The sequence below is a fragment of the Rhizobium album genome (genome assembly GCF_003122325.1).
Classification (GTDB): domain Bacteria; phylum Pseudomonadota; class Alphaproteobacteria; order Rhizobiales; family Rhizobiaceae; genus Metarhizobium; species Metarhizobium album.
Map to the genome: position 1 here is coordinate 115343 of NZ_QFBC01000008.1, position 115343 is coordinate 230685.

The window sequence follows — 115343 nt, forward strand, 5'->3', positions numbered from 1 at the left end:
TCCGCTGGCGGAGGATGATCCGGATGGTCTTGCCCGTTTCACCGCCTCTGTCGGCGATCGCATGCAGGTGATCGGCGACGATTTCCTCGTCACCAACGCGAACCTCGTGGAACGGGCAGCCGCAAACGGCAATGTCAATGCCGTGCTCATCAAGGTCAACCAGGCCGGAACCGTCAGCGAGGCGAAGGCAGCCTGCGCGGCGGCGAAACGCGCGGGTTTCGGCACGATCGTTTCGGCGCGGTCAGGCGAGACGGAGGATGTGGCCATCGCCCACCTCGCCGTCGGCTGGGACAGCGGACAGCTCAAAGTCGGGTCCTTCGCCCGCTCCGAGCGCATGGCGAAGTGGAACGAAGTCCTGCGCATCGAAGAACAATTCGAGGCCGGAAGCGTCGGTATACGCGATGTCTTCGGGAGGGGGAAATGACGGTTGACGCTTCGGCTTTGTCAACCGTGCAGAAAAGCACCGGCGCCGACCCGATGTGCCTAAGCCTCGGATCGGCCAGCCGGGAGCTGGAACAGGCGCGCATTCCGCGCACCTATCAACAAGGAGGAGTCAAAAGCATGAAATCGAAATTGCTCGCCGCAGCCCTGTTCGGTGCGGTCGCCATCGCCTCACCGGTTCACGCCAAAATGCTGTCCAAGATCGGCGTTTCCGTCGGCTCATTGGGCAATCCATTCTTCACCGCGATTGCCCGCGGCGTCGAAACGGAAGCAAAGAAAATCAACCCGGACGTCAAGGTGACCGTCGTTGCCTCGGACTACGATCTGTCGAAGCAGATGCAGCAAATCGACAGCTTTGTGGCCGCCGGCGTCGACGTCATCGTTCTTGACGCAGTCGACCCACGGGCACTGGGCGCGGCCATCAAGCGGGCTCAGGCGGCCGGAGTTTTCGTCGTCGGAGTTGATGAGGAAGCAGAGGGCGAGGACGCCATCTTCATGACGGATAACGTCGCTGCGGGCGAAATGTCCTGCCAGTATATCGTCGACCGTCTCAACGGACAAGGCAATGTGGTCATCATCAACGGCCCTCCGGTTTCCTCTGTCGTCGCGCGGGTCAAGGGATGCAATGCAGCGCTGGAAAAAGCGCCGGGCATCAAGATCCTGTCAAGCGACCAGGATGGCAAGGGATCTCGCGACGGCGGCCTCGCCGTGATGCAGGCGCTCATGGTGCGGTTTCCAAAGATTGACGCCGTTTTCGGTATCAACGATCCCTCGTCGATCGGCGCTTCGCTGGCCATGCGCCAGGCGAACCGTGACGATTTCTTCATCACCAGCGTCGATGGCTCGCCCGATGTTGAAGAAGCAATCAAGGATCCCGCCACAAAAATTCATGCTTCAGCGTCTCAGGATCCATACGAGATGGCTGTCCGCGCGGTCAGGGCAGGCAACGATCTGTTGAACGGGAAGCGCCCCGAACGGGTGAAAACGCTGATCACGCCAACCTTGATCACGCCGGAAAATATTTCCGATTTTCATGGATGGAGCAGTTCCAGGTAGTCGACTTCGCCGGCAGTGACATTTCCGCCGCCGGCGATTTCTGCTCAAACTCCTGAAGCGTTTCCGGTGAGTCCGGTCACCGGAAACGCTTCAGGGAATTGTTTTGACGGAATGATCCGGGGCGAGGCGATCTCGCCCGGCTGGAACTCCTCCAGCGCGACGAAATGGCAATCCCACCATGCATGCATATCGAACGTTTTCTGCGACTTCGCCACCGAAGAACGGCAACCCGCTCCACAAAGTTCCTTTCCGACAAGGTGACCTCGATGACCATGGCAAGCAGTTCCTATCTGAGAATGGAGAACGTATCGAAGACATTCGGGCGAGCGCAGGCGCTGTCGAACGTCTCGCTCGATGTTCGCTTGGGCGAAATTCATGCCCTGATGGGTGAGAATGGTGCGGGCAAGTCCACACTCATGAAAATCCTGTCGGGCGCGTATCTTCCAGATGCAAACTCCGCGATCTACATCGACCAGAAACGCGTCTGGATCTCCGGACCCCATGCGGCCCAGGCGCTGGGCATTTCCATCATTTACCAGGAGCTGTCGCTCGCGCCGAACCTTACCGTCGCCGAGAACATCTATTTGGGGCGGGAGATCTCGCGAAGCCGGTTCGTCAGCCGTTCGGCCATGGAGGAGGGCGCCCGGAACATCCTCAAGAGGCTGAATGCCAATTTTGGACCGCGTGACAAGGTGGGACAGCTCTCGATCGCCGAACGGCAGCTCGTTGAGATCGCCCGCGCGCTGAACTTCAAGTGCCGGATACTGGTAATGGACGAGCCGACCACAACGCTTTCGGAACGGGAGACGGACAAGCTGTTCCAGCTCATGCGTCAGCTCCGGTCCGACGGGATGGCGATCGTGTATATCAGCCACCGGATGAACGAGGTCTACGAACTTGCGGACCGGGTTTCGGTGCTGCGAGACGGCACATATGTCGGAACCCTTGATCGCTCTGATATGGTTCCTGAAACCGTCGTGCGGATGATGGTGGGCCGCGACGTCAGCTCTTTCTACAAGAAGGGCCATTCCCCCGAAGGTGAAATGGGGACCGTCGCCGTTCGAGTCCAGGGGGTCGGCGACGGGCGGCGTGTCCACGAATGCAGTTTCGATGTTCACCGGGGCGAGGTGTTGGGCATCGCGGGCCTCGTCGGCGCAGGCCGAACCGAACTGGCCCGCCTGGTATGCGGAGCCGACCGCAGAGCGAGCGGGACAATCGAACTCGACGGTCGCCGGATCGACATCCGCTCCCCGCTGGACGCGCAGCGATCCGGCATCGCCTACCTTACCGAGGACAGGAAGCAATTGGGCCTGTTCCTTGACATGAGTGTGTCGGAGAACCTCAACCTCGATGTGATCGAGAGGGATTCGAAATTTGGCTTTCTCAACCGGATCGCAGCGCGCCGGCGCAGCAGGAAGGCCACCGAGCTTCTAAGCATCAAGGCAGCGTCTTCCGACGTGGCCGTGGGCAGCCTGTCGGGGGGAAACCAGCAGAAAGTGCTTCTGGCGCGGCTGCTTGAGACGAACCCGCGTTTCCTGATCCTCGACGAACCGACGCGAGGCGTGGACATCGGCGCCAAATCCGAAATCTACAAGCTCATCGACGACCTCGCGAAATCAGGCATCGCGATCGTCGTCATTTCGTCTGAACTCCCGGAAATCGTGGGCATTTGCGACCGGGTGATCGTCATGCGCGGGGGGCGCATCGCCGGGTCGCTCAAAGGCCCCGAGATCACCCAGGAAAACATCATGGAGATTGCGACCTCCGCCTGATCTCGATGGTGAGGTCGGCTTGAACTTTGAATTTGATGGGAACGGATATGACATCGCCAGACACTTCGACACAACAAATGCAGATCCGGAATCGCTCGGTTGGAGCCACGATACGGGCAATGGGAATGCTTCCCGTCCTCATTCTGATCGCACTGCTCTTCCAGGTCCTTTCCTCATACGCGGAGACGGGCGAGTCCTTATGGACAGCCGGCCGGTTTCTGACCGTCGGCAACCTCTCGATCGTCGCCCAGCAGGCGTCGATCAACACGGTTCTCGCCGCAGGCATGACGTTCGTCATTCTCACTGGCGGCATCGACCTTTCGGTCGGCTCCATCCTGGCCGCCTCGGCGATGTCCGCCCTGTTGGTCTCCCTCATGCCGGGTTTCGAGCACCTGGGCTTGCCTGCCTCCTTGCTGGTCGGCCTGGTCCTTGGGGCGATGAACGGCGCCCTCATCGCGTTCGCAAAACTCCCGCCCTTCATCGTTACGCTGGGGTCCATGACGGCGGTGCGTGGTTTTGCCCGCTTCCTGGGCAGCGACAATACGGTTTTCAACTCCGATCTCACTTTCGCATTCATAGGCAATGGTTCCCTTTTCGGCGTGCCATGGCTCATGATCATTGCTCTCGCGACGGTGCTGGTGTCCTGGGTCATTCTTCGCCGCACCGTTCTGGGCGTCCGAATTTATGCGGTAGGGGGCAACGCCGATGCCGCACGGCTGTCGGGGATCAAGGTCTGGTGGGTTCTTCTTTTCGTCTACGGCGTCTCCGGCCTCCTGGCCGGGCTCGGCGGGGCGATGTCGGCAGCCAGGCTGTATGCTGCAAACGGGCTTCAGTTGGGCCAATCTTATGAACTTGACGCAATCGCGGCCGTTATTCTCGGTGGGACCAGCTTCGTCGGAGGTGTCGGGTCGATCTGGGGCACCCTCATCGGTGCGATGATCATCGCGGTGCTGTCAAATGGCCTCATTCTGACGGGTGTAAGCGATATCTGGCAGTTCATAATCAAGGGGTTCGTCATCATCGGGGCCGTAGCGCTCGATCGTTACCGTGTTGCCGGTGCCCGCACCTGACGCCGGAATTCGGGTGGTTGCAGGGGGAATCCCAGGCTAAGGCATTTTCGGCGGCGTTCGCCGGGAATGCTGTTGATGTGTTAAGCATTCGGGTTCCGGCTCCGATGCTTTGCATGGATTCCCAGGTCGCAGGCCTTCAGCCTGCGGCGTTGCAGGCGGCGAGGTGCCGGCCCTCCATCATGGCGACGGTTTGCCTGAGCGAAACCTTGGGCTTACGCCGATGCGGGCGCAAGTTTGCGGGCAATGTCGAAGAATGCGCTCACCAGCTTGCCGTTGGCGCGCTCGCGAAGGCAAATCAGGGCCTCGTCCATCAGCATTTCTGGCGCGTCTATCTCGATCGGGATGAGGCGATTGTCCTGCCCGAATTCGGCAGAAGAGACAAAGCCTATCCCGCCACCCGCCGCGACGATCTCCCGAACGGCTTCGCGTCCTTCGGCTTCGATGAGAGGTGTAAGCGACGCGTTGCATTGCCGTGCCATCACCTCCAGTTTCTGGCGGGTCTTCGAACCCTGTTCACGCATGACCAGGGGGTGCTTCAAAAGCTCGGAAAACGAGATCCGCTTGGTATCGGCGAGAGGATAGTCGCGGCTCGCGAAAGCGATGATGGGCGTGGAATTGAGTTTCAGGATTTCGAAGTCGCTGGATTGCGGGATTTCTCCGAGGACGCCGATGTCCGCTTCGTAGGCGTGCAGGCTGGTGATGACGGACTCCGTGTTGCCGGCATCGATCGAGACCTGTACCGAGGGGTAGGCGCGACGGAAGGCGGCGAGGATGTGCAGGAGGTGGTGGGCGGCGTCGGCGACGATGCGCAGCCTTCCCGCGCGCAGTGCGCGCGATTCCGACAGGAGGTCGAGCGCCTGCTGCTCGATATCGAACATGCGCCGGGTGACTTCGAGAAGCTGTTGGCCAGCCTGCGTCAGCGTCACCTGTTTCTTGTTGCGGTTGAAGAGCAGGACATCGTACTCTTCCTCCAGTTTGCGCACCTGGTCCGAAATGGCGGGCTGGGTGAGAAACAGCGCCTCCGCAGCGCGAGAAAAGCCGCCGTGGATCGCCACGTTGTGAAAGGCGCGGAGTTGCACATAGCGCATGAAGGTCGGCTTTCTATAATATGAAGCTATGCGTTTATTAAAACTAACGATTTGATTTATGTAAAGCGGCAAAGGATAATTCGGAGATTTCCACTCTCTTTGCGGATCGCGCCCCATGACCCTTCCGGCCGTCGCCCTCGAACTTGCCGCCGCCACCGTCCTTCTGCTCTATGCCGTCAGTCTTGTGAAGAAGGGTGTCGAGGCGGCCTCGGGCGATATGGTGGCGCGCATCGTCGGCGGTGGCGGCGGGCGGTTGCGCGCCGCGTTCTACGGCTCTTTGGTGGCGATCGCCCTGCAAAGTTCGACGGCGGTCGCCATGCTCGCGGCCGGCTTTGCCGTCAGCGGTGCGCTGGCCCTCGATGCGGGGCTCGCGGTGCTGCTCGGCGCCGATCTCGGTTCGGCGCTGGTCGTCAAGATCCTCTCCTTCGACCTGCACTGGCTGGCGCCCCTCCTGATCGTCGGCGGTGGTCTCCTCCATCTGAAGGCGCGTTCGCGCAGGGCGGTGGAAGCGGGGCGCGGGTTGCTTGGCATCGGCCTTCTGCTGCTGTCGCTGCAGATGATCGGCCATGCGACGCTGCCGCTGGCGCAAAGCCCGCTGCTGCCGTCGGCCATCGCTTTCCTCGGCAAGGATGCGCTGACGGTCATGATCCTCGCCGTGGCCTTCACCTGGGCGTTGCATTCCAGCGTGGCGGCGATCCTGCTCATCCTGACCTTCGCAGCGAAAGGGATCGTGCCGCTCGATGTCGGCATTCCGCTGGTTCTCGGCGTCAATCTCGGCGGCGGGCTGATCGCCCTCTGGCTGACCCGTGGCCTGCCGGTCGAGGGGCGCCGCCTGCCATTGGGCAACCTCCTGTTTCGCGCATTGTTCAGTGCGGCGGCCTTCGCGCTGTTTTCGCTGCATGCGCCTTTCGACTGGCTGCCCGGCGATACGGTCGCCGGCAGGCTCGTCAACCTGCATGTCCTGTTCAACGCCGCGCTGGTTCTGATCGGGCTCGTCGGCTGCGGCCTGATGGGACGTCTCGTCCGGCTTCTCACGCCGGAGGCGGCAAGCGAAGGCGAACTGACGGCCCATGTCAGCGCCCTCGACCGCTCGCTGATCGACAAGCCGGCGCAGGCGCTCGCGGCGGCGGCGCGGGAGGTGCTGCATATGGGCAACCTCATCACCCGGATGCTGGAACCCGTCATGACGGTCATCCACTCGCCGACGCCGGAAGCGGTCGAAGCGCTGCGCCGCGTCGATGGCGATATCCACAGGGCTCACAGCGAGATCAAGCTCTATATCGCGGCCGTCAACCGCGGGGTGCTCACCGAGGCGCAGTCGCGCCGGGGCATCGAACTCACCGAGGCGGCGATCCATCTCGAATATGCCGGCGACGTCGTCGCCAAGAGCCTGCTGCAGATGGCCCAGGAGCGCCTCGACGGCGCAGGGGGCTTTTCGCCGCAGGGCTGGCGGGAACTGACGCTGCTGCATGGCGCGGTTTTTTCCAACGTCCGGCTCGCCGCCAATCTGCTCGTCTCGCCCGACCCCGTCATCGCCCGCGAGATGGTGCGGCAGAAGGAGCATGTGCGCAGCCTCGTGGAGGCGAGCAGCAAGAACCATCTGGAACGCCTGCGGCAGGGTCTCGCCGCTTCCATCCAGTCCAGCGACATGCACCTGGAGATCGTGCGCGCGCTGAAGGAGGTCAATTCTCTGGTCACCACCATGGCCTATCCGCGTCTGCGGGAGACTGGCGACCTGCTGGAAAGCCGTCTGGTGCCTGCAGTCTAGGACCATAAATTAAATCGATAAATTTATACAAAAGAACGATTTTACAGATATGTCTTTCCGCCGCATTGTCGTCTCCAGATCAGTAAACGTGAGGACGGACCATGCCAAACACTGCTTCTGCCCCGCTTGAAACGCCCAGGCTCGGCGAGCCCTATCTGTTGACGCCTGGCCCGCTGACGACGGCCTACGCCGTCAAGGAGGCCATGCTGCGAGACTGGGGTTCGTGGGATGGCGATTTCCGCGCCATGACCGCCGACCTGCGCCGCCAGCTTCTCGAAATCGCCGGCGACACCAAGGGCGAGTTCGATTGCGTGCCGATGCAAGGCAGCGGTTCCTTCTCGGTGGAGGCCATGCTCGGCAGCTTCGTGCCGAAGGACGGCAAGGTGCTGGTGCTGAGCAACGGCGCCTATGGCAAGCGCATCGCCCAGACGCTCACCTATCTCGGCCGCGACCATGTGGTGATCGACAAGGGCGACTACATGCCGCCGCGCGGCCCCGAAGTCGCCGCCGCACTGGATGCCGATCCGGCGATCAGCCACGTTGTCGTCGTGCATTGCGAGACGAGTTCCGGCATCCTCAACCCGCTCAAGGAAATTTCCGACGCGGTTTATGCGCACGGCCGCAAGTTCCTGGTCGACTCGATGAGTGCCTTCGGCGCGGTGCCGGCCACCATCGACGAACTGCGTTATGAGGCGATCGTCTCTTCCGCCAACAAATGCATCGAAGGTGTGCCGGGCTTCGGCTTCGTCATCGCCCGCAAGAGCGAGCTGGAGGCCGCCAAGGGCCGCAGCCATTCGCTGGCGCTCGATGTGCATGCTCAGTGGGACTATATGAACAAGACCGGTCAGTGGCGGTTCACGCCGCCGACCCATGTCGTTGCCGCTTTCCTGGAGGCGTTGCGCATCCATCGCGAGGAAGGCGGCGTTGCCGCCCGCGGCGCACGTTATGCCCGCAACCGCGACGTCATGGTCTCCGGCATGCGCGAGGCCGGGTTCGAGACGCTGCTTGCCGACCGCTGGCTGTCGCCGATCATCGTCACCTTCTTCAGTCCGGCCCATCCGGCCTTTGCATTCGACCGCTTCTACGCCCTCATGAAGGACAAGGGCTTCATCATCTACCCCGGCAAGCTGACGGTGGTGGACAGTTTTCGCGTCGGCTGCATCGGCCGCATGGACGAGCATGTCATGCGCCGCGTCGTGGACGCTGCCCGCTCTTCGCTTGCCGAAATGGGTGTCGACGATGCCGCGCCCCCGGCCATCGCCCTTGAAGAACGCAGCCGTCTTGCGGCCTAACGAAGAATGGAACTCCCGATGAACCAGATGTCCAAGATCACCGTTACCGCCAACCGGCGCACCTATCCCTGGCCGAACGTCCCGGCGATTGCCATCTGCCTCGACGGCTGCGAGCCGGCCTATCTCGACGAGGCCATCAAGGCCGGCCTGATGCCGACGCTGGAGCGCATCCGCAAGACCGGCACGGAGCGCACCGCGCTCAGCGTCATCCCGAGCTTCACCAACCCGAACAACCTGTCGATCGCCACCGGTCGCCCGCCGGCGATCCACGGCATCTGCGGCAACTATCTCTACGAGCCCGCGACCGGCAAGGAAGTGATGATGAACGACCCGCGTTTCCTGCGCGCGCCGACCGTCTTCAAGGCCTTCTACGATGCCGGCGCCAAGGTCGCGGTGGTAACGGCGAAGGACAAGCTGCGCGCCCTTCTCGGCCACGGCCTGGCATTCGACGACGGCCGCGCGATCTGCTTCTCCTCGGAAAAGTCGGACACGTCGACCAAGGCGGAACACGGCATCGACAATGCTTCGGCCTGGCTCGGTCGTCCGGTGCCGGAAGTCTATTCCGCCGATCTCTCGGAATTCGTCTTCGCCGCCGGCGTGAAGCTCCTCAAGGAATTCCGTCCCGACGTCATGTACCTGACGACCACCGACTACGTGCAGCACAAATACGCGCCGGGCGTGCCGGAGGCCAACGCCTTCTACGAGATGTTCGACAACTACCTGACGGAACTCGACGCGCTGGGTGCGGCGATCATCGTCACGGCCGACCACGGCATGAAGCCGAAGCACAAGGCGGACGGCAGGCCTGACGTCATCTACGTGCAGGACCTGCTCGACGAATGGCTCGGCAAGGACGCCGCCCGCGTCATCCTGCCGATCACCGATCCCTATGTCGTGCATCACGGCGCACTCGGCTCCTTCGCCACGGCCTACCTGCCCGAGATGGCGGACAAGGAAGAGATTATCGAGCGGCTGAAGGCGATCGACGGCATCGATGTCGTGCTTTCGCGGCCGGAAGCCTGCATGCGCTTCGAACTGCCGGACGACCGGATCGGCGACATCGTGCTGATCTCCTCGGAGAACAAGACGCTCGGCACCAGCGAACACCGGCACGATCTTGCCGCGCTGAACGAGCCATTGCGCTCCCACGGCGGTCTCACCGAGCAGGAGGTGCCGTTCATCGCCAATCGCACGCTGCCGGAGCTCTCTTCGGCCGGAACGCTGCGCAACTTCGACGCCCTCTATTACGCGCTCGTCGCGGCCGCGCAGCCGGCGCACTAGGAGGAAGCCATGACCAAGGTGGAAACGACATTCGCGATCCGCCACGAGCCCATGCGGATCGCCGGCAAGATGGTCGATACCGAAGGGGTGGTCGAGGTGTGCTACCCTTGGAACGATGCCGTCATCGGTACCGTTCCAGCCGGCAATGCCGAGCATGCCAGGAAGGCCTTCGAGATCGCCGCAAGCTATCAGCCGAAGCTGACGCGCTACGAGCGCCAGCGCATCCTGCTCAGGGCGGCCGAACTGCTGGTGGCCCGCAAGGAGGAGGTCTCCGACCTCATCACGCTGGAACTCGGTATTTCCAAGCAGGACTCGCTTTACGAAGTGGGCCGCGCCTTCGACGTGCTGACCCTGTCCGGGCAGATGTGCATCCATGACGACGGGGAGATCTTCTCCTGCGACCTGACCCCGCACGGCAAGGCCCGCAAGATCTTCACGACGCGCGAACCGTTGACCGCCATTTCCGCGATCACGCCCTTCAACCATCCGCTCAACATGGTGGCGCATAAGGTGGCGCCGGCCATCGCCACCAACAATTGCGTGGTGCTGAAGCCGACGGAACTGACGCCGATGACGGCGCTCATCCTTGCCGACATCCTGTACGAGGCGGGCCTGCCGCCCGAAATGCTGTCCGTCGTCACCGGCTGGCCGGGCGATATCGGCATGGAGATGATCACCAACCCGAATTTCGACCTCATCACCTTCACCGGCTCCGTGCCGGTCGGTAAGCTGATCGCCACCCATGCCCACTACAAGCGCCAGATCCTGGAACTCGGCGGCAACGACCCGCTGATCATCCTCAACGACCTGTCGGACGACGACCTCGCCAGGGCCGCCGACCTTGCCGTGGCCGGTGCGACCAAGAATTCCGGCCAGCGCTGCACGGCGGTCAAGCGTATCCTCTGCCAGGAACGTGTTGCCGACCGCTTCGTACCGCTGGTGCTGGAACGGGCCAAAAAGCTGAAGTTCGGCGATCCCATGGATCGCGCAACGGAACTTGGAACCGTGGTGCATGCCAGGGCCGCGGCAGTCTTCGAAAGCCGCGTATACAAGGCGGCCGAGGAGGGGGCCGAGATCCTCTACAATCCGGGCCGCCGGGGCGCGCTCCTGCCCCCGATCGTCGTCGACCGCGTTTCGCACGCCAGCGAACTGGTCATGGAGGAAACCTTCGCGCCCATCATCCCGATCGTCCGCGCCCCGGATGACGACGATGCCCTCATCGCGCTCTCCAATTCCACTGCCTTCGGCCTTTCCTCCGGCGTCTGCACCAACGACTTCCGCCGCATGCAGAAATACATCGCCGGCCTGAAAGTCGGCACGGTGAACATCTGGGAAGTTCCGGGCTACCGCATCGAGATGAGCCCGTTCGGCGGCATCAAGGATAGCGGCAACGGCTACAAGGAAGGTGTCATCGAGGCGATGAAGAGCTTTACCAACGTCAAAACCTTCTCCCTGCCATGGTGATCCGAGCAATCCCCTGCCGGATCACACACTCCGGGAGCCGCTTCGTGCGGCTCCTTTTTTTGTTGCTTGTGGAAGGGCGGAGCATGGCGATTGCGGGGGTGGCAGACTGTGGGTATGTCTTGTTCAAAAAACGGATGATCTATAGTTTTCATCGTTCGGTTGATAAGAATAATAAATTTTACTTACTGAAAACCCCTGCGCAAAATGCCTCCCGAAGCTGACCATACAAGGGCGACGGTTAGATCGTTCGTGGCGCTTCCCGGATTTTTCCAGGCCTTCAGAGGAGATTTTCAATCATGAACAGACGCATGCTTTTTTTGCTTGCCGGCACTATCGCCGCCGCGCTTCCCACCATTGCTTTCGCTGAAACCCAGCTCACCGTCTACACCGCCGTCGAAGCCGTCGACCTCGACCGTTACAAGGCGACCTTCGAGAAGGCTCATCCGGATATCAAGATCAACTGGGTGCGCGATTCCACCGGCGTCATGACGGCCAAATTGCTTGCCGAAAAGGACAACCCGCAGGCCGACGTTGTCTGGGGGCTTGCCGCGACCTCGCTGCTTCTCCTCAAGACCGAGGGCATGCTGGAGGCCTATGAACCCAAGGGTGTTGCGGAACTCGACAAGAAGTTCGTCGACAAGGACACGCCGCCGAGCTGGGTTGGCATGGACGCCTATGTGGCGGCCCTTTGCTACAACACCGTGGAGGGCGAGAAGCTCGGCCTGACGGCGCCGGCGAGTTGGGATGACCTGACGAAGCCGGAATACAAGGGCCATATCGTCATGCCGAACCCGGCATCCTCCGGCACCGGCTTCCTGGACGTTTCGGGCTGGATGCAGATGTGGGGCGAGGAGAAGGCCTGGGGTTTCATGGACAAGCTTCATGAAAACATCTCCGCCTATACCCATTCCGGCTCGAAGCCCTGCAAGATGGCGGGCGCCGGCGAAGCGGTGATCGGCGTGTCGTTCGAATTCCCCGGTGCCAAGGCCAAGAGCGCCGGTGCGCCGATCGACATCATCTTCCCGTCCGAGGGATCGGGCTGGGAGGCCGAGGCGACGGCCATCATCGCCGGCACGGCGAACCTCGAGGCCGCCAAGACGCTGGTCGACTGGTCGGTCACCAGGGAAGCCAACGAGATGTACAATGCCGGTTACGCCGTCGTCGCCTATCCGGGCGTCGCCAAGCAGGTCGAGCATCTGCCTGACGATATCGCCTCCCGGATGATCGACAACGACTTCGAATGGGCCGCCAACAACCGCGGCACCATCCTGAAGGAATGGCAGAAGCGTTACGACGCCAAGTCCGAGCCGAAGACCTGATCGTGATCGAAGGGCGGGGCGCTTTCGTGCCTCGCCCCGCGCATTCTCGAAGATTGCCTGACAGCCAACGGAGCTTGCAGATGAGACATGCCATGTCGATCGAACCGACACCTACAGGCTCTTTAGCCGCAGATCGGCCCAAGGCCGTGTCGGCTCCCTACCTCGAAATCACCGGCCTCTGGAAAAGTTATGCGGATTTTGTCGCGTTGCGCGACATTTCCCTCAGTATCTCCAAGGGCGAGTTCATCTGTTTTCTCGGCCCTTCGGGTTGCGGCAAGACGACCCTGCTGCGGGCCATCGCCGGTCTGGATCTCCAGTCGCAGGGCAAGATCGAGCAGGCCGGCCGTAACATCTCGACGCTGCCGGCCTCCCGGCGCGACTACGGCATCGTCTTCCAGTCCTATGCGCTGTTCCCGAACCTTACCATCGAGCAGAACATCGCCTTCGGCCTGGAGAACACCAGGCGCTCGAAGGCCGAGATCGCCGCCCGCGTCGGCGAGCTGCTGGACACGGTCGGCCTTGCCGCCCAGAGCAAGAAATATCCCGCCCAGCTTTCCGGCGGGCAGCAGCAGCGTATCGCGCTGGCCCGCGCCATCGCCATTTCGCCAGGGCTTCTCCTGCTCGATGAGCCGCTGTCGGCGCTCGATGCCAAGGTCCGCGTGCATCTTCGCCATGAGATCAAGGCGCTGCAGCGAAAGCTCGGCGTCACCACCATCATGGTCACGCACGATCAGGAAGAGGCGCTTGCCATGGCCGACCGCATTGTCGTGATGAACCACGGTGTCATCGAGCAGGTCGGTTCGCCCACGGAAATCTACCGGCACCCCGCCACCCTCTTCGTCGCCGACTTCATTGGCGAGACCAACCAGTTCGCCGCAAAGATCCTCGCCGATGGCGAGGTCGAGATCGGCCATTCCGCCTTCCGTTGCCGGACGGAGGGTTTTTCAACCGGACAGACCACAACCGCCGTGGTGCGACCGGTCGACATCATCCCGCACGGTGCCGACGCCCACGCGGTCAACGCCGTTGACCGACCTGTCACGCCGCAGAACCTGATCGATGCCGAAGTGCGGGAAATGGAGTTTCTCGGCATGTTCTGGCGCACGCGGCTGACCGCGCCCCGGCTGGGGGAGCGCACGCTCGTCGCCGACTTCTCCGTCAATGCCGTGCGCCGCCTCAACATCGAAACCGGCGGCGTCATCCAGGTGGAGATCCCGAGTGACCGCCTGCTGCTCTTTCCGAGGAGCGCATGACGATGAACATTGCCCTCGAAGCGCCTCATCTTCCCCTCGTCGGGAAAAGACTGCGACAGGAATCCTCCCGTGACGACCGCATCAAGCTCGGCTTCATGGCCGTCATCGGTCTCTACCTGATCATCGCGCTCGGTGCGCCGCTCTTCGTCATGCTGTCGAAGTCGTTCTCGACCTACCGGTTCGATCTCGCGGCCTTCGAATTCCAGGTGAGTGACGAGACGGGCACGAACTGGGGGCCGGTCGTCAGCGCGGAGGCTTTGAACCGGGAGCTCGGCGCCGTGACGGACGGGGAGCTTTCGACCAATTCCGACGGGCGGCTTGCGGCGACGAAATTCTTGCCGGAATTCAGCTTCCGCAGTCCCGTGCATTACCGCATTCGCGGCACGACGGACCAGGCGGCCTTTCTCGCCGGTTCGACGCTGGAAAAAGGAACGGAATGGCGCGACTATGATTCCGGTGCGTTCCGGCGTGTCGTGCTGCGTCCTGCCAAGACCCTCGGCGTCGCGAATTTCACGGCCTATTTCTCCACGCCGGCGCTGGCCCAGTCGATCTACAATTCCGTCCTGATGGCGGTGATCAGCACGGTCTTCACCGTCGCCGTCGCCTTCGCGCTCGCCTTCGGGTTGACGCGCAGCTGCATGCCGCTGAAGGGGCTGTTCCGCGGCATCCTGACGATCCCGATCCTCGTGCCGTCGCTGCTGCCAGGCATCGCGCTCGTCTATCTCTTCGGCAACCAGGGTGTCTTCAAGGACTGGTTGCTCGGCTATTCGATCTATGGCCCGATCGGCATCGTCATCGGCTCGATCTTCTTCACCCTGCCGCATGCCTTCCTGATCATCCTGACGGCGCTCTCCGTCGCCGATGCCCGGCACTACGAGGCGTCCGCTTCGCTCAAGGCCAGCAAGTGGCGCACCTTCATGACCGTGACCGTGCCGGGCGCACGCTTCGGCCTCGTCTCGGCGGCCTTCGTCGTCTTCACGCTCGTCATCACCGATTTCGGCCTGCCGAAGGTGATCGGCGGGCAATACGGCATGCTTGCCGTCGATATCTACAAGCAGGTGATCGGCCAGCAGAATTTCGAAATGGGGGCGGTCGTCTCCGTCATCCTGCTCGTGCCCGCCATCCTCGCCTTCGTGGTCGACCGGCGCATGCAGAAGCGGCAGGTGGCGCTGCTTTCGGCCAGGGCCGTGCCCTATGCGCCGAAGCCGAACGCCCGCACGGACGCGCTCTGCTTTGCCTTCGCCTGCCTCGTCAGCCTGTTCATTCTGGGCATGATCGCCATGTGCCAGATCGCGGCCGTGGTGAAGTTCTGGCCCTATGACCTCTCGCTCACGGCGAAGAACTTCGCCTTCGACCTGATGGACGGCGGCGGCTGGGCGGCCTATGGCAACTCGATCAGGCTGGCGCTGCTGACGGCATTCTTCGGCTCGATCATCGTTTTTGCCGGCGCCTACATGGTCGAGAAGGCGGACGGCTTCCGCCTGGGCCGCGGCGTCTTCCATTTCCTGGCGATGATGCCGATGGCCGTACCCGGCATGGTGCTCGGCCTTGCCTATATCTTCTTCTTCAACAACCCGGCCAATCCGCTCAACACCATCTACGGCACGATGACGATCCTCGTCGTCTCCACCGTGACGCATTTCTATACGGTTGCGCACCTGACGGCGCTGACGGCGCTCAAGCAGATGGATCCGGAATTCGAATCCGTTGCCGCTTCCCTGAAACAGCCCTTCCACCGGCTGTTCTTCCGCGTCACGGTGCCGGTCTGCCTGCCGGCGATTCTCAACATCGCGATCTATCTCTTCGTCAATGCGATGACGACAGTCTCGGCGGTGGTCTTCCTTTATTCCACCGATACCAAGCTCGCCTCGGTCGCGGTGCTCAACATGGACGATGCCGGCGACATCGCACCGGCCGCGGCCATGGGCATGATGATTTTCTACACCAATGTCGCGGCAAAATTCATACATGCAGCTGTGGCCCGACGTCTGCTGGTGCGCACCCAGGCCTGGCGGTAAATCGGCCTTCGCATACCGAGCGTCGAAAGAACGCCACGAGATGATACTGGCCTACAACCGCCGCCTGGCGCCATCCAGCCGGGGGGCGACCTCAGGCTGGATCGGAACCCATGACGAGTCCTTCGATGTCGTGCTTCTGGGTGATCGGGACGAGTTCGTCGACCACGCGGCAAACAAGGTGCTTCCGGGCCTTCTCCGGCAGGGCTTCGTGCCAGTCGCGCGTCACCATCATGTCGTGGAGTTCGGCATGGCCGGCGCCGGGCGCATCGACGCCGAGTACCATCACGGGGCGGGCGATCGGCGACAGGTGCTCCGTGCCACGATGTACCGTCAGCGCCGAGCGGCACGATATGTCACCGCGATTGGGGTATTTTCGCACGGCCCGCTCCTGGAAGCGCGGCCACAAAGCCTTGTCGGGAAACATTTCGTGCTTCCAGTCGCGGCCATCGTCCCATTGCGTGCCGGGCGCCACCTCAAACGGCCCCATGTCGGGGGTCACGTCGACGCCGGTCAGATTGAAGGCCAGCGAGGTAATCTTGCGGTCGCGGTACGTATCGACAGGCGATGGAAAGTCGCGATGCCAGGGTTGATATTTTGCCCCCTGGAACGGCACGTCGAGGCCGATCTCCACAATCTGATAGTCGGTCCCAAGCATTCGTTCGCAGATGTCGACCACCCAGGGATGCATGATCAGATCAGTGAAGCCGCGGAAATGCTGCGGATGGATTTCCACATACCAGCGCCGTGGCCCGCGGCCGACCGCTCCACCGGGGCGCTGGATGGCCGACCAGAAGGCGGTCATCATGTCTTCGCGCATTTCGTCGGCCCATTCTGGTGTGAAGGCGGATTTCAGTCCGACGATGCCGTCGGTCCGCAACGTTTCCAGATGGTTGTCGAGGTCGTAGGCAAACGCTCCGTGGGATGACTGGGTCATGATCGCTCCTCCTTGATTGGTATCATCGTATGTCTATTAATAATTATTAGTCAATATGCTTATGGTTATAAATGATGTACAGCGGCAGGGGGAAAACCTTGAAGGAACGTGGATGGCACGAGGGACAAAGGCAAATCCATCGAACCGCAAGGCGACGATGACCGACGTGGCGCGTGCGGCCGGCTGCTCCCAGGCGACGGTCTCCTTCGTTCTCAACAATGCGGTGGGCGTAAAAATCTCGGAGGAGACCCGTCAGAAGGTCATTCAGGCCGCGCGTGCATTAAAATATGGCGAGGCTTCGCCGATCGAGCGGCCGGCGATCGACAGTCCCAGAAGCTTCGGCTTTGTCGTCGACCAGATGTCCACCAGCCCGGAAACGGTCAATGCGTTGGAGGGTGCACGACAGGGGTCCTGGGAGGAGGGGATCGTTATCCTGACGTCACAAACCATGGGCATCCGCTCGATGGAAGATTCGGTCGTTCGGATGATGAGCCGCAGCGGCGTTTCGGGGATCATCTACATGACGATCTTTACGCGGCAGGTTTCGTTGCCCGCAATCCTTTACGAGCTGAATATCCCGGTGGTGCTGCTCAATTGCTACACGGACGACAACCATTTCCCGTCCGTTGTTCCGAACGACCTCGAGGGCGGGCGGCGGGCGACACGCGAATTGATCGTTAACGGCCGGCGGCGCATTGCAACCATCACCGGGGAACCTTTCATGCAGGCCAGCCTGGACCGGCTGAGAGGCTATCGCCTGGCGCTGGAGGAAGCGCGCATTGCCCATGACCCCGGCCTGACGCTGGAAGGCAACTGGTCGCCTACATCGGGATACGAAGCTGCCAGACGTCTGCTGGCACGCGAGGTCCGGCCCGATGCGATCTTCTGCCAGAACGACAAGATGGCCTCCGGCTGCTTCGAGGCGATCCGGGAGGCCGGCCTGAAGATCGGGGAGGACATCGCCGTCATAGGCTATGACGACGACGAGATTTGCCGCCATCTTCGTCCGCAACTCAGCACGATCATACTGCCACACCGGGAAATGGGTGCCTGGGCCGTGAACGAACTTCGCCGTGGCAGAACGGGCAAGCGGGGCGCGTATGACCCGCACTTTGCCTCGGTGACCTATGTGGAGCGCAATTCCATTTAAAGCGTGTGGCGACCTTTCGGACTTGCTCTCACGTTTTAGCGCAGGCCCTCGCTCATTGCTGGCCGATTTCGGCCTTGCGGCGGGCGACGAATGCTTCCAGCTCCTCCTCTATGGCCGGGTCCAGCGGCGGTTGCTCATAGGTCCTCAGCAGGTCCTTCCAGACGGCGTTGGCGCGTTCCGTGCCGGAGCGGGCGCCACTTTCGGACCAGTTCTCGAAGTTCCGCCAGTCGGAAAGCATCGGCTCGTAGAAGGCGTTTTCGAAACGGGCGAGCGTGTGCGTGGTGCCGAAGAAATGCCCGCCCGGTCCGACCTCGCCGATCGTATCGACCGCAAGACTGCCTTCGTCGACCGATATGGGCTGCAGGAAGCTTCGCATCATCTGCAGCATTTCGGCATCGAGGATCAGTTTTTCGAAGGAGGCGGTGAGGCCGCCCTCCAGCCACCCCGCGGCATGCTCGATGAGATGCACCCCGCCCATGATCGTGCTCCAGAGCGACATGCCGCTTTCATAGGCGGCCTGCACGTCGACCGCATTCGAAGCCGTCACGTTGGACGAGCGGAACGGCACGCCGTAACGGCGGGCAAGCTGGCCGGAGGCGATCTGCGCCTTTGCATATTCCGGTGTCCCGAAGGCCGGCGAACCGGTGCGCATATCGACATTGGAGGTGAAGCCGCCGTAGAGCACCGGTGCGCCGGGCGAGGCGATCTGCGCCAGGGCAATGAGGGCCAGCGCCTCGGCATTCTGTTGCGTCAGCGCACCGGCAATGGTGACCGGGCTCATCGCTCCCGACAGCGTGAAGGGGGTGAGCGCGATCGGCTGGCCGGCCCGCGCCATGGCGACGAGACCTTCACCCATGGGGATGTCGAGGCGCAGTGGCGAGTTGGAGTTGATGATGGTCAGTGTCGCCGGGTTCGCCTTGAGCTCCTCGCGCGATTGACGCAGCGTGATGCTCAGCATGTCGATCGCATCCTCGACCCGGTAGCCGCCCAGCGCCCAGCATTGCCAGTTCTTGTCGGTGAGGCGGATGGCGGCGAGGTAGAAATCCAGGTGGCGGCTGTCTGGGGGAAGGTCCGTCGGCTCGCAGGGGCAACCGCCCTCCTGATGGATGACGTTCAGGCTCTGCACGACGCGGATATAGTCGCACATGTCGGCATAGTTGCCGGCACGCCGGCCGCGGTCGAGATCGCTGACGAATGCCGGCCCGCCGGTGGCGGCGAAGATCAGGTTGCCGTCGCCGACCTTCAGGTTCCTGGCGGGATTGCGCGCCTGCAGCGTGAAACGCGAGGGCGCGGTGCGGATTGCCTCCTCGATCATTGCCGGATCGAAGCGCACCCGTTGCGTTGTCTCGTCGACATCGGCTCCCGCGGTTTTCAGAAGCCTGCGGCTTTCCTCGTGCATGATCTCCATGCCGGTATCGCGCAGCAGCCCCAGCGAGGCGTGATGGATCGCCTCGACCTCGTCGGCGCTCATCACCTCGATCGGGCGATAGCGGTTTTCGATATTGTCGAACCGCATCTGCCGGATAGCGGCGCTTTCCGCGAGCCGGCGCTCGCGCCTGTTGACGGCCCCTCTTGCCATGATCGTCTCCTTTCACCGGGTCTGCAGGTTCACGCCCGCGAAAAACGCGTCACGTCGAGATAGCCGTCGGCGAGGATGCAAGGCCTCAGGCCTTCCCGCGCCACGGCAGCGAAGGTCTCGTGGGTGATGAAGACGAAGCCGCCGGACTCTTCCATCAGGTCCTGCATCTTGCGATAGATCGCGCCGCGTTTTTCCTGGTCCGTCTCCGCATTGCCCTCCTGGTAGAGCGTTTCGAATTCCGGGCTGTCGAATTGCGACCAGTTGTAGACGCCGACCTGCGCGGGGCGGAACCAGGTGAGGTTTTCCGACGGATCGACCCCGCCGGCGAAATTCATCAGCACCAGTTCCAGCGTCTTCCAGGTGTCGCCGGCCGTCTTGTCGCCGAGCGTCCAGTAGACGCCGTCGTCATAGGCCTTGATGTCGACGGTGATGCCGACGGCGCCGAGCAGGGCCTGGATGATCTGGCAGGTCAGCTGGCTCGTCTTGTCGTTCTGGGCGGCGAGTTCCAGTGTCAGGCCGGAGACCCCGGCCTCATCCAGCAGTTCCTGCGCCTTGGCGGCATCGGCGGGATAGAGGATCGCCTCGCGATGGCCGACGAGGGCGGGCGGCACCACGCCCGTCGCGGGCACCGCCAGGCCCGAATAGGAGCCGTCCATGATCTGGCTGACATCGATCGCATACTGGATGGCGCGTCGGATCTTCTCGTCGGCGAGTTTCGGGTTGTTGACGTTGATCGCAAGCCAGGAGAGGCGGGTGCCGTCCATCTGGATCAGCGACGTCTTCTCCGGCAGGGCGGTCTTGTATGTCGAAAGCGTGTTGAGGCTGATCTTGGCATAGTCGATCGCCTTGGATTCATAGGCAAGCGCGGCCGCCTCGTCGTCAGTCACGATCTGGAACTGCACTTTGGCGAAGGCGGGTTTCTCGCCCTTCCAGGCCGGGTTGGAGGCCAGCGTCAGGCTCTGCTTGGGCACCCATTTTTCGATGAGGTAGGGTCCGGCGCTGGCCGGCACCTCGGTCGTGAAGCGTCCGCCGGCGGCTTCCACCGCCTTCTTGCAGACGATATGGCCCATGTAATAGGGCAGCGTCGTCACCCAGAAGGCGGCAGACGGCGCTTTCAGGTGAATGATGCCGGTGCGTTCGCCGGTGACCTCCACCTCCTTCAGCGCATCGAAGGCATAGGCCCAGGCCGAGGCATTGTCGGGATTGGCGACACGCTCGAAGGAGAACTTGACGTCTTCCGCCGTCACCGGGCCGAAATCGCCGGTCCAGACCAGCCAGTCCTGCAGCGTGAATTCGATCTCGGTCGGTGATTTCTGCTTCAGTTCGCTTGCCGCATAGGGTTTCCAGTTCACGCCTTCGCGCACGTCGTCCAGCCGGTTCAGCGAGACGAAGAGGCAGCGGCCGATCTCTTCTTCCATCAGCCCGTTCTGGAAGGCCGGATCGAGGATCTCGATATCGGAGGCGCCACGCACGACCAGCGTGTCGCCGTCGACGGCATAAGAGAGGCCGGGGCGCAGGGTGAGCGCCGTTGCGGCCGCAGTGGCGCCGGCGAGGAAGTGTCGTCTGCTCATCGCGATTGCATTCATGATCGTCTTCCCTCTGGTTGTTGTTTTTCGGCTGCTAGTTCGAAACGGTGCGAAGGCTGTGCGCCGCTGCCGGCCGCGGCTCCGGCAGCGGGAAATGGCATGCGACGCGGCGTCCCTCAGCGCTGTCGTCAAGACCCGGCGCCTCGCTCCTGCAGCGGGGCTGCACGAAGGGACAGCGGGTGTGGAACTCGCAGCCCGAAGGCCTTGCCGCAATGCTCGGCACCTCGCCCAGCACCGGCGGCGCCGTGCGCCTTCGGGCAGGGTCCGGGATCGGCTCAGCTTCGAGCAGCGCCTTCGTATAGGGGTGTTTCGGGGCGGACAGGATCTCGGCCGCCGGACCGCTCTCCACCATGCGGCCGAGATAGAGGATGACAATGTGGTCGGCGATGTGGCGGACCACGGAGAGGTTGTGCGTGATCATCAGGAAAGCGGTGTCGTGCCGCTCGCGGATATCGAGAAACAGGTTGAGCACACCGCCCTGGATGGAGACGTCCAGCCCCGCCGTCGGTTCGTCGGCCACGATCAGCCGGGGCACGACGGACAGGGCGCGGGCGACGGCGGCGCGGCGTGCCTGGCCGCCGCTCAGCGCATGGGGGAAGCGGGATAAAAACCGGTCCGAAAGCCCCGCCTGCTGCGCCAGGCCGGCAATGTCCTCCAGGCGCGCCGAGCCCATCCCGGCAATGCGCCTGGGTTCGGCGATCATGGCGCCGATCCGCTGGCGGGGATTGAACGAGCTCAACGGGTCCTGGAAGAGAAGGGAGGTCTGGCTGCGGATGGTGCGGAAGCTGCGCTGGGAGAAATCGGGAAGTGGCGTTCCGTCGAGAAGGATCTCACCGCCGGATGGTTTCACCAGCCCGAGCAGCGCCCGGCCGAAGGTCGTCTTGCCGGAGCCGCTTTCGCCGACCATGCAGACGATTTCCCCCGGCCGGATGGCGAGCGACACGCCGGCGAGAATGGCGAGCGGCCGGGCCTTGGCAAAGGCGAAGCGACCGGCCGGCACATCCACCGAAAGTGCGCGTGCTTCGATCAGGGCCGGGCTCATGATGCGCTCCTGTGGCAGCGGGCGTGATGGCCAGGATCGGCGCGCAGCGCTTGCCAGGGTGCCGCGCCGCAGCGACAGCGCTCCTCGGCATGGCGACAGCGCCCGGCAAAATCGCAGCCCCGGCCGCCCGGACGCGGCACTTCGCCGGCAATCACCGGTAGGCGGCCGATGCCGGGAAGGATGAGCGCCGGCTCGCAGTCGAGCAGCGCCTGGGTATAGGGGTGGCCGGGGCTGCGGAAGATCGCCTCGACCGGTCCCTCCTCGATGATCCGGCCGGCATACATCACTGCAACGCGGTCGCAGATTTCGGCGATCATGCCGAGATGGTGGGAGATGACGAGGATTGCGACACCCGCTTCGTCACGCAGCGTGCGCATCAGGTGGAGGATCTGCGCCTCCATCGTCACGTCGAGCGCGGTGGTCGGCTCGTCGGCGATGAGCAGCGACGGCCTCATCAGCAGCGTGGCGGCGATCGCCACCCGCTGCAGCATGCCGCCCGAGAGCTGGAAGGGATAGGCATCCAGCTTGCCGGCGGGATCGGGGATGCCGACGTCGCGCAGCGCCTTGACGATGCGTTCGCGTTTTTGCGCTTTCGTCTGATGGCGATCGCGCCAGAGCAGGTCGCGCAACTGCCGGCCGAGCGTATGGACCGGGCTGAAGGCCGTCATCGGGTTCTGGAAGATCATCGCCGCCGCCGGGCCGCGCAGGCTTGCCAGCGTTTTGCGATCGGCCGTCAGCATGTCGTTGCCGGCGAGCATGAACCGGTCACCCGAGACGCGGGCGACCTTGGGCAGCAGGCCGAGCGCCGCGTGGGCGAGCGTCGATTTGCCCGAGCCGCTTTCCCCGATGATGCCGACGATCTCGCCCGGCCGGACGGCGAGATCGACGCCGATGACCGCCGGGAAGACGCCGCCGTAATTGACCGAGAGGCCGCGCAGATCGAGAACCGGGGCGGTCATGGCTTGCGCTCCGGATTGAGCCTCGGGTCCAGCGCGTCGCGCAGCGCCTCGCCGAAGAAGGTGAAGCCGATGGTGGCGAGGATCAGCGGCACGCCGCCGGCGATGACCGGCACCGGGCTGTTGCGGATGACGGAAAAACCGTCGCTGAGAATGTTGCCCCAGCTCGGTATCTGCGGTTTTACGCCGAGACCGAGGAAAGAAAGGCCCGCTTCCAGCGTGATGACCGTGGAGATATCGAGGCAGGCGAGGATGAGCAGCGGGCCGACGACATTGGGCAGGACATGGCGGAAGAGAATACGCATCGTGCCGGCATTCATCGCCTGCTCGGCCTTGATGAAATCGCGTGTCTTGAGGCTCAGCGTCTGCGTGCGCACCAGCCGCGCATAGGAGGGGACCGAGTAGAGCACGATGACAAGAATGACCGTCGAAACGCCGGGGCCGAGCAGCACCACCACTGCAAGGCCGAGCATGATCATCGGCAGCGAACTGATGCTGTCGAACAGGAGAATGAAGAGCGCATCCAGCCAGCGTGGCCCGTAGCCGGCAATCATGCCGAGCGGCAGGGCGATGGCGAGCGCCACGGCAAGCGACGTCAGCGCCACGGTCATCGCCGTGCGGGTGCCGACGATGACGCGGGAGAGAAGGTCGCGGCCGAGTTGGTCGGTGCCGAGCAGATGGGTGAGCGAGGGATCGGCAAGCCGCTCCTTCACGCTGATCGCCGTGGGATTGTAGGGCACGATGACGGGTGCCATAAGGGCCGTGAGGACGATCAGGGCGACGAGCAGGACGCCGATGGCGCCGAGAGGATGGGAGACGACCTCCACGAAGGTCAACGCCATGCGGCGCGGGATGCCGGGTTCGCCGGCAATCGGGGGAGCGGGGATTGAAGCCACGTCCGTCGCCATCTCAGAGCGTGCTCCTGACACGAGGATCGAGCACGGCGGTGACCGCGTCGGCGATGATCATGCAGGCGACGTAGAGCCCCGATGTCACCAGCACCGTGCCCATCACCACCGGGAAATTGCGCGACATGACGGCATCGTAGGTCATCTTGCCGAGGCCGGGACGGGTGAAGACGATCTCGGCGAAGACCGAACCGGTGAGCAGGCCGCCGAAGCCGATGGCGATGACCGGCAACACGGCAAGCAGCGCCTGCTTCAAGGCGTAGCGATAGGTGATGCGCCGTTCGGCCACGCCATAGGCGCGTAGCGTGCGCACGTAATCCTCGCCCATCGCCTCGATCATCGCCGCGCGGATAAGGCGCGAGACATAACCGACCCAGCCGAGGCCGATGGCGAAAGAAGGCAGGATCAGCGACCGCAGCTGGGCGGCAAGATCGCCCGGCTCGCCGGCGCCGATCGCCGGCAGCCAGTTGAGCCAGACGGCGAAGACCAGCAGCGAATAGAGCGCCACGACGAAGGACGGCACCGCCACGAAGGCGATGGAGACGAGGCCGATCAGCCAGTCGCCCCATTTGCCATGGTGTACGACGGCGATGCAGCCGAGCAGCACGCCGAGCGTGACCGCCCAGAGAAAACTCGCCAGCGCCAGCGTTGCCGTGTAGGGCAGCACTTCGAGGATCATGGTGAGCACCGGCCGGCGGCTCCAGACGTCCTGGCCGAGATCGCCATGGGCGAGCCGGGCGAGGAACAGGCCGAGCTGCTCGATGAACGGCCGGTCGAGGCCCATCATCTGGCGGAAGGCTTCCCGCATCTCCGGCGTCGAGCGCGGCCCGAGCGCCACCACCGTCGGATCGCCGGGAATCATGTGCATCATCAGGAAAAGCAGGATCGCGACGATCACGAGGATGACGACGGCAAGGCCGGTGCGGCGCAGGAGGAAGGTGATCATCGGATCGATCCTCCGCAGGCGGCGGGGCAAGGCGCCGTTTCGGTTAGAGATGGTCGCGGTCGATCCATTCGCCTCCCTCCCGTTCGAAGATGCGTTCGCCGTTTTCCCGGACCTCCAGCCGCCACTCCAGCCGGAATTTCTCCTCCGTCGCGGTCACAACGACGCGAGACGTGGCTTCCGCATTCGCCTCGCCGCTGCGATAGCCGAGCACCCAGCCGGTATCGAGCCGGGCCGACAGCGGATCGTCCTCGGTCATCGACATGCAGTCGGAAACGCGCGACCAGGTCTCGTTTTCCCGGTCGGGCAGGTGGAACCGGCCGTGATTGCTGGTGAGCGTCAGCGTTTCCCGACGCGTCGTCGCCTCGATGGCGAGCAGGCGGGAATGCGTTTCGTCTTCCAGCACGTCCATGGCGACGGGCGGCGAGATTTCCGCGTCGTCGAACAGGTGCAATCCGTCGTCGGGCTGGGGCGTGCGGACGGGAAGCGTCAGCCGGCTCGTGCCGGGCGCGACGGTGAATGTCGGCATGGCGGGCTGCGGCCAGAGCACCGGCCAGTGCTGATTGGACAGCGCCAGCCGGAGGCGGCTTCCCCGGCCGATACGCCGGCCGCAGTGGTTCAATGAAAGCCGGAGCCGGACCGGCTCGCCGACCGGCACCGGCGAGGGATTTTCGAAGCTCGCCCGGTGGCGCAGATTGAGGGCGCCCCAGGTGACGAGCGTCGAGACGCCGTCTTCGAACACCTCGCACAGCCGCGCCGTCAGCGTGCCGGACGTGCTGTCGGAACCAAGCGTGATATCGAGTGCCGGTGCGCCAAGCAGGTCCATGTCTGCGTCGAGCGGCGACGTCTCGAAGCACAGGCCGAGGCCATCCTCGCGGCGCTGGTCGCCCGCCATGTCGGGCACGCTGCCGCCGTAGCCGCCGTAGCGTCCGCAGTCGCGACCGGCGGTCACCGGAGAGCGCAGCCGCATCGGCGTGCCTTCGGTCGGGTCGTTTTCCAGCGTGCCGGCATTCAGGAAAAGAACCTTGTCCTGCACATTCGGCGATGGCCAGGCGGGATCGCGAACCCAGCGGCCGGGGTGATCGGGATAGCAATGGGCCGGCCGGTGGGGGTCCTTCAGATAGGTCGTGTAGGCGGGTTCGTCCATCAACCCGTCGTCGATGCCTTCCAGCCAGTGGCGCCACCAGCGGATGGCTTCCTTCAGATAGTGGATCGCCGGTCCCGGTTCGCCGAGGAAAGGATAAGCGTGGGTCCATGGGCCGATCAGGCCCTTGCGCGGGCCGGTAAGACCGGCCATCAGCCGCGGCACGGCGTTGAAATAGGTGTCGTCCCAGCCGCTGATCGCATAGACGGGGATATCGATTGCCGCAAAATCCTCGCAGACGGAACCGCGCTTCCAATAGGCGTCGCGCCGCTGGTGCCGGAGCCATGTCGACGACCAGCAGGAGGTCGCCCCCAGCCGTTCGCGCCACATCGAGCGCCAGCGCGGGCCGACGATCTGCGGATCCGGCGGCAGGGCGCCGAGACCGAGGATGAACGAGGACCACATGCCGTCTTCGGTCAGGAGGTTGCCGCCGTAATAATGCACGTCGTCGGCATACCGGTCGTCCGAGCAGCACAGTGCGATGATGGCCTTCAGCGCCGGCGGGCGGCGCGCGGCAACCTGCAGCGCATTGAAGCCGCCCCAGGAAATGCCGGTCATGCCGACGGCGCCGGTGCACCAGGGCTGGCGGGCGAGCCAGGCGATGATCTCGCAGGCATCCTCCTGTTCCAGGTCGGTATATTCGTCGGTCAGCAGGCCTTCGGAATCGCCCGATCCGCGGATATCCACCCGGCAGCAGGCAAAGCCGTGCCCGGCGACATAGGGATGCATCTTCATGTCGCGGAAGACGGTTCCGTCGCGGCGGCGGTAGGGGATCAGTTCCAGAATGGCTGGCACGGGACGCTCGTCCGCATCCTCGGGCAGCCAGATCGTCGCTGCGAGCCGAACGCCGTCCTTCATGGTGATGAAGACCGGGTCGCGTGTCGCAACCTTGCGCGGGAAGACGGTGACCACCTGCGTCACGGCGCATCCCTCCCGTTTTCGGCGGCGTCATGCGGCGCCCATTCGTAGACCATGGGCGACGTCTGCGGATAGGCGACGAAGGCGTCGCGTGTCCTGATCGGCGGCTGGCTGTAGCGCCGCCACAGGGCGAAGGCGGCAAAGAACGCCGCAAGGACGATGGCGTACCAGAAGAAGATGGCCGTGCCGAAAGGCGTGATACCCGTCGTCACGATCACCGGGCCGATCATGCCGCCGAAAGCCCAGATCAACAGCAGGTTCGAGGAAAGCGTGACGAATTCGCTGTCGTCCGCCCGGTCATTGGCATGGGCGACGCCGAGCGGATAAAAAATCTCGGAGATGCCGCCGAAAACGGAAAACAGCAGGATGAAGATCCAGAATGGCGTTGCCGGACCGGCGAAGAGGAAAGCGGTGCAGATCAGCGCCAGCCCGACGGCCAGCCACAGCATCATCACGCGCCGGTCCACGCGATCCGAGAGATAGCCGAGCGGAAATTGCAGGAAGAGTGCGCCAAGCTGGGTGGCGGCCATCAGCAGAACGATGGTCTGCTGCGAGAGTTTTAGCTCCAGCCCGTAGAGCGGGCCGATGGACGCGAAGGTCGAGGAGATCAGGCCGGTCATCAGGCAGGCGAGGGTGCCGATGGGCGAGATGCGGAAGGTGCGGAAAAGTTTCAGGCCGACGGGCACGTGCAATTGCGGCTCACCGACCCAGACCGCCGTCACCGGAATGAGCGCCAGCGCGTAGAACGCCGCCGTCAGCATCAGCATAGCGTCGCCCGCCGGGTCGATATTGGTCGCCAGAAGCTGGCCGAGGCCGTAGAACAGGCCGAGCAGCAGGACATAAAGCGTCAGGATGCGGCCGCGGTTCCTGTTGGCGACCATGGCGTTCATCCAGCTTTCGATGACGACGGCCTGGCCGGCATTGGCAAAACCGATCACGGCCTGGATCGCCATGACGAAGGCGAGATGCGGATCGGTGCCGAGCGACAGGATGAGGACCGCCGAGCCCGCCGAGAGCGCCGCATAGGCCCTGACCTCACCGACGGAGCGGATGAGCCTGACCGAGCCGATGCAGCCGAGCAGGAAACCCGCGCCCTCCGCCGCGACGACGAGGCCGATCGCGTCCGGCCCATGGCCTTCCGCGACGAGCTTCAACGGCAGCAGCGTATGGAACAGCCCGGAGCCAACGGCATGCACGGCGCCGCCGGCCAGCGGCGAGGCGATGGAAAACCGTGACATGGCGGCGGTCGCGTCGCTCATGGCCGGTTACTCCGCCGCCTCGGCCCGGTCGAAACCCGGCTCGCAATCGGTGATCGGCATGTCACGCAGGTAATGCCGGCGGCCCTCGCGCTGGCCGAGTTCGCGCGCCGCCTTGTGGCCGCTATGCACCGCATGCGCGATCGCGCCCGGCGCCAGTCCGTCGCCGATCGTGACAACGCTGCGGATGCCTGCCGCTTCGAGATCGGCACGACGTGCCTCCACGGCATCCACCAGCGTCCGGCGCGGCAGCCGCAGGCCGACGATCAGCACGGAGCGGCAGGAAACGGCCGTCGTTTCACCGGTGAAGAGATGCGTCAGCGTCGCGGTCGTGCCGTCGAAGGCGGTCAGCATCTGCAGCGTCGTCACCGAGACATTTCGGCGGGCCAGCGCGCGGTGCACGAGCGGCAACTCGTTCGTCATGATGGTCCAGGCGGAGGCCTGGCCGGCCGGCGTGACATAGGAGACGGCGATGCCGCTGGCAGCCAGATGCTCGGTCAAGACGCCGCCGTAGTAATAATTGTCGAAATCGAAGACCAGCGTCGGTCCTTCCGGCAGCCGCCCCGCGGCGATATCGTCGGGTGTGAAAACGGCGGGATGTTCGAGCGTGCCGACGGGGATTTCCATCGAGGAATAGAGCATGCGCGTCCAGCGCGCGCCGGGTGCCAGCACCAGATGATCGGGTGCCAGATCGGTGATCTCGTCGACGCCGAGTTCGCTTTCGAGATACATCGAAACATTCGCCATTTCGGCCAGGCGGCCAAGCCGGTAATCGACGACGCGGTTCCAGGCAGAAAGCCCCGGCAAGGTCTTCTCGAAGGTCAGCCGTCCGCCCCAGGCGGCATTGCGGTCGGCGATCGTCACCTCATGGCCCTGGCGCGCTGCGGTCAGCGCGCATTCGAGGCCGGCCGGCCCGCCGCCGACAATAAGCACCTTTTCCGGCCGGCGCGCGATCGTCACCCGTTCGGGATGCCAGCCGCGGCGCCATTCCTCCCCGGCCGTGGGGTTTTGCGTACAGCGCACGGGAACGCCGTCGTGCCAGCTCGAAATGCAGATGTTGCAGCCGATGCATTCGCGGATTTCCTCGATGCGCCCCTCGCGGATCTTGGCCGGCAGGAAGGGATCGGCAATCGAGGGCCGCGCGCCGCCGATGAAATCCAGCACGCCGCGGCGGATCTGCGAGACCATCGTATCGGGCGAGGTGAAACGGCCGACGCCGACGACAGGCTTGTCCGTCATGCGCTTGACGAAATCGATCGCCGGTTCGTGGCTGCCTTCGCCGGTGAAGCGCGAGGCGGAACAGTCCGTCGGGCTCGAATCCATCTTCACGTCGAAGAGATCGGCATGATCGGACAGAAGGGCGACCAGCGCATGCGCTTCGGATTCGTGGTGTTTTCCCGGCCGGCCGCGCAGCTCCTCCAGGCTGACGCGCAACGCCACGCCACAATCCATGCCCACGGCGTCGCGCGTGACCTCCAGCATTTCGCGCACGAAACGCACGCGGTTTTCGATGCCGCCGCCATATTCGTCGCTGCGGTGATTGTATTCCGGCAGCAGGAATTCGTAGCCGAGATACCCCATGCCGGCATAGACGTAGACGATGTCGAAGCCGGCGGTCCGCGCGTTGCGCGCGCCCTCCGCCTGCCAGCGCAGCACGTCGCGGATGTCCGAGCGGTCCATGCTTTTCGGCCGGAGATTGCCCATGAAGCCGACATGGGTCGCCATCCACGGCACGCCGGAGGGCGAAAGCGGCGGCAGGCGGCTGGCGCGGTTCATCACGGAAGCGCCGCCATGCCACAGCTCTACACCGGCCAGCGCGCCGTGGCGGTGCACGGCGTCGGTCATCAGCGCATGGGCCTGGATGTCGTTCTTGTCCCAGAGGGTCGCGAAGGGCAGCGGCGCGTCGTCGGAGGTCTGGTCGATCGAGCAGGCACCGGTGCAGATGACGCCCCAGCCGCCTTCCGCCTTGGTCTCGCGGAAGGCCGCGCGTACCCGCGGCAGGGCATTGGTCATGCCGCTGGCATGCGGCACCTGGTATAAGCGGTTCGGCGCCGTGACCGGGCCGATGCGCACAGGTTGAAACAGCACGTCATATCGCGAATCCCGCGCCATGCTTTTATTCCTCGTTCCCCGCCCGCCTGTTTTCGGCGGGTCATTGGCAACAAGCATAGGCACGGAAGCAGCCATTCGGCAAGAGAAATTATAAGATCGTATAGCAAGAAAAGAAAATTATTTATTATCATATGTTTGCGTGATATGGATATCGGTGTTGATGGCGCTGTTATCGGTGGATCACGAAAGATGGTCCGGCGCGCGCCGGTGGGAGGTTATGCTTTTGGCAAAGCAGTCAGTGGCGAAGGGAAGGGCGCGGTTTCGACGCGAGGCTCCCGAGGACAGGCGGCGCCAGCTCGGAGAGGCGGCCCTGCGTTGCATTGTCAAGCACGGCAATGCCGGCGTGTCCGTTCGCCAGATCGCGGCGGAAGCGGGGGTGACCCAAGGCCTGATCACCCATCATTTTGGCGAGATCAACGAACTCGTCGCCTATGCGTTCGACATCATGTCGGCCGGCATACTACAGGTGCTGATGAAAGGGGTGGAAGAGGCAGAGCCGACGCCGCAGAAGCGGCTCGACAGTTTCATCGAGCTGTCTTTCTCGCCGTTGCTGTTCGACCGCGACGTGCTCGGTGTCTGGGTGGTGTTCTGGGGCCTGATCCTGCATTCGCCGCGCATGAGCGCCTCGCAGCAGGGGGAATATTCCGACTACGTCGTCACCGTGGAGGGGCTTCTCCGCGATCTGGCCCAAGACGAAGGTTTTTCCATCGGAGACATCCGGCTGACGGCCATTGCATTCACCGCGCTTCTCGACGGGCTCTGGCTCGCCTGGTGCTTGAACCCTGCTTCCTTCAAGCCCGAGCAGGGCGTTCAGCTGTGCCGCAACTGGGTCGAAGGGCTGCGCCGCGGCGCTTACGGCTGATGCGTGGAAAGGGCACGTGCCCTCAGCCGAAGCGCTGGAGCGCCAGGGTGAAGAGGTCGGTATCGACATTGCCGCCGGAGGCAACCGCGATCACGCTGTCGCGATCGATGGCGGCGCCATGGAAGAGGGCCGCTGCGAGGGCGACCGCACCGCCGGGTTCCACGATGATTTTTAATCGCTTGAAAGCGAGTGCCATGGCGCGGAGGACCTCTTCGTCGGTGACGGCGAAGCCGGTCCCTGCGAGGCGTTTCAGGATGGGAAAGGTGATCTTGCCCGGTTGCGGCGTAACGATCGCATCGCAGATCGAGCCGCTCATCGCGGTATTGCGCACGATCTGCCCGGCCCTCAGCGAACGTGCCGTGTCGTCAAAACCTTCCGGCTCGCAGGTGCGCACGGTCAAGTCCGGCGCGGTGGCCTCAAGGGCAAGCGCGATGCCCGAACTGAGCCCGCCACCACCACATGGCACCAGCACATCGGCGGCCGTGATGCCTTCCTCTTGCGCCTGCTCGGCGATTTCGAGGCCGCTCGTCCCCTGGCCGGCGATGACCAGCGGTTCGTCGTAGGGCCGGATCAGTGTCAGGCCGCGCTCTTCGGAAAGCCGGGCGCCAAGGGCATCGCGATCTTCCGTGCCGCGCTCATAGAGAACGACCTCGGCCCCGAAGGCGCGGGTGTTGTCGATCTTCAGCTTCGGCGCGTCGGCGGGCATGATGATGACGGACGCAACGCCGTGTCGCGTCGCGGCGAGGGCGACGCCCTGTGCATGGTTTCCCGACGAGAAGGCGATCACGCCGCGGCGGCGCATGGCCGGATCCAGCCCCGAAAGCGCCGACCAGCCGCCACGGAACTTGAAGGAGCCGGTATGCTGAAGGCATTCCGCCTTCACGAACACCCGCCGTCCCGCCACCTCGTCCAGGAAGGGCGACGACAGCAGCGGCGTCCGCCGGACACGGCCTTTCAGGCGGGATCTTGCGGCGACGATCATTTCGATGGATGTCATGGAGAGCGCTTTCCGGTGATGCGGTGCCCGTTTCATAGAATGCGGCCGCGCCGTTGAAAACGCCCCTTCTTGTCACGGTGACAAGAGGGCTCCGTTCAAATACGGCGCCCTCAGGCCGACGGAGCTTTAGGGGCCGGGGCGGCGGTTGTCGTGCCTCATGGTGATGGCTGCACGCAATGCATCCAGGGTCGCGGCCAACGCCAGGCCGGCCGTCAGCACACGTTCCGGAGGGCTCTGGCGTCACCTGCATCTGGCGCTTCGAGCCGCGACGGGAAGATTGCGCCGCGCCGCAGACGCCATGACTTCCGCAGTCTCGATTGTGTTATCGAAAGTTTTGATTAAGCATAGGCGGTCTTTCGTAGGGCCAGCCGTCCCCCCTTTTCATGGGAGGCGTGCCCACGTAGCGTGCTGTGCGCCGAAGCTCATTTTCCAAAGTGTGGAGCGAAAAGACGCGCAGCCGGCGCCGGTGAGGGACGCCGATACGAGGAGAGTGTCGCCTCTATGCCTGTTCATCCGGTATGGAACGAATTGCCGGGAGTTAACCAAAGAGAAATCGTTCGCTGGGCAGAATTGACCTCAATCAAGATGAGAACCCAATGCCGATAACCCCGTTGTCTGTCGTTGCACCCAATGCGCTCGACGATTTTCAAGATTTGCGCTCAGTACCCCCTCACAGACATTTCGGGCGCATCGATGCGATCGACAGGTTCCGGCTCGCCGTTCCGTTCGATTACATCTACATCAGCGGATTGGACGTCGACCATTATCGGTTCGGAATCGGTGTTTCGGTCGACACCGACATGCCGCCTGCCTTCGTGGATGCATATATCGCAGACAGGCTCGCCGCGAAGGACCCTTTCGTGCGGGCAGCCAGGACGTCGCGAACTCCATTGAGGGAGGCGGATGTCTATGCCAATTCACCAGCGCCGCGCCGGCTGCAATATCTTACACAGACATTCGCGATCGAGAACCGAACCTTCTTCCCGATCATGCGAGGCGAGGTCGTGTACGGCGGGGTCTGCGTCACCCGCACCACGCCATTTGATCCAAACGAGATGAAATTTCTCGAACTGGCTGCGCCTTGCCTGCATCGCGCTGTCACCCGTCCGCTCATGGAGAGGTTCGCCGCCCAGCAAATGAAGCTGACCAAGGGTGAAATCGTCTGCCTGTCGGCTGCAAGCCTGGGTTTTACGAGCGAAGAGATCGCATCGCAGTCCGGCTATCAGAGCGATACCGTCAACAGCTATATCAAGAACGCCACCAAGAAGCTCGGCGCTTCGAACAGATCCCAGGCAATCGCCGAGGCCATTCGCCGGCGCTTGATCGACTGAGAACCGGCGGCGCCGCTTTCTGCGCAGCGCCGCCGTTTCGCCATCAAAACTCTTGCCAGTCGTCCTGCCTTGCGGCGACGGCCGTGTTGCCGACGAAAGCTTTCGCCAGGCGCCGGTTGATTTCCCTCACCGGCAAGGAAGCAGTATCGGACTTGCCACGGAAAGCAACCGCTGCGACATGCGCATCCCGATGGGACAGCTTGAAGAGTTGCAGAAGTTCGTTGAGCGACCCCACTTCGCGGGACAGACTGTGCGTCGCGGCAGTCGTCTCTTCGACCATTGCGGCATTCTTCTGGGTATCCTGGTCCATCTGGTTGACGGCGGAGTTGATCTGCTGCAGTCCAGACGACTGCTCCTGCGCCGCCTCGGCGATGGCGGCAACATGCCGGTTGATCTCCTGCACCTCCGAGACGATCGCAGCGAGCGTCCGGCCCGTGTCCGCAACGAGCTGGACCCCTTCCGAAACCTGCGTTTCCGAAGTGTTGATCAACGCCTTGATCTCTTTTGCCGCCTTGGCCGAACGCTGTGCCAGTTCCCTGACTTCCTGGGCAACGACCGCAAAGCCCTTTCCAGCCTCACCTGCGCGAGCCGCTTCGACCCCGGCGTTCAATGCCAGCAGATTGGTCTGGAAGGCGATCTCGTCGATCACGCCGATGATGTTGCTGATCTCGCGAGAGGACTTCTCTATCTGCTCCATCGCGCTGACCGCCCGCCGAACCACTTCACCGGAATGCTCGGCGTGGCGTCGAGCCCCAACGACCAACTCTCCCGCCTCCCGGGCGCGCTTGGCTGTATCCTTGACGACGGTCGTGATTTCCTCGAGAGCGGCTGCGGTTTCCTCGACGGCCGCCGCTTGCTGCTCACTTCGTTTCGCCAGGTCGTCGGTCGCGGCCTTGATCTCGTTTGCACCGGCATCGATACCGCGCGCGTTCTCTGAGACACGACGCAACGCGTCCTGGAGCTTCTCGGCGGAACTGTTGAAATCGCCACGGACAGGATCGAGCGTCGTCGTGAACGGTGTGTCGATCCGATAGGAGACGTCGCCTCCGGAAAGCTTGGACAGGCCGTCGGCGAGACTGTCGACGGCAAATTTCACCTCGGCGGCTTCCCTTGCCTTCTGGGCTTCGCTTTCCAGCCGCTGGGTTTCGCTTCGGCTGCGGGCTTGCTCGGCGTCATGTTCAAGGCGCACACGCTCGATTGCATTTTCGCGGAAGACTTGCACGGCGCCCGCCATGGCGCCGATTTCGTCGCCTCGTTCTGTGAACGGCACCGCGCCCTGGGCATCCCCGCCAGCGAGCTTGCGCATCACATCGGTAATCCGCTGGATCGGGTTGGCCACGCGCGCGACGACTAGATAGATGCCGAACAGGCTGATCAGAATGGCGATGGAGGCGATGCCGAGAGAAACGAAGAAGGCCTGGTTTGCTGCCTGATCCGCGGCTGTTATCTCTGTGCCGGTCTCTTTCATGATGAAGGCGACGAGCTCGGCGATCTTTTCGTTCGTCTGCGCTGCGATCGGCTTCATCTGGGTGTTGAACAATGTCCGGGCGCCTTCGAGGTCATGATTCCTGATGCGCTCCAGATAGGGTGCGCTGCCGGCGATGTAGGCTTCTGCCAATGAGCGGATATCGCCGATCAGCTTTCGCCCGGTCGGAGAGAAGACGCCTGCCTCGTATTTCGTCAGGGACTGATCGAGTTTGACCTTCGCCGCTTCGAAAGACTGTGATTCCGCCGCAAATTCGTCTGCTTCGGTCACCAGCGCAAATCTTGCCAGACCAAGACGGATATCAGCGAAATCGCTCTTCACCTCACGCGAGGAGAGCAATCGCTCGATCCAGAAGTTGCCGACCTTTTCCGCGGATGCGGTAATCGAGTAAATATTCCGGAGGGCTACGAAGGAGAAAAGAGCGACAACCACGATGATCGCGCTCATAAGCGTGATGAGAGCCGTCTTGATAGTCATGTTTTTCATGGCAGTGCACTACTCGGTACAGGAGCACATCATTGTGCGGGGAGAGGGTGGACACGCAGGTGCGTGGCAATCGATTTTATGCCGGAGCTATCTGCCGCGCAGACATGCGGCGTACGATGCAGCCTGATGCTGCAAGACCACGTGAAAGGGCTGACCTGCTCGTGGCAACCGGATTTTTGCAGATTTATCGACAGACCACTTTGCGCAAGATCAAACAACTCGGACTATTCGCCGGCGGCCAACCGACTTTCATTCAACGAACATGTCATGTTTTTTGTCATATCGCTCAAATCGTAAACAGCTTATTTAAACTCCGTAAAACTTTATGCCCTAATTTTTGGGTTGTCCCAGCCTGAAAGGGTCAAGCCGGCATGACGCCGGCGCTCTCGCAGTCCCGCGAGATCGAGCGGACCGCTGATCAACAAGAGGCTCCAGCCGAACCTTGGGCAGTCGTGACCGGCTGCGCAGAGATGCTTCCGTCCGTTCCTTGCGAGGCCCCATGAATGCCCTATCCAAATTGACTGCAACCATTCTGGCGGTCGCCAGCTTCACAATCGCATCGCCGGCTCGCGCACTCGACAAGCCGACAGGCGACGTCATTCTCACGGTCCGCGGACCGGACCTGAAAAACGCAAATGCCGGCGATACGGCACAGTTCGACCGGGACATGCTGCAGGCCCTGGAAAAACGCACCGGCGCGATGGAGACACCTTGGACATCGGGCAAGGTCGAATTTTCGGGACCGCTTCTGCGTGCAGTCCTTTCCGCCGCAGGCGCGCACGGGCAAAAGCTCAAGATCATCGCGCTCAACGACTACTCCGCCGAGATCCCGTACGAAGACGCCACCAAGCTCGACACGATGCTGGCCCTGACGATGAACGGCAAGGACATGTCCGTCCGTGACAAAGGCCCGCTTTTTCTCGTCTACCCCTTCGATCTGGACCCAAGCCTCTTCAACGAGAAATATTTCGCGCGCTCCGTCTGGCAGATCAAGGAAATCGAGGTTTCGGAGTGATCAAGCAGGCACGCCACAACGGAGACGTGATCCGCCGAGCCAGCAAGACCACCGTCGTGCTGCAGGTCTTTTCCGTCGCGTTGCTGTTGGGCCTCGCCTTTATGGCGGTCGATATCGTGAAACGTTACTCGACCCTTCAGGACGGGATTCGGGAAAATGCCCTCTGGTCGGTCTATCAGTTCGATCGGGAGGCGCGCAGGCTGCACGAGCTTGTCCATCTCTATCTCGCACAGGGGCCTCAATCGGGCATCGCTGTGAAAACGCTGACGACACGATACGATATCCTTTATTCCCGCATGAACATTCTCGAGCAGGCGAACTTCGAGCGTCAATTCGTGCTGAACCCCGAAATCGGGCAAAGGATAGCCGCTATCCAGGATACGGTTTACGGAATCGTCGCGCCGTTCGACGCTCTCGCGGCGGGCAAGGACGTCGCCAAGGAACAATTGCTGGAGGTCGACGGGAAGCTCGAGACCCTGCTCGGGGCAACCGAAGACCTCGTCATTTTCACCAACAACTGGGTGAGCACCAACAGGGCCGAGAAACGCAGCGGACTGATGACGCTGCAGGTGCAGACCGTCGTTCTTGTCGGGTTGCTCGTCGCCTGCGTGTTTTTCCTTATTTTCAATCTTCGCCGCCAGCTTCGGTCCGTGAGGCGGGCCGGCCTCGATCTCGAGGCGATGGCCACGGAACTCAACGAGTCCTACCTGGCTGCCGAAGCGGGCAACCGTGCGAAGTCTCAGTTCATGGCGACAATGGGCCATGAAGTCCGCACACCGCTCAATGCCATCCTCGGCACGGCCGAACTTCTTGAACTTCAGACGCTCCCGCAAGGCATGCTGGCGGGTGTCCAGACCATCCGCCGATCCGGCAATGCCCTGCTTGAGCTGATCAACGAGATCCTCGATTACGCAAAAATCGAGCATGGCAACGTGGACGTCGAGATGCGGCCGGTCGGCGTCAGGGCTCTGGCCGAAAGCACCATCGAAATGGTCCGCGATCGCGCCTCCGAAAACGGAAATCTGCTGGAACTGGCCCTTCCGGACAATTTCACGATGCCCGTCATCCTTTCGGATCCGACCCGATTGCGGCAGATCACGCTCAATCTGCTCAGCAATGCCATCAAATTCACCAAGGACGGCGTTGTAACCCTGCGTATCGCCGAACTTGTAACGAGCGGGCCAGGATGCCTTCGCGTCGAAGTGTCCGACACGGGAATTGGCATTGACAATGCCAGCATCGACAAGCTCTTCCAGCCGTTTTCGCAGGTCGATTCCTCCATCAGCCGTAAATATGGCGGCACCGGCCTCGGTCTGACGATTTGCAAGCAGATCGTTGAGGCCATGGACGGACGGATTGGCGTGGAAAGCGTCCGCGGCAAAGGCAGCACGTTCTGGTTCGAGATCCCGGTCAAGCCGGCGAGGATCGAGGAGAGCGAAGATCACGGCATGCACGACGCGCAGGCAGCGGTCGCCCTCAAGACCCTGCACATCCTTCTCGTCGAAGACAATGCCGTCAACCAGCAGGTCGCCGCCGGTTTCCTTCGTCATCTCGGCCAGAATGTCAAAATCGCCAATGACGGTTTCGAAGCGATCTCCGCCTTCGAAAACGATAAATTCGACCTGATCCTGATGGACATGCAGATGCCCAATCTGGACGGCATCGAGGCGACGCGTCGCATACGCGCATTGCCGGACGGCCAGGCGGTCTCCATCATCGCGATGACCGCCAATGCGTCCGAGGACGACAGACGGTTGTGCCACGAGGCAGGCATGACCGGCTTTGAAACCAAGCCCGTCACCATGCCGAAACTGCGCGATATCATCGCGCGAACGGAACAGATCGTCGATCCCGGCCAAATGGCTTCCGTCAAGGCGGCGCCGCCAGAACGCGACAGTGAATTCGACACGCTCTATGAACAGCGGCGCGCCGAGCTTATCGAAGCGCTCGGCGAGGAGGGCTTCAACGAGTTGCTCGACAGTTTCTTCGAAGATGCGCGCGAGATCATTTTGAAATTACGCTCGACGGCTTCCCCGAAAGACCAACAGACTATCGACCACCTGCTGCACGCCATGAAAGGCGCCGCAGCCAGCGTGGGACTTGGCGAAATCGCTGCCACGGCTCAGGCATTTCGCTCCGGAGACTTCTCGCCAGGCCGGCTTGAAGAACTGGAGCATCTGCTGGACGCCCAGAAACATCGGCTGGCCGCATGAACAAGGAAAAGACATGAGAATCCTCCTCGTCGACGACAACAAAACCAATCTGACCTTCCTGACCAAACTTGTCGCCAAGCTGGAGGGATGCGTGGCACTGCCGTTCGACAATCCGGTCGACGTTCTTGGAGAAATGCCGGGCCTGAATTTCGATATTGCGATAATCGATTTTCAGATGCCGAACTACAACGGCGTCGAGCTGATGACCGAAATTCTTCGGTTCGAGGGCTACCAGAACAAGCCGGTCGTATTCGTGACCGCCGATGGCGACAGTGCCGTCCGCATGGCCGCGTTGAATGCCGGAGCGATCGATTTCCTGACAAAGCCCGTCAATCCGCTCGAATTTCAGGCCCGCATGCGCAACCTTGTGGCATTGGTGACCGCGCAGAACAAGCTGGCCGACACCGCCGAATGGCTGCGGACCGAGGTGGAAAAAGCGATCCTGGAACTGCGTGCCCGGGAAGAAGAGATCATCGAACGCCTGACGATCGCGGCAAGCTACAAGGATGCAGAGACTGCAAAGCACACGAAGCGCGTGGGCTGCTATTCGGAAGCGATCGCCGCCGCCTACGGTCTCGACCGCCAGACATGCTCGGACATTCGTCTGGCATCGCCCATGCACGATATCGGCAAGGTCGCTATACCGGATGCCGTGCTGCTGAAGAAGGGCAAACTCACGGAGCAGGAATTTGCCTCGATGCAGAACCACACTCTGGCCGGTTCGGACATCCTGCGCGAATCCAGATCAAGCCTGTTGCAGATGGCCGCCGAGATCGCCGCCAGCCATCACGAGCGCTGGGACGGTCAAGGCTATCCGTTCCGCCTGTCGGGGGAACGCATCCCGCTGGCCGGCCGGATCGTTGCAATCGCCGACAATTTCGATGCGCTGACGACGGCGCGCCCTTACAAGGAAGCCTGGAGCGTCGAGCGGACCGTATCGCACATTCGCGAGCGCGCCGGCAGCCAGTTCGATCCGCTATGCGTCGACGCCTTTCTCAAGGCTTTGCCCGCGATCATGAAAACAATGCTGGAGAACCGCGAAGAACCTGCTGGCGAGATCACGCCGCGGTTCGAAGATCTCAATATGCTCCAGATGGCGATCTGAAGCGTGTCGCGCAAAACCGCGCAGCGATTTCAGGCATCATGCCGCAGCCGAACGTAAACCAAGCGCGTTCAGCGGCCGGGCGGTCGCCGCCGATTTCGCGTGCGCATTTCGATCAGCCGGCGTTCGACATCGCGGTGCCGGCGATCTCTCCCTGCGGGTCAGAGTGGCTCGGGAACTCTTTCCGTTCGGGGCGCCGCTTCACCGTAAAAATTCAGCAAGTCTCCCAAAAGACAGGCGAATTCGGCTTCACGACAAAATCGAGTTTATTATTTATTAAATTTCCTATCTTAATTTTAGATCAGGTTTTCGAGGAAGAGGTCTCGAGGGCCTTACCACCAGTTCCGGATCCTTCGGAGGGAGCATGATACTGGCTGGTCCGCCCGGATTTCCCGGATTTTCGTATTTTATGTTTCTTTTTCGCTGGAGCCATTATGTCCCGTTTTCGGATCTCCACCCGGCTTTACCTGCTGGTTGGGCTGTCATTGCTGGTTGTTGCCATCGCCATGGTGTTCAACCTTTCGACTACCGCGTCCGAACTTCTGGAGGAGCGTAAAACTCTTCTCCAGACGGTTGACCAGGTTGCCCTGTCGATCGTCGAGAAAAAGTTCGCTGAAATCAAGGCAGGCTCCATCACCGCGGAGCAGGCGCAGAAGGAGGCACTCCAGGAACTGGAAGCCGTGCGTTACGGAGAAAGCGGGTATCTCTGGGTGAATGACCTCCATCAGATCGTTCTGATGCATCCGTTCAAGCCCGAACTCAACGGCAAGGACGTGACGGATATGAAGGACCCCGACGGCAAGGCGTTGTGGGTCGAGTTCGTGAACGTCGCAAAGACGCAGCACAGCGGCTTCGTCGAATATCGCTGGCCGAAGCCGGGTGTCGAAGAGCCGGTTCGAAAAATCTCGCACGTTGCTCTGTTCGAGCCCTGGGGATGGGTTATCGGCAACGGTGTTTACGCCGACGATCTCGATGCAAAATTCTGGCGCAGCGCGAGAAGCGCCTTCATCATCGCCGGCCTGGGCAGCCTGTTCATGGTGCTGGGTGCGTTTTCGATCATCAGGTCGGTTACGCAGCCTGTCCAGAGACTGCGTCTGGCCATGAACCGGATTGCCGAAGAGGACTTCGCGGCGGACGTGCCGGACGTTGCGCGCGGCGACGAAGTCGGGGACATGGCCCGCACGCTGGTTGCATTGCGCGATTCCGTCAATGCGCGCGTCCAGGGTCGCGTCGCGGCGGCTGAAGAGCAGCGGGCCCTGATCGACTACGAACGCGCCGAGGCAGAACGGATCCGTGCCCAACATGCCGACAACCTCGGGCTGGTGGTGAGGGAACTGGGCGCCGGCCTGGCACGACTTGCAGATTGTAACATCCGGATCACCATCGACGAACCTTTCCCGGCCGATTTCGAACCGCTGCGCAAGGATTTCAACAATTCGATCGCGACGTTCCAGGCAACGCTCGAGCAGGTTCTCCAGCAGACGCGGGCGCTGCAGGGCAATGGTCAGGAAATGCATCAGGCCGCGGATAATCTGGCAAAAAGGACCGAACAGCAGGCTGCGGCGCTGGAGCAGACCTCGGCCGCCCTTGAACAGGTCACCGCAACCGTGAAGGCCTCCTCCATCCGCACGCAGGACACCCGCAAGCTCGTGCTCGACGCCAAGGAGTGCGCGGGGGCATCCGGCAGGGTGGTGCGCCAGGCCGTCGATGCCATGCATCGCATCGAGACGGCCTCCAACGAGATCAACCAGATCATTGGCGTGATCGACGAGATTGCCTTCCAGACGAACCTGCTCGCCTTGAATGCCGGCGTCGAAGCTGCGCGCGCCGGTGAGGCGGGCAAGGGTTTTGCCGTCGTCGCGCAGGAAGTGCGGGAACTCGCACAGCGCTCGGCCCGGGCTGCCAAGGAGATCAAGGGCCTGATCGTCAATTCGGCGAATGAAGTCTCCTCCGGCGTCCGCCTGGTCGGAGAAACCGGCTCGGCACTTGATACGATTCAAGGCTTCGTGTCGGCGATCGATGAAAATGTCGATGCGATCGCAACTGCTTCGGCCGAGCAGGCACTCGGGCTTCAGCAGATCAGCGCCGCCGTGAACGATATCGACCAGATGACACAGCAGAATGCCGCAATGGTCGAGGAGACCACTGCCGTCAGCTATACGCTTGCCGAAGGATCGGGCATCCTGGCCTCGCTCGTCGGTCGCTTCAAGCTCAACCGGCGCGGAACCATTCGTGAGCCGGGTTCCGACGCGGCGGATGCAGGGTGGAGACGCTCCCATGTCGGCCGCGTTGCTCGCGCTGCCTGATCACAAGTAAAGCAGGTCGCCGAAATCCAGCGGCGGCCTGCCAAAGCCTTGCGCTGCCATGAAGTTCTTCCGGCGCAGGTCCCTAGTACAAATCAATCGAACGGCCATGCTGACGGAGATACTGCACAATTTCGGATAGAAGGTGTTCCCTGAAGCCGAAGGAACGAGAAATCGAGTTGAGCCGCTTCACCGAGCCGGGATCGCTATTTTCTTCGCCGCTCAGGCAATAGTGAGCATCGCCGATCGCACAGATCTCGAATCCTGCTTCCACGATCGCCGTGACGAATGCAGGAATATCTTCTTCTCTCATGATAGTCATAAACCGGCCCCCTGCTCGTCCCATGAGTGATTCGAGCGGACCAAGGAAATGAAATCATTTATTCCGGATCATGCACACAATGAATAACAGGGTCGATCTCAACCTGTTGGCGGTCTTCGACGCAGTTGCGAGCACACGTTCGGTTACCAAGGCAGCCGAACGCTTGTCACTCAGCCAGCCGGCGGTCAGTCATGCGCTGAACAGGCTGCGCGACAAGCTTGGCGATCCCCTGTTCGTCCGCGGAAGCGATGGCTTGCGCGCCACGCCGCGTGCCCTTGAAATGATGGAACCGATCAAGGAAATCCTCAGCTCATCGCAAGCTGTGTTCGCAATGGGCGCCTATGATCCCGTCGTCGATCCACGACGATTTCGGCTGGCTGCCAGCGAGTACGCGATTTCGACCCTTATCCGGTTTCTTATAACGCAGATTTGCGAGAAAGCGCCAAAGGCGGTGCTCGAGGTACTGCCCTTCGGCCCATCGGTGCTGCCCGACCTCGAATCCGGCGCACTGGACTGCTGCTTCTGGGCAGGCCCGCTTCCCAATAGCCCCTGGATTGGTAAGCCGCTGTTCACCGAGCGCCTGGTGGGCCTGATTTCCCAGACACATCCCCTGGCGGACAAGGCGAAACATCAAGCCATAACGCTCGACGATTACCTTGCCTATCCGCATATCACCGTCTCGATGAAAGACCCCTTTCGAAGCCAGATTGAAACCGCTCTGGACGAGATGGGACGGACGCGCACCGTCAGCGTTTCCACCCACAGCTTTGCCGCCAACATAGCGTCGCTTTTGACCAGTGAGCTGATAACCAGCCTCCCCTCGCGGCTTGCGGAAAACGCCTTGGAGGCGGGACTCGTGAGCTTCGAAGTGCCTTTGAGCATCCCCGATTTCACATATTCGCTGGTCTGGCACCGGCGAACCGATACCGATCTCGCGATGATATGGTTTCGCGATCTGGTCTCCACCCTTGCACAGGATGTCATACGCCGAGCATCGGGTGATGTTTGAGAGGCCTCGGCACGGGTCGCGCTTTCCTTTGATTTTCTGTTGTTTTCCGATTTGCCGGTGGCTCTCGGAACCCGAGGCGCTCACCCAGCGGCGGGGGTGATCGTTAGATTGCGTTTCCCGTTGCCGCAGGGGCTCCTCATACTCCCGACATGCCGGCCCGGCCGAAACCGGGTTCGTTCTTCAAATTGTTGTTGAGAAACGTTTCAAGCTGTTGACGTTCGGCGGGAGAATTATACCATATATAGCGTTAGAGGTTCCTTGATTCGAGAGAATTGAAGGCTAAGACGGGAATACGGTGCGCGGCTTCCATATGGAAACCGCTATGCCGGAGCTGCCCCCGCAACTGTAAGCGGCGAGCGTGCGTTCCATCAAGCCACTGGCGCCGGAGGGTGCTGGGAAGGCGGAATGCATGTGACGACCTGCAAGCCAGGAGACCTGCCTCGAGCAAAACGTCCACGGGCGGGGTGTCCGGATGGCGAACGGGTGTGTTGCGGAATGAGCCCGCGGCCATCGTTCTCCGTTCACCCTGCAAAACACTTCGGGGTGAAGTCCATGTCCAGCTTTTCCGATCCGCATCGCCGCGAATAGCGATACTCCATGCCGGCAAACGATCCGGCTGCTTCCTTATCGATCCTTTCAGGCGGACATCGGCGGATGTCCGCGCCTTATCGCATGTCCATATCATATACGAGGCCATTCATGACCATCACCGTCTACAGCAAACCCGCCTGCGTCCAGTGCACCGCAACGACCCGCGCGCTCGATCGTCAAGGCGTCGAATATACCATCATCGATGTTTCCGCCGACTCCGCGGCCTTCGAACTCGTTCAGGGCCTCGGCTACCGCCAGGTTCCCGTCGTCATCGCCGGCGACCGGCACTGGGCCGGCTTCCGCCCCGACATGATCGGCGCGCTGGCGTGACCGGCCGTCGCGATGGGACTGATCGTCTATTTTTCCAGCCGTTCTGAAAACACCCATCGTTTTGTCGGCAGGACCGGCCTGGATTCAAAGCGGATTGCCGCTGGTCCTGCAAAGGATGATCTGCGGGTCCGCGAACCTTTCGTCCTGATCGTCCCGACCTATGCGGGCGAGGGCGGCAAGGGAGCCGTTCCCAAACAGGTTATCCGTTTTCTCAACGACGCGGATAACCGCTCGAACCTTCGCGGCGTCATCGCCGCGGGCAACAGCAATTTCGGCGCGACCTTCGGGATCGCCGGCGACATCATCTCGGCGAAATGCCGGGTGCCATACCTCTACCGGTTCGAACTGCTCGGAACCGACGAGGATGTCGCCAATGTCAGGCACGGATTGGAACGATTTTGGACACGCTCACGCTCGAACGACCTTTGAAGGCGGCCGAACAGACCCTCGACTATCATGCGCTGAACGCGATGTTGAACCTCTATGACGACGAGGGAAGGATACAGCTCGACAAGGACAGGCTGGCGGCACGGCACTATTTCCTCAGCCACGTCAACCAGAACACCGTCTTCTTCCATAACCTGCGCGAAAAACTCGATTATCTGGTGGACGAAGGCTATTACGAGCAGGAGGTTCTCGACCAGTATGCCTTCAATTTCGTGCGCGATCTTTTCGATCTGGCCTATGCGAAGAAGTTTCGCTTCCCGACCTTTCTCGGCGCCTTCAAATATTACACCAGCTACACGTTGAAGACGTTCGACGGGAAGCGGTATCTCGAACGCTACGAAGACCGCATCTGCATGGTGGCGCTGACGCTGGCGCAGGGCAACGAGCAACTGGCCCGCGACATGGTCGAGGAGATCATTTCCGGCCGCTTCCAGCCGGCGACGCCGACCTTCCTCAATGCCGGCAAGAAACAGCGCGGCGAACTCGTCTCCTGCTTCCTGCTACGCGTCGAGGACAATATGGAATCGATCGCCCGCGGCATCAATTCGGCGCTGCAGCTGTCGAAGCGCGGCGGCGGCGTGGCCCTGTCGCTCACCAACATCCGCGAGGCGGGTGCGCCGATCAAGCAGATCGAAAACCAGTCGTCGGGCATCATCCCGGTGATGAAGCTTCTGGAAGACAGTTTTTCCTACGCCAACCAGCTCGGCGCCCGGCAAGGAGCCGGTGCGGTCTACCTGAACGCCCATCATCCCGACATCATGCGGTTCCTCGATACCAAGCGGGAAAATGCCGACGAGAAGGTCCGCATCAAGACGCTGTCGCTCGGTGTCGTCATCCCCGACATTACCTTCGAACTGGCGAAGAACAACGAGGACATGTACCTGTTCTCGCCTTACGATGTGGAACGCGTCTACGGCGTCGCCTTCACCGAGGTCTCGGTGACGGAAAAATACCGCGAGATGGTCGCCGACAGCCGCATCCGCAAGAAGAAGATCAGGGCACGCGACTTCTTCCAGGTGCTGGCCGAAATCCAGTTCGAGAGCGGTTATCCCTACATCATGTTCGAGGATACGGTGAACCGGGAAAACCCGATCGCCGGGCGCATCACCATGAGCAATCTCTGCTCGGAAATCCTGCAGGTGAGCGAGGCGAGCACATATAACGACGATCTTTCCTACAAGGTGATGGGCAAGGACATCTCCTGCAATCTCGGTTCGCTGAACATTGCCGCCACGATGGATTCGGCCGATTTCGGCAGGACGATCGAGACCGCGATCCGGGCCTTGACCGCCGTCTCCGACATGAGCCACATTTCTTCGGTGCCGTCGGTCGAGAAGGGCAACGACGACAGCCACGCGATCGGCCTCGGCCAGATGAACCTGCACGGCTATCTCGCCCGCGAGCGCATCTTCTACGGTTCGGAGGAAGGCATCGATTTTACCAACATCTATTTCTACACGGTCACCTATCACGCCATCCGCGCCTCAAACCGGCTGGCGGCCGAGCGTGGCAGGAGCTTCAAGGGGTTCGAGGAATCGAAATATGCTTCCGGCGACTATTTTGACAAATATACCGAACGGCAATGGCTGCCGGCGACGGCGCGCGTGCTTGACCTGTTCGAGAAAGCCGGGATCGACATCCCGACGCAGGAGGACTGGCGGGCGTTGAAGCAGGCCGTGATGACATCCGGGCTCTACAACCAGAACCTGCAGGCCGTGCCGCCGACCGGCTCGATCTCCTACATCAACCATTCGACATCCTCGATCCATCCGATCGTTTCGAAGATCGAGATCCGCAAGGAGGGCAAGATCGGCCGCGTCTATTATCCCGCCGCCTTCATGACCAACGACAATCTCGACTACTACCAGGATGCCTACGAGATCGGCCCGGAGAAGATCATCGACACCTATGCCGCAGCGACGCAGCATGTCGACCAGGGCCTGTCGCTGACGCTGTTCTTCCGCGACACCGCGACGACGCGCGACATCAACCGGGCGCAGATCCATGCCTGGAAAAAGGGCATCAAGACCATATACTACATCCGCCTGCGACAGATGGCGCTTACCGGCACGGAAGTGCAGGGCTGCGTTTCCTGCGCGCTTTGATACCGGCTGCAAAGGACAGAGCCATGAACATGCAATTCAAGCCGGCCAGCCGCATCCGCGCCATCAACTGGAACCGCATCGAGGACGACAAGGACCTTGAAGTCTGGAACCGTCTCACCGGCAATTTCTGGCTGCCGGAAAAAGTGCCGCTCTCCAACGACATTCCCTCCTGGGCAACGTTGCGGCCCGAGGAACAGCAATTGACCATCCGGGTCTTTACCGGCCTGACGTTGCTCGACACCATCCAGAACGGCGTCGGCGCGGTGAAGCTGATGGCGGATGCGGTGACGCCGCATGAGGAGGCGGTGCTCTCCAACATCTCCTTCATGGAGGCGGTGCATGCGCGCTCCTATTCCTCGATCTTCTCGACGCTGTGCCTGACGCCCGATGTCGACGACGCCTATCGCTGGTCGGAGGAAAACGAATTCCTGCAGAAGAAGTCGGCGCTGATCATGGAGCAATATGCCTCCACGGATCCGCTGAAGAAGAAGGTCGCCAGCGTTTTCCTCGAAAGCTTCCTGTTCTATTCCGGCTTCTACCTGCCGATGTTCTGGTCGAGCCGGGCAAAACTCACCAACACCGCCGACATGATCCGCCTGATCATCCGCGACGAGGCGGTGCACGGCTATTACATCGGCTACAAGTTCCAGCGCGGGCTGGAGCGATTGTCCGGGGAGCGCCGGCAGGAGATCAAGGATTTCGCCTTCGACCTGCTGCTCGAACTCTACGACAATGAAGCGAAATACACGCAAGCGCTCTACGACGGCGTCGGCCTGACCGAGGACGTCAAGAAATTCCTGCATTACAACGCCAACAAGGCGTTGATGAACCTCGGCTACGAAGCGCTTTTCCCACCGGAGGCATGCAAAGTGAACCCGGCCATCCTCTCGGCGCTCTCACCCAATGCCGACGAGAACCACGACTTCTTTTCCGGCTCGGGCTCGTCCTACGTCATCGGCAAGGCGGTGGCGACGGAAGACGAGGACTGGGACTTCTGAACATCCGGAGAGAACGTCGATGACGATATCAGTGCCAAAGCCGGCGACAGCCGATGGTTCCAGTCAAAAGCTGCGAATCGGTTTCATCCTCGCCAGATCCTTCACGTTGTCGGCCTTTGCCCTCTTCGTCGATACGCTGAGGCTGGCGAGCGATGAACTGGACCGCTCGGGACGCGTGCTTGCCGACTGGCACGTGCTCAACGGCAGCCGCAATCTCATCCCATCGAGCTGCGGCGTGCAGGTGGCGCCGACATCGGACTTCATCGACCCGGTGCATTTTCACTACATCGTCGTCGTCGGCGGCCTTTTGACCGCAAAGGAGCCCGTCGATCGCGATACGATCGCCTATCTCCACCGCGCCAGCGCGGCCAAGGTGCCGCTGATCGGCGTGTGTACCGGCACGTTCATCCTCGCGGCGGCCGGATTGATGAAACAGCATCAGACCTGTGTCAGCTGGCTGCATTTTCAGGCTTTCCGGGAGCAGTTCCCGGATCATCGCGTACGGTCGGACCGGCTCTACAATCTGGATCGCAATCGCGGCTCCTGTGCCGGCGGCAGCAGCGCCGCCGACATGGCGGCGTCGATCGTCCGGCGCTATATCAGCAAGGCCGCCGAACGAAACGCCATGGAAGTCCTGCAGATCGAAAAAGCGCGGTCGCACCTGCATATTCAACCCCGGCGCCCCCTGGCGATCGACAGCGCGGATACGCGGATAAGAGCCGTGCTGATCCTGATGGAAGGACATCTCGACGGCACCATAACGATCCCGAAGATGGCCGCCGCAGTCGGCCTGTCGCGGCGGCAGTTGGAGCGGCTGTTCCTGAGCGAGGTCAAGATGTCACCCATGGTCGTCTACAAGAAGGTCAGGATGGAACACGCCAAGACGCTGCTCATGCGTGGACCGGCGCCGCTCATCGAGATCGCCGTCGAAGTCGGCTTTTCCAGCGCCTCGCATTTTTCGCGGGTGTTCAAGGCTCTTTACGGCATAACGCCGACGCAGTTGCGCTCGGATGCGCTGACCGGCGACAGGGCCGCAGCCAAATCGGCCTGATCGATCGTTGGGACAGCGGCCTGACGCACCGGCATGGAGACTGCCTGCCGGCTGCGGCATTGCAATGGCCGTGCGCCATATCCGGCCATTGCAAGCTTCCCACGTCGATGGTCTTCGCGCATTCGGCGTGAAAAGACAGCGACGTGAAAAGAGGTTATGGAGCCGCGATGGTTTCGCGGCTCCTTTCTCGTATCAGCCCGCGGCTGCCCGCAGCTCCTTCGCCGCGGAGACCATGTTCACGAGCGCCGGCCGCACCTCTTCCCATTTGCGGGTCTTCAGGCCGCAATCGGGATTGACCCACAGCTGCCTGTCGCTGAGGCGCTTGCGGGCGAGTGTCAGCAACTCGGTCATTTCGCCGATCTCGGGCACGCGCGGCGAATGAATGTCGTAGACGCCCGGGCCGATCTCGTTGGGGTATTTGTAGGTCTTGAAGGCATCGAGAAGTTCCATCTTGGAACGCGAGGTCTCGATCGAGATCACATCCGCGTCCATGGCGGCGATGGCGTCGATGATGTCGTTGAACTCGGAATAGCACATATGGGTGTGGATCTGCGTTGCGTCGGCAACGCCGGTCGAGCACAGCCGGAAGCTTTCGACGGCCCAGTCGAGATAGGTCTTCCAGTCGGCCTTGCGCAGCGGCAGGCCTTCGCGCAGCGCCGCTTCGTCGATCTGGATCATCGCCGCGCCGGCACTCTCCAGGTCGGCCACCTCGTCGCGAATGGCGAGCGCGATCTGCCTGCATGTCGCCGCACGCGGAATATCGTCACGGACGAACGACCAGTTGAGGATGGTCACCGGTCCGGTCAGCATGCCCTTCACGGGCCTGCCCGTCAGCGACTGGGCGTATCGCCACCAGGCGACCGTCATCGGCCGGGGTCGCGACACGTCGCCGAAGATGATCGGCGGGCGAACGTAACGCGAGCCGTAGCTCTGCACCCAGGCATGCTGCGTGAAGGCGAAGCCGGAGAGCTGCTCGCCGAAATACTGCACCATGTCGTTGCGTTCGAACTCGCCATGGACCAGCACGTCGAGGCCGATCTCTTCTTGCCAGCGGATTGCCGCTTCGGTTTCCTTCTTGAGGAAACCTTCGTAGTCGATGTAGCTGAGCTCGCCTTTCGCATGCGACGAGCGGGCCTTGCGCACGTCCGGTGTCTGCGGGAAGGAGCCGATGGTCGTGGTCGGGAATGCCGGCAGGGCGAGCTTGGCAGCCTGAAGCCTGCTGCGGCTACCGAAATCGGACGTCCGTTTCTTCATGGCCTCGCCGATACCGGCGATCCGCCCTTCCACCAGGGGATCATGAACCTTTAACGAGGCGCGGCGGGCGGCGATCGCATCGCTTGCCGCCCTCAGCTCGGCGACGACGGTGCTCTTGCCTTCGGACAAGGCTTTGCCGAGGACCGCCAGTTCCCCCATTTTCTGGGTGGCAAAGGCAAGCCACGTCCTGAGGTCGCCATCGAGCGCCACCTCAAGCTCGAGATCGATCGGCACGTGCAGCAGCGAGCATGAGGGCGCGATCTCGATCAGGCCAGCACCGCGTCGTTCGACGAAGGGAGCGATACGATCGACGATGGCGGGCAGATCGGCACGCCAGATGTTGCGGCCGTCGATGATGCCGAGCGACAGGAACAGGTCGTTCCGCGCTTGGTCGACAACGGCGGCCAGTTGCTCCGGCGCACGGACGAGGTCCAGATGCAGGCCGGCGACCGGCAAGGACAGAGCCACGCCGAGATTGTCGCCGAGAGCACCGAAGTAGGTTGCCAGCAACAGCCGGGGTCCGGCCGCGGCAAGGCGCTCGTAAGCGAGCTTGAACGCATCGCGCTGGCTGGCCGTCAGGTCGAGGACGAGCGCCGGCTCGTCGATCTGGACCCAGTCGGCACCGGCGGCGGCGAGCTTCTGCAGCAGTTCCTCGTACACGGGCAGCAGCCGGGGCAGCAATGCGACCGGATCGAAGCCATCCGTGTGCGACTTGGCAAGCTTGAGGAAGGTGACAGGACCGAGAATTACGGGGCGGGTGTGGATGCCGAGCGCCCTGGCTTCGAGGAAATGGTCGATCGGCTTGGTGGAGGACAGTGCGAATGCCTGGTCGGCGGCAAGTTCCGGCACCATGTAGTGATAGTTGGTATCGAACCACTTGGTCATTTCAAGCGCGGTGACGCCGTGGTGATGGTGGCCGGGATGGCCGCAATCGGATCCGATATCACCCTGGCTGCCGCGTGCCATGGCAAAGTAGGTCTTCAGCGGGACATCGCCGCCGTGCCAGCCGTATCCGGCGGGAATAGCGCCGACCATGACGGCGGTGTCGAGCACATGGTCGTAGAACGAGAAATCATTCGACGGAATTCTGGTGATCCCGCGATCGCGCTGCTCGATCCAGCTGGCGGCGCGCAGTTTCCTTGCGGTATCGATGAGGTCGGCTTCCGACGACGTGCCGGACCAATAGGATTCGAGCGCGAACTTCAGTTCGCGGCGTCGGCCGATGCGTGGCACGCCGAGCGTGGCGATAGAGATTTGAGACATGACTTAACCCCGACATAAGTTGGGGGCATGGGTCAGCGGACGCGTGCAAACACAGTCCGGACAGGCGCCGGACCATCGCTGCGACACACCGGGACACCCCGCCCGTGGACGTTATTTTGTCGTGGCAGGTCTCCTGGCTTGTGGGTCGTCGCGTTTGTCCGTCTTCCCGAGGCTTTCGCCTCAGTGACATCAATGGACATCCGCTCGCCGTTTACAGTTGCGGGGGCAGCTCCGGAATTGCATTTGCGCGCACCGGCTTCCCTCTTAGCTCCGATGCATCTTGAAGACGACCGGAGAACCATGACGCCCGCAATCTCCGGCAAGTTGACGATTCTGTCAAGGACATAAAGAGATGTTTATGTCTTTACATGATTTGCTGCCAACTTATGCGATCCTTCATGACGGGCGCCAGCCAGACGTCCAAGTCCACACCTGCCGGTTTGCGTGGGCGCGGACGGACCCTTCCATGCCTCAAGCCGTTGAGTAAGGCGCAAAAGAACTGCGCTGCTCTTCTATCAGCAGCGTCTTTGCAAGCGGCGGAAACGCCCGTTGCGGGCAGCCGGACCGTTCGCAAACCTTGCAGCCTGCCCCGATCAGCGTTCGTGTAGCGGCTTCGTTCCGGGCGATGCCATCGGAGTAGACAAGCCGGTCTGCATACCGCAAGTCGCAGCCAAGAGCGATGGCGAATTTTTTGGTGGGCGCGCCAAAACCGCCGCGTGCGTTTTCAACCATGCTGGCGATCCAGAGATAGGCCCGGCCATCCGGCATCTCTGCAACCTGCCTGAGAACCCGGCCGGGATTTGAAAAGGCGTCGTAGACGTTCCAGAGCGGACAGGTGCCGCCGATGCGGGAAAAGTGAAAGTCCGTTGCCGATTGACGCTTTGAGATGTTTCCCGCCCGGTCGACGCGGATGAAGAAGAACGGCACGCCGCGCGCCTGCGGACGCTGCAACGTGCTCAAGCGATGGCAGATGGTTTCGAATCCAACGCCGAAATCGCGGCCAAGCAGGTCGATATCGTAGCGAAGCCGTTCGGAGACATCCAGGAAGGATCTGTAGGGCAATATCAGCGCGCCTGCAAAATAATTCGCCAGGCCGATCCGCGCCAGCGACCGAGCCTCGTCGTTCGACAGCGGCGCGTTTTTTACAAGTGCATCCATCAAGGGCCAGAATTCGAGGAATGCCAGTTGCGTCGCCATCTGGAACGCCTGCTGGCCGGGTCGCAGCCTGCGCGACAACCACAGTACCCGAGCCGCGGCATCGAACCGGCGGTGTATGCCGGAACCTTCCTCGTCACGAAGGTCAGCCAGCCGCAGACCGTGCTTCGTTTCAAGCCGCGCGGCGAGCGGCGGTCCCATCCGGCCGATGGGCATCCCCATTTCCTGGGCGACGGTTTCGGCGGCGCGGTCGAGTTCATCGATGTAATTGTGCCGGGAATAGAAGAAGTCGCGCACCTCCTCGAACGGTGTCGAGGGTAGAGACAGGTGCACGCCCGTCCTGTCATCGCCAAGTCGCGCCGCATAGGCCGATGCCTGCTCGGTCGCCTTTTTCAGCTTCCGGCTCTGGGCGATGAAGGCGCGCGCCAGTGCCGGCATGTTCGTCACCAACTCTCGCAGATCAGCTGTGGCGATCGGCTCGGCAGCAGCCGGATCGAACACAGCTTCGCGCAGTTCGCCGAGCAACCGGGCGTCGTCATCTTCGGAGAAAAGCTGGACATCCATCCCGAAGGCGGCGTTGAGCCGAAGCAGCACGGGCACCGTCAAGGGCCGCTGGTTGTTCTCGATCTGGTTGAGATAGCTCAGCGAAATGCCAATGGCATCGGCAAGCCCCTGCTGGGTGAGGTTTCGCTCTTCCCTCAGCCGCTTCAGGCGCACCCCCATGAAGCTTTTTTTCATAATTCACCCTTCCAGAAACTTCGCAAACTTTGCATTTTTGCAGGTCAATCTTTGCAAAACTCTGCATTTTCAGTCATTTACCGAATTTATTCTATGCGAATAAAGTGAATTTGAAAAGGCAATAACCGGTGAGGCGGCCGGGCAAGATCACCAGGGCGCGAGTTCCTGAACCGGTGCTGCCGGCAAGCCGCCACCGCTGCCTTCACATTCGATCAACCGTCATTCGAGGATGCAGTTTCGTGAAGTCGCATACAGTACGCACCTATAAATCCGCCGAAAATCTCGCCCGCGAGGACCAGCTCGCCTGGAAGATCGCCTCGGTCGCCGCCGATGATGTGCCGCTGGACGGCGAGGTGGTCGAGATGATCGGCAACCGCATAATAGACAACGCCGCCGTCGCCGCAGCCTCCGTTGCCCGCCATCCGGTGGTGAGTGCGCGCACCCAGGCGCTGGCGCATCCGTACCAGCCGGGGGCAACCGTCTTCGGTTGTTCGGCCGACCGCCGCGTATCGCCGGAATGGGCCGCGTGGGCCAATGGCGTCGCCGTCCGCGAACTCGATTTCCACGACACGTTCCTCGCCGCCGACTATTCGCATCCCGGCGACAATATTCCGGCTATCCTGGCTGTCGCCCAGCATTGCGGCCTTTCGGGAGCCGCGCTCGCAAAGGGCATTGCGACCGGCTACGAAATCCAGGTCGACCTCGTCAAGGGAATCTGCCTGCACGAGCACAAGATCGACCACATCGCCCATCTCGGCCCCTCGGCCGCCGCAGGCATCGGCACGGCGCTCGGCCTTCCCGTCGAAACCATCTACCAGGCGGTCCAGCAGGCGTTGCATGTCACGACAACCACCCGGCAATCCCGCAAGGGCGAGATTTCCAGCTGGAAGGCCTACGCACCCGCCTTTGCCGGCAAGATGGCCATCGAGGCGGTCGATCGCGTGTTGCGCGGCGAGGGCGCCCCGTCTCCGGCCTGGGAGGGCGAAGACGGGTTCATCGCCTTCCTGCTGGGCGGTCCGGGCGCGGAGTACCAAGTTCCCTTGCCCGAACGCGGCGAGGCCAAGCGTGCCATCCTCGATACCTACACGAAGGAGCATTCGGCCGAATACCAGAGCCAGGCGCTGATCGATCTGGCGCGACGCATGGGGCCGAAGATCGGCGACCTGACGCGGGTCAAGGACATCGTCATCCATACCAGCCACCACACGCACCACGTCATCGGGACAGGCGCAAACGACCCGCAGAAGATGGACCCGAAGGCGAGCCGGGAAACGCTCGACCACTCGATCATGTATATCTTTGCCGTGGCGCTGGAAGACGGTGGCTGGCATCACGAGCGCTCCTATGCGCCCGACCGCGCCGGCCGGCCTGAAACAGTGGCGTTGTGGCGCAAGATCAGCACGGTCGAGGATGCCGACTGGACACGCCGCTATCACAGCCGCGATCCCGGCGAGAAGGCATTCGGCGGCAAGGTCGTCGTCACCCTCATGGACGGCAGCACCGTGGAGGATGAGCTGGCGATCGCCGATGCGCATCCGCTCGGCGCGCGGCCGTTCACGCGACCGGATTATATCAACAAGTTCCGCAGCCTTGCAGACGGGATCGTTGCCGGAGCCGAGCAGGATCGTTTCATCGCAGCCGTCGAACGCCTCATGGATCTGGCACCGGCAGAACTCGCCGGCCTCACCTTCACCGTCGAGCCGGCAAGGCTCGGACCGGCGTCGCATCGCGGCATCTTCGACTGGAACAGACAATGAGTTCTTCGGGAGAGACAGCAATGAATGTTCCAAAGCCAAAGAAATCCGTCACCCTGTCCGGGGTCGTCGCCGGCAACACGGCGCTGTGCACCGTCGGCCGTACCGGCAACGATTTGCACTATCGCGGCTACGACATCCTCGATATCGCCGAGACCTGCGACTTCGAGGAGATCGCCCACCTCCTGATCCATGGCACGCTTCCGACGCTGACCGAGCTTTCCGCCTACAAGGCCAAGCTGAAAGCGCTGCGCGGCCTGCCGCGGACGGTGAAGCAAACGCTGGAACTGCTGCCGGCGGCAACTCATCCCATGGACGTCCTCCGCTCGGGCGTCTCCGCCCTCGGCTGCGTGCTGCCGGAGGCTGAAAACCACAATCATGCGGGCGCCCGCGATATCGCCGACCGGCTCATTGCGTCGTTGGGATCGATGCTGCTCTACTGGCATCATTTCGCCCATAACGGCCGCCGTATCGAGGTCGAGACGGACGACGACTCCATCGGCGGCCACTTCCTGCACCTGCTGCATGGTACCGCGCCGAAGCCGTCGCACGTCGATGCGATGCACGTCTCGCTCAATCTGTACGCCGAGCATGAATTCAATGCCTCGACGTTTACGGCGCGCTCCATTGCCGGCACCGGCTCGGATGTCTATTCCGCCGTCACCGGCGCGATCGGCGCCCTGCGCGGGCCGAAGCACGGCGGCGCAAACGAGGTCTCCTTCGAGATCCAGAAACGCTACGCCGATCCGGATGAGGCCGAAGCGGATATCCGTCGGCGCGTCGAGGCGAAGGAGGTCGTCATCGGTTTCGGCCATCCCGTCTACACCGTCTCCGACCCGCGCAACGTCGTCATCAAGAAGGTGGCGCGGACGCTTTCGGTCGAAGCCGGTTCGACGCGGATGTACGACATCGCCGAGCGGATCGAGAGCACGATGGCCGACGCCAAGAAGATGTTCCCGAACCTCGATTGGTTCAGCGCCGTCTCCTACCATATGCTGGGCGTTCCGACCGCGATGTTCACGCCCCTGTTCGTGATCTCGCGCATGTCCGGCTGGGCCGCGCATATCGTCGAGCAGCGCCAGGACAACAAGATCATCCGGCCGTCCGCCAACTATGTCGGCCCGGAAAACCTCGAATTCGTGCCGATCGAGCGCCGCGGCGCCGCCGCGGCCGGCCAGAAAGCCGCGTGAGGAAAGACCATGCCCTATCTCGTTTCTTCCGACCTGCCGGCAGAGCCCGCCGGGCTACGCTTCCGGACCCTGCTGCAGCAAGGCGGCATTGTCCAACTCCCCGGCGCGCATAACGGCATGGCGGCGCTGCAGGCAAAGGCGGCCGGTTTCCACGGACTGTATCTGTCGGGCGCCGCGATGACGGCGTCGATGGGCCTGCCGGACCTCGGCATGATCACGGTCGACGACGTGTGTTTTTTCGTCCGCCAGATCGCCCGCGCCAGCGGTCTGCCGCTGTTGGTCGACGGCGACACCGGTTATGGCGAAGCATTGAATGTCATGCACATGGTGCGTTCGTTCGAAGATGCCGGTGCCGGTGCCGTCCATATCGAGGATCAGCTGCTGCCGAAAAAATGCGGCCATCTCAACGACAAGAAACTGGCTGATGCCTATGACATGGCCGCCAAGGTGGCCGCCGCGGCGAAGGCGCGGCGGCACCTCTATATTATCGCCCGCACGGACGCCGCCGCCAGCGAGGGCATCGACGGCGCTGTCGCGCGTGCAAAACTGTATATCGAGGCCGGGGCCGATGCGATCTTTCCCGAAGCGCTGAACACGGCGGAGATGTTTCGCGCCTTCGCCAGCCGCATGCCCGGCGTGCCGCTGCTCGCCAACATGACCGAATTCGGCAGGACGCCGTTCTTCACCGCATCGGAATTCGAGGAGATGGGCTACCGGATGGTCATCTGGCCGGTTTCGTCCCTCCGTGTCGCCAACAAGGCGCAGGAACGACTGTACGCGTTGCTCAAGGGCGACGGATCGACCAGGGCGATGCTCGACCATATGCAGACCCGGGCGGAATTGTACGACACGATCGGGCTGCATGACTACGAGGCCCTCGATGCCTCGATCGTGAAAACGATCGTGCCGCCAGCCCTGACCACATAGGCTCTGACTGCAGCCGCCAAGCCTTGCCACGACATGGGCGAGCCATCGCCTTCGCGGTTTTGCGACATGGCCGGCAAAATCGGCCGCCGGAATCTCATGTTTCATCAACGCCATGTCGATGTCGTAAACGCGATGGTGGCCGACCTCGACCTGTGATGTTATGAAGACACTGAGGTGCCGGCGGTTTTTGGACTGCCGGATAATTGGGAAGCCGGTTGAAACCCGGCGCTGCCCCCGCAACGGTAACAGAATTGACGGCGACGAATGACCACTGGGCGAGATCGGCCCGGGAAGGTGTCGCCAGGTCCGAAAGGACAGTCTGGAGCCCGGAAACCAGCCTCGGAAAACACTCGACTGATCGCGGTGGGCGGTCAAGGAGCGGAAGCCGCGGCTCGGTCCTCTCTCCGGCGCATCGGCTTTCCGTATGCCCGACGTCCACTGGCGCAGTCCTTGCACAATGAGGACGTGATGGACATCCGCACAGACATGCTCAACCGGCTGCGCAACCGCAAACCCGGTTTCAGCCTCGATCAGCCCTTTTACATCGACCCCGATTTCCACCAGCTCGATCTGGAACACATCTGGTACAAGGACTGGCTTTTCATCGGTCATGACTGCGAACTGCCGGAAGCCGGCAACTATCTCACCGTCCAGGTGGGGGCCTATCCGGTGGTGATCGTTCGCGACAACGAAGGAGCGGTCAAGGCCTTCCACAATTCCTGCCGCCATCGCGGCTCACGGGTCTGTCTCGAGCACCGCGGCAAGGCCGCCAAACTCGTGTGTCCCTACCATCAGTGGACCTACGACCTCGACGGATCGCTGCTCTACGCCCGGCAGATGGGTGAAAATTTCGATACTGCGGGCTTCGGCCTGCAGCCGGTGGCTTGCGAAGCCGCCGGGGGCTACATCTTCATCTCGCTGGCCGAAAAACCACTCGACTTCGCGCCCTTCCGCGCCGCGATGGAGCCTTATTTCCTGCCGCATCGGCTGCGCGACGCAAAGATAGCCTACGAAAGCACCATCATCGAGAAGGGCAACTGGAAGCTGGTCTGGGAAAACAATCGCGAGTGCTACCACTGCGCCGCCAATCATCCCGAGCTTTGCAAGACCTATCCGGAAGCGCCAACAGCGACCGGCGTGAACGGCGCGGAAGACGATCCGGAAATCGCCGAGCATTGGGCCAAGTGCGAAGGCATCGGCCTGCCCAGCAAGTTCCTCATGGACCGGCAGGGCCAGTTCCGGACGGCGCGCATGCCGCTCCTGCGCGACGCCATCAGCTACACGATTTCCGGCCGCAAGGCGGTGCAGTTGCGGCTTTCGGACCAGGTCAACACCGACCGCATCGGGACGCTGCTTCTCTTTCACTATCCGACGACCTGGAACCACGTCCTCAGCGACCACGCCATCACGTTCCGCGTCATGCCGCTCAGCGCCACGGAAACCGCGGTCACCACGAAATGGCTCGTTCACAAGGACGCCGTGGAGGGGATCGACTACCGGCTCGACGAACTCATCCATGTCTGGACCGAGACGAACGACCAGGACCGCCAGATCGTCGAGGAAAATGCGCGCGGCATCCACTCGCCGGCCTACCGCCCCGGACCCTATTCGGAAATCCATGAAGGCGGCGTGGCGCAGTTCGTCGAGTGGTATTCCAACTTCATGGAGGAACGACTGACCGGCACGGGCAACCAGCCACTGCGGTCCGTCGCCTGAGCAGGGGACGCGCCATGAACATCGCACTGATCGGCGTCGTACCGCCGGCACTGCCGCTGGACCAGTCCAGGCCGTGGAATTCTGCACGGCAGATGCTGGTCTGCACCAGCGTCACCGACGAGGCACAGGACGTCAAGACATTCACCTTCGCCGTCGAAGGCGGCGGATGGTTCAGCTACCAGCCGGGGCAGTTCATAACGGTGGAGCTTCGCACCGCGGACGGCGACCTCCACCGCACCTATACGGTGTCCTCGACGCCGTCGCGGCCCTATTCGCTTGCCATCACCGTGAAGGCGCAGCCCACCAGCGTCGGCACCAGATGGATGTTCGACAACCTCGTCCCCGGCTCCCGGCTGCGGGCATACGGTCCCAGCGGTCACTTCACGCTGGCGCGCAATCCGGGCAGGAAGTACCTGTTCATATCCGCCGGCTCGGGCATCACGCCGATGATGTCGATGCTTCGCTGGTTATCGGACTGCGCACCGGGATCGGACGTCGTCTTCATCAACTCCGCCCGGCGGCCGGAGGATATCATCTTCCGTGCCGAACTGGAGCTTCTGGCCCAAAGGATGCCCAATCTTTCCCTCGGTTTCCTGCCGGAAGGGCGCTCGAAAGCCTCGCCCTGGGCAGGACTGATGGGACGCATCGACCGGCACAAGCTGGCGATGCTGACGCCGGACTACATGAGCCGCGAGATATTCTGCTGCGGTCCCGAGCCCTTCATGAAGTCCGTCAGCTCCATCGTCCGGGCCGAAGGCTTCGACATGGGGCACTATCATCAGGAAAGTTTCGGCGCGACGTCGATCGCCGAAACCGTCCACCGGCAGGCCGAAGAAAGCGCCGTCGACGGCATTGCCGCCGGATTGAAGGTCAGCTTTCTCGGCGCGAACCAGACGCAAACCTGTCAGCCCGGCCAAACCGTCCTGGAAACGGCAAGAGCCGCCGGCGTGCGAATTCCGGCCGCCTGCGAGTCCGGTATCTGCGGAACCTGCAAGGTGCTGAAACGATCCGGCGACGTGGAGATGCGTCACAACGGCGGCATCAGCACCCAGGAAATCGACGCAGGTTTTGTGCTGGCCTGCTGTTCGCGTCCGATCACCGACGTGGAGATCGAGGCTTAAGGCATGTCGCGCAGAGGTGCGCAGCGGTTTTGCGCGACATGTAGAAACAAGAGCTGAAGCGTGAGCGCAAAGCTGAAAGATCGCGACGCGCTTTAGACGATCGTGGATTGGCGGCCGGACGGGGAGGTCCGGTCATCATGGACTCAAGAGAAGGAGGAGACGTGCATGAGCAAGAACAGAGGCGTGGTCTACATGCGACCGGGCAAGGTCGAGGTGAAGGACATCGACGATCCCCGGCTGGAGGCGCCGGACGGGCGCCGCATCGAGCATGGCGTCATCCTGAAGGTGATATCGACCAATATATGCGGCTCCGACCAGCACATGGTGCGCGGCCGTACCACGGCGATGCCGGGCCTGGTGCTCGGGCACGAGATCACCGGCGAGGTGATCGAGAAAGGCATCGACGTCGAAATGCTCGAGGTCGGTGACATGGTGTCCGTGCCGTTCAACGTCGCATGCGGGCGCTGCCGTTGCTGCAAGTCGCAGGACACCGGCGTTTGCCTGACGGTCAACCCGTCACGCGCAGGCGGCGCCTACGGTTATGTCGACATGGGCGGCTGGATCGGCGGGCAGGCACGATACGTGACCATCCCCTACGCCGACTTCAACCTGCTGAAATTCCCGGATCGCGACAAGGCCATGGCGAAGATCCGCGACTTGACGATGCTGTCCGACATCCTGCCCACCGGCTTCCATGGCGCCGTGCGTGCCGGGGTCGGGGTCGGGTCGACCGTTTATGTCGCAGGTGCCGGGCCGGTGGGACTTGCTGCGGCCGCATCCGCCCGCATCCTCGGCGCCGCCGTCGTCATGATCGGCGATTTCAACAAGGATCGCCTGGCGCATGCCGCAAAGGTCGGGTTCGAACCGATCGACCTGTCGAAGAGCGACAGGCTGGGTGACATGATCGCCCAGGTGGTCGGCGTGCCGGAAGTGGACAGCGCCATCGATGCCGTCGGTTTCGAGGCGCGTGGCCATGCCGGCGGCGAGCAGCCGGCGATCGTGCTGAACCAGATGATGGAAATCACCCGTGCCGCCGGCTCCATCGGCATTCCGGGACTTTATGTGACGGAGGACCCCGGCGCGGTCGACGATGCCGCCAGGCATGGCAGCCTGTCGCTGCGTTTCGGTCTCGGCTGGGCCAAGGCGCAGTCTTTCCATACAGGACAGACACCGGTGCTGAAGTACAATCGTCAGCTCATGCAGGCAATTCTGCATGACCGGCTACCGATCGCCGATATCGTCAACGCCAAGGTGATTTCGCTGGAGGATGCCGCGGAAGGCTACGAAAGCTTCGACCAGGGTGCTGCGACAAAATTTGTCCTCGATCCGCACGGCGACCTGATCAAGGCCGCATGAGCGAAGATTGCGGAGGTGGCGGTTTCCGCTACCTCCGTCCGGCAATTCCATTCAGGCTTGAAGCCTTGTGCGTCTCTTCTCGCCTCTTGCCCTGTTGCGGGGCGCCACCGGGACTGTCGCCTGGCGAAACAATTCGCGCAAGCGGCCCGGTTCCTGACCTGGAGGTGTTGCCGCATCAAGCCGCGCCAGCTCGACACGGGCACGCGCCAGCACATCTGCTCCCTCTGGAAGCGAAACCAGCCAGGCAAAAAATATCGATTCGGCGCGGTCGCCTTGCAAGTCGCCGATAGGGGCTCCTTCCTGCGCATTGTCCGCTGGATTTACCGTTTGACGGGCCGGTACAGACAGGGCGTCGGCCAGGTTCCGGTCGTCGAGATTTTTGCAGGGTAAAGATGTCACGTATCGCCTTTGCCATCATAGGACGGTGAGCGTAAAGGTGACGCACGTGCCGGGATCGCATCTGCAACCAAAGCCCAGCTCTGCACCCCTCGTCGCCCACCGCGATCAGAGTCATAGCTTGTGGCTGGTTTCCGGGCTCAGGAGCCGGTCCTTGCAGACCTGCCCGACCTCCTTCCCAGGCGTTTCGCCCAGTGGCTGCAGTCGGACTTAAGCTCCAATACCGTTGCGGGGGCAGCGCCGGCATTCCACCGGCTTCCCAATTATCCGCCTGATGATCAAGCGGCACCAAAAGCACATATCAATTGAACACACACACAGATGGAAAACAAGTGATCTGAAAGTGTATAGCCTCTCGGGCTGGCCCAGCGGCGCGCTTCAAACCCGGTCTTCCGCCTCCAAAATCGAACCGTCAGCCAGACGAAACCATGTCCGCGACGCAGCTACCCAAAAGGCCGTCGGGGTCTGCGAGATCGAGAACGACGTTCATATGATTGAGGCCCGGTGCAGGTAGCAGCCGCGCCGTCCTGTTCTGGGTGTCGAGCCATGCCTTCAAAGCCGATGCCTGTTCGTGGAAGGGTTTTGTCTCCTCTCCCCCGACAGCGATGATGCGCTCGGCGCATGGCAGCTGTTTCGAGCTGAGCGGCGACCAGGCCTCGGCCTCCGCATGTGTCATCCTCGCCTCGTCACGCAGGAAGCTGTCCGGTATGCCGGAGAGGTCGTAGATGCCGCTGAGAAGCAGAAGTCCCTTCACCGCGGGAAGGTGCGGCGCCTCCGTTTCCATCGGTCCTGTCGCAGCCAGAAACGAGGCAAGATGGGCGCCGGCCGAATGGCCGCTGACCGTGAGCCGTCTCGGATCGGCTCCGAAATCCTGGGCATGCTGCTGGAGCCAGAGCACGGATCGCCGGACCTGGCCGATCAGGACATCGAGCCGTTCGCCGGGCATGAGATCATATTCGACAAGGGCGGCGACGCCGCCGGCGGCAAGAACCGGAGCGGCGACGAAGCGGTAGTTCTCCTTTTCACCGGAGCGCCAGTAGCCGCCATGGACGAAGACATGCAGCGGCGCGCCGGCCCTCGGGCGTTCCGGCAGGATGACATCCAGCACTTCACGCGGCCGGGGTCCGTAGCGCAGATCGGGCAGCGTGGCCGCACGGGCCGAAAGCGCGCGGCTGCGTTCCGCAAATTCCGCGGCAATCCTGTCGAAGTCGGGCACGAAGTCGCGAATTCGGTAAAGGTCCTGAGATGTCATCCCCTTGATTCTCCTGCTTCAGTATTCCACCGCGTAATATTTCGCCTCCATGAATTCCAGTATGCCGGTAACGCCGCCCTCGCGGCCGAGACCGCTCTGCTTGACGCCGCCGAATGGGGCGGCCGGGTCCGACATCAGCCCGCGATTGATGCCGAGCATGCCGATCTCCAGGCGCCTGCCCACCTTGAGCGCCCGTTTCAGGTCGCCGGAATAGATATAGGCGGCCAGACCATACTCCGTATCGTTTGCAAGACGAACCGCGTCGTCGTCAGTTTCGAACCTGTAGACTGGCGCCACCGGCCCAAAGATTTCCTCATGCGCGATCGCTGCATCGACCGGCACGTTTTCGAGCACGGTCGGCGGATAGAAATAGCCGTTTTCCGCCAGCGGCCTGCCGCCTGTCGTGACCCGGGCACCGGCCGCGACCGCATCGGAGACGAGCCGGTCGATCTTGCGCACGGCATTTGTGGTGATCATTGGACCGCATTGGGTGGCGGGATCGTAGCCGGGGCCGACCTTCAATCCCGCCATACGCGCCGTCAGTCCCGCGACGAAGGCGTCGTGAATGCCGGACTGGACATAAAAGCGGTTGGCGGCGGTGCAGGCTTCCCCGGCATTCCGCATCTTGGCGACCATCGCGCCGTCGAGCGCCGACTCGAGATCCGCGTCGTCGAAGACGATGAAGGGCGCATTTCCGCCCAGTTCCATCGAGCAGCTGACGACCGACCTGGCGGCTTCGGCCAGAAGGGTGCGGCCGACGCCGGTGGAGCCCGTGAAGGAGAGCTTGCGCACGCGCGGATCGGCAAGCATGGCATTCGTCACGCCGCTTGGATTGGTCGTCGTCAGAACGTTGACGACGCCGGCCGGAACGCCGGCCTCTTCCCCGAGGCGAGCCATGGCATAGGCGGTAAGCGGCGTCTCGGACGCGGGCTTCAGGATGACCGTGCAGCCGGCGGCGAGCGCCGGGCCGATCTTGCGGGTCGCCATGGCGGCCGGAAAATTCCAGGGCGTGATCAGGACCGCGATGCCGATCGGCTCATGGTCCACGAGAATGGTGTGCGAGCCGGACGGCGTATGGCGGTATTCGCCTGGAATACGCACCGCCTCCTCGGCGTACCACCGGAAGAACTCGGCCGCATAAGCCACCTCACCGCGTGCATCGGGCAATGCCTTGCCGTTTTCGAGCGAGATCAGTGTCGCCAGTTCCTCGGCGTGCTGCGTCATCAGCTGGAACCAGCGGCGCAGGATTTCGGCACGCTGGCGGGCCGGGGTGGCACGCCAACCGGCGGCAGCCGCTTCCGCCGCATCGACGGCGCGGCGGGCGTCGTCGATGGAGGCGTCGGCCACTTCCGCAAGCCGCTGTCCGGTCGACGGATCGAGGACCGCTATGCCACCCCCTTTGTGCCAGGAGCCGCCGATATAGAGGCCATGGGCATGGAGTGCAGGATCGGCATAGCCGGAAATCTTGGCATGAAACGTCACGTCTTTGTCCTTTTTAGATCAGAGCAGGCTGGCGCGATCGCCGCTGTGGGCCGCGGCGACCAGTTGGCGCATCTCCTGCGGGTTCAGCGGTCGGGGATTGTTCTGGATGAGGCGTGCGATGCCGGAGCTCTGCTCGGCCACCCAGTCGATCCGGTCTTCTGCAAGATCGAGATCGCGCAATGTCGCGGGAATGCCGATGCGCGCGAAAAGTGCTGCAAGGGCGGGGATAACGTCTTCCGGGCCGGCCAGCCCTGCAGCGTCGGCGATCTGCGCCAGTTCGTGTCCGATGGCCGGTTTGTTCCAGGTCATCACATAGGGCATGAGGCAGGCGACGCCGAGGCCATGGGCCGTGTGGGTGAGGGCGCCGACGGGATACTGGATAGCGTGGGCGGCGGCCGTGCCGGCCACACCGAAAGCAAGGCCTGCCAGCGTTGCCCCGAGCATGACTTTTTCACGTGCCGCGTGATTTGAGCCATTCGTGCACGCCGCTTCAAGCCCTTGCCAGAGAAGGGCGATGGCGCTGAGCGCAAATTGATCGGACAATGCGTTCTTGCCGACGAAGACGCGCTGCTGCGCAATGCCGGGCGTCGGATCGCGTCGGATCGCGGTAAAGGCTTCTATGGCATGGGTCAGCGCATCCGCGCCGGCGATCGCCGTCAGTCCGGCCGGGCACGATAGGGTGAGTTCGGGATCGCAGATCGACACGGTCGGTATCAGATAGGGGCTCGAAATCCCGACTTTCAGGCTGCGCTCGCTGTCCGAGAGGACGGCGACGGGCGTGACTTCCGAGCCCGTTCCGGCGGTGGTTGGGATGGCGATCAGCGGCAGGACCGGACCCGGCACGGTGTGTTCGCCGTAATAATCTTGCGGTCGTCCGCCATGCGCGAGAAGCAGCGCCACGCATTTCGCCATGTCGAGGCAGGAACCGCCGCCGATGCCGATGACCAGCTCCGGCTTGAATTCACGGGCGTTTTCGGCACTTGAAACAGCGCATTCGACCGGAACGTCCGGCAGCGTCGAACTGTCGAGCAGGACGGCAAGGCCCGCTGCTTCAAGCCGGCCGAGCATCCCCTGGAAATCGGCGTCGGCTGCAAGCCGCGTATCGGTGACGATCAACGCGCGCCGGCCGAGCCCGGCTGCAATGCCGCCAAGCGCATGACGCTGGCCGGCTCCGAAGATCAATTCACGCGGCGCCCTCAATGTGCCGAATAGGTTCATTCCGTGTCTCCTCCTGTGATTCAAGCGGCCTCAAGGGCCAAAAGCTGTTCGAAAAGCGGCTGCGGCAGGACGATGCCGCCATCCATGGCGGCGGCGCGACGGCCGCGTGCGCCATCGCCGGGCACGGCGACCGGCCGGGTGGGTTCCAGTGGGCGGGACAATCGCAGGCCGTCGAGATAGGCGGTCAGCGCCGGGATGGCGCCCGAGCCGGCCGAAGGATCGATGAGCACGAGAAGGTCGCCCTTGTTGGCCGGATGGTCGTCGTCGAGCGTGCCGCGCACATCCGGTGAGGGGGGAGAGCCGGCAAGGGCCGCGACGAGAAGCTCGATGGCCAGGCCAAGCCCGTATCCCTTGGCGTCGCCGAACGGGGCAATGGCGCCATCTTGCGCCGCCACGGGGTCGAGCGTCGGGCGTCCCTCCGCGTCCACCGCCCATCCAGGCGGAATGGGCAGGTCGCGCAACGCATGGTTCCTGATCTTGCCCATGGAAACGACGCTGGTTGCCAGGTCCAGGACGAAGGGCCGATCGTCCGAAGGAATGCCGATCGCCAGCGGATTCGTGCCGAGCATGGCTTGGGTGCCGCCAAAAGGATGGACCAGCGCCTCGCTGGTCGACATGACGATGGCGATCAGGCCGTCTCGCGCCGCCGCCTCCGCATAATAGGCGAGCATGCCGATATGGTTGGCGTTGCGAATGGCGGCAACGGCAAGCCCCGCCTGCGGCAGGCGCTGCTTCAGACGACGCATGGCACCCATCAATACGACCGGACCGAGGCCGCGCTCGCCATCGACGCTCAGGAACGCCTGCCTCGACCATGTCGCAGCCCCTTGCGTGCGGCCATCCGCGAGGCCTTTTTCGAGCCGCGAGAGCAGAAGCGGCAGTCTCTGCAGTCCATGCGACGGCAATCCGCGCAACTCGGCTTCCACCAGAAGGTCGGCCTGAAGGGCAGCGGCTTGCGGCGAGGCGTTCCGGCTTTCGAGCAGCGACGTTGCCAGGGCGCGGAGCCTGTCGGGCATGATCTTCATTTCATATCCTATATCAGATCCTATATGATATTGTATTTGACATAGGATATCTTATTTGCAACAAATGAGCCCATGTCAATAAGCAGTCGGAGAGCGAGCGTGATAATTGCAGCGGAGCGGGAAGGCAGGGCGCCAGGCATTCGCCCGACGAGCGTCGTCGAGGGCGTCTATGACAGCATCTACCATCGGCTGATGTCGCTGGACATCGCCCCCGGCGCGCGCATCCCCATCGACGTTCTGGCGCGTGATCTCGGTGTGTCGCAAACGCCGATCCGCGAGGCGCTCAGCCGGCTCGAGCGCGAAGGCCTCGTGCGCAAGGAGCATCTCGTCGGCTACAGCGCCGCTCCCCAGTGGACGCGCAAGCAGTTCGAGGACCTCTATGCATTCCGTCTGCTCGTAGAACCCGAGGCGACCCGGCTTGCCGTCGTCAACATGACGCCCGAAGCGCTGTCCGAACTGGAGACTTCCGCCGCCGACATGGGGCACGGCGAACCGCCGGTCGATCGCAACACCCGCTATTCGCGATTTGCCCGCGCCGACGCGCAGTTCCATGATGCCATTCTCAAGATCGCCGGAAACGAAGTTATCCGCAGTACGCTTTCGAGCCAGCATGTCCATCTGCATATCTTCCGGCTGATGTTTCACACACGAGTGACGCAGGAGGCGCTCGAGGAGCATGAAAACCTGCTCGCGGCGTTCCGCTCCGGCGACCCGCAGGCGGCGTATGATGCCATGCGCATCCACATCGAGCGTTCGCGCGATCGTCTGCTGTCGGCTTTCGAATGAACGCGGCCGCCTCTCCAAATCCGGTTGCACGCCCGGCACACGGACCCGCGATCGCCCTCGGCGCCGAAGGGCTTGGCAAGACCTATGGGCCGATCGCCGTGTTGTCGGACGTCACGCTCGATATCCGCCCAGGCGAGGTCCATGCGATCATCGGTGAAAACGGTGCAGGCAAGTCGACGCTGATGAGGCTCCTGTCCGGCCATGTCGCCCCGAGCGCCGGCAACCTCTCGATGGATGGCAGGCCGGTTTCGTTCCGCAACGCTGTGGAGGCGGAAAACGCCGGCATCGTGCTGGTTCACCAGGAAATCCTGCTGGCCGCCGACCTCACCGTCGCCGAAAACCTCTTTCTCGGCCGGGAAATCGGTCGCGGCCTCATGGTCGACGACCGGGCGATGAACCGGCGCACCGCCGAGCTGCTTGCAAGGGTCGGTTCGACGGCGCGTCCGCGGGACCGCGTCTGCGACCTGCCGCTGGCCCAGCGCCAGCTCGTGCAGATTGCACGCGCGCTGCTGGATGATCGGAAGGTCGTCATTCTCGACGAACCGACGGCCGTGCTGGCGAACGACGAAGTGGCGGCGCTGCTCGATATCGTGCGCAGCCTGCGCGACCACGGCGTCGCCGTGCTCTACATCTCGCACCGCCTCGACGAGGTGCAGGCGCTCGCCGACCGTATCACCGTTCTGCGCGATGGGCGCATGATCGGTACCTGGCCGGCGGCCGGCCTTGGCCAGCGCGAGATGGCCGAACTGATGGTCGGACGCGAACTCGACATGCTCTATCCGCACAAGCGGCCGGAGGCCACGGCAGCGCCGATCCTGACGGTTACGGATCTCATCGTCGATCACGGGTCTGAGAAGGTGTCCTTCACCGTCCGTCCGGGTGAAGTGCTCGGCATCGGCGGCATGATCGGGGCGGGCCGCACCGAACTGATCGAGGGGTTGATGGGGCTTCGCCCCTCCGAGGCCGCCAGCGTTCACCTCAACGGCAAGGAGATTTCCAACCGCTCGGTGCGCACGCTGATGGATGCCGGGCTGGTCTATCTGACCGAGGATCGCAAGGGCAAAGGCCTGCTGCTGGAGGAGAAGCTCGGCCCAAACCTCACGCTGCAAGCGCTCGATGCCGTCAATCCGGGCGCCGTTCTCGACAAGCAGGCGGAGTTCTTGCGGCTCGAAAAAGCCGTCAAGGACTACGATATCCGCGTGCGCTCGCTTCGTCTGGAGGCCGGCAAGCTTTCGGGCGGCAACCAGCAGAAGCTGCTGCTTGCCAAGGTGATGATGGCGGGTCCCTCGGTGGTCATCATCGACGAGCCGACGCGCGGCATCGATATCGGCAACAAGAGCCAGATTTACGATTTCATCGACGCGATGGTGCGCGCCGGCAAGGCCTGCATCGTCATCTCGTCGGAAATGCCCGAGCTGGTCGGCCTTGCCGACCGGGTTCTGGTGATGCGGGCCGGCCGGATCGTCGCCGAGCTTCGCGGCAATGACATCAATGAGAAGAATGTCGTCTACGCAGCCACGACAGGTGGAAGCGGCGACGGCCGGGAGGAAGACCATGACCACCGCAGCGACCGTAACAATTCCACCGGCTGACGACGCGGCCCGCATTCGCTGGGCCGACCTGGCGCCGTTCATCGCGCTTGCGCTGATCGTCGTGTTCGGCGCGCTGGTGAATTCCAATTTCGTGTCGTCGGCGAACCTGATCAACGTGATCACCCGCAGCGCCTTCATCGCGATCATCGCCATCGGGGCGACCTTCGTGATTTCGTCGGGCGGGCTGGACCTGTCGGTCGGCTCGATGATGGCCTTCGTCACCGGCATCATGATCATGGTGATGAATCACCTTGCTCCGAGCTTCGGCGCCTGGGCCATTCCGATGGGGGCGGGCGTCGCGGTGGTTGTCGGCGCATTCTGCGGTCTGTTCAACGGCCTGATCGTGACGGTCGGGCGCATCGAGCCCTTCATCGTCACGCTCGGCACGATGGGCATCTTCCGCGCCTTCATCACCTTCATGACGGACGGCGGCTCGCTGCCTATCGACCGCAGTCTGCGCGAAGCCTACAAGCCGGTTTATTTCGGCAGCCTGTTCGGCATCCCCTATCCGGTGCTGATCACCCTCGTCGTCGTGGCCGTCGGCGCCTTCCTGCTCTACAAGACGAAATTCGGCCGCCGCCTGACATCGGCCGGGTCGAATGTCGAGGTCGCGCGCTTTTCCGGTGTCAACGTCGCTGCCGTGCGCACCATGGCCTACGTCATCCAGGGTATCTGCGTTGCCGTCGCCGCCGTCTGCTACGTGCCCCGCCTCGGCGCGGCGACGCCCACCACGGGACAGCTTTGGGAATTGCAGGTCATCACCGCAGTCGTGATCGGCGGGACCCTGCTTCGCGGCGGACGCGGACGCATCGGCGGCACGGTGGCCGGCGCCCTCATCCTGGAGGTCATCGCCAACGTCATGGTCCTGTCGGACATGGTTTCGGAATACCTCGTCGCCGCCGTCCAGGGCGCGATCATCATCATCGCCATGCTGGCGCATCGTTTTACCGCCAACCGCTGATATCGGCCAGAGAGCCGATACGGCCCCCTGACTTCAAAGGAGGAGAAAATGAAGTCTATAATGCAGAAAGCCGCACTTTTGCTATCGACTGCCGTTATTCTTGCCGTGCCGCTCGGCAGTGCGCAAGCCGAGGACAAGAAGGTGACGATTGCCGTGTCGATCCCGGCTGCGACCCATGGATGGACGGGAGGCGTCGTCTACCATGCCGAGCAGGCCGAAAAGGAAATCGAGGCCGCCTTCCCGAACATCGACGTGATCGTGTCGACGGCAGCCTCTGCCCCTGCCCAGGTTTCCGCGCTGGAGGATCTTTCGGCCAGCCGCACGTTGGATGCGCTGGTCATCCTGCCCTTCACCTCGGAAGAACTGACCGGGCCGGTCGAGCAGATCAAGGAGAAGGGAACCTTCATCTCCGTCGTCGACCGCGGCCTGACCGATCCCAAGGTTCAGGATCTTTATGTCGCCGGTGACAATATTGCGGTCGGCGCCAACACGGCGCATTGGCTTGTCGACAAGCTCGGCGGCGAAGGGCAGATCGTGGTGTTGCGCGGCATTCCGACCGTCATCGACGACGAGCGCATCAAGGGCTTTTCCGACGTCATCGCCAAATCCAATATCAAGATCCTCGACATCCAGTATGCAAACTGGAACCAGGACGAAGCCTTCAAGCTGATGCAGGACTATCTGGCGAAATATCCGAAGATCGACGCCGTGTGGGCCAATGACGACGACATGCTGCTCGGCGTACTGGAAGCCGTCGACAATGCCGGCCGCAAGGACATCAAGTACGCCCTCGGCGGCAACGGCATGAAGCAGGTCATCGAAATGGTGAAGGAGAAGAACGAGCGTACGCCGATTTCGACTCCCTATCCGCCGTCGATGATCAAGTCGGCCATCTACATGACGGCGGCCCAGTTCAACGGCCAGGCTCCGGTCCGCGGTTCGTTCCTTCTCGGTGCGCCGCTGATCACCCCCGAGAACGCCGACCAGTTCTACTTCCCCGATTCCCCGTTCTGATCCAAAACGGTGCCCGGTTCCGACCGGGCACCACCAGCCATATGACAAAAGGAGATATGATATGAGCGGCAAGAAAATCCTCATGCTGACCGGCGAGTTCACCGAGGAATACGAAATCTTCGTGTTTCAGCAGGGGATGGAAGCGGTCGGGCATACGGTCCACGTCGTCTGCCCGGACAAGAAGGCCGGCGACCGCATCAAGACATCGCTGCACGATTTCGAAGGCGACCAGACCTACACGGAAAAACTCGGCCACTATGCCGACATCAACAAGACCTTTTCCGAAGTTCGCGTGGAAGAATACGACGCGGTCTATGCTGCCGGAGGGCGCGGCCCGGAATATATCCGCACCGACAAGCGTGTGCAGGACATGGTGCGGCATTTCCATGAAAGCGGAAAGCCGATTTTCACCATTTGCCACGGCGTGCAGATCCTGATGGCCGTGCCGGGTGTTCTGAAGGGCAAGAAGGTCGCCGGTCTCGGCGCCTGCGAGCCGGAAGTCACCGCCGTCGGCGGCATCTATATCGACGTCAAACCCACCGAAGCCCATGTCGACGGCAACATGGTTTCGGCCAAGGGCTGGACAGGTCTCGCCGCGTTCATGCGCGAGTGCCTGAACGTGCTCGGCACGAAGATCACTCACGCTTGAGTGACAAGTGATTTGAGGGGCTTGCCTTCGTGTTTGCACGCGGGGGCAGGCCCTGTGATTTTCCAGGCGAAGGTTCGCTTCGCGTGAGGCGGATCCGGACAGACTATCCGCCCAAGGAAATTTCCTGCCATCCTGTTCCTGCCGAAGTTCGAGACGCGGTAACGATTCCGCCGTCATGCCGGCAGGCCGTTCTGCGGCTCCGTGATTTCGGAGCCGGCCTTCCATCGATCGTCGGACAGGCTGGCATCTTCCGCGAGGCCCCGGCGGTTTGCGGATGCGAGTGAGGCCTTGCCTTGTCGTGTCGTGCACTGAGCTTGGCGGATTTTGCGAGTTCGGTTTTGGCAGAGGCGGTTAAGCTCATCGGATCAGATCATTTCCGTGCCGATATCGAAGAAGATCCGTCCATCGATGACTTCCCCTGCGAACAGAAATTCCATCATCGGCACCGGTCAGGCCGGCCCAGGCGGAGCCGTCATGCCGAGATCGGGCCGCCGAGATCGCCGACCGCATGGCATTCGGTTCCACTTTCTCCTCAAGATCTTGATATCTATGGCAGATGACAGGACGGCGAGCCGATGACGGACACGTTCAAGCTCTATGTTACCGGACGGGACAGATGTACAAGCGTAAGCGATGCTCACATCGGGGTTTCGCTGCTGGAGATACTCCGGGATGCGGGTGTCTATGAGATATCGGCGATGTGTGGCGGGAACTGTTCATGCGCGACCTGTCACGTCTACGTAGAGGCGGCCGGTCTGCTGTCGGGGCCTGATATCGAGGAAGCCGAGATGCTCGATACGCTGCTTCATCAGGAACCGCTTTCCCGCCTTGCCTGCCAGGTGGCTGTCACGGCAGGCATCGACTGCCTCAGGGTCGAAGTGGCGCCGGAAGAATAGTTCAGGTGATGCAGCAAAGGGGCAGAGCAATGCCGACACATCTCGATATCCGATCGTTCCCCACCACATCCGACTTCGGCTTTTCCGGCGGCCGAGACAATTTTCGCGCCTTTTGCCGGCGCGTCTTCAGTGCGAAGGAGCCGCGCTTCCTTCGCACGCCGGAAAACCAGCTCGTCGTCTTTCGCCATGCCGACCTGATGCTGTTCGGCACCGCGCCGGAAGTCGGCAACCTGCCGATCGGCAGGATGTATCCAAATCGCTTCAAGGAAGGTGCAAGCCCGGAGCGGCCGCCGGGCTGGGAGATCGGCGAGGTGATCGCCAGCCAGGTGTTCACCTTCAATCCGCCGCTGCACGGCCCGGCCCGCCGCATGCTGTTGAACTGGCTCGGCCCGAAACAGGTCGGCCAGATGGAGGAACTGGCCCGCACGGTCACGCGCCACGTCATCAGCCGAATTCGGGACGGTGAAACCGTCGATCTGGTCGAGACGGTTGCGGAGGCCGTGGTCGTGGGATTCTGGAGCCGGCTCCTTCACCTGACCGATGAGGAATCGATAACGATCGGTCGATGCGCCCATGACATGACGAGGCTCTTCCATGCCAATCGCAGCCAGGAAGACCTGAGGATACTGGATCAGGCGTTTGCGGAATATGCGCGCCTGCTCGATCTGGCGGCGATGCGGGGACTTGAGAAGGGCGATCCCGCCATGCTTGAAATCGCGGCGAAACTGAAGGAGCTCGATTTTCCCGACGACCCCTACGAAGTGGGGTTGGTTCCCAAGTCGGTCGGCGCGGTTCTCGCCGGCAATCTCGTCGACGGTTTTCATACGGCGGCGCTGGCCGCGGCCAACACGTTCCACGCCTTGCTCCACAATCCGGAGGCGATGGCGACGGTGCGGCAGGCACCCGAAACCCTGCCGCGGGCAATCGTGGAGGCGCTTCGGCTCGAGCCTCCCGTCCTTTCCCTCGGCCGTTATGTCCTGCGGGACTTCCATTTCGACGGGCATGTCCTGCCTGCCGGGACCAGGGTCACCATGGTGTGGGCGGCAGGCAACCACGATCCGTCCGTCTTCCCGGAGCCCGAGCGTTTCGACATGAGCCGGCCTCAGACGGGCCTCACGACCTTCGGTACGGGGATCCATATCTGTCCCGGCCGTTATGCCGGCGTGATGTTGACGAGGGTCATGCTGGAGGAATTCGCCGCGCAGGACATCGAGATCGACCATGCCGAGATGCCGGCCGAATGGATCCCAGACCATGTCATGAACCAGCTCAGGGTGTTCCCCGCCCGCATAAGCCTGTGCGAGAAGGACCGTTGACCACGCCTTTGGTAGGGCTCAGTACAGGCGGCGGCCATCCGGTCGTTCGCCATTTTCGCGAAATGCCCGCCTGTAGTGCGTTGGACTGGTCTCGTACCGGGCGCGGAAAGCTCTGAAATAGGTTCCCGGCGATGAGAACCCGCAGGCGAGTCCCGTTTCCCCGACACTCATCGTACTGTAGAGAAGCAACTCCTTGGCCCGTTGCAACCGGAATGTCAGGTAATAGCTCTTCGGGCTCGCCTTGAGATATTTGCGAAAAAGATATTGCAGTTCCCTGACGGAAATTTCGCAGCGAGCCGCCAGGTCCTCGATCGACAGCGGCTCCTCAATCGTTTCCTGCATCAGTCTTTGCGCACGGGCGAGGATGGGGTTGGTCTGCCAGGTGGTGTTGTTGACGATCTGCCGTTGCAACCCGTGCTCGGCCCTCGCGTCCGGGTAGACGATCTCGTTGGCGACGACCTCCATCAAGGCTTTTCCGCAAAAGCGCTCGAGCATATGCAGCGACAGATCCAGGCTTGCCAGTTGGCCGGCGCAGGTCGAGCGGTCCCGATCAACGACGAAGAGCTGTTCCACCACGTCCGTCTCCGGATGAAGCTCCCTGAAGGACGGGATCGTGCTCCAGTGGCTGGTGGCACGGTAGCCTTTCAGAAGACCCGCTTCGGCAAGCAGAAGGGGCGCGGCGTCCAGGGCGCAGATATGGATCCTGGCCGCCGCCTGCCGACGAAGCCATCGAAAGAGCGCGCCCTTGCTGTCGCCGCTGAATTCATAGGAGGAATGCAGCAGCACCAGATCGTAGGTCCTTGCATCGTCGAGCGACGCGGTGACGGGCAACGGGATGTCCATCGACGGCCGCCGGCCATGGTCGGGCGACAGGAAGTCTATCTGGAACAGCGGTGCTTTGCTCAGCCTGTTTGCCGCGCGGAAAGGCTCGATGGAGAGCAATGCGGCATGCAGCGCGGGCTCGACGCAAACGAGCGCTATGGAAAAGGGGCGCTGGAGGTCGAAGCGCGCTTGATCTGGTGCCTGCATGCGTCGTCCGTTAAGCGGCCCGTCCCGGGCGACAGGAACGGCGCAATCTTCCATATGGTCTTCAATCCCGGCCGCGATGCGGCAGACGAAGAGCGTTGCTTGTGCGCTCTCCGTCCCGCGTTTCGCTGCTATCGTGCCGTCCGTATCGTGTCCTTCATGGCCGCATCCGCCGCCTCGAGCGCACGATCGATATCGGCGGGCTGATGCGCGGCGCAGAGGAACATGTTGTGTCGCGGATGCAGGTAGATGCCGTGGCGCAGGGCCGCGGCGCAGAATGCGTTGGCGATCGTGAGATCCTCATCGCCGAGGAAGCGGACCATCGGCATCTGCACGGGTCCGGTCTGGCTCAGTTCGAAGCCGTTGCGGGCGGCGATCTCGGTCAGGCCCGCGCGGAACCGCTGGCCCATGGCTTCGATATGGGCCAGAGCGTCCGTCGTGCGCAGGATCTCGATGGTCTTCAGCGCGGCTGCCATCGCGGCGGATCCGTACCAGAAGGACCCCGTCACGAATATTTTGGAGGCGCCTTCCAGCATGCTTTTGCTTCCTGCAACGGCAGCGAGCGGCCAGCCGTTGGCGATGGATTTCGAATAGGCGCCGAGATCCGGCTTGACGCCGTAGCGGGCCCAGCTGCCACGCACGTCCAGCCGGAAACCGGCGCGGACGTCGTCGAGGATCAAGGCCGCGCCTGTCCGGTCGCAGATGGCGCGTGCATGCTTGAGAAACGCTTCCTCGGGCATTTCCTGGTCGCGGTTCACATCGTGACGAAAGGCGGTCATCATGATCGCCGCCATGTCGTCGCCGGCCTGTGCCACGGCTTCGTCGAGGCTGGCACGATCGTTGTAGTCGAAGAGGATGAGATGGGCCCGATCCTCCGTCGTCACGCCGACGACCGAAGGCGAGCACCACGGAACCGCGCCGTGATAGGCACCACGCGCCACGAGAATCTTGCGCTTGCCCGTGGTGGCGCGCGCGACGGTGACGCAGGTGGTTGTCGCGTCGGTGCCGTTCTTCTGGAAAAGAGCCCAGTCGGCATAGTCGATCGTGTCGACCACCGTTTCCGCCAGCTCGACCATCACCTCGGTCGGGCCGTTGCCGATATCGCCGATGCCGATCTGGTCGATGGCTGCCCTGTCGATATCCGGCTGCTTGTAGCCCAGAATGTTCGGGCCCCAGGCGCACATGAAATCGATATATTCGTTGCCGTCGACGTCCCAGACGCGGCAACCGTCGGATTTCGCGAAGAACTGCGGATAGCCCGGGCCGATCGCGCGCGTGGCCATGTGTCCCCATACGCCGTTCGGCACCACCTTGCTGGCCCGCGCCAGAAGCGCATTGTCGCGGCTGTTCACGAGTTTCTGTTGCATCTGTCTCTCCCTTTCACGCATTCGGCGCGTCTTGCCGGCCATAGGTCTTGTAACGTTGCTTGACCTCGACCAGCTCTTTCTCGTTCAGCAGGACCGGTTCCGCGAAGGACCGGCAGAGCATGTATTGCCGCGCCAGGGTCTCAAGCTTCAGGGCGCGGCCATAGGCTTCCGTCAGGGTCGAGCCGACGGTGACCATGCCGTGATTGGCGAGCAGGCAGGCGGTCCGGCCCTCCAGCGCCTCGACCGTGACGTCGGCAAGCTCCGGCGAACCGAAGGTGGCGTACCGCGAGCAGCGCACGTCATCGCCGCCGAAGCCTGCGATCATGTAATGAAAGGCGGGTAGCCCGATGCGCGCGCAGGACAGGGCGACGCAGTGGTCCGGATGGGCATGCACCACCGAGCGGACCTCCGGGCGCGCCTTGTAGATGGCGGCATGCAACGCCCACTCGCTCGAAGGCTTGATGCTGCCCGACCAGTTGCCGTCGAGGTCCATCGCGACGATGGTTTCGGGCAGGAATTGCCGGGACGGGATACCACTGGGCGTGATGAGCATGCCGTCCTCGGTGCGGATGCTCATGTTGCCTGTGGTGCCGACATTGATGCGCTGGATTTCGGCGTCGATCGACGCATCGATCAGGGATTGGCGAAGGGCTTGTGTGGATATGTCCATGGATCAGGCTTTCGGGGGCCAAAGGTCGAGAAGGGGGGCTTGGGAGATCGGGCGGCGCATGTCCTCGAGCGCCGAGGCGAAGATATCGATGCTGCCGAGCTTGCCGGATTTCAGCATCAGGGCGACGGGAAAAGGCTGGAGGGCGACAGACCGGGAAAAGCCCGGCTCGTGATAGGGACCGATGTCGAGATCGGTGATGCCGAGCGCACGCACCACGGAACCGGATGTCTCGCCGCCCGCCACGACGAGCCGCCGGACGCCATGGTCGAACACGATCGATCGAGCGACGTCGGAAAGGATGGCTTCGACTTTTGCAGCGATTTCCAGGCGGCCGTGCGCCGCCTGCAGCACATCGACCCGCTCCTGGGGCAGGGCGGTGCTGATCGCGAAATCCCGGCCCTCGGCAGCGGCCGCCGCGGCGAACCGTTTCGCTTCGGAGACGACATCGCGACCGGCATAGGCCTGTTCGACGTCGATGGTGAAAACGGGGTGCGACTGTCCGAAACGTGCAAGTTGTGCTGCCGTTTGATCGGCGAGGCTTCCGACCAGGACGGCACCCTTCCCCTCGACGCCGTCGAGCCGAACCGGTGCGGGAGACGGCAGCAGGCCGCTCTCGAACCACAGGGGCGGCAGATGGGCTGCGACGGACGAATTGCCGGTGAGGACCGGGGCATCGACGGCGGCTGCCGCCAGCGTGGCGAGATGATGCTCATAAAGCGTGTCGCAAATGAAGAACGACGTTGCGGTGTTCGCATCGCAATGGCTGCGTATCGCCTCCGGGCCTCGTTCGACCACGGCATAATCGACCAGCCCAACGGCTCTGCTGCTCTGGGCCTGCAGGACGCGGACGAGGTTGGAATCGGTCATCGGCGTCAACGGGTCGAAGCGCTTGGGCGATTCTCCCAGCAACTGCGCCCCACCGAACATATGGCCCTGATAGACGGTGCGCCGGGTTTCGCAGAGGGCTGGCACGAACAGGGCCTGTTGCGCGCCCAGCCGCTGCAGGATGGCCTCGGCGCAAGGACCGATATTGCCGGCGGGCGTGGAATCGAAGGTGGCGCAATATTTGAAGAAAATCTGCCGCGTGCCCTGCTCGATAAGGCGCTCCAGCGCTTCGAGTGTCGTGCGCACCGCCTCGGCGACGGGCGCGACCCGCGATTTCAGCGCAAAGACATGCGCTGAGCCGTATCGGGCAGGCTCGCCTGCCCCGACCGAAAGCGTCGTCGGAACGCCGCGCGCGATCAGCATGGAGGCCAGTTCGAGACCACCGGTCAGATCGTCGGCGATAGCCCCGAAAACGAGCGGCTTCTTGTTGGGTGTATGGGGTTTCATTCTGTCACCTGCACAGTGGCGCCATTCATGATTTCGGCATTTTCCTCACCGCTTTCGGGAAAGTGACAGGCGGCGCGATGCCCCGGATCGATGACGTCGAGTTCGGGGGGCACGGCCGCGCATATCTCCTGCGCCTTCCAGCAGCGGGTGCGGAATGGACAGCCCGACGGCACGTTGAGCGGGCTCGGCACGTCTCCCTTGAGCGTGATCCGCTGGCGCGCCCGCTCCGCATCCGGGTCTGGAAGCGGAACCGCCGACAGCAGCGCCTTGGTATAGGGATGAGCCGGCGCCTCGTAGATCTGTGCGGCCTCGCCGATCTCGACGATCTTGCCGAGATACATCACCGCGACCCGATCGGAGACGTGCCGCACCACCGCCAGGTCATGGGCGATGAACACATAGGCGATGCCCAGCTTCTCCTGCAGTTCTTCCAGCAGGTTCAGGACGCCGGCCTGTACCGAGACGTCGAGCGCCGACACGGGCTCGTCGAGCACCAGCACCTCGGGTTCCAGCGCGAGAGCCCGCGCGATGCCGACGCGCTGCCGCTGGCCGCCGGAAAGCTCATGCGGATAGCGGTCGCCGTGCTCGGGCGCGAGGCGGACGAGGTCGAGCAGTTCGGCAGCACGGGCGCGTGCCGGCGCGCCTGTCATTCCGATGAGGCGGAGAGGTTCGCAGATGATGTCGCGGATCTTCATGCGCGGATGCAGCGACGCCAGGGGGTCCTGGAACACGATCTGGAGATGGCGGCGGAATTTGCGCATTTCCTCGGCCGACAAGGTCGAGAGGTTTGTGCCCTTGAAACTGACGTCGCCGGAAGACGGTTCGATGAGCCGAAGCAGGCAGCGGCCGAGCGTCGACTTTCCGCAACCGGATTCGCCGACCAGGCCCAGTGTCTCGCCTTTGGCAAGCTGGAAAGAAACGCCGCCGACCGCCTTGACCCTGCGCACCGGACTCCAGCCGAGCAGGCCGCCCCTGACGACGAAATCCTTGGTGAGATTGTGGACGGAAAGGATCGGCTCGTCGCGCCCTGAACCGATGGATGCTTGTTCGGTCATGCGCGTTCTGCCTCTGCATTCATCCGGGGGCTGTCTCCTGCGCGCAGTTCTTCGGCGAAGTGGCAGGCCGTCAGCACGTTATCCACCCGTCGCAGCACGGGTTCGTCGGCGCGGCACGCATCGCGTGCCATCGAACAGCGCGGGTGGAACGGACAGCCTTTCGGCCGGGCGCTGAGAAGGGGCGGGCTGCCGGGGATGGGCTCGAGCCGCGATTGTTCGCCCGCGATGGTCGGCAGACAGGACAGCAGGCCGCGCGTATAGGGATGCCGCGTGCGATAGAAGATGTCCCGGACGCTGCCGCTCTCCATGATCTTGCCGGCATACATGACGATCACGTCGTCTGCCGCGCCCGCAACGACCCCGAGATCATGGGTGATCAGCACCAGGCCCATGGAAAACCTGTCCTGCAGGCCCTTGAGAACATCGAGGATCTGCGCCTGCACCGTGACGTCGAGCGCCGTCGTCGGTTCGTCGGCGATCAGCACGTCCGGATTGTTGGCGACGGCCATGGCGATCATGGCGCGTTGCCGCATGCCGCCGGAGAATTCATGGACATACTGGTTGGCGCGCACTTCCGGTTGCGGCACGGAAACCAGTTCCAGCAGTTCGACGGCCCGTTGCCGCGCCTTGGAGGCCGACGTGCCGGGGTTGTGAAGACGTACGGCCTCGGCAATCAGCTTTCCGACCGTGATGACCGGATTGAGCGCCGTCATCGGGTCCTGGAAGATCAGACCGATCTTGCTGCCGCGCAGCGCACGCATGCGTCGTTCGGGCGCGCGTACCAGTTCCTCGCCGTACAGCCTGATCGAGCCCGATATCACCGATCCCGGCGGCGAGAGGCCCATGACCGCACGCATGGTGATCGACTTGCCGGAACCGGACTCGCCGACGATGCCGAGAACCTTGCCGGCTGCGGCGGTGAAGCTCACGCCGCGCACGATTTCCGTGCCGTTGCGCAGTGTCACGCGGAGGTCGTTCGCTTCAAGCAGGGGAATAGTTTCCGCCATGTCTCAGTGCTCCCTCGGATCGAGGATGTCGCGCAGTGCGTCGCCGATGAAATTGAAGCCCAGCCCGAGTGTCAGGATGGCCATGCCCGGGCCGAAGGCGACCCACCAGGAGTAGAAATGCGCCGCGCCATCGGAGATCATCGCGCCCCATTCCGGAGACGGCGGCTGTGCGCCCAGTCCGATGAAGCTCAAGGATGCGGCCAAAAGCACGACCTGGCCGAAATCCATGGTGGCGCTGATGATCGTCGGCGTCCAGGACAGCGGCAGGATATGCTTGGTCAGCAGGCGATAGGAGGAGGCGCCGCCGGCGCGGGCCGCCTCGATATGATCGCGTGAAATCACGTCCAGCACCTGGCCGCGCATCAACCGCGCATAGACCGGCCACCAGACCACGATGACGGCGATCGCGGCGTTCTGCAGTCCCGGCCCGAGCGACGCGGCGACCGCCATGGCCAGCAGGACCGGCGGGAACGACAATGTGACGTCGACGATGCGCATCAATATGCTGTCCGTCCAGCCGCCGAAAAAACCGGCGATCGCGCCGACCAGCGAGCCGATGACGACGGAACAGACGACCACCACGACGGAAATGCTCAGCGAATAACGGACGCCGTAAAGCGTGCGGGTCATCACGTCCCGTCCGAGTGCGTCCGTGCCGAGCCAGTGCCGCAACGACGGCGACTGCAATTTGCGGGCCACGATCTTGAGCGGATCGTAGATGGTCCAGACATCGATCGTCAGCGCCACGACGATCCAGAAGCCGACGATGACGAGGCCGATGGCCAGGGCGGGCCGAAGTGTCAGGCTGTTGATCCATTGCGCTCTCGCGCCTGTTGCGATGGACATGGGATCACTCCAGTCTGATGCGGGGATTGGCGTAGGCATAGGCGACGTCGGTCACCAGGTTCGCCAGCAGGAATGCCGACGCACCGATCAGCGAAACGCCGATGATGGCGGGGTAATCGAGCGTTCGGGCCGAATCGACGGCGTAGGAGCCGATACCGGGCCAGCCGAAGACCGCCTCGGTCAGCACCGCCCCGGTGATCAGGTAGGCGAAAGAATAACCGATGATCGTCAGCGTCGGGATCATGGCGTTGGGAAGTGCGTGGCGTAAGAGGGTGCGCGCCCCGCCTGCGCCTTTGGCCCGCGCCGCCAGGATATAGTCCTGACCAAGCGCATCCAGCATGCTCGCCCGCACCAGCCGCGAAATGATGCCGGTCACCGACCAGCCGAGCACGAAGGACGGCAGCACGAGGTGATGCAATGCATTGAGAAAAGAGCCGAATTGCCCCGCCGCCAGCGAGTCGACGGTCAGCAGTCCGGTCATGAACGGTGGCGGATCGGCGCGGGCATCGAGGCGGCCGGGGCCGGGAATCCAGCCGAATTTCACGGTGAACAGGTAGAGCAGCAGCAGGCCGGACCAGAAGACGGGCACCGTGGAGCCGAACAGCGCCACGAAACGGGCGAAATAATCGAGCGGCCGGTCCTGAAATCGCGAGGCGAGCACGCCGAGCGCGACGCCGCTGATCGTGCCGAAGAGCATGGCGAAGATGACCAGTTCGAGCGTCGCCGGCAACCGCTCGGCAATATCGGTGAGGACAGGCCGGCGCGTGCGGAATGAAACACCGAGATCGCCGGTCACGAGGTTCTTGATGTAGATGACGTATTGTTCGGGCAGGCTGCGGTCGAGCCCCCACCTTTGCTTGGCCGCGGCCACGACCTCCGGATTGTTCATCTGCCGCTCGCTCACCAGGGCGGAGAGCGGGTCCGCCTGGGTGAAATGCGAGAGGAAAAAGGCCACGGTCGCCACGCCCAGCAAAAGGAGGGGAATGGAGATCAACCGTCGGAACACGTATTGGGTCATGATGTTCTCGGTCCAGCGATTGGTGGTTCCCGGTCGGGGTTCCGGTCTTTTCAACGTCCGGAAACACGATGCGATTGTCCGCGGCGTCGCCTGCTTCGATCGCCTGCAGGAGGGCGCACTTGTCACCGCGTGCGGTATCCGGCCAGTCTTGCGGAGAACACGGCATCGATCAACCGGCATGCGACGCCGGAAGCGATCAAGGCGTTTTCAGCTGTCGCCGATGTCTTGGCAAGGCGTAGTCCGTACCGGAGGCTGCCGCCTCCGGTCGTTTTCGTCAGGTCGCGTGGTTGCCTGTCACTCGGCGGTGATGTCCGACAGGACCATGTTGCAGCAGGCGCTGAAACGCAGGCCACCGATACCCTTGCGGGATGCGAACACGGCGTCGGGGCTCAGGATCGGCAGAATGACGTGATCGTTCGCCATGACGCCGGCCAGCTTGCCGAACAGTTCGCTGCTCTTGTCGGCCGGGGCCGCCAGAGCCTCGGCGAGCAGCTTGGGGGTTTCAGCATTGGCAAGGGTCGGGTCGCTCTTGCCGCCGGCGCGCTTGTACCAGACCGTACCGTCCATCATCGCGAAATACTGGGCATATTGCGAAGAGCCGTAATAGTCGGGGGCGAAGAACACGGCCGTCAGCGGAATGCCGTCGCCATTGACCTTTTCACGCCAGACCGAGAACTCGACCGGGGCCAGTTCGAGCTTGATGTTGATCTCGGCAAGATCCTGCTGGATCTTCTGCATCATCAGCGTGTAGTCGACGCCATACTGGTTGACGTTCGGATAGGTCGCGTTCAGCGTGAAGCCGTCCGGGACGCCCGCCTCCTGCATCAGGGCCTTGGCCTTCTCGACATCATACTTGATCGGTTCACCGACGCCGCCGCCGGGGAAACCGTTGGGGATCGGGGCCGCAAGCCGGGTTGCCTTGCCGTCGACGGTCAGATCGATGATGCCGTCATAATCGATGGCGCTGGCGATCGCTTCGCGGATCTTCGCGTCGAGGGCATGTGGCAGGTTCTTGGCGCCCGGGCTGATGGCGAGATAGACCATGTTGAAGGACGGCTTCGTCTCGACGACGATGTTTTCGTTGGTGATGTTCTTCGCGGTCGTCGGATCGACCTGCATGGCGATGTCGGCGCTGCCGCTTTCGAGCAACTGGGTCTGGCTGACGGCATCCTTGGACTGAAGGAAGATGAACTCGCCCACCGCCGGCTTCTTGCCCCAGTAGTTGTCATTGCGCTTCAGCCGCAGTTCATGGCTGGGGCTGTAGCTTTCGAGCACGAAGGGGCCGGCCCCGGCAGAATTGGCAAGCAGCCATTGCTCGGCCGTATCCTTGGTGCTGGCATCTTCACCGGCATCGCCGCCGTGTTCGGCAACCACATCGGAATTGATGATGCCGGCATAAGGCGCGGTCAAAGAGCCGACGAATTCGGAATTGGGCGCCGTCAGCGTGACGACGACGGTGCCGGCATCCGGCGTTTCGATCGACTTCACATTGTCGAGAATATAGGCGATGCCGCCCTTGATGTTCTTCAACCGCTCGAGCGTCCATTTGACGTCCTTGGCTTCCACCTGCGAACCGTCGGAGAATTTCGCGTTCGGATCGAGCTTGAAGGTGATCACCGTCGCGTCGTCGTTGGCGCTCCACTCCTTGGCGAGCATGGGAACGATCGACTTGTTGTCGGAGGACAGATCGACCAGCCGGTCATAGACCGAACTCAGGTAAATCTGACAGGTATCGCAGAAGGCCCGGGCGGGGTCGAGCGAGTTCAGATCCATGTCGCGGGCAACGACAACGGGCCGCCCGCCGTCGGCCGCAAGTCCCACCGTGGGGAAAGCGGCCGCCGCAGTCAGCATTGTTGCTGCCGCTGCCATGATGGCGCGACGACGAACGGACACAAATCGGGTCTCATGATGTCTAAGCTGCATTTTTTGTTCTCCCATCCACTGATGACGTGGCTCTGCGCGGCGAGGTTCCCTATTCTTTCTTCGCCGCAGCACGATGATAATGGCATCGAAGAAAGCTCGGATTATTGACAAAAACGAATATTTTCGTGCAAATAACGCCGGAAATGATGCTTTTAACGGTGCGTGACGCATCCATGCTGGGTGAGAAACTATTGGAACGATCATCGACGGCGGACCGATCCTCCGGACTGGAAATCGAACGGAAGCGTTCGATCGCTCTCGTCATTGGCAGGGAGCCTTCCCTGCATACCGTCTTCCTCTCGATCGAGCCGTTTCGCGCCGCCAACCGGGTCAGTGAAGAGGCCCTGTTCAGCATCGATTTCCTTCCGGCCGATGCCGGAATTCCCCCGACGAGCATGGATATTGCGCTGCCGGCCACGGGCAGTTTCGACGACGGCCGGAAATATGACCTGATCTTTCTGCTCGTGACCTACGACGTCGCGGAGGCGGCGAAGGCGAGGCTGTTCAGATGGCTGCGCCGGCAGGCGGCCGCCGGCGCGCACCTCTGCGGCACCGATGCAGGCCCGCTGCTTCTTGCCGAGGCCGGACTGCTGGACGGATATACGGCGACCTGCCACTGGACGGGCATGGCCTCGCTCAGGGAATTTTCCGCACCCAGCCGCGTCGTGGAGCAGCTTTATGTCATCGACCGCAACCGTTCGACCTGCGCCGGGCAGGCCGCGAGCCTCGACCATTCCATGACCATGCTGCGGTTGATCTGCGGCGATGCGCTTTACAATCTCGTGTGCAACGAACTGATCTATGCGGCGCCGCGACCTGCGGAAGTCCGCCAGCGCGAAATCGTCAACGGCCAGCCTTTCATGGTCAATCCGGTCCTGAGCCGTGCACAACGCATCATGCAGGAAACGGTCGAGGAGCCCCTGGAAATGGAGGCAGTTGCGGAGCGTTGCGGCGTGTCGGTGCGCGAACTGCAATATCTCTTCAAGCGGCATCTCAATACCAGCCCGAAGAAGATCTACATGGGCTTGCGGCTCCAGCATGCCAAGGAGCTGCTGCTCTACAGTTCGATGAGCATCCGCGAGACGGGCCTCGCTTGCGGCTTTGCCACGCCCTCCGCCTATTATCGGGCCTTCTGCGCCGTCTACCGGAAAAGTCCGCAGGAATACCGGAAGGACTTCGCGAAGAAATCCACCATGTACGGTCGCAATCTCTATTGAGGCCGCCCGCAAGCGGAGGTGGGGGTCAGCCCTTGCGGGTTACGAGACGGGTGTCCAGATAGGCGTCGAGCGCTTCCGAGCCGCCTTCTGTTCCATAACCGGAATCGCGCGTACCGCCGAACGGCACTTCCGGCAGGGCGAGACCATAGTGGTTGATGCTCATCATGCCGGCCAAGACCTCGTTGCCGAGGCGCGTCGCGGTGGCGCTGCTGCGGGTGAAGCCGAAAGCCGCCAGGCCATAGGGCAGGCGGTTCGCTTCGCCGATCGCCTCGTCCAGCGAGGCGAAACGGTTGATGATGGCGACCGGGCCGAAGGGCTCGTCGTTCATGATCCTTGCATCCGTGGGCACATCGGCAAGCACCGTCGGTTCGAAGAACCAGCCCTCATTGCCGATTCGGCGGCCGCCGGTTACCAGCCTGGCATGGCGTGTCGTCGCATCGTTGATCATCGCCTCGAGTGCCGGGATGCGGCGGTCATTCGCAAGCGGCCCCATGTCCACGCCGTCGTCCAGACCGTTGCCGACGCGGATCGCCCGGGCACCGTCCGCAAAACGCTCGGTAAAACTTTCGGCGACGCTCTCATGAACGAGGAAGCGTGTGGGCGCGACGCAGATCTGCCCGGCGTTTCTGAACTTGGCCGCCACCATGGTTTTTGCGGCCTGCTCCAGATCGGCATCCTCGGCGATGATCACCGGCGCATGTCCGCCGAGTTCCATCGTGGCGCGCTTCATATGCAGGCCCGCCAGCGATGCGAGCCTCTTGCCGACTGCCGTCGAACCGGTAAAGCTGATCTTGCGGATCACCGGATGCGGGATCAGGTATTCCGAGATGTCTGCCGGCACGCCATAGACGAGATTGACGACCCCGGCGGGAATGCCGGCATCGATAAAGGCGCCGATCAGGCCGGCGGGCGAGGCGGGCGTTTCCTCGGCCGCCTTGACGATGATCGAACAGCCGGCAGCGAGCGCCGCAGAAAGTTTGCGGACCGCCTGGTTGATCGGAAAATTCCAGGGCGTGAAGGCGGCGACCGGGCCAACGGGCAGCTTGAGCGTCATCTGCAGGATATCGGGGGCGCGACCGGGAATGACCTGCCCGTAGGCGCGCTGCGCTTCGCCGGCAAACCACTCGATGATATCGGCGCCGGCGAGCGTTTCGAGGCGCGATTGTTCCAATGGCTTGCCCTGTTCCAGGGTCATCCATGTCGCAATCTCGTCGGCACGGGATCGCAGGATATCGGCGGCGCGGCGCATCAGTTTCGCCCGCTCGTACGCCGGGGTGCCGCGCCAGGTCTCGAAGCCGCGCGCCGACGCGTCGAGCGCCTGGTCGAGATCGCTCGTGTCGGCCCAGGCCACGGTGCCGATCGGCTTTGCCGTGGCCGGATTGAACACGGGAAGGGTCCTGCCGCTGTTCGAAGGTCTCCGCTGCCCGTCGATGAGAAGGAGGGTATCGGGATAGGCTGGCATGTCGATCTTCCTTTTCGGATCGGGCGTCACGCGGCGTCATGGCAGGCGACTGCGCCCGCCGCTGCAAGCGCGTCGATCTCATGGGCGGAGAGCCCGAGAACGGTTTCGAGCACCGCCCTCGTATCTGCACCCAGCATTGGCGGAGCCTTGGGTGTGCTACCGTCCTGGCTTTCAAGGCCATGGGCGGAGCGGATAAGCCGGATCGGACCCAGTTCGGCATGCTCCAGTTCCTGGATGACGCCGCGTTGCAGAACGCTCGGGCTCTGCAGCGCCTCGGACACCGTCTTTACCCGACCGGCCGGCACGTTTGCCTTCTGGCATGCATCCAGCCAATGCTGGCACGTCTGCTGCTTGAGGGTATCGATCAGAGCCGGAATCAGGCTCTCACGGTTGACGGCACGCAGATGTGCGGTGAGGAAGCGTGGATCGCCGGCCATGTCCGGCCGGCCGATCACCTGTTCGCAGAAACTGCGGAAGATCCTGTCATTGCCGACGGCCAGCGCAAAGACACCGTCCGATGCGTCGAACACCTGATAGGGAACCACCGTCGGATGGGCGTTGCCGTAGCGCCTCGGTTCGACGCCGGCATTGAGATAGCCGGTGCCGACGTTGATCAGCATGTTGAGCGCCGAATCCAGCAGCGCCACATCGACATATTGACCTTCCCCGGTGTCGCGCCGCTGATAAAGGGCCGCGAGGATCGACTGGGTGGCGATCATCCCGGCGACGACGTCCGTGAATGCGACGCCCAGCCGGTTCGGCGGCCCGTCCACTTCGCCGGTGATCGACATCAAGCCGCTTTCGGCCTGCATGATGAAGTCGTAACCCGGCCTGTCGCGCTCGGGGCCGGTCTGTCCATAACCGGAGATCGAGCAATAGACGATGCCGGGATTGATCGCCCGGATCGCCTCGTAGCCGATGCCAAGACGGTCGGCGGTGCCCGCGGTAAAGTTCTCGACGATCACATCCGCCTTCGCCGCAAGGTCGAGCGCGATCTGCAGGCCCTTCGGGTTCTTGAGGTCGAGCGCTATGCTGTGTTTGCCGCGATTGGCGCAGAGGTAATAGGTGCTCACCCCCTTGTAGTTGGGAACGGACCAGGCGCGCGTGTCGTCGCCGCCGACTATGTTCTCGATCTTCCAGACTTCGGCACCAAGATCCGCCAGGCTCATCGTCGCCCACGGTCCCGCCAGCACACGGCTGAAATCGAGAATGCGTATACCCGCAAGCGGCATCTTTGGCTGCGTCATGATGGTCTTCCCAAAGGGTAGCGTGGCGACAATATTGACAAGCACTGCCCGACCCGTCAACATAAATGAAATTAATTTCCATTTTTGATCCGGGATGGCCGCTGTGGGAGTCGGACAGGTTGCGAAAGCGAAGCAAGTCGACTGAAGGTGCCGAGCCGGCAAGCTCCGGAAATTCGTCGGCCTCGCTCACGCGGGGCCTGGACATCCTGCGCGCCTTCACCCCCGATGACGCCACGCTGGGAAACCAGGAACTCATCGATCGAACCGGGCTGGCTGCGGCCACCGTCTCGCGACTGACCTCTACCCTCGTCGGCTTGGGCTACCTGCATTACGATGCGGCGCTGGGCCGCTACAGCATCGGTGCGGCGACCGTTTCTCTCGGTTACTCGGCGCTGAGTTCCAACCCGATCATCCATATGGCCCGGCCCCTGATGCAGGAACTGGCGGACTGGACCGGCGCCGCCGTGGCGCTGGGCACCCGCGACGGGCTCGAAATGGTCTATCTCGCCAATTGCCGCTCGATGTCGCCGGTCACGCTGCAGCTCAATGTCGGATCGCGTATACCGCTGGCACGAACGGCCATGGGCCTTGCCTATCTCGCCGGCCTCGATCCAGAAAAGCGTGGCGCTCTCGTTGAGCAACTGAAGCAGGGGGATGCGGACGGCAGCGAACGTTTTGCCGCAAACCTGGAACGCGCGATCCGGGATAAGGTTGAGCACGGCTACGTGACGGCCTTTGGTTCCTGGCACAGTTACATCAATGCCGTCGGCGTCACGTTTCACCCCGCCGACGGTTCGCCGACGGTGGCGCTGACCTGCGGTGGCATCGTCGATATCCTGCCCGCCGACCATTGCCGCAAGACTGTCGGCCCGAAACTGGTGGCACTGGCGGCGCAATTGCGCCAAAGACTGACGGGCCGCCGGTAGCCATATTCGGCATGGACGCTGGCGTCAGGCGTTCAGCATTTCGCGGGCGATGATCAGTTGCTGGATCTGCGACGTGCCCTCATAGAGGCGGAACAGCCTGACGTCGCGGTAGAAATGTTCCACCGGATAGGCCTGCATATAACCGGCGCCGCCATGGATCTGCACCGCCCGATCGGCAACGCGGCCGACCATTTCCGAACAAAACAGTTTCGCGCTCGCTGCCTGCTGGATGATGCGTTCGCCGGCATCGAACATACGCGCCGCCTCCAGCACCATGGAGCGACCGGCGAAAGTCTCCGTCGCACTGTCGGCCAGCATGGCCTGGATCAGCTGGTGTTCGGCAATAGGCTTGCCGAACTGGACGCGGCTCCTGGCGAAGGCGACGCTTTCGTCGCAAAGCCTCTGCGCCGTGCCGGTGCAGACGGCGGCGATGTGGAGCCGGCCGCGGTTGAGAACCTTCATCGCCGTCTTGAAACCCTGACCCTCCCGGCCGCCGATCAAGGCATCGGAGGGAATCCGGCAATTGTCGAACATCACGTCACAGGTGCGGGTGCCACGCTGCCCCATCTTCTTGTCGACAGGCCCGAGCGACAGGCCTGGGCTGTCGGCCGGTACGATGAATGCTGACACACCCGCCGCGCCAGCCGCGCCGGTGCGGGCCATGACGGTGAAGACATCGGCCACCGGCGCGTTGGTGATATAGCGCTTGGTGCCGTTGAGCACGTAGGAATCGCCGTCCTTCACCGCCGTCGTCTTGACCGAGGCGGCGTCCGAGCCGACATCCGGCTCCGTCAGCGCGAAAGATCCGACCACCTCGCCGCTGGCCATGCGCGGGAGCCAATAGCTTTTCTGCGCGTCGGTGCCGTCGAGAATGATGCCTTGCGCGCCGATGCCGTTGTTCGTGCCGATGACCGAGCGGAATGCCGGGGAGGTGTAGCCCAGTTCGAGGGCCACAAGCGCCTCTTCCTCCATCGTCAACCCCAACCCGCCATAGGGCTCGGGTATCGACATGCCGAAAAGACCCATCGAGCGCATATCGTCGATGATGCCCTGGGGTATTGCGTTTTCGTCTTCGACCTGCGCTTCGGCGGGCATCAACCGCTCGCGGACGAAGCGGCGCACCGTTTCCGCAAGCGCTGCGATGAGATCACGATCCCTGATCATGGATGAACTTTCACGAGATGAAGAGAGGTGGCCGAGGCTCGCACAGCTTCGTTTGACAATCAATCAAAATCGGAATTAATTTCCATAAATGAAATTCGGAACGCTCCGACGGTCTTTTGAAAGGAAGCCCATGGTCACCCAGCTGTCGATCTCGCCCAAGGCGCCATGGTTCCGTATCGAGGTGGACGAGGCGGACTGGCGGAACGAAGATGCCCGCAATCTCGTCAACTGGTATGGGCAGATGCTGCTCGTCCGGCGGTTCGAGGAGAAGTTGCTCGATCTCGAAAAGGCCGGGCTTATCCACGGCCCGGCCCATGCAAGCATCGGGCAGGAGGCCTGCGGTGTCGGCGCCATGTCGGTCCTCGGTACGGATGACAAGATCAACGGCACGCATCGGGCGCATCACCAGATGCTGGCCAAGCTGGTGAATGCCGAACTGCCGGAGAATTTCGACATCAGCCGCGATGCCTTCGCCGAGGGCATGGATACCGCCATTTATCGTCTGATGGCCGAGATCATGGGCCTGTCGCCAGGCTATTGCGGCGGCCGCGGCGGTTCGATGCATATGCGCCATGCCGATGCGGGCATTGTCGGAACTTCGGCAATCATCGGAGGAAATCCACCCCACGCCGTCGGTTATGCACTGGCCGACAAGATGCTGGGGCGGGACGCCATATCCGTGACTTTCTTCGGCGACGGCGCAACGCTTGCCGGCACGACCTACGAAGCCATGAACATCGCCGCTGCGCAAAATCTGCCGGTGATCTTCTTCATCGAGAACAATCTTTACGGCGTCTCGACCCACATCTCGGAGGTGACCCGCGAGACGCGACTCGCGTCGCGCGGGGTCATGCTCGGCATAACCGCGATCGAATGCGACGGCATGGACGTGGTCGCCGTTCACAGGGCGATGACGGAGGCACGACGCATCATCGGCGAGACGAACGGCCCCGTCGTCATCGAGGCGCTGTGTTACCGGCATCTCCACCAGTCCGGCAGTCGCGCCGGAAGCGATTTCGGCTATCGCTCGCGCGAAGAGGAAACGGAGTGGAAGAAACGCGATCCCGTCAACCGGGCGCATGCCCGGCTGACGGCGCTCGGCCTCCTGAGCAGCGAGGCGTCCTCTCGCATCGACAGTCTGGTGACCGAACGCGTCGCGGCAGCCGCGTCACGCCTGACGGAGCCGGTGGCCGGCGGCAATACGCTGCGGATTCCCGCCCGCCTCTATCCCGATCCGGCAACGGTGGACGACGGCATTGTCGGCACGCTCGCCGAACTGCGGGGAGCCCGCTTTCTCGATCATGACAAGATGCGTGCCGGGGCGACCGAGACGCTGAAATATGTCGCCGCCGCATCCGAAACCATCGCATCCGCGATGGCGCGCGATCCGACAATCATCGTCATGGGCGAGGATGCTCACCAGATGCGCGGCGGCGTCAGCGGATTTACCAAGGGCGCATTGGAACGCTGGCCCGAGCGCATCCTGCCGATGCCGATCGCCGAAAACGGTTTCACCGGGGTTGCGCTGGGCGCGGCGCTCAACGGCCTCCGGCCGATCGTCGAGATCATGTTCGGTGATTTCTGCTTCACGGCCGCAGACCAGATCGTCAACGGCGTCGGCAAGGTGCGGCATATGTTCGGCGGCGGTTTTCCGGTGCCGCTGGTGCTGCGGGTGCGGATTTCGCCGCATACCGGTTACGGCTCCCAGCATTCGGGCGATCCGTCGGCGCTCTTCGGCATGTTTCCCGGCTGGCGCATCGTGATGCCGACTACGGCGTTCGACTATATCGGCCTGATGAATTCGGCCTTGCGTTGCGATGATCCTGTCGTGCTGTTCGAGCACGTCGCCTTCTACCAGCGCGAATTCGACGTGCCGGCAGGGGATCGCGACTTCTGCATCCCCTTCGGCTCCGCCCGCGTCGTGCGGCCGGGAACGGCCTGCACCGTGCTTGCGACATCCGTCATGGTCCAGAATGCTCTCGACGCAGTCGAAGAGAGCGGCATCGACGCCGAAGTCATCGATCTGCGCAATCTGGATCATCACGGCATGGACTGGGAAACCATCGGTCGTTCGATCCGGAAGACAAATCGCGTCATTATCGCCGAGCAGACTGCCCGCCGGCTGTCGATGGGAGCGACGTGGTGCGCCGAGATTCAAGAGCGGTTTTTCGACTATCTCGACCACGAAATCGTCAGGGTGACGGGAGGGCTGGCGGCCCCGACGGTCTCCTTGCCCCTGAACCTGGCCGCACTCGCAAACACGAACGATCTCCGCGAGGCCATGTCGAAGATGTGTCGGTAAGGGCATGTCTTGGGGACCGTGCGTGTCTCGATATCCGCGGCATGTCATTGATGGCGCCTTCGGCCTGTGGGCGATCTTCTCGGGGCTGTTGCAGCTCGGCGCGGCCGTTCGCCGGTGGAAAACGAGCGGTGGTCAATCGGCAGTGATTCCTGAGTGGCGGGCGGTGCGCCGTCGCAGGGGTTTTCTTTATTCTCCAGGCTCTCGGGCCTGAAGCTCCGTCGATAGCCAATATCGCAGGTTACGCCGGCGTCGATGCCTTCTATTTCCTCGTCTCAGCCGTATGGCTCGGCGTAAGCGAGTTACGGCTGAAGGCATGACGCTGGACTGCTGCGAGAAACTTGAATAATAAAATCAAGTTAACCGGCAAAGCGAGCCGGTCTATTTTGGATGGCATATGAATCTCCATGCGGAACGGCGTATCGTGGCCAAGCGCAATCAGAATGGCGGGGTCGTGCCTGGCCACTATCCAGGCCAGGCGATCTCCCCCGTTGCGCCGGCACGCAGCCATCCCGCGTGTTTGTCATCCTTACCGGGAGGGGCCGGGAGATGACCGAGGCCATCCCGCCTGACGTCGAGCCTTCCGTCGTTGCGGCAATGGTGGAACCGGAGGAAATGCAAAGCGAATCGCGTCGCTGGCGCGAAGTCAGTCCGGGCATGTTTCTCGGCGTCACCGATCTTTCGCTGGAACGGTCGCTTGCCTATCAGAGCCGGACATTTCCCGCGATCTGCCTGTCGGTCGTGCTTGAAGGGTATGCGACCAACACGACCGAAGGCATCGAAGGTGGCTTCTGCCCGGACGAGGTATGGATCACGTCCACCGGTGAAAGCCGGGCAACGAGCATGACGATCCATCCGGACCACCCCGTGCGCGTGGTGGAACTGCTGCTGACCCCGGCCTGGGTCGAGCACAATCTGCCTGCCATGAAGGACGATCCGACGTTCGAGGCCATGCAGCGCGCCATGCGGCAGCCGGTGATGATCCGCCGGCATCCGCTCGATGCGCGGTTGCGGCAGATCGCATGGTCCGTGCTCAATCCGTCGGCGGTCGGCGCCTTCATCAACGTGCATCTCGATGCCAGCGCGATGAGCCTGCTCGGTTTTCTGGCGGAAGCGTTCAGGCCATCCGAGGTTGCGGCCACAGCCAGCCTTACGGCGAGATCGCTGGAACGCATGCTGGAGATCCGGCGGCATATCGATGCCAATGCCGCGGCCATCGATTCGCTTGCCGCGCTCGCTGCCGGCTTCGCCATCAGCCAGAGCAAGCTCAAGCAGGATTTCCAGCGCGCCTTCGGCGCCAGCGCCCGGGAGTACCTTCTGGAACGGCGTCTCCTGATCGGCCGCAATGCCATCCTGCGCGACGGCCTGAGTATTGCAGAAGCGGCCTACAGGGCGGGCTACCAGCACCCGGCCAACTTCACTTCCGCCTTTACCAGGCATTTTGGTTATCCGCCTAGCCGATTGAAATCTTGAACGATTTTAAACTGGATAAGAATCGTAAGCTTTTTGTCGAAACGCATAAGCCGACCGCCTCGACCCTCCCTTCCGCCATGACGATAATCCGCGCCAAATCGGGTTAGGGGATTGATCGATGAAGACTGCTATCGGCTTTGCCGTGCTTCTGGCTGGCGTCAGCCAGCCTGTTCTCGTTCGGGCGCAGGAGGCTGCCGGCGAAACGGTTCTGAAACCGATTCTCGTAACGGCGGAAAAACGCACGGCCGAAAGCAAGGACGTGCCGGCCAGCATTGTGGTGAAGACGGGCGAAGCGCTGTCCCTGCGCAAGACGAAGCGTCGCGACGATGCGATTGCCGCCGAGCCGAATGCCCAGACGGGTGCGGTCACGGCAAAGCTCTATACGTCCTTCACTGCCATCCGCGGCGTCGGCTCTGCCCTCATCGAAAGCGATCCCTCGGTCGGCATCTATGTCGATGGCATCGGTATCGGCAATGCCCAGGCGCATAGCGGCACACTGCTCGATGTCGACCGCATCGAGATTTTGCGCGGGCCGCAGGGAACGCTTTACGGCCGCAACAATATTGCCGGCTCGGTCAACATCATTTCCAACCTTCCCGATCCAGACGTTACCGGCGGAGAGGTGGGGGTGGACTTCGGCCGTTTCGGCACGCTGGGCACCACGGCTGTCTTCAACACGCCGATCGGGGAGAGTGGCTGGGCGGCGCGCGGAGCCTTGTCGGCCTCGAAAACGGACGGTTTTCTTCACTCGACAGTGGATGGCAGGGATCTTGACGGCGGCAAGGATATACATGGCCGCTTCAGCGTCGCCGGCGACATCACCGACAATCTCGAATTCCTCGGCATCGTGGATGTCGAGCGCCAGGTGCTGGACGGCGAGATGTTCGGCATGCCGGAGGCGGATTTCCTGAGGGGCCGGCGCGGCGTTGCGGTCGATGATCCGACACGCATCGACAGCGACCTCGCCACCGTCTCGGGTCAGTTGACCTACCGGCTCGACAATGGCGACAGCATCGTCTCGATCACCGGATTCCAGAAAAGTGCGGTGGGCGTGAAAGGAAACGGCTTCCCGCTCGGCTATTTCGCTGCCTATGACGGGCTGTTCCAGTCCTTCGGTTTCCCGGATTTCCGCTACCGCGCGGAAAATCCGTTCGACAGCGATTATCGCCAGTGGTCGCAGGAGCTACGCTACATTTCGGAAGACAACGAACGTTTCAACTGGGTCGCCGGCCTCTATGGCGAGTTCTCCGAGGCCTCGCGTATCTACGGTGCGAACAGCACCTTCACGGGTGGCGAGGCGACACTTTCGACCCGCGGCGACACGGATACGGTTTCGCTCTCCGTCTTCGCGGACGGCACCTACGCGCTGAACGACCAGTGGAAGCTTTACAGCGGCCTACGCGTCGGCCATGACCGTAAGACCTTCGACTACGATTTCACGGCCAATACCGCCGCCCAGCTTCTCGGCCTTACGGGAACCTTCGCACCAGGTTACAACGCGAAGCTTTCCGAAACCTACGTCACGCCGCGTCTCGGCCTGCAGTTCGAGCCGATGGAGGGGCTGAACCTCTATGGCGGCGTTTCCAGCGGCTACAAGTCGGGTGGCTTCAATTCCGGCTTCGTCGGCCTGGGCGACGAGGGCGCCTACGATTCGGAGCGTGTCGTCAGCTACGAGCTCGGCCTGAAATCGGCAACGCTCGACGACCGGCTCAAGGTGGAGGCGTCGGTTTTCTATATCGATTGGCGCGACCAGCAGGTTCAGGGTTTCAATGCGCTGACAGGGGCAACGCCGATTTCCAACGCGTCGCGCAGCGAGTCCTGGGGCGGCGAACTGTCCGTTGCCTATGACGTTGACGATCACTGGTCGCTGATGGCCGCCGCCGGTTATGCGGATGCGACCTACAAGGACTTCCGCAACGCCCGCGCGCTCGATGGTTCCGGCACCGTCGATGTCAGCGGCAACCAGCAGCAATTCGTCTCGCGCTTCACCGGTTCGGCGGGCCTCGCCTACCAGTGGGAGACCGGATGGCACGATCTCGTCGGCAAGGTCGGCGTGAACTACCGCTACCGCTCAAGCTATTATTTCGATGTCCAGAACACGATCCGCCAGAAGGGTTATGGCCTCCTGGACGCCTATGCCGGCCTGGAGAACGACCGTTATGCGGCCTATCTCTTCGCCAAGAATATCGGTGATGTCGACTATCGCATCGTCGCCGCCGATCTCGGCACCGGCAGGCTGGTCTCGCCCGGAGACCCGTTGACCTTCGGCGGCAGCTTCAAGGTCAAGTTCTGAGCAGCCGATGAGAGGGCACACAACAGGCGTGCCGGACCAACGGGAACGCGATGTTGCCGGCAGCGGTGCTGCCGGCCGTCTGTGGTCGCTCAAAACGGGCAGGCGTGGTCGAACGGGGCTCGTCATGGCGACGGCCACCGCCGCCGTGGTGCTGGTCGCGCTCGCCATGGGCGCATTGGTTGTCCTGGATCGGGAGATGGCGCTGTTCTGGTCCGCCAGGTCTCCTGGGCGCGGTTGTTCTGTCCTTATGAGACGTCGATGGGTGTTCGAGGGCAGGCAAGGCTCACCCGGTATGCTGCGCTACGGCCTGGCCACCATTCGTCTCCTTGTTGACGGCGTTTGCGGCATACAGGAGAGCATGGCGATCCTCCAGCGTGCGCAGTTGGCCTAGGTCCGTGACCGTGGTCATGACGCACACCAGCTCGTTCTGCGCGTCGAAGACCGGCGCTGCCTGTCCGGTCACGCCCGACAGCAGGTGACTGGTCAATTCGGCCCATCTGGTCTCTCGGATCGATAAAAGCAGGTCGTTTTTGGCCGCCGTTCCCCTGAAATGCGAGGGTTGAAGGCGCCGTGCCTTGCCGATCGTCTCTTTTGGCAAAAAAGCCTGAAACATCAGGCCGCAGGCGGTGTTGTCGATTGGAAGGACATCGCCCAGTCCAAGTGAACTGATCGAGAAATACGCGCTACGATACCACCTGACCAGCACGGGGCCCCTGTCGGTCCAGATCGCCACGCCGCCGCTGACCGCGTGCTTGCGCGCGAGTTCCTTCATGTGACGTGCGGCGATTTCGACGGGCTCGATCCGCTTCAGGGCGCTGACACCGATATTGAGCGCAGTGGAACCCAGGTCGTAAAGCCCGGTCGCCGCGTCCTGTGTGGCGAGCCCCTCCTTGATGAGGCTTTGCATGTAGCGGTGGGCCGTCGACAGGCCCGTGCCGGTCTCCCGCGCAAGCAGGCTGAGGGCCAGGGGGCCGGGGGCCGCGGCAAGCGCGTTGAGAAAGCGGGCAGCGATGGAAATGGATTGGATCGTTCCAGATCGCTTGGCGGTCGGCGCCTCGTCGGGCGCTTGGGAAGAGGAGCTTTGACGCACGTGCTTTACCTTCTGGCGTGATGGCCGCGACAGTCCGTCAGCTGCATGCCGCCGCTCCCGGTTCGCCGGGAAGATAGAGGCCGCGTCGCGATCCATCAACAGTGATCGAGCGGCGGCGGCACGCCGTTGCACGCGGGCAACAGATTGGCCCGGATTTTTTCGCGGATGGAATTGCATGCGACAGCGATATTGAAATGCGGAACTCATTCTGTAATGTGGAACTTGACTAGGCCCCACGGAACTGAAGGCAATCGTGGTGACGGGCGAAAAGGTGGCGCGCAGCATCCAGCGCACGGCAAGCTCCGTCGCGGTCGTCACGGCCGAAGACATCGAGGAGAAGGTTCAGGCCGCACATGTGGACGATTTCGTCCGCGACACGCCGAACATCCTCTATCACGACACGGTCAGCGCCCCGGTCATTCGCGGCATGGACGGGCAGGGGTCCAACTTCGGTTCGGGCGCATTCTTCGGCGGCACCGTTCCCCGCGCAAGGATCAACCTCGACGGCCATAATCTGGGCTTCTGGGAAACCGTCTTCGGAACGACGAGCGTCTGGGACGTCGACAATATCGAAGTCTTCCGCGGTCCGCAGACGACGACGCAAGGCGCCAACAGCATCGCCGGCGCTATCATCGTCAATACGAAGGATCCGACGTTTACGCCTGAAGGCGCAGCACAACTCGAATATGGCAGCGGCAACAACAAGCGGGCGTCCGTCGCCGTCTCGGGGCCGATCGTCCAGGATGAACTGGCGGCGCGCCTTGCGCTGGATTACAGCGGCCGGGATACCTTCATCGACTACATCAACGGTCTCTACAACAAGGGGGCAACCGATACGGATTTCGAGGCTTTCAGCGGTCGCTTCAAGCTGCTCTGGCAACCCGCCGAGATTCCTGAGCTTCAATCCAAGCTGACGATTGCGCATATGCGATCGAACCGGCCGACATCGGAGGCGGCCTCCATTCCTTATGGAAACCTGGACAGCGCAACCTTGTCGATGCCGACCTACGAGGCGCGCACATGGACCGGGATCCATGACCTGAGCTATGATTTTGCAAACGGAATCAAGCTCACCAATCAGTTCCAGTATTCGGACGGCCATACCAAACGCGTTGCCGAACCCTTCACGAACGGTGGCGCGACGATGGACTACAAGGACATCTCGAACGAAACACGAATCAATATCGGCAGCGAAGACGATGCCTTCAGCGCGGTCGCCGGCATCTATTACAACCATGTCACATCCGAAGACCTGCTTTATACGCGCGGCGTTTCGCAGTTCGACGATACCAAGGACAGCCTCGGCCTTTTCTCCGAGGCGACGTGGCGTTTCGCGGAACAATGGTCGCTGAGCGCCGGTCTGCGCTATCAGTATGACAGGGTGCAGCGCTCGGGCACGTCCAGCTTCAGCAAGCAGGCGCTGGACTTTGACGAAAATTTCACTGCCCTGCTGCCGAAGATCTCGCTCGCCTACGACATTACACCCGACGTCACGGTCGGCGCGCTTGTCAACCGGGGTTACAATCCGGGCGGCGCCGGCCTCAGCTTCGTGACGGGGCAATATTATTCGTTCAATCCCGAAACGCTGTGGAACTACGAGCTGTTTACGCGGATACGCACCCTGGATGACCGCCTGACCGTCAATGCGAACGTGTTTTATACCCAGCACAAGAACTCGCAGCGGGTTGTCCCCGACTATCTGAACGGCGTGCTCTTCGGCAGCATCGTTCTCAACGCCGACAAGGCGGAATCCTACGGCCTGGAAGTCAGCGCAGACTACGAGGCGCTGGATAACCTGCGCATTCGCGCCGGCGTCGGCTTGCTGCATACCAACCTCAGCCGTTTCACGAACCCGGCCGGTGTCGCCTTCCAAGGAAACGAGTTCGGCAAGGCACCGGGCTATACGTTGAACTTCGGCGTGGATTGGGATGTCACGGAAGACGTGACCTTGAGCGCGGAAGTGCGCCACACCGACGGTTATTATTCGACGGATGAGAACTACCCGGCCTACCGGGTCGATTCCTACACGGTGGCCAACGCCCGCGCGACATACACTCCGAAGGAAAACTGGCAACTCTACGCCTATGTCGACAATATCTTCGACGAACGCGCGCCGACCTGGAAGTATGACGACCGCACGGCCGGCGGCATCGTGGCATCCATGCTGGAGCCGCGTGAATACGGCGTCGGTCTGAAGGTAAAATTCTGATCTGATCAACGGGCGAGCCTGATCCGGCTCGCCCACGCAGCTTTTTCCCCGGCCTACCGTTTGGCCCAGGCCTCAATCGCGTCGAGCGTATGTTCGGCGCTTGCGATGGTCGGCAACGACACTTTGGCGGAATCGAGGTAGAGGACGCGCCCCTCCTTCGCCGGGGTCACGAATTTCTCCCAGCCCGGAACGATGCGCTCCAGGGCGGCCTTCGTGCCGTCCGCGTCGCGGGCATCGCCCATGTAGGTATTCATCAGCACGAGGAGATCGGGATCGAGGCGTCCGAACGTTTCGGCGCCGAGAGGCACGAGCAACATCGAGCCTCCCTCGCCGGCCGGCGCTTTCTCCGCCGTCAGCGGCAACCTGGCATAACCCAGGTCTTCGAGAGCTTGCACCGCGCCAGACATGTCGCCCAACGCGTTGAGCTGGTCCGTCAGGAAGACGGCGAGATAGGTCTTCGGTTTTCCATCCGCCGGCAGTGTCTTGCGCACGGCCTCCACCCGGGCGGCATAGGCCGCGCGGCGCGTCTCGAACGCCTCCTTCTTGCCGACGACGGTTGCGAGGTCCTCCTCGACGCTGAAGCCGTGTGCCTTGCCGCTGCTGACATTCTGCAGATAGACCGGCGCCACGGTGGAAAGCTGCTCGACCTTTTCGACGTCAATCTCCATGCCGATGATGAGATCGGGAGCCAGCGCCCGCAGCTTTTCCAAGTCGATCTGTCCGACAGGCCCGATGCCGCGCGGTTTCGGCCGGCCTGTCCCGAAGACGGTGTCGACGAAATCGACTGCGGTGACGAAGCTGCCGTCGTCCTTGCGCCCGTAGCTGCCGACGACATTGACGCCAAGCTCCATCAGCGGCAGGCCGAGCAACGGCTCGTGCATGACAACCACGCGGGCAGGCTCTTGGGGTATTGTGACCGAACGTCCCGTATCGTCGGTGACCGACCGGTCGGCCGCCAGAGCCGAACTTGCCATGAGGATTGCGGTTGCGAGTGTGGGAAAGCGCATGAGGAACCTTTCAATGGAGCTGCAATCGGCGAAGCGCCTGCAGGCGCAACGCAAGGATGAAAAGCGAAACGCCGATCAGCGTCAGGCCGAGGCCGATCGGCAGGGGCAGGTCTCCGATCATCGAGCGGGCGAGCGTATCGGCCGCCACGACCAGGATTCCGCCGGTCAGCGCCGAGAGGAAAAGCCGGGCGCGTCCGCTGGCGGGAGATAGGAAACCGGCGAGGCGGGGCGCGAGCACGCCGAGAAAGGTGAGCGGCCCGACAGCCGTAACCGCCGAGGATGACAGCAGAACCGCGAAGATCAGCAGAAGAGGGCGTGAGCGCCTGACCGGTTCGCCAAGGCTCATGGCAAGCTCGGCCCCGAGATCGTGCGCGCTTGTCGCTCTTCCCAGCAGGAAAAGGCCGAGCAAGCTCGCAAAGAACAACGGCGCAAAGGTTCCGATGGCACTCCAGTTCGCCTGGAAAAGCGATCCCGCCATCCAGTCGGCAAGGGCAAGCGAGGTCTCCGGCGGGGTGTAGAGCAGAAGAAGGGAGCCGACGGAAGACAGGACCGTCTCCACGGCTATGCCCATCAGCAGTATCGCAAGACCGCTTGCCCTTTCTCCACCCACCAGCCACAGCAGCGCCAGCGCGACCCCGAGCCCGCCTGCGAAGGCGGCAACCGCAATGGCAAGTTTCGGTGCGGCAGGAGCAAGCACGAGCAGCAGCATGATCGTCGTCATCGACCCCTGGCTGAGACCGAGCAGCCCCGGATCGGCAAGCGGATTCCGGGTGATGGACTGCAGCATGGCGCCGGCAAGCGCGACCGCCCAGCCTGCCATGAAACCCATGACGATCCGTGGCAGCCGCACCGTCCAAAGTGCATAGGCCTGATCGGCGGATGCCGGCTCACCGGCGATGGACTGCAAGAGTTGCAGGAGACCAGCGTCCGTCGCTCCGGAACCCAGCGAGACGGTTGCGAGAAGGACCGCCGTCACAAGAAGAGCAGCAGCTGAAAGGAGATTGCCGACCCGAATTTCCAATCCGCCAGAAAAGCGCAGGACAGCCTTGCCGTCGGTGGCGCGCGCCGGTCTCATAGCTGTTCCCGCATGTCAGGCGAGAGATAGAACCGCTTGACGATGATGGCGAAAGCCAGTCCGCCGAGCAGGTCCAACACCAGCCCCGTATGCAAGACATAGGGGTGGAAAAGCTCCCTCGCTCCCAGGTCGGCGAAAAGGCACAGGACTGCGCCTGACAAGATACAACACGGCAGGGCGAGGCTTATATTTGCGCCGGCGAGCGGGCGGACGAGATGGGGAACGACAAGGCCGATGAAGCCGATCGGTCCGCAGATCGCGACAGCCGAGCCCGCGCCGAGCACGGCGGCAGTAAGAGACGCCATCGATACCGCCGTGACGTTGACGCCCGCGGACAAAGCCTTTTCCCTGCCGAGCAGAATGAGTGTCAGGGCACGCGACAGCATGCCAAGGGTAAGCAGGCACAGGGCGCCGATCCACCAGAAGGCAGAGAGCCGGTCGATATAGACGTGATTGATGTTTCCGCTCACCCAGCCGAGAAATTCGGCGCGCCGCATGGGGTCCGACAGCAAGAGTGCGTTGGTTGCACCGACCAGCAGCATCGACACCAGCGCTCCCGACAAAATCAGCGATAGGCCGCGCGGATCGTTGCGCCTGCCGGCCAGCCGGGCAACGGCCAGACATGCAAGAAAACCGCCGCAGGCGCCGGCGAGTGCGGCCAGTCCTTGCGTTTCAATGCGGATATCGAGCAGGAAGACGCCGAAGATCACGGCGAGCGTCGCTCCGGAATTGATGCCGAGCGTCGAGGGCGAGGCGAGGGGGTTGCGCACGAGACCCTGCAGGACGCAGCCGGCCGCGGCCGTCATCGCGCCCGCATAGATCGCCATCAGGGCGCGCGGCAGGCGCTGGAAGAGGACGACGGACTGGTCGTAGCTCTCCGCCTCGCCGTTCAGGAGCGCCGCCATCACCTCGGCGGCGGGCGGCGCGTTGCGGCCGACGAACAAATGTATCGCCAGCGCCGCCAGGAGCAGCAGCACCAGCGCTGCCGGGAAAAGCACGCGGTTTCTCATGGGCTGGCCGCCTCGGAAGAGGGCAGGCGGGGGAGGAAGACCAGGCGACCCTCGCGTGGGAAAACCTCCGCCTCCAGGTCGAAAACCCGGGCGACGTTCTCGCTCGTGACGGTCGAGGGCACGGGACCCGATGCCAGGATACGGCCGGCCTTCATCAGAATGATGTCGTCGGCGAAGGCTGCGGCGAGGTTGAGGTCGTGCAGCACCATGATTACGGTCTTGCAATGGTTTCGCACCAGGGCACGGACAAGGCTAAGTACCGCGTACTGGTACTTCACGTCGAGATGGTTGACCGGTTCGTCCATCAGGACGATGTCGGTGTCCTGCGCCAGCACCATGGCGATCCAGGCGCGTTGGCGCTGGCCGCCCGAGAGCGTGTTGACCGGAAGGTGCGCCTTGTCCGCCAGCCCCACCGTCTCCAGCGCTTCGCGGAAAAGCTGGCGATCGCGGTCGGATGGCCCGCCCATCAGGGAGTAGCGCGCGTAACCGCCAAGCTCGACGAGTTCTCCCAGCGTCATGTAGTCCGGGCAGGAACTTTCCTGCGCCAGATAGGCGATGCGCCGCGCCAGCATCCGCCGGCCGATTTTCGTGACGGGCTGGCCGTCCAGGCTGACGTCACCCCGTATATCCGGCAGGAACCCCATGATCGTCCTGAGCAGGGTCGATTTACCGCATCCGTTCGGTCCCGCCAGCACGGTCAGCCGTCCGGCCGCAAACGCTGCGGAAACACCCGTCACGACGGGTGTCTTTCCATAGGATGCAGTGATGTTGGATAATGTGAGCGATGACATGAAGCCGCTCCGAACCGCTTGCCGCGCCGATAAACTAGAGTAATAAAAGAAGCTATTATAGAATCGGAATGACTTCCGCAATGCGGGATGAACGGGGCGGTGATCGATCATGGGCGCGTGCAGGAAACTTCACATCGGAATGTCGCTCGCCCCCACATGGCTCAGCGGGGATGCATGGCGGCGCGCCGACAGCGAGGTCGAAGGTATTCTCTCGAGCGATTATTACCTCGATATCGCGCGGCGGTCCGAGGCTGCGCATCTCGACTTCGTCTTCCGCCCCGACGCCTTGTTCCTGCCGACTCAGATGCTGGAGAGCGGTCCGGGTTTCACCAGCCTGGATCCGACGGTCCTGCTCGCGCCCTGGCGCGGGAGACGACGCGGATAGGCCTGCTTTCGACCGTATCCACGACATTCCTGCCTCCCTACGTCGTGGCGCGCCAGATCCAGTCCCTTCACTGGCTGAGCAATGGCAGGGCCGGCTGGAATATCGTGACGGCGCTCGACGGCAACGAGAATTTCGGCTTGGCCGAAATGCCCTCCGCCGAGGAGCGTTATGCCCGCGCCGCGGAGTTCACGGAGGTCGTCCGCCTGCTTTGGGAAAGCTACCCTGCGGATGCGATAAGGGCGGATCGCGTTAGCGGCGTGTATGCCGACACCGCGCGGGTCAGGTCGATCGCGCATGTGGGCAGGCATCTGAGCGTCAAGGGGCCGCTGACATTGCCGTGCTTCGGAAATGCGCGTGTCCCGCTCATCCAGGCTGGCGCATCGCCGGCAGGACGGAATTTTGCCGCGTCGATCGCCGACGCCGTCTTCGCGTCCACCCCGGACAAGCAGGCTGCGATGGATTTGCGCCTCGACCTTCGCAGAAGGGCGGAAGGCCATGGGCGGCAGGCAGGCGATATTCTCGTCATGCCCGGCCTCAGTCTTTATCTGGCGGACAGCCGGGCAGAAGCGAAGGATCTGTTCGCCGCCACCCATGCGCACGCAGACCGGGCACGAGCAATCGCCAGCGTCCGCGCCATGATCGGTCTGGATCTCGCCGATTGGCCGCAGGACAAAAGGATAACCATCGGCGATCTCCCGACGATGCCGCAGGCGCCGCGCAGCCGCACCCACAGTGAACTGCTGCGCCGTGCGATCCTCCGCGACGAACCCACCGTCGATGAATTGCTGCGCCTGCCGGAAGTCATGGCGTCCGCGCATTGGCAAATCGTCGGAACGGTCGACGATGCGCTCGCCGAAATCCGGGACTGGATGGCGGACGCGGCGATCGATGGTTTCATCGCCGTGCCCGGCGGGTCGGTGACATCGATGCGGCTGGTGCTGGAAAGGCTCGTTCCGTCATTGGCCGACGCCGGCCTGTTCCGCAAGCACTACGAAGCCAGCACCTTCATCGGCCATCTGGCGGAAAGGTAGCCCGAGCGACGAGCATATGTTCGGGACTTACCTGTCGAATTCGAAACCGGTCTTGTCGAGCGGCCAGATCGGGCGCTTGACGCGATTGTAGGGGCGCAGTTGCGCGCGTGGCGTGGCAAGTGCGCCGCTGTCGCAGACGATCACCTCCCCCGCCAGCGGCTCGAAGGCTGCCCGGAAATGTTGCATCGATTTCAGCACCAGGAATTTTAATGCCGTCGGCTCGATGTTGAAGGTGCGCAACTGCTGCAGATCCAGCATCTGACCAGGGATGGAAACCACCAGAATGTCGATCCCGCCGGTCCTGAAGACGGCCGTTGGGCCGAAGGTGTGAGTGATGCCGCCGAGGATCGGGCCGTCGCCGGTGTAGACGCCGTCCGCCAGATGTTCGATCGTGCCGGTGAGCGTCAGAGGACCTCCGCCGAACACCGGATCGACCTTGCCGCCCAGCTGAAGCGTGACGGAATCGCCGACCTTGTGGTTATGCAGGAAGCGAGCGGCTTCCGGATCGATGATCGGCGCAAATCCGCCGCCCGAGACGCCCGCTTCGAGAAGGGCGGCAAGCAGGGCCGTTGCGTCGCCATAGGCGCCGGCACCGGGATTGTCGGCATAGTCGGCGATGACGAGCGGGCCGGAAGAGGCGTCAAATTCCATTGCCCTGCGCGCGGCGGCGGCCGGGGTCAGGAAGGTGTTGAAGACGCTGTCCCGTTGTTTCCAGATCGTGTCGGCGATGTCTTCCGCAATCATGCGTGCCCTGTCGGCGGCGCCGGCGACATGCGTGTCGTGCGTGACAAGCACGGTCGGACCCGCTTCCGCGACATCCGCCTCGGCAAAGGAGGCGTTGATCGAAACGGCGAGGATGCCGGCTTCCGCTTCATGTGCCTTGGCCCGGTCGTAGAGGCTTGCGGTTTCCGGGACGTCGGTCCGGCCCGAGTTCGCTTCTTCCAGAATCGGGCGATGCGCGCGGTAGGTGGCGGGTTGCGTCGCCCCACGCATTGCGGCATCGAGCAGGCGCCCGGCGTGACGGCCGGTTTCGCGCATGTCGATATGCGGATAGGTCTTGTAGGACACGAAGATCTGCGCCTGCCGGATCATCGCCGGCGTGGCGATGGCGTGAAGGTCGAGCGTGACGGCGATCGGCAGTTCGGGGCCGACGATGGCGCGCAGCCGCGACAGCAGTTCACCTTCTCCGTCCTCACAGAAATCCGGGACCATGGCGCCGTGCAGGCCGAGAAGGATGCCGTCGAGCCCGCCACCTTCTTCCCTCGCGGCATCGCAGATCAGGCCGGCAATGTGATCGAATGCGGCCCGCGAAACGCGTGCGCCCGGCGTGGCATGTGCCGAAACGACATGCCGGATCGTCCATCCGGCTTCCCGGCCGGCATCGAGGAAGCCGGCGATTTCGGCATTCACGTCACCGAACCGACCCGTCGCAACGTCGCCGAGATCGAGCGTTTCGCGTCGAAAGGCGTCCAGATCCGTGCTGCCTTTCTTGAAGGTGTTGCTTTCATGGACGAATTCGGCAGTGAGAACGCGGAAGGACATCGGGGCGATCCTGACGGTAACGGGATTAGAGCGGATTGAAACAGGCGACCGCATGGCCGCCCTCGGCGACGAGGGGCGGCTGCTGCATGCGGCAGATATCGGTGACGCGCGGACAGCGTCCGGCAAAGGCGCAGCCGGACGGCAGGTTGAAAGGGGACGGGATTTCCCCGGCAAGCGGCGCGAGCGTGCGTCGGGCCGCGGGATCGGGCGAAAAATTGGAAGCGAGAAGGGCGCTGGTATAAGGGTGCCGGGGCGCTGATTTGGGATCGGGCAGAATTTCACAGACGGCGCCGAGATACATGACGACGATCCGGTTGCAGAAGTAACGAACGAGGCCGAGATCGTGGGAGATGAAAAGATAGGTCAGTCCGAAGCGGTCGCGCAGCGATGACAGTAGCTCGATGATCTGGGCCTGGATGGAGACATCCAGCGACGCCGTGGGTTCGTCGAGTACGATGAATTCCGGCTGCAATACCAGCGCCCGTGCGATGCCGATGCGCTGGCGCTGTCCGCCGGACAGCTGGTGTGGATACTGCGTCGCCATCGTCTGCGGCAGACCGACGGTTTCCAGCATGGTTTCGACCGTTCTTGCCGGCATGCGGCGCGATTGCACGACGAAGGGTTCCGCGAGGATATCGGCGATGGAGTAGCGTGGATCGAGTGAGGAATAAGGATCCTGGAAGACCATGGCCATCCGCCGCCGTGCGGCGCGCAGGGTCTTGGGAGAGAGGGCCGTAATGTCCGTTCCGTCGAGCCTCACCCGGCCGGACGTCGGTTCGATCAGGCGCATGACGAGCCGGGCGAGCGTCGATTTCCCGCAGCCGGACTCGCCGACGACACCGACGACTTCGGCGCGGTTGATCGTCAGGTCGACGGCGCGCACCGCGGTCATGCTGCGTTGGCGTGCAAAAAGGCCGCCGCCCGCATGAAATTGCTTGGTCAGTCCTTCGACCTGAAGAAGCGCTTGCGTCATGATGTCTCCGCCTTGGCAAAATGACAGGCGACCGATCCGCCGGACGGCAGGGCGCGCAGTGCCGGGCGTTCCTGCCGGCAGAGATCTGCGGCATGGGTGCAGCGCGGGTTGAACCGACAGCCGGAGGGATAGCGGCCGGATACCGGGACGGCGCCCGGAATGCCGTGCAGGCTGCCCGGGGCCATGCCGTCGCGTGGAATGCAGCCGATGAGCGCGGCCGTATAGGGATGGGAGGGGGCCTCGAAAATCGGCTCCACCGCCCGCTCTTCGGCGATGCGCCCGGCATAGAGCACGGCCACGCGGTCGCAGACCTGCGCAACCACGCCCATGTCGTGGGTGATCAGCAGCAATGCCAGGCCGCGATCACGCGAAAGCCGCGTGAGGATCTGGATGATCTGCGCCTGCACCGTGACGTCGAGTGCCGTCGTCGGCTCATCGGCGATGATCAGCTCGGGGTCGCCCGCCAGCGCCATGGCGATGACGATACGCTGCTTCATGCCGCCGGAGAGCTGGTGAGGATAGGCTTCCGCCACCGCACTCGGTTCGGCGATGCGAAGCTGCGCCATCAGATCGAGCGTGCGCAGCCGTGCCGCCTGCGCCGACAGGCCGAGATGCAGCCGCGAGACGATATCGATCTGTTCGCCGATCCGCTGCACGGCATCGAGTGCGGTCATCGGATTCTGCATGACGAAGCCGAACCGTTTGCCGCGCAGGCTGCGGAGACGGGCCTCGCCGATGGCGGTCAGATCCATGCCGTCGAAATGGATGGCGCCTCCGGTGACCTTGCCGCCGATCAGAGGCAGCAGCCCTGCTATCGCGAGTGCGGTCAACGACTTGCCCGAGCCGCTTTCACCGACGAGGCCGAGAACCTGGCCGCGATCGAGCGTCAGACCGATACCGTCGAGCAGTCGCTTGCGGCCGATATCGACGCAGACATCGGTGAGGCGCAGAAGAGGTGTCATTTTCCCCTCCGGACTTGATCCTTGATGTCGAGGGCAGCAATGAGCGCATCGCCGAAGAGGTTGATCGCCACCACGGTCACTGCGACGGCGAGACCGGGAAAGATGATGATCCAGGGCGCCTTGAACAGGAGTGCCGAACCCGAGGACATCATGGATCCCCAGCTCGGCAGCGGCGGTTGCGCGCCGAGGCCGAAGAAGCCGAGCGTCGCTTCGAGGATGATGGCGTCACCGGTCGCCAGCATCGCGCTCACCAGGACGGGTGCGAGGGCGTTGGGCACGAGGTGGCGGAAGAGAATATGGCCATGGCTGGCGCCCAGGCTCTGTGCCGCCTCGATGAAGGTTTCACTTTTCAGCGTCATGATCTGCGCGCGGGTGAGGCGCGCGAATTGCGCCAGATAGGCGACGGCGATGGCGGCCATGGTGCCGCTGGTGCCGGGGCCGATGATCGCCACCAGCATGAGCGCGATGAGGATTTCGGGAAAGGACCAGCTGAGATCGACGACGGTGGTCACCATGCGGTCGAAGCTTCCGCCGAAATAGCCGGCAGCGGCCCCCAGCGTCATGCCGCAGACGACCGAGATGAGGATGGAGATGCTGCTGACCGAAAGCGATGTGCGCGCGCCATAGATCAGGCGCGTCAGCAGGTCGCGGCCGAATTCGTCCGTGCCGAGAAGATGGCTGGCCGACGATGGCTGGAAGGCTTCCTTCAACACCTGCGCATCATAGGCATAGGGTGTCAGAAGCGGTGCGAAGAGTGCGGCCAGCACGACGCATGCCAGCCAGGCGCCGGCTATGGCGCCGCCGGGGCGCCGCAAGATCGTCCGCAAAACGGTGAGATGCCGCGACAAGGTCATGCAAGCGCCCCCCTGACGCGCGGGTCCATCGCCGCTTGCAACAGGTCGCCGAAGAGGGTGCCGAGCATCACCGCCATCGCCAGCATCAGCAGGCTTGCCTGCACGACGGGATAATCATGCTGGTTGAGGGCCTTGATGAGCAGCGTGCCGAGGCCCGGCCTTGCAAAGACCACCTCCACGGTCACCGCTCCTCCGAGAATCCAGCCGATGCGCAGGGCGAGGATCGTGACGACCGGGATCAGCGCGTGCCGCAATACATGCCGGAGCTGGATACGCAGCGGCGACAGGCCCTTGGCATGCAGCAGCATGACGAAATCCCGCGAGGCGACATCGATCATCGACACACGGGTGATGCGGGCCACGAGCGCGGTTCCGCCAAGGCCGATGGTCAGCACCGGCAGGACGAGCGAGGACCAGCTGCGTGCGCCGGAGACCGGGAACCAGCCCAGTTGCACCGAAAAGGCAAGGATGAGAAGCAGGCCGAGCCAGAAGCTCGGCAAGGTGGAACCGAGCAGCACGCCGCCCATGATGGCGCGGTCAAGAAAACGATCGCGATTGAGCGCGGCGACGAAGCCCAGCAGAATGCCGACGACCGACGAAAAGAGCAGCGCCAGGCCGCCGAGGGCCAGCGAATGCGGCAGCGCCTGGCCGATCAGGTCTGCAACCGGCCGGCGCGCGACGATCGCCGTCCCGAGGTCGCCGGTCAGCAATTTGCCGAGCCAGATGGCATATTGCACCGGCAGCGGCCGGTCGAGGCCGTAGCGTGCCATCATCTCCGTACGCTGCTCGACGGGCGCCCCGACCTTCAGGAGATTGTCGATCGGATCGCCCGGCAGCAGATGCAGGATGAGAAAGATGATGACGGAAACCGCGAGGAACACGGGCACCAGCATGAGAATGCGCCGGATGGCATAAGCAAGCATGTCAGGCTCCTCGCGTATCGGTCCGCATCACTCCTTGACTTCGATGTCCATGATGACCGTCGCCCCGACCGAAGGCGCGTGAATTTCCGCCGGCAGCACCAGGCGGTCCTTGTTGTAGCTGACGGAGGTGACGGGCTGGTAGATCGGCGCCATCGGGAACTGCGACAGCACATATTCATGATAGGCTTTGAAGTTCTGGATGCGCTCGGCCATGTTCTTCGAGCCGGTCATCGCCTTCGCGCGCAGTTCTTCGGCCTTCGGATCGTTGAACATCGAGACGTTCGGATAGCCCAGCCGGTCGCCGCCGAAGAACCAGTCGATAATGTCGGCATTGTCCCAGTTGTAGGAGCGGATGGCCAGTTGCTGGTTGCCGCTCTTGTACTGGTCGCGGATCGACGAACTGTCGAAGGTGGTAATCTCGCTGTCGATGCCGACGGCCTTGAGTTCCGCCTGCACGACCTCGGTCAGGCGGCGGAAGCTGGAGTCGCTTTGCGTCCAGAGCGAAACCTTGAGCGGCTTGCCGTCCTTGGCGCGGATGCCGTCGGCGCCCTTCGCCCAGCCGGCTTCGTCGAGAAGGGCGTTGGATCGATCCGGATCGTAGGAAATCTTGTATTTGGCATCGATATCGGCCTCCGGCAGGGCCGAGATCAGGAAGGTGTTGGCCACCTCGCCGACGCCGCCATAAACGGAGTCGAGAATCTCCTTCTGGTTGATCGCCTTTGCCGCTGCTTCACGAACCTTGATGTCGGTGAACGGTTCCTTGGTGACGTTGATCGGCATGTAGGCCACATCCTGGCCGGGCAGGGTCAGGACCTCGAGATTATCCTGTGCCTTGATCTCGGTCAGGAAGTCGGTCGGCACGCCAAGCAGCATGTCGACACCGCCGGATTTCAGTTCCAGGAAGGCCGTGGAATCTTCGGCGATCTCTCTCAGCGTCAGCTTGGCGATCTTGGCCGGCCCGCGGTTCTTGGCGAGCGGCGAAGCCCAGGCGTAGTCATCGTTGCGAACGAGAACGGTTTCCTGACCGACGACGAAGCTTTCGAGCTTGAAGGGTCCGGTGCCGTAGACTTCCGTCACGCCGTAATTGTCGCCCAGTTCGACGAAGGATTTCGGTTCGATGATGCTGAGGTAGCTGGAGGAAAAGTTGTAGAGAAGATTGGGTTCGGGATTGGACATCACGAACTTGACCGTCGCGTCGTCGATGACCTCCACCTTGGCGATCGCCTTCGTCATGTAGGCGTTTTCGCTGGCCTTGAAGAGTTCCAGCCACTTGGCGATCGTTTCGGCGTTAAAGGGCTCGCCGTTGTGGAATTTCACCCCCTTTTTCAGGTGAAAGATCCACGACATGCCGTCCGGCGCTTCCTCCCAGCTTTCCGCCAGCCAGGGGTGGAAGGAAAGGTCCGCATCCTGGGAAACCAGGCGGTCGAACAACAGGGTGGTGGCGATATTCAGGTTCGACGCCTTGATCGGATTGTAGGTCGGTGCACCGACCTCGTTGGTCGCGATCACGAAAACGGCTTCCTGGGCGAGCGATGCGCCGTGGTTCGCCAAAAGGGCTGCAAGGCTGATGCCCGCAGCGGCGAGGGTTTTGCGAAGTGCCAGGCTTTTCATGGTGTTCCTCTCTCTCGGGTTTTTATTTTTACTGGTCGATCGTTCTGTTTTCCGGCCGCTACTGGCGGCGGAACATTCCGGTATGTCCGATGAAATCGTCGTAATAGGCGGAGATCTTCGCCATGCGCGTTTCCACTTCGGCGCCGAGTTCCTTGAAAACGCCGTTGACGAAGAGGCCGATCAGCGAGGACATGGCTGATGTGGTGTCCCAGAAATGATTGAGGTCCGTCGGCACGGCAAAGACTTCGTCGACGATTTCCATTGCCCAATCGCAGTAGGGATCGGTGATGAGGGTGACGGGTATCCCTTGCTTGTGGGCTGCCGCGGCAAGGTCCCGCGTCAGGCGGGAATATCGACGGCCGTCGATGAGGACAAGGCCGGTATCTTCCGGCGGCGAAAGCAGGATCTCGCCGAAATGACCGCCGGCGATATCGGCCAGATGGACGCCCGGCCGAAGATATTGCAGATTGTGCACCAGTTCGCTGGCATGGCCGCGTTCCGTCTGGAAGCCCGCGACATAGATGGCCTGGCGAAGCGCCAGGCGCTTGACGGCCCGTTCGAAGGCCGGCGTCGCGGCGAGCTCGTAGACAGCCACGAGGGCGGCCATTTCCTTTTCGAGCGCGCGCGCCAGTTCATCGTTTCCCGTCCGGCTGCGGCGATGAAAATCCTGCAGCCGATCGCCGATGAGCCAGGCCTGGTTGCCGAGGTCTGCCTGCAGTCCGCCCTTGAAATCCTTCAGGCTGCGATAGCCGATCGTTCGGCAGAAACGCCCGATGGAAGCTTCCGACACACCGATCTTCGCGGCGACGGTTGCAGCCGTCTCGAAAGGCAGCGATTGCAGGTTGGTGAGAAGATAGGCTGCGATCGCCCGTTCAGCCGGCGTTCCCGTGACCGATGAGTGTGTCAGGCGCTGGCGCAGGTCCCCGTTCGGGCCTGGCGCACCGTTACCGCGTTGCTTGTCGTGCGCGTCGTCCGGCATGACGTGTTCCCCTCTTGCACAAAAGACTGACAGAAAACTGTCAACTGGTCAATCTTGCAAGAAAACCAAAATTCGCTTAGCCTGACGGGCAGAATGAAGGGTCGTTCGGCGAGAGGAAGTTTCATGAAAAGTACGGTCACCAGCCGAGAGGTTCGCGATCATCTGCGGATTGACGGCGCGGAACTCCGGCTGGTGCGCCTGCCGCTGGTGACGCCGTTCACGATCTCGACGGGGACGATGCATGAGAAGATTTTTCCGCTGCTGACCCTGAAGGCCGACGGTCTCGAAGGATATGCGGAGGGGGTCATGGATCCGCTGCCGGACTATCTGGAAGAAACCGTCGCCGGCGCCATGGAGTTTTTGCGCGGTGCTTTGTTGCCGGGCGTTCTGGGCCGGCGGTTTGCGAACCCGCACCAGCTTGCGCGGCAGCTGGAGCCATGGCGCGGCAATATGATGGCGCGGGCCACGCTGGAGATGGCCTTCTGGGACCTTTGGGCCAAATCGCTGGATCTGCCGCTGAAAACCATCCTTGGCGGCGAAGGCGATGCGGTCGATGTCGGCGTGTCGCTCGGCATCGGATCGATCGAGGATACGCTTGGCCGCGTCGCCGATCACCTGGCACAGGGCTACAAGCGCATAAAGCTCAAGATAAAGCCGGGGCACGACCTGCGCCTGCTCGAGGCGGTTCGCAGCGCATTTGCGGACATCCATCTGACCGCCGATGCCAACAGCGCCTACAGCCTGGCCGACAGCGCCCTGCTCGCGCGCCTCGATGCCTTCGATCTCGATTACATCGAGCAGCCGCTTGCCTGGAACGATCTCCACGATCACGCGGTTCTGCAGGCGCGTATCAACACGCCAATCTGCCTCGATGAAAGCATCCGCAGCCCGGAGGATGCACGCAAGGCGCTGCAGGCAGACGCGGCGCGGGTGATCAACATCAAGGTGGGTCGTTCCGGCGGACATGCCAATGCCATCCGTATCCATGATCTGTCGGCGGCTTTTTCCGTTCCCGTCTGGTGTGGCGGCATGCTTGAAAGCGGCATCGGACGAGCGCACAACATCCACCTTTCGACCCTTGCGAATTTCTCCAAACCCGGAGACACCTCGTCCTCCAGCCGTTATTTCCATCGCGACATCGTCGAGGAGAAGCTCGAGACGACGGACGGACGAATGCCAGTGCCCGCCGGACCGGGCATCGGCGTCAGGCTCGACAGTGATTTTCTGGAGACGGTGACGATGTCGCGCGAAAGCTTCCGCGCATGACGCAGGTGCAGTTCCGCGATCTCGCCGGCATGACGGAATTCCTTGAGGCCGAGGCGTTGCAGGCGCGCGTCTGGGGAGAGGGCGATACGCCGGATCCCGCCGACCTGATGATGGTCATCCAGGCAGAGGGGGGGCTTGTCGGCGGCGCCTTTGCCGATGGCAAGCTGGTCGGATACGTGTTCGGCTTTCCGACGGCGACGGCCCATATCCAGCATTCCCATCGCCTTGCCGTCCTGCACGACATGCGTGGCCGGGGGCTTGGCGCCAAGCTGAAATGGTATCAGCGGCGCTGGTGCCTGGAGCGCGGCATTCGCCACGTGCGCTGGACTTTCGATCCGATGCGCGCGGTCAACGCGAACTTGAATACGAGCTGCCTCGGGGCGCGATCGAGCACATATCACCAGGACTATTATGGTGCGATGGGCGGCATAAACCAAGGCCTGCCTTCGGATCGCCTGCTGGTCGACTGGTTCCTGGACGAGCCCGATGTCGTCGAGAAATCGACGGGTGGTGGGTCTGGCAGGGTCCCGGACGGCTGGATGCGGATTCCTCTGTCGCCGGCGACCGCTTCGGGAGAGGCGGATCCCCTGACGGCGAGACTTGCCTTGCGGGACCGCCTGCAGGGTGCCTTTGCCGAAGGAGCGGAGGTGGTCGGGTTCGATCCCGTTGCAAACGACTATCTGCTGCGACCAAGGAGCGTATCGGCATAACGTTGCGGCACCGATATCTGCCCAGCATTTCGCGGGATCAAAGCGTCGAAACCCGCTATACAGGGAGACTGAACATGGCGCTGATTTGAGAGCCTTCAAGTTCAAGAACCGAAGTCGAAGGAAATCTCGAAATGGCCATGTTGGAAAACAGGACGACGCCGTCAGGCGAGCTCGATTCAGGTTACGCCTGGTGGCGGCTCGTTCTTACGCTCGTTCTCGGCACCGTTGCCTGTGTCGGCAACTGGTCGGTGGTCGTGCTGCTGCCGACACTGGAGATCGAATTCGGCACGGTGCGAGGCGGTGCGTCGCTGCCCTATACCGGCACGATGCTTGGTTTTGCCGTCGGCGGCGTTGTCATGGGTCGCCTGGCCGACCGCGTCGGCATCGTCCTGCCCGTGATGATCGGAGCGTTCCTGCTGTGCGTCGGTTACGTGATGGCTGCGCTCACCACCAATATCTGGCAATTCGCCGTTCTTTCGGCGGTGATCGGTCTCGGGTCAGCGGCCGGATTCGCGCCGCTGATATCGGATCTGTCGCATTG

General features: G+C 62.7%; 92 protein-coding genes, 2 pseudogenes and 4 riboswitches (2 of these 98 running past the window's edge). Of the genes and pseudogenes, 49 read left to right on the plus strand and 45 right to left on the minus strand.

Annotation, left to right across the window (positions count from 1 at the left end):
* Both eno and DEM27_RS18160 read left to right on the plus strand, forming a co-directional pair.
* A protein-coding gene (gene eno, locus DEM27_RS18155) for a phosphopyruvate hydratase (RefSeq protein WP_109459666.1) crosses the window boundary here: on the plus strand, positions 1–424 show its end. The gene continues 854 nt to the left of window position 1, outside the view; the window shows 424 of its 1278 coding nt (coding positions 855–1278); the start codon falls outside the window, past its left edge; the stop codon is at positions 422–424.
* A 137-nt stretch (positions 425–561) separates the two neighbouring features.
* On the plus strand, positions 562–1497 hold the full coding sequence (locus DEM27_RS18160) for an ABC transporter substrate-binding protein (RefSeq protein ID WP_109459781.1): 936 nt from the start codon (positions 562–564) through the stop codon (positions 1495–1497).
* 44 nt (positions 1498–1541) lie between these two features.
* Here the strand turns inward: DEM27_RS18160 and DEM27_RS34060 are convergent, their stop codons facing one another.
* A complete protein-coding gene (locus DEM27_RS34060) occupies positions 1542–1712 on the minus strand; it encodes a hypothetical protein (RefSeq protein ID WP_165823476.1) in 171 nt (56 codons plus the stop codon).
* A 51-nt stretch (positions 1713–1763) separates the two neighbouring features.
* Between DEM27_RS34060 and DEM27_RS18165 the strand changes: the two genes are divergently transcribed.
* Together DEM27_RS18165 and DEM27_RS18170 are read left to right on the plus strand one after the other, a co-directional pair.
* On the plus strand, positions 1764–3269 hold the full coding sequence (locus DEM27_RS18165; RefSeq protein WP_245445909.1) for a sugar ABC transporter ATP-binding protein: 1506 nt from the start codon (positions 1764–1766) through the stop codon (positions 3267–3269).
* A 77-nt stretch (positions 3270–3346) separates the two neighbouring features.
* The gene (locus DEM27_RS18170; RefSeq protein WP_245445930.1) at positions 3347–4339 is read left to right on the plus strand and encodes an ABC transporter permease subunit; all 993 of its coding nucleotides are present in this window, start codon (positions 3347–3349) and stop codon (positions 4337–4339) included.
* 212 nt (positions 4340–4551) lie between these two features.
* Here the strand turns inward: DEM27_RS18170 and DEM27_RS18175 are convergent, their stop codons facing one another.
* A complete protein-coding gene (locus DEM27_RS18175) occupies positions 4552–5427 on the minus strand; it encodes a LysR substrate-binding domain-containing protein (RefSeq protein ID WP_109459668.1) in 876 nt (291 codons plus the stop codon).
* A 115-nt stretch (positions 5428–5542) separates the two neighbouring features.
* Between DEM27_RS18175 and DEM27_RS18180 the strand changes: the two genes are divergently transcribed.
* The 7 genes from DEM27_RS18180 (at position 5543) to DEM27_RS18210 (ending at position 15822) form a co-directional block, all read left to right on the plus strand.
* Positions 5543–7195, plus strand: a complete 1653-nt coding sequence (locus DEM27_RS18180) for a Na/Pi cotransporter family protein (RefSeq protein WP_109459669.1) — start codon at positions 5543–5545, stop codon at positions 7193–7195.
* Between the two features lie 101 nt (positions 7196–7296).
* Positions 7297–8487, plus strand: a complete 1191-nt coding sequence (locus tag DEM27_RS18185) for a 2-aminoethylphosphonate--pyruvate transaminase (RefSeq protein ID WP_109459670.1) — start codon at positions 7297–7299, stop codon at positions 8485–8487.
* A gap of 18 nt (positions 8488–8505) precedes the next feature.
* Entirely contained in the window at positions 8506–9768 is a 1263-nt protein-coding gene (gene phnA / locus DEM27_RS18190) for a phosphonoacetate hydrolase (protein ID WP_109459783.1), read from the plus strand.
* A 9-nt stretch (positions 9769–9777) separates the two neighbouring features.
* Positions 9778–11232: a phosphonoacetaldehyde dehydrogenase gene (gene phnY / locus DEM27_RS18195; protein ID WP_109459671.1), complete on the plus strand. Its 1455-nt coding sequence runs from the start codon at positions 9778–9780 to the stop codon at positions 11230–11232.
* Positions 11233–11528: 296 nt separating this feature from the next.
* The gene (locus tag DEM27_RS18200) at positions 11529–12551 is read left to right on the plus strand and encodes a putative 2-aminoethylphosphonate ABC transporter substrate-binding protein (protein WP_109459672.1); all 1023 of its coding nucleotides are present in this window, start codon (positions 11529–11531) and stop codon (positions 12549–12551) included.
* An 80-nt stretch (positions 12552–12631) separates the two neighbouring features.
* Positions 12632–13804, plus strand: coding sequence for a putative 2-aminoethylphosphonate ABC transporter ATP-binding protein (locus DEM27_RS18205; RefSeq protein ID WP_245445911.1), 1173 nt, complete (start codon positions 12632–12634; stop codon positions 13802–13804).
* Positions 13805–13806: 2 nt separating this feature from the next.
* A complete protein-coding gene (locus DEM27_RS18210; RefSeq protein WP_109459784.1) occupies positions 13807–15822 on the plus strand; it encodes a putative 2-aminoethylphosphonate ABC transporter permease subunit in 2016 nt (671 codons plus the stop codon).
* Positions 15823–15913: 91 nt separating this feature from the next.
* On the opposite strand, the gene DEM27_RS18215 is transcribed toward DEM27_RS18210, so the two are convergent.
* On the minus strand, positions 15914–16756 hold the full coding sequence (locus DEM27_RS18215; protein WP_109459674.1) for a phytanoyl-CoA dioxygenase family protein: 843 nt from the start codon (positions 16754–16756) through the stop codon (positions 15914–15916).
* A 157-nt stretch (positions 16757–16913) separates the two neighbouring features.
* Here DEM27_RS18215 and DEM27_RS18220 point away from each other — a divergent pair, with 157 nt between their 5' ends.
* The gene (locus DEM27_RS18220; protein WP_165823477.1) at positions 16914–17906 is read left to right on the plus strand and encodes a LacI family DNA-binding transcriptional regulator; all 993 of its coding nucleotides are present in this window, start codon (positions 16914–16916) and stop codon (positions 17904–17906) included.
* 52 nt (positions 17907–17958) lie between these two features.
* On the opposite strand, the gene DEM27_RS18225 is transcribed toward DEM27_RS18220, so the two are convergent.
* From DEM27_RS18225 to DEM27_RS18265, 9 genes are read right to left on the minus strand one after another with little or no spacing between them, the layout of a single operon-like run.
* The gene (locus DEM27_RS18225; protein ID WP_109459676.1) at positions 17959–19485 is read right to left on the minus strand and encodes a trimethylamine methyltransferase family protein; all 1527 of its coding nucleotides are present in this window, start codon (positions 19483–19485) and stop codon (positions 17959–17961) included.
* Positions 19486–19514: 29 nt separating this feature from the next.
* Positions 19515–21071, minus strand: a complete 1557-nt coding sequence (locus DEM27_RS18230) for an ABC transporter substrate-binding protein (protein ID WP_109459677.1) — start codon at positions 21069–21071, stop codon at positions 19515–19517.
* Positions 21072–21105: 34 nt separating this feature from the next.
* Positions 21106–22113, minus strand: a complete 1008-nt coding sequence (locus tag DEM27_RS18235; RefSeq protein ID WP_109459678.1) for an oligopeptide/dipeptide ABC transporter ATP-binding protein — start codon at positions 22111–22113, stop codon at positions 21106–21108.
* Complete coding sequence (locus tag DEM27_RS18240) at positions 22110–23072, minus strand: ABC transporter ATP-binding protein (RefSeq protein WP_109459679.1); 963 nt, start codon at positions 23070–23072, stop codon at positions 22110–22112. The genes DEM27_RS18235 and DEM27_RS18240 overlap by 4 nt, the downstream gene beginning before the upstream one ends.
* Positions 23069–23977 carry an ABC transporter permease gene (locus DEM27_RS18245; RefSeq protein WP_245445913.1) on the minus strand — a complete coding sequence of 303 codons (909 nt, stop codon included), beginning with the start codon at positions 23975–23977 and terminating at the stop codon, positions 23069–23071. The genes DEM27_RS18240 and DEM27_RS18245 overlap by 4 nt, the downstream gene beginning before the upstream one ends.
* Before the next feature lies 1 nt (position 23978).
* A complete protein-coding gene (locus DEM27_RS18250) occupies positions 23979–24923 on the minus strand; it encodes an ABC transporter permease (protein WP_109459680.1) in 945 nt (314 codons plus the stop codon).
* A 43-nt stretch (positions 24924–24966) separates the two neighbouring features.
* A complete protein-coding gene (locus tag DEM27_RS18255) occupies positions 24967–26985 on the minus strand; it encodes a CocE/NonD family hydrolase (protein ID WP_245445915.1) in 2019 nt (672 codons plus the stop codon).
* On the minus strand, positions 26982–28241 hold the full coding sequence (locus DEM27_RS18260) for an MFS transporter (RefSeq protein ID WP_109459681.1): 1260 nt from the start codon (positions 28239–28241) through the stop codon (positions 26982–26984). Before DEM27_RS18260 ends, DEM27_RS18255 begins: the two co-directional genes overlap by 4 nt.
* A gap of 6 nt (positions 28242–28247) precedes the next feature.
* Positions 28248–30350 (minus strand): oxidoreductase, encoded by a 2103-nt coding sequence (locus DEM27_RS18265; RefSeq protein WP_109459682.1) that lies wholly within the window; start codon positions 30348–30350, stop codon positions 28248–28250.
* Positions 30351–30573: 223 nt separating this feature from the next.
* Between DEM27_RS18265 and DEM27_RS18270 the strand changes: the two genes are divergently transcribed.
* Positions 30574–31212: a TetR/AcrR family transcriptional regulator gene (locus DEM27_RS18270; protein WP_205908917.1), complete on the plus strand. Its 639-nt coding sequence runs from the start codon at positions 30574–30576 to the stop codon at positions 31210–31212.
* Positions 31213–31234: 22 nt separating this feature from the next.
* Here DEM27_RS18270 and DEM27_RS18275 read toward each other — a convergent pair whose 3' ends face one another.
* Positions 31235–32209 (minus strand): threonine ammonia-lyase, encoded by a 975-nt coding sequence (locus DEM27_RS18275; RefSeq protein ID WP_109459683.1) that lies wholly within the window; start codon positions 32207–32209, stop codon positions 31235–31237.
* 596 nt (positions 32210–32805) lie between these two features.
* Between DEM27_RS18275 and DEM27_RS18280 the strand changes: the two genes are divergently transcribed.
* Positions 32806–33540, plus strand: coding sequence for a helix-turn-helix transcriptional regulator (locus tag DEM27_RS18280; protein ID WP_109459684.1), 735 nt, complete (start codon positions 32806–32808; stop codon positions 33538–33540).
* A gap of 43 nt (positions 33541–33583) precedes the next feature.
* Here DEM27_RS18280 and DEM27_RS18285 read toward each other — a convergent pair whose 3' ends face one another.
* On the minus strand, positions 33584–35512 hold the full coding sequence (locus DEM27_RS18285; RefSeq protein WP_165823478.1) for a methyl-accepting chemotaxis protein: 1929 nt from the start codon (positions 35510–35512) through the stop codon (positions 33584–33586).
* Positions 35513–36011: 499 nt separating this feature from the next.
* Between DEM27_RS18285 and DEM27_RS18290 the strand changes: the two genes are divergently transcribed.
* The 5 genes from DEM27_RS18290 (at position 36012) to DEM27_RS18305 (ending at position 42148) form a co-directional block, all read left to right on the plus strand.
* Positions 36012–36527: a putative pterin-binding protein gene (locus tag DEM27_RS18290; protein ID WP_109459686.1), complete on the plus strand. Its 516-nt coding sequence runs from the start codon at positions 36012–36014 to the stop codon at positions 36525–36527.
* On the plus strand, positions 36524–38740 hold the full coding sequence (locus DEM27_RS18295) for an ATP-binding protein (protein WP_109459687.1): 2217 nt from the start codon (positions 36524–36526) through the stop codon (positions 38738–38740). Before DEM27_RS18290 ends, DEM27_RS18295 begins: the two co-directional genes overlap by 4 nt.
* Positions 38741–38753: 13 nt before the next feature.
* Positions 38754–39845 carry an HD domain-containing phosphohydrolase gene (locus DEM27_RS18300; RefSeq protein WP_109459688.1) on the plus strand — a complete coding sequence of 364 codons (1092 nt, stop codon included), beginning with the start codon at positions 38754–38756 and terminating at the stop codon, positions 39843–39845.
* A 38-nt stretch (positions 39846–39883) separates the two neighbouring features.
* Positions 39884–40210: a hypothetical protein gene (locus DEM27_RS33620; protein ID WP_128755526.1), complete on the plus strand. Its 327-nt coding sequence runs from the start codon at positions 39884–39886 to the stop codon at positions 40208–40210.
* Between the two features lie 66 nt (positions 40211–40276).
* On the plus strand, positions 40277–42148 hold the full coding sequence (locus tag DEM27_RS18305) for a methyl-accepting chemotaxis protein (RefSeq protein ID WP_109459689.1): 1872 nt from the start codon (positions 40277–40279) through the stop codon (positions 42146–42148).
* Positions 42149–42230: 82 nt separating this feature from the next.
* Here the strand turns inward: DEM27_RS18305 and DEM27_RS18310 are convergent, their stop codons facing one another.
* Positions 42231–42467 carry a hypothetical protein gene (locus tag DEM27_RS18310; RefSeq protein WP_245445916.1) on the minus strand — a complete coding sequence of 79 codons (237 nt, stop codon included), beginning with the start codon at positions 42465–42467 and terminating at the stop codon, positions 42231–42233.
* A 79-nt stretch (positions 42468–42546) separates the two neighbouring features.
* Here DEM27_RS18310 and DEM27_RS18315 point away from each other — a divergent pair, with 79 nt between their 5' ends.
* From DEM27_RS18315 to DEM27_RS18340, 6 genes are all read left to right on the plus strand, one after another.
* Positions 42547–43476, plus strand: coding sequence for a LysR family transcriptional regulator (locus tag DEM27_RS18315; RefSeq protein WP_165823479.1), 930 nt, complete (start codon positions 42547–42549; stop codon positions 43474–43476).
* Between the two features lie 234 nt (positions 43477–43710).
* A riboswitch (cobalamin riboswitch) is annotated at positions 43711–43933 on the plus strand.
* Between the two features lie 242 nt (positions 43934–44175).
* The gene (gene nrdH / locus DEM27_RS18320) at positions 44176–44397 is read left to right on the plus strand and encodes a glutaredoxin-like protein NrdH (RefSeq protein WP_109459692.1); all 222 of its coding nucleotides are present in this window, start codon (positions 44176–44178) and stop codon (positions 44395–44397) included.
* Positions 44398–44409: 12 nt separating this feature from the next.
* A complete protein-coding gene (gene nrdI / locus DEM27_RS18325) occupies positions 44410–44826 on the plus strand; it encodes a class Ib ribonucleoside-diphosphate reductase assembly flavoprotein NrdI (RefSeq protein ID WP_109459693.1) in 417 nt (138 codons plus the stop codon).
* Positions 44796–46949, plus strand: a complete 2154-nt coding sequence (gene nrdE, locus DEM27_RS18330; RefSeq protein ID WP_109459694.1) for a class 1b ribonucleoside-diphosphate reductase subunit alpha — start codon at positions 44796–44798, stop codon at positions 46947–46949. The genes nrdI and nrdE overlap by 31 nt, the downstream gene beginning before the upstream one ends.
* Before the next feature lie 23 nt (positions 46950–46972).
* Positions 46973–47947 (plus strand): class 1b ribonucleoside-diphosphate reductase subunit beta, encoded by a 975-nt coding sequence (nrdF, locus tag DEM27_RS18335; RefSeq protein WP_109459695.1) that lies wholly within the window; start codon positions 46973–46975, stop codon positions 47945–47947.
* 19 nt (positions 47948–47966) lie between these two features.
* A complete protein-coding gene (locus tag DEM27_RS18340; RefSeq protein ID WP_109459696.1) occupies positions 47967–48998 on the plus strand; it encodes a GlxA family transcriptional regulator in 1032 nt (343 codons plus the stop codon).
* A 192-nt stretch (positions 48999–49190) separates the two neighbouring features.
* Here DEM27_RS18340 and metE read toward each other — a convergent pair whose 3' ends face one another.
* Both metE and DEM27_RS18350 read right to left on the minus strand, forming a co-directional pair.
* Entirely contained in the window at positions 49191–51500 is a 2310-nt protein-coding gene (gene metE, locus DEM27_RS18345; RefSeq protein ID WP_109459788.1) for a 5-methyltetrahydropteroyltriglutamate--homocysteine S-methyltransferase, read from the minus strand.
* A gap of 121 nt (positions 51501–51621) precedes the next feature.
* Positions 51622–51833, minus strand: a riboswitch (cobalamin riboswitch).
* A gap of 153 nt (positions 51834–51986) precedes the next feature.
* On the minus strand, positions 51987–53408 hold the full coding sequence (locus tag DEM27_RS18350) for a short-chain fatty acyl-CoA regulator family protein (RefSeq protein WP_109459697.1): 1422 nt from the start codon (positions 53406–53408) through the stop codon (positions 51987–51989).
* Positions 53409–53647: 239 nt separating this feature from the next.
* On the opposite strand from DEM27_RS18350, the gene DEM27_RS18355 reads away from it, so the two are divergent.
* The 6 genes from DEM27_RS18355 (at position 53648) to fdhA (ending at position 61472) form a co-directional block, all read left to right on the plus strand.
* Complete coding sequence (locus DEM27_RS18355) at positions 53648–55165, plus strand: MmgE/PrpD family protein (protein WP_109459698.1); 1518 nt, start codon at positions 53648–53650, stop codon at positions 55163–55165.
* A gap of 20 nt (positions 55166–55185) precedes the next feature.
* Positions 55186–56352 (plus strand): bifunctional 2-methylcitrate synthase/citrate synthase, encoded by a 1167-nt coding sequence (gene prpC, locus DEM27_RS18360; RefSeq protein WP_109459699.1) that lies wholly within the window; start codon positions 55186–55188, stop codon positions 56350–56352.
* Between the two features lie 9 nt (positions 56353–56361).
* Positions 56362–57279, plus strand: a complete 918-nt coding sequence (gene prpB, locus DEM27_RS18365; protein WP_109459700.1) for a methylisocitrate lyase — start codon at positions 56362–56364, stop codon at positions 57277–57279.
* 155 nt (positions 57280–57434) lie between these two features.
* A riboswitch (cobalamin riboswitch) is annotated at positions 57435–57635 on the plus strand.
* A 112-nt stretch (positions 57636–57747) separates the two neighbouring features.
* Entirely contained in the window at positions 57748–58995 is a 1248-nt protein-coding gene (locus DEM27_RS18370) for an aromatic ring-hydroxylating oxygenase subunit alpha (RefSeq protein WP_109459701.1), read from the plus strand.
* Positions 58996–59009: 14 nt separating this feature from the next.
* On the plus strand, positions 59010–60116 hold the full coding sequence (locus DEM27_RS18375) for an FAD-binding oxidoreductase (RefSeq protein WP_109459702.1): 1107 nt from the start codon (positions 59010–59012) through the stop codon (positions 60114–60116).
* A gap of 165 nt (positions 60117–60281) precedes the next feature.
* The gene (gene fdhA, locus DEM27_RS18380; RefSeq protein ID WP_109459703.1) at positions 60282–61472 is read left to right on the plus strand and encodes a formaldehyde dehydrogenase, glutathione-independent; all 1191 of its coding nucleotides are present in this window, start codon (positions 60282–60284) and stop codon (positions 61470–61472) included.
* A 504-nt stretch (positions 61473–61976) separates the two neighbouring features.
* Positions 61977–62176: riboswitch (cobalamin riboswitch) on the minus strand.
* 104 nt (positions 62177–62280) lie between these two features.
* On the opposite strand, the gene DEM27_RS18390 is transcribed toward fdhA, so the two are convergent.
* Genes DEM27_RS18390 through DEM27_RS18405 form a run of 4 tightly spaced genes read right to left on the minus strand, consistent with a single transcriptional unit; the run spans position 62281 to position 66845 of the window.
* Positions 62281–63120: an alpha/beta hydrolase gene (locus tag DEM27_RS18390; protein WP_109459705.1), complete on the minus strand. Its 840-nt coding sequence runs from the start codon at positions 63118–63120 to the stop codon at positions 62281–62283.
* Positions 63121–63138: 18 nt separating this feature from the next.
* Entirely contained in the window at positions 63139–64602 is a 1464-nt protein-coding gene (locus DEM27_RS18395; RefSeq protein WP_109459706.1) for an NAD-dependent succinate-semialdehyde dehydrogenase, read from the minus strand.
* A gap of 18 nt (positions 64603–64620) precedes the next feature.
* Entirely contained in the window at positions 64621–65820 is a 1200-nt protein-coding gene (locus DEM27_RS18400) for an iron-containing alcohol dehydrogenase (RefSeq protein ID WP_109459707.1), read from the minus strand.
* A gap of 20 nt (positions 65821–65840) precedes the next feature.
* Positions 65841–66845, minus strand: a complete 1005-nt coding sequence (locus tag DEM27_RS18405; RefSeq protein WP_109459708.1) for an Ldh family oxidoreductase — start codon at positions 66843–66845, stop codon at positions 65841–65843.
* Between the two features lie 72 nt (positions 66846–66917).
* Between DEM27_RS18405 and DEM27_RS18410 the strand changes: the two genes are divergently transcribed.
* From DEM27_RS18410 to DEM27_RS18440, 7 genes are all read left to right on the plus strand, one after another.
* Positions 66918–67631: a GntR family transcriptional regulator gene (locus DEM27_RS18410; protein WP_420028836.1), complete on the plus strand. Its 714-nt coding sequence runs from the start codon at positions 66918–66920 to the stop codon at positions 67629–67631.
* Positions 67628–69223, plus strand: a complete 1596-nt coding sequence (locus tag DEM27_RS18415; protein ID WP_109459710.1) for a sugar ABC transporter ATP-binding protein — start codon at positions 67628–67630, stop codon at positions 69221–69223. The genes DEM27_RS18410 and DEM27_RS18415 overlap by 4 nt, the downstream gene beginning before the upstream one ends.
* Positions 69186–70184, plus strand: coding sequence for an ABC transporter permease (locus DEM27_RS18420; protein ID WP_109459711.1), 999 nt, complete (start codon positions 69186–69188; stop codon positions 70182–70184). Before DEM27_RS18415 ends, DEM27_RS18420 begins: the two co-directional genes overlap by 38 nt.
* 48 nt (positions 70185–70232) lie before the next feature.
* Entirely contained in the window at positions 70233–71198 is a 966-nt protein-coding gene (locus DEM27_RS18425) for a substrate-binding domain-containing protein (RefSeq protein ID WP_109459712.1), read from the plus strand.
* A 61-nt stretch (positions 71199–71259) separates the two neighbouring features.
* A complete protein-coding gene (locus tag DEM27_RS18430; RefSeq protein WP_109459713.1) occupies positions 71260–71847 on the plus strand; it encodes a DJ-1/PfpI family protein in 588 nt (195 codons plus the stop codon).
* A gap of 575 nt (positions 71848–72422) precedes the next feature.
* Entirely contained in the window at positions 72423–72743 is a 321-nt protein-coding gene (locus DEM27_RS18435) for a 2Fe-2S iron-sulfur cluster-binding protein (RefSeq protein ID WP_109459714.1), read from the plus strand.
* Between the two features lie 29 nt (positions 72744–72772).
* Complete coding sequence (locus DEM27_RS18440) at positions 72773–74059, plus strand: cytochrome P450 (protein WP_165823480.1); 1287 nt, start codon at positions 72773–72775, stop codon at positions 74057–74059.
* An 18-nt stretch (positions 74060–74077) separates the two neighbouring features.
* On the opposite strand, the gene DEM27_RS18445 is transcribed toward DEM27_RS18440, so the two are convergent.
* From DEM27_RS18445 to DEM27_RS18485, 9 genes are all read right to left on the minus strand, one after another.
* On the minus strand, positions 74078–75142 hold the full coding sequence (locus tag DEM27_RS18445; protein ID WP_109459716.1) for a GlxA family transcriptional regulator: 1065 nt from the start codon (positions 75140–75142) through the stop codon (positions 74078–74080).
* 74 nt (positions 75143–75216) lie between these two features.
* Entirely contained in the window at positions 75217–76452 is a 1236-nt protein-coding gene (locus tag DEM27_RS18450; protein ID WP_109459717.1) for an aminotransferase class III-fold pyridoxal phosphate-dependent enzyme, read from the minus strand.
* A 13-nt stretch (positions 76453–76465) separates the two neighbouring features.
* A complete protein-coding gene (locus DEM27_RS18455; RefSeq protein ID WP_109459718.1) occupies positions 76466–77122 on the minus strand; it encodes a class II aldolase/adducin family protein in 657 nt (218 codons plus the stop codon).
* A gap of 3 nt (positions 77123–77125) precedes the next feature.
* Positions 77126–78454: a 3-oxo-tetronate kinase gene (gene otnK, locus DEM27_RS18460; protein ID WP_109459719.1), complete on the minus strand. Its 1329-nt coding sequence runs from the start codon at positions 78452–78454 to the stop codon at positions 77126–77128.
* Positions 78451–79509 carry an ABC transporter ATP-binding protein gene (locus tag DEM27_RS18465; protein ID WP_109459720.1) on the minus strand — a complete coding sequence of 353 codons (1059 nt, stop codon included), beginning with the start codon at positions 79507–79509 and terminating at the stop codon, positions 78451–78453. Before DEM27_RS18465 ends, otnK begins: the two co-directional genes overlap by 4 nt.
* The gene (locus DEM27_RS18470; RefSeq protein ID WP_109459721.1) at positions 79506–80516 is read right to left on the minus strand and encodes an ABC transporter ATP-binding protein; all 1011 of its coding nucleotides are present in this window, start codon (positions 80514–80516) and stop codon (positions 79506–79508) included. The genes DEM27_RS18465 and DEM27_RS18470 overlap by 4 nt, the downstream gene beginning before the upstream one ends.
* Positions 80517–80519: 3 nt before the next feature.
* Positions 80520–81362 carry an ABC transporter permease gene (locus DEM27_RS18475; protein WP_109459722.1) on the minus strand — a complete coding sequence of 281 codons (843 nt, stop codon included), beginning with the start codon at positions 81360–81362 and terminating at the stop codon, positions 80520–80522.
* A gap of 4 nt (positions 81363–81366) precedes the next feature.
* Positions 81367–82380: an ABC transporter permease gene (locus tag DEM27_RS18480; RefSeq protein WP_109459723.1), complete on the minus strand. Its 1014-nt coding sequence runs from the start codon at positions 82378–82380 to the stop codon at positions 81367–81369.
* Between the two features lie 294 nt (positions 82381–82674).
* Positions 82675–84249, minus strand: coding sequence for an ABC transporter substrate-binding protein (locus DEM27_RS18485; protein ID WP_420028837.1), 1575 nt, complete (start codon positions 84247–84249; stop codon positions 82675–82677).
* A gap of 212 nt (positions 84250–84461) precedes the next feature.
* Here DEM27_RS18485 and DEM27_RS18490 point away from each other — a divergent pair, with 212 nt between their 5' ends.
* Positions 84462–85520, plus strand: coding sequence for a GlxA family transcriptional regulator (locus tag DEM27_RS18490; protein ID WP_165823481.1), 1059 nt, complete (start codon positions 84462–84464; stop codon positions 85518–85520).
* A 25-nt stretch (positions 85521–85545) separates the two neighbouring features.
* Here DEM27_RS18490 and DEM27_RS18495 read toward each other — a convergent pair whose 3' ends face one another.
* Together DEM27_RS18495 and DEM27_RS18500 are read right to left on the minus strand one after the other, a co-directional pair.
* The gene (locus tag DEM27_RS18495; RefSeq protein WP_109459726.1) at positions 85546–86982 is read right to left on the minus strand and encodes an NAD-dependent succinate-semialdehyde dehydrogenase; all 1437 of its coding nucleotides are present in this window, start codon (positions 86980–86982) and stop codon (positions 85546–85548) included.
* A gap of 26 nt (positions 86983–87008) precedes the next feature.
* Positions 87009–88229 (minus strand): CaiB/BaiF CoA transferase family protein, encoded by a 1221-nt coding sequence (locus DEM27_RS18500; RefSeq protein ID WP_109459727.1) that lies wholly within the window; start codon positions 88227–88229, stop codon positions 87009–87011.
* A gap of 119 nt (positions 88230–88348) precedes the next feature.
* Here DEM27_RS18500 and DEM27_RS18505 point away from each other — a divergent pair, with 119 nt between their 5' ends.
* Positions 88349–89155 (plus strand): IclR family transcriptional regulator, encoded by an 807-nt coding sequence (locus DEM27_RS18505; protein WP_245445919.1) that lies wholly within the window; start codon positions 88349–88351, stop codon positions 89153–89155.
* A gap of 24 nt (positions 89156–89179) precedes the next feature.
* Here the strand turns inward: DEM27_RS18505 and DEM27_RS18510 are convergent, their stop codons facing one another.
* Positions 89180–90319 (minus strand): acyl-CoA dehydrogenase family protein, encoded by a 1140-nt coding sequence (locus tag DEM27_RS18510; RefSeq protein ID WP_109459729.1) that lies wholly within the window; start codon positions 90317–90319, stop codon positions 89180–89182.
* A 130-nt stretch (positions 90320–90449) separates the two neighbouring features.
* Between DEM27_RS18510 and DEM27_RS18515 the strand changes: the two genes are divergently transcribed.
* The 4 genes and pseudogenes from DEM27_RS18515 (at position 90450) to DEM27_RS18530 (ending at position 96384) form a co-directional block, all read left to right on the plus strand.
* Positions 90450–92621 carry a dehydrogenase E1 component subunit alpha/beta gene (locus DEM27_RS18515; protein ID WP_109459730.1) on the plus strand — a complete coding sequence of 724 codons (2172 nt, stop codon included), beginning with the start codon at positions 90450–90452 and terminating at the stop codon, positions 92619–92621.
* Positions 92622–92673: 52 nt separating this feature from the next.
* Positions 92674–92938, plus strand: a pseudogene (locus DEM27_RS34650) (DUF308 domain-containing protein); the annotation flags it as partial.
* Positions 92939–93167: 229 nt separating this feature from the next.
* Complete coding sequence (locus tag DEM27_RS18525) at positions 93168–94091, plus strand: helix-turn-helix domain-containing protein (RefSeq protein WP_165823483.1); 924 nt, start codon at positions 93168–93170, stop codon at positions 94089–94091.
* A 118-nt stretch (positions 94092–94209) separates the two neighbouring features.
* On the plus strand, positions 94210–96384 hold the full coding sequence (locus tag DEM27_RS18530) for a TonB-dependent receptor (protein WP_109459732.1): 2175 nt from the start codon (positions 94210–94212) through the stop codon (positions 96382–96384).
* 283 nt (positions 96385–96667) lie between these two features.
* Here the strand turns inward: DEM27_RS18530 and DEM27_RS18535 are convergent, their stop codons facing one another.
* On the minus strand, positions 96668–97759 hold the full coding sequence (locus tag DEM27_RS18535; protein ID WP_420028838.1) for an IclR family transcriptional regulator: 1092 nt from the start codon (positions 97757–97759) through the stop codon (positions 96668–96670).
* Between DEM27_RS18535 and DEM27_RS18540 the strand changes: the two genes are divergently transcribed.
* A complete protein-coding gene (locus DEM27_RS18540; protein WP_245445921.1) occupies positions 97731–99683 on the plus strand; it encodes a TonB-dependent receptor in 1953 nt (650 codons plus the stop codon). The two genes, DEM27_RS18535 and DEM27_RS18540, sit on opposite strands and share 29 nt — an antisense overlap.
* Before the next feature lie 53 nt (positions 99684–99736).
* Here the strand turns inward: DEM27_RS18540 and DEM27_RS18545 are convergent, their stop codons facing one another.
* From DEM27_RS18545 to DEM27_RS18560, 4 genes are read right to left on the minus strand one after another with little or no spacing between them, the layout of a single operon-like run.
* Positions 99737–100657, minus strand: coding sequence for an ABC transporter substrate-binding protein (locus tag DEM27_RS18545; RefSeq protein ID WP_245445923.1), 921 nt, complete (start codon positions 100655–100657; stop codon positions 99737–99739).
* Positions 100658–100700: 43 nt separating this feature from the next.
* Positions 100701–101765 (minus strand): FecCD family ABC transporter permease, encoded by a 1065-nt coding sequence (locus DEM27_RS18550; protein WP_109459736.1) that lies wholly within the window; start codon positions 101763–101765, stop codon positions 100701–100703.
* Complete coding sequence (locus DEM27_RS18555; RefSeq protein ID WP_109459737.1) at positions 101762–102775, minus strand: FecCD family ABC transporter permease; 1014 nt, start codon at positions 102773–102775, stop codon at positions 101762–101764. Before DEM27_RS18555 ends, DEM27_RS18550 begins: the two co-directional genes overlap by 4 nt.
* Positions 102772–103566, minus strand: coding sequence for an ABC transporter ATP-binding protein (locus tag DEM27_RS18560; protein ID WP_109459738.1), 795 nt, complete (start codon positions 103564–103566; stop codon positions 102772–102774). Before DEM27_RS18560 ends, DEM27_RS18555 begins: the two co-directional genes overlap by 4 nt.
* A gap of 109 nt (positions 103567–103675) precedes the next feature.
* On the opposite strand from DEM27_RS18560, the pseudogene DEM27_RS18565 reads away from it, so the two are divergent.
* Positions 103676–104982, plus strand: a pseudogene (locus DEM27_RS18565) (NtaA/DmoA family FMN-dependent monooxygenase).
* 27 nt (positions 104983–105009) lie between these two features.
* Here DEM27_RS18565 and DEM27_RS18570 read toward each other — a convergent pair.
* Genes DEM27_RS18570 through DEM27_RS18600 form a run of 7 tightly spaced genes read right to left on the minus strand, consistent with a single transcriptional unit; the run spans position 105010 to position 112826 of the window.
* Entirely contained in the window at positions 105010–106524 is a 1515-nt protein-coding gene (locus tag DEM27_RS18570) for a M81 family metallopeptidase (RefSeq protein WP_109459739.1), read from the minus strand.
* A gap of 25 nt (positions 106525–106549) precedes the next feature.
* The gene (locus DEM27_RS18575; RefSeq protein ID WP_109459740.1) at positions 106550–107497 is read right to left on the minus strand and encodes an ABC transporter ATP-binding protein; all 948 of its coding nucleotides are present in this window, start codon (positions 107495–107497) and stop codon (positions 106550–106552) included.
* Positions 107494–108459, minus strand: a complete 966-nt coding sequence (locus DEM27_RS18580; RefSeq protein ID WP_109459741.1) for an ABC transporter ATP-binding protein — start codon at positions 108457–108459, stop codon at positions 107494–107496. Before DEM27_RS18580 ends, DEM27_RS18575 begins: the two co-directional genes overlap by 4 nt.
* Positions 108456–109313, minus strand: coding sequence for an ABC transporter permease (locus DEM27_RS18585; RefSeq protein WP_109459742.1), 858 nt, complete (start codon positions 109311–109313; stop codon positions 108456–108458). The genes DEM27_RS18580 and DEM27_RS18585 overlap by 4 nt, the downstream gene beginning before the upstream one ends.
* Complete coding sequence (locus DEM27_RS18590; protein WP_109459743.1) at positions 109310–110236, minus strand: ABC transporter permease; 927 nt, start codon at positions 110234–110236, stop codon at positions 109310–109312. The genes DEM27_RS18585 and DEM27_RS18590 overlap by 4 nt, the downstream gene beginning before the upstream one ends.
* A gap of 27 nt (positions 110237–110263) precedes the next feature.
* Complete coding sequence (locus tag DEM27_RS18595) at positions 110264–111847, minus strand: ABC transporter substrate-binding protein (RefSeq protein ID WP_109459744.1); 1584 nt, start codon at positions 111845–111847, stop codon at positions 110264–110266.
* Positions 111848–111905: 58 nt separating this feature from the next.
* Positions 111906–112826: a MurR/RpiR family transcriptional regulator gene (locus tag DEM27_RS18600; protein ID WP_109459745.1), complete on the minus strand. Its 921-nt coding sequence runs from the start codon at positions 112824–112826 to the stop codon at positions 111906–111908.
* A gap of 123 nt (positions 112827–112949) precedes the next feature.
* Here DEM27_RS18600 and menC point away from each other — a divergent pair, with 123 nt between their 5' ends.
* From menC to DEM27_RS18615, 3 genes are all read left to right on the plus strand, one after another.
* On the plus strand, positions 112950–114092 hold the full coding sequence (menC, locus tag DEM27_RS18605) for an o-succinylbenzoate synthase (protein ID WP_109459746.1): 1143 nt from the start codon (positions 112950–112952) through the stop codon (positions 114090–114092).
* Positions 114089–114802 carry a GNAT family N-acetyltransferase gene (locus DEM27_RS18610; RefSeq protein WP_109459747.1) on the plus strand — a complete coding sequence of 238 codons (714 nt, stop codon included), beginning with the start codon at positions 114089–114091 and terminating at the stop codon, positions 114800–114802. Before menC ends, DEM27_RS18610 begins: the two co-directional genes overlap by 4 nt.
* Positions 114803–114933: 131 nt before the next feature.
* Positions 114934–115343: the 5' end (the start) of an MFS transporter gene (locus tag DEM27_RS18615; protein ID WP_109459748.1), read on the plus strand. It continues 838 nt past the right edge of the window; only the first 410 of its 1248 coding nucleotides appear in the window; its start codon is at positions 114934–114936; the stop codon falls past the right edge of the window.

Bases quoted from the DNA above. Each gene is read 5' to 3' on its own strand.
- DEM27_RS18160 (WP_109459781.1), top strand. From the start codon at position 562: ATGAAATCGAAATTGCTCGCCGCAGCCCTGTTCGGTGCGGTCGCCATC.
- DEM27_RS18165 (WP_245445909.1), top strand. From the start codon at position 1,764: ATGACCATGGCAAGCAGTTCCTATCTGAGAATGGAGAACGTATCGAAG.
- DEM27_RS18170 (WP_245445930.1), top strand. From the start codon at position 3,347: ATGCAGATCCGGAATCGCTCGGTTGGAGCCACGATACGGGCAATGGGA.
- DEM27_RS18175 (WP_109459668.1), bottom strand. From the start codon at position 5,427: ATGCGCTATGTGCAACTCCGCGCCTTTCACAACGTGGCGATCCACGGC.
- DEM27_RS18180 (WP_109459669.1), top strand. From the start codon at position 5,543: ATGACCCTTCCGGCCGTCGCCCTCGAACTTGCCGCCGCCACCGTCCTT.
- DEM27_RS18185 (WP_109459670.1), top strand. From the start codon at position 7,297: ATGCCAAACACTGCTTCTGCCCCGCTTGAAACGCCCAGGCTCGGCGAG.
- phnA (WP_109459783.1), top strand. From the start codon at position 8,506: ATGAACCAGATGTCCAAGATCACCGTTACCGCCAACCGGCGCACCTAT.
- phnY (WP_109459671.1), top strand. From the start codon at position 9,778: ATGACCAAGGTGGAAACGACATTCGCGATCCGCCACGAGCCCATGCGG.
- DEM27_RS18200 (WP_109459672.1), top strand. From the start codon at position 11,529: ATGAACAGACGCATGCTTTTTTTGCTTGCCGGCACTATCGCCGCCGCG.
- DEM27_RS18205 (WP_245445911.1), top strand. From the start codon at position 12,632: ATGAGACATGCCATGTCGATCGAACCGACACCTACAGGCTCTTTAGCC.
- DEM27_RS18210 (WP_109459784.1), top strand. From the start codon at position 13,807: ATGAACATTGCCCTCGAAGCGCCTCATCTTCCCCTCGTCGGGAAAAGA.
- DEM27_RS18215 (WP_109459674.1), bottom strand. From the start codon at position 16,756: ATGACCCAGTCATCCCACGGAGCGTTTGCCTACGACCTCGACAACCAT.
- DEM27_RS18220 (WP_165823477.1), top strand. From the start codon at position 16,914: ATGACCGACGTGGCGCGTGCGGCCGGCTGCTCCCAGGCGACGGTCTCC.
- DEM27_RS18225 (WP_109459676.1), bottom strand. From the start codon at position 19,485: ATGGCAAGAGGGGCCGTCAACAGGCGCGAGCGCCGGCTCGCGGAAAGC.
- DEM27_RS18230 (WP_109459677.1), bottom strand. From the start codon at position 21,071: ATGAATGCAATCGCGATGAGCAGACGACACTTCCTCGCCGGCGCCACT.
- DEM27_RS18235 (WP_109459678.1), bottom strand. From the start codon at position 22,113: ATGAGCCCGGCCCTGATCGAAGCACGCGCACTTTCGGTGGATGTGCCG.
- DEM27_RS18240 (WP_109459679.1), bottom strand. From the start codon at position 23,072: ATGACCGCCCCGGTTCTCGATCTGCGCGGCCTCTCGGTCAATTACGGC.
- DEM27_RS18245 (WP_245445913.1), bottom strand. From the start codon at position 23,977: ATGGCGACGGACGTGGCTTCAATCCCCGCTCCCCCGATTGCCGGCGAA.
- DEM27_RS18250 (WP_109459680.1), bottom strand. From the start codon at position 24,923: ATGATCACCTTCCTCCTGCGCCGCACCGGCCTTGCCGTCGTCATCCTC.
- DEM27_RS18260 (WP_109459681.1), bottom strand. From the start codon at position 28,241: ATGAGCGACGCGACCGCCGCCATGTCACGGTTTTCCATCGCCTCGCCG.
- DEM27_RS18265 (WP_109459682.1), bottom strand. From the start codon at position 30,350: ATGGCGCGGGATTCGCGATATGACGTGCTGTTTCAACCTGTGCGCATC.
- DEM27_RS18275 (WP_109459683.1), bottom strand. From the start codon at position 32,209: ATGACATCCATCGAAATGATCGTCGCCGCAAGATCCCGCCTGAAAGGC.
- DEM27_RS18280 (WP_109459684.1), top strand. From the start codon at position 32,806: ATGCCGATAACCCCGTTGTCTGTCGTTGCACCCAATGCGCTCGACGAT.
- DEM27_RS18285 (WP_165823478.1), bottom strand. From the start codon at position 35,512: ATGAAAAACATGACTATCAAGACGGCTCTCATCACGCTTATGAGCGCG.
- DEM27_RS18290 (WP_109459686.1), top strand. From the start codon at position 36,012: ATGAATGCCCTATCCAAATTGACTGCAACCATTCTGGCGGTCGCCAGC.
- DEM27_RS18300 (WP_109459688.1), top strand. From the start codon at position 38,754: ATGAGAATCCTCCTCGTCGACGACAACAAAACCAATCTGACCTTCCTG.
- DEM27_RS33620 (WP_128755526.1), top strand. From the start codon at position 39,884: ATGCCGCAGCCGAACGTAAACCAAGCGCGTTCAGCGGCCGGGCGGTCG.
- DEM27_RS18305 (WP_109459689.1), top strand. From the start codon at position 40,277: ATGTCCCGTTTTCGGATCTCCACCCGGCTTTACCTGCTGGTTGGGCTG.
- DEM27_RS18310 (WP_245445916.1), bottom strand. From the start codon at position 42,467: ATGACTATCATGAGAGAAGAAGATATTCCTGCATTCGTCACGGCGATC.
- DEM27_RS18315 (WP_165823479.1), top strand. From the start codon at position 42,547: ATGAATAACAGGGTCGATCTCAACCTGTTGGCGGTCTTCGACGCAGTT.
- nrdH (WP_109459692.1), top strand. From the start codon at position 44,176: ATGACCATCACCGTCTACAGCAAACCCGCCTGCGTCCAGTGCACCGCA.
- nrdI (WP_109459693.1), top strand. From the start codon at position 44,410: ATGGGACTGATCGTCTATTTTTCCAGCCGTTCTGAAAACACCCATCGT.
- nrdF (WP_109459695.1), top strand. From the start codon at position 46,973: ATGAACATGCAATTCAAGCCGGCCAGCCGCATCCGCGCCATCAACTGG.
- DEM27_RS18340 (WP_109459696.1), top strand. From the start codon at position 47,967: ATGACGATATCAGTGCCAAAGCCGGCGACAGCCGATGGTTCCAGTCAA.
- DEM27_RS18350 (WP_109459697.1), bottom strand. From the start codon at position 53,408: ATGAAAAAAAGCTTCATGGGGGTGCGCCTGAAGCGGCTGAGGGAAGAG.
- prpC (WP_109459699.1), top strand. From the start codon at position 55,186: ATGAATGTTCCAAAGCCAAAGAAATCCGTCACCCTGTCCGGGGTCGTC.
- prpB (WP_109459700.1), top strand. From the start codon at position 56,362: ATGCCCTATCTCGTTTCTTCCGACCTGCCGGCAGAGCCCGCCGGGCTA.
- DEM27_RS18370 (WP_109459701.1), top strand. From the start codon at position 57,748: ATGGACATCCGCACAGACATGCTCAACCGGCTGCGCAACCGCAAACCC.
- DEM27_RS18375 (WP_109459702.1), top strand. From the start codon at position 59,010: ATGAACATCGCACTGATCGGCGTCGTACCGCCGGCACTGCCGCTGGAC.
- fdhA (WP_109459703.1), top strand. From the start codon at position 60,282: ATGAGCAAGAACAGAGGCGTGGTCTACATGCGACCGGGCAAGGTCGAG.
- DEM27_RS18390 (WP_109459705.1), bottom strand. From the start codon at position 63,120: ATGACATCTCAGGACCTTTACCGAATTCGCGACTTCGTGCCCGACTTC.
- DEM27_RS18400 (WP_109459707.1), bottom strand. From the start codon at position 65,820: ATGAACCTATTCGGCACATTGAGGGCGCCGCGTGAATTGATCTTCGGA.
- DEM27_RS18405 (WP_109459708.1), bottom strand. From the start codon at position 66,845: ATGAAGATCATGCCCGACAGGCTCCGCGCCCTGGCAACGTCGCTGCTC.
- DEM27_RS18410 (WP_420028836.1), top strand. From the start codon at position 66,918: ATGTCAATAAGCAGTCGGAGAGCGAGCGTGATAATTGCAGCGGAGCGG.
- DEM27_RS18415 (WP_109459710.1), top strand. From the start codon at position 67,628: ATGAACGCGGCCGCCTCTCCAAATCCGGTTGCACGCCCGGCACACGGA.
- DEM27_RS18420 (WP_109459711.1), top strand. From the start codon at position 69,186: ATGACCACCGCAGCGACCGTAACAATTCCACCGGCTGACGACGCGGCC.
- DEM27_RS18425 (WP_109459712.1), top strand. From the start codon at position 70,233: ATGAAGTCTATAATGCAGAAAGCCGCACTTTTGCTATCGACTGCCGTT.
- DEM27_RS18430 (WP_109459713.1), top strand. From the start codon at position 71,260: ATGAGCGGCAAGAAAATCCTCATGCTGACCGGCGAGTTCACCGAGGAA.
- DEM27_RS18435 (WP_109459714.1), top strand. From the start codon at position 72,423: ATGACGGACACGTTCAAGCTCTATGTTACCGGACGGGACAGATGTACA.
- DEM27_RS18440 (WP_165823480.1), top strand. From the start codon at position 72,773: ATGCCGACACATCTCGATATCCGATCGTTCCCCACCACATCCGACTTC.
- DEM27_RS18445 (WP_109459716.1), bottom strand. From the start codon at position 75,142: ATGGAAGATTGCGCCGTTCCTGTCGCCCGGGACGGGCCGCTTAACGGA.
- DEM27_RS18450 (WP_109459717.1), bottom strand. From the start codon at position 76,452: ATGCAACAGAAACTCGTGAACAGCCGCGACAATGCGCTTCTGGCGCGG.
- DEM27_RS18455 (WP_109459718.1), bottom strand. From the start codon at position 77,122: ATGGACATATCCACACAAGCCCTTCGCCAATCCCTGATCGATGCGTCG.
- otnK (WP_109459719.1), bottom strand. From the start codon at position 78,454: ATGAAACCCCATACACCCAACAAGAAGCCGCTCGTTTTCGGGGCTATC.
- DEM27_RS18465 (WP_109459720.1), bottom strand. From the start codon at position 79,509: ATGACCGAACAAGCATCCATCGGTTCAGGGCGCGACGAGCCGATCCTT.
- DEM27_RS18470 (WP_109459721.1), bottom strand. From the start codon at position 80,516: ATGGCGGAAACTATTCCCCTGCTTGAAGCGAACGACCTCCGCGTGACA.
- DEM27_RS18475 (WP_109459722.1), bottom strand. From the start codon at position 81,362: ATGTCCATCGCAACAGGCGCGAGAGCGCAATGGATCAACAGCCTGACA.
- DEM27_RS18480 (WP_109459723.1), bottom strand. From the start codon at position 82,380: ATGACCCAATACGTGTTCCGACGGTTGATCTCCATTCCCCTCCTTTTG.
- DEM27_RS18485 (WP_420028837.1), bottom strand. From the start codon at position 84,249: ATGGCAGCGGCAGCAACAATGCTGACTGCGGCGGCCGCTTTCCCCACG.
- DEM27_RS18495 (WP_109459726.1), bottom strand. From the start codon at position 86,982: ATGCCAGCCTATCCCGATACCCTCCTTCTCATCGACGGGCAGCGGAGA.
- DEM27_RS18500 (WP_109459727.1), bottom strand. From the start codon at position 88,229: ATGACGCAGCCAAAGATGCCGCTTGCGGGTATACGCATTCTCGATTTC.
- DEM27_RS18510 (WP_109459729.1), bottom strand. From the start codon at position 90,319: ATGATCAGGGATCGTGATCTCATCGCAGCGCTTGCGGAAACGGTGCGC.
- DEM27_RS18515 (WP_109459730.1), top strand. From the start codon at position 90,450: ATGGTCACCCAGCTGTCGATCTCGCCCAAGGCGCCATGGTTCCGTATC.
- DEM27_RS18525 (WP_165823483.1), top strand. From the start codon at position 93,168: ATGACCGAGGCCATCCCGCCTGACGTCGAGCCTTCCGTCGTTGCGGCA.
- DEM27_RS18530 (WP_109459732.1), top strand. From the start codon at position 94,210: ATGAAGACTGCTATCGGCTTTGCCGTGCTTCTGGCTGGCGTCAGCCAG.
- DEM27_RS18535 (WP_420028838.1), bottom strand. From the start codon at position 97,759: ATGCTGCGCGCCACCTTTTCGCCCGTCACCACGATTGCCTTCAGTTCC.
- DEM27_RS18545 (WP_245445923.1), bottom strand. From the start codon at position 100,657: ATGGCAAGTTCGGCTCTGGCGGCCGACCGGTCGGTCACCGACGATACG.
- DEM27_RS18550 (WP_109459736.1), bottom strand. From the start codon at position 101,765: ATGAGACCGGCGCGCGCCACCGACGGCAAGGCTGTCCTGCGCTTTTCT.
- DEM27_RS18555 (WP_109459737.1), bottom strand. From the start codon at position 102,775: ATGAGAAACCGCGTGCTTTTCCCGGCAGCGCTGGTGCTGCTGCTCCTG.
- DEM27_RS18560 (WP_109459738.1), bottom strand. From the start codon at position 103,566: ATGTCATCGCTCACATTATCCAACATCACTGCATCCTATGGAAAGACA.
- DEM27_RS18570 (WP_109459739.1), bottom strand. From the start codon at position 106,524: ATGTCCTTCCGCGTTCTCACTGCCGAATTCGTCCATGAAAGCAACACC.
- DEM27_RS18575 (WP_109459740.1), bottom strand. From the start codon at position 107,497: ATGACGCAAGCGCTTCTTCAGGTCGAAGGACTGACCAAGCAATTTCAT.
- DEM27_RS18580 (WP_109459741.1), bottom strand. From the start codon at position 108,459: ATGACACCTCTTCTGCGCCTCACCGATGTCTGCGTCGATATCGGCCGC.
- DEM27_RS18585 (WP_109459742.1), bottom strand. From the start codon at position 109,313: ATGACCTTGTCGCGGCATCTCACCGTTTTGCGGACGATCTTGCGGCGC.
- DEM27_RS18590 (WP_109459743.1), bottom strand. From the start codon at position 110,236: ATGCTTGCTTATGCCATCCGGCGCATTCTCATGCTGGTGCCCGTGTTC.
- DEM27_RS18595 (WP_109459744.1), bottom strand. From the start codon at position 111,847: ATGAAAAGCCTGGCACTTCGCAAAACCCTCGCCGCTGCGGGCATCAGC.
- DEM27_RS18600 (WP_109459745.1), bottom strand. From the start codon at position 112,826: ATGCCGGACGACGCGCACGACAAGCAACGCGGTAACGGTGCGCCAGGC.
- menC (WP_109459746.1), top strand. From the start codon at position 112,950: ATGAAAAGTACGGTCACCAGCCGAGAGGTTCGCGATCATCTGCGGATT.
- DEM27_RS18610 (WP_109459747.1), top strand. From the start codon at position 114,089: ATGACGCAGGTGCAGTTCCGCGATCTCGCCGGCATGACGGAATTCCTT.